General features: G+C 73.9%; 105 protein-coding genes and 1 pseudogene (2 of these 106 cut by a window edge). 49 read left to right on the forward strand and 57 right to left on the reverse strand.

Going from position 1 to position 111,550, the window contains the following annotated elements:
* A protein-coding gene (gene sigJ, locus ACH4C6_RS11645) for an RNA polymerase sigma factor SigJ (RefSeq protein WP_398108375.1) crosses the window boundary here: on the forward strand, positions 1-156 show its final stretch. The gene continues 750 nt to the left of window position 1, outside the view; only the last 156 of its 906 coding nucleotides appear in the window; its start codon lies off the left edge, out of view; the stop codon is at positions 154-156.
* Between the two features lie 85 nt (positions 157-241).
* Positions 242-631 carry a MarR family winged helix-turn-helix transcriptional regulator gene (locus tag ACH4C6_RS11650; RefSeq protein ID WP_398108376.1) on the forward strand — a complete coding sequence of 130 codons (390 nt, stop codon included), beginning with the start codon at positions 242-244 and terminating at the stop codon, positions 629-631.
* Positions 632-659: 28 nt separating this feature from the next.
* Here ACH4C6_RS11650 and ACH4C6_RS11655 read toward each other — a convergent pair whose 3' ends face one another.
* From ACH4C6_RS11655 to paaA, 7 genes are all read right to left on the reverse strand, one after another.
* A complete protein-coding gene (locus ACH4C6_RS11655) occupies positions 660-1,061 on the reverse strand; it encodes an SseB family protein (protein WP_369194046.1) in 402 nt (133 codons plus the stop codon).
* Between the two features lie 209 nt (positions 1,062-1,270).
* Positions 1,271-3,235, reverse strand: a complete 1,965-nt coding sequence (locus tag ACH4C6_RS11660; protein ID WP_398108377.1) for a heavy metal translocating P-type ATPase — start codon at positions 3,233-3,235, stop codon at positions 1,271-1,273.
* A gap of 127 nt (positions 3,236-3,362) precedes the next feature.
* Entirely contained in the window at positions 3,363-4,478 is a 1,116-nt protein-coding gene (gene paaE, locus ACH4C6_RS11665) for a 1,2-phenylacetyl-CoA epoxidase subunit PaaE (RefSeq protein WP_398108378.1), read from the reverse strand.
* Positions 4,478-4,993, reverse strand: coding sequence for a 1,2-phenylacetyl-CoA epoxidase subunit PaaD (gene paaD / locus ACH4C6_RS11670; RefSeq protein ID WP_398108379.1), 516 nt, complete (start codon positions 4,991-4,993; stop codon positions 4,478-4,480). The genes paaE and paaD overlap by 1 nt, the downstream gene beginning before the upstream one ends.
* Positions 4,987-5,814: a 1,2-phenylacetyl-CoA epoxidase subunit PaaC gene (gene paaC, locus ACH4C6_RS11675; RefSeq protein WP_398108380.1), complete on the reverse strand. Its 828-nt coding sequence runs from the start codon at positions 5,812-5,814 to the stop codon at positions 4,987-4,989. Before paaC ends, paaD begins: the two co-directional genes overlap by 7 nt.
* A 10-nt stretch (positions 5,815-5,824) precedes the next feature.
* Positions 5,825-6,118 carry a 1,2-phenylacetyl-CoA epoxidase subunit PaaB gene (gene paaB, locus ACH4C6_RS11680; protein WP_094051976.1) on the reverse strand — a complete coding sequence of 98 codons (294 nt, stop codon included), beginning with the start codon at positions 6,116-6,118 and terminating at the stop codon, positions 5,825-5,827.
* Entirely contained in the window at positions 6,115-7,101 is a 987-nt protein-coding gene (gene paaA, locus ACH4C6_RS11685) for a 1,2-phenylacetyl-CoA epoxidase subunit PaaA (protein ID WP_398108381.1), read from the reverse strand. The genes paaB and paaA overlap by 4 nt, the downstream gene beginning before the upstream one ends.
* A gap of 193 nt (positions 7,102-7,294) precedes the next feature.
* Between paaA and paaI the strand changes: the two genes are divergently transcribed.
* Both paaI and paaK read left to right on the forward strand, forming a co-directional pair.
* Positions 7,295-7,684 (forward strand): hydroxyphenylacetyl-CoA thioesterase PaaI, encoded by a 390-nt coding sequence (paaI, locus tag ACH4C6_RS11690; protein ID WP_398108711.1) that lies wholly within the window; start codon positions 7,295-7,297, stop codon positions 7,682-7,684.
* The gene (gene paaK, locus ACH4C6_RS11695) at positions 7,681-9,039 is read left to right on the forward strand and encodes a phenylacetate--CoA ligase PaaK (RefSeq protein ID WP_398108382.1); all 1,359 of its coding nucleotides are present in this window, start codon (positions 7,681-7,683) and stop codon (positions 9,037-9,039) included. Before paaI ends, paaK begins: the two co-directional genes overlap by 4 nt.
* A 404-nt stretch (positions 9,040-9,443) precedes the next feature.
* Here the strand turns inward: paaK and ACH4C6_RS11700 are convergent.
* Positions 9,444-10,601: pseudogene (locus tag ACH4C6_RS11700) on the reverse strand (PP2C family protein-serine/threonine phosphatase); the annotation flags it as partial.
* Positions 10,602-10,713: 112 nt separating this feature from the next.
* Positions 10,714-11,472, reverse strand: a complete 759-nt coding sequence (locus tag ACH4C6_RS11705) for an IclR family transcriptional regulator (RefSeq protein WP_398108383.1) — start codon at positions 11,470-11,472, stop codon at positions 10,714-10,716.
* Between the two features lie 149 nt (positions 11,473-11,621).
* Between ACH4C6_RS11705 and ACH4C6_RS11710 the strand changes: the two genes are divergently transcribed.
* Positions 11,622-13,364, forward strand: a complete 1,743-nt coding sequence (locus tag ACH4C6_RS11710) for a hydrogenase maturation protein (RefSeq protein ID WP_398108384.1) — start codon at positions 11,622-11,624, stop codon at positions 13,362-13,364.
* 90 nt (positions 13,365-13,454) lie between these two features.
* On the opposite strand, the gene ACH4C6_RS11715 is transcribed toward ACH4C6_RS11710, so the two are convergent.
* Positions 13,455-13,925: a DUF6069 family protein gene (locus ACH4C6_RS11715; RefSeq protein WP_398108385.1), complete on the reverse strand. Its 471-nt coding sequence runs from the start codon at positions 13,923-13,925 to the stop codon at positions 13,455-13,457.
* Between the two features lie 224 nt (positions 13,926-14,149).
* Between ACH4C6_RS11715 and ACH4C6_RS11720 the strand changes: the two genes are divergently transcribed.
* The gene (locus ACH4C6_RS11720; RefSeq protein ID WP_398108386.1) at positions 14,150-15,064 is read left to right on the forward strand and encodes an RNA polymerase sigma-70 factor; all 915 of its coding nucleotides are present in this window, start codon (positions 14,150-14,152) and stop codon (positions 15,062-15,064) included.
* Positions 15,065-15,072: 8 nt separating this feature from the next.
* On the opposite strand, the gene ACH4C6_RS11725 is transcribed toward ACH4C6_RS11720, so the two are convergent.
* Positions 15,073-15,810: an SDR family oxidoreductase gene (locus ACH4C6_RS11725; RefSeq protein ID WP_398108387.1), complete on the reverse strand. Its 738-nt coding sequence runs from the start codon at positions 15,808-15,810 to the stop codon at positions 15,073-15,075.
* A gap of 204 nt (positions 15,811-16,014) precedes the next feature.
* Here ACH4C6_RS11725 and ACH4C6_RS11730 point away from each other — a divergent pair, with 204 nt between their 5' ends.
* Positions 16,015-17,292 (forward strand): alginate lyase family protein, encoded by a 1,278-nt coding sequence (locus ACH4C6_RS11730; RefSeq protein ID WP_398108388.1) that lies wholly within the window; start codon positions 16,015-16,017, stop codon positions 17,290-17,292.
* Between the two features lie 37 nt (positions 17,293-17,329).
* On the opposite strand, the gene ACH4C6_RS11735 is transcribed toward ACH4C6_RS11730, so the two are convergent.
* Positions 17,330-18,592 carry a glycoside hydrolase family 88 protein gene (locus tag ACH4C6_RS11735; RefSeq protein WP_398108389.1) on the reverse strand — a complete coding sequence of 421 codons (1,263 nt, stop codon included), beginning with the start codon at positions 18,590-18,592 and terminating at the stop codon, positions 17,330-17,332.
* Between the two features lie 202 nt (positions 18,593-18,794).
* Between ACH4C6_RS11735 and ACH4C6_RS11740 the strand changes: the two genes are divergently transcribed.
* Both ACH4C6_RS11740 and ACH4C6_RS11745 read left to right on the forward strand, forming a co-directional pair.
* Positions 18,795-19,931, forward strand: coding sequence for an AI-2E family transporter (locus ACH4C6_RS11740; protein WP_398108390.1), 1,137 nt, complete (start codon positions 18,795-18,797; stop codon positions 19,929-19,931).
* Positions 19,932-20,024: 93 nt separating this feature from the next.
* A complete protein-coding gene (locus tag ACH4C6_RS11745) occupies positions 20,025-21,431 on the forward strand; it encodes an MFS transporter (RefSeq protein WP_398108391.1) in 1,407 nt (468 codons plus the stop codon).
* A 55-nt stretch (positions 21,432-21,486) separates the two neighbouring features.
* Here the strand turns inward: ACH4C6_RS11745 and ACH4C6_RS11750 are convergent, their stop codons facing one another.
* The 4 genes from ACH4C6_RS11750 to lnt all read right to left on the reverse strand — a co-directional run bounded on the left by ACH4C6_RS11750 (position 21,487) and on the right by lnt (position 26,636).
* Positions 21,487-23,544 (reverse strand): GAF domain-containing protein, encoded by a 2,058-nt coding sequence (locus ACH4C6_RS11750; RefSeq protein WP_398108392.1) that lies wholly within the window; start codon positions 23,542-23,544, stop codon positions 21,487-21,489.
* 73 nt (positions 23,545-23,617) lie between these two features.
* On the reverse strand, positions 23,618-24,418 hold the full coding sequence (locus tag ACH4C6_RS11755) for a 3-hydroxybutyrate dehydrogenase (protein WP_398108393.1): 801 nt from the start codon (positions 24,416-24,418) through the stop codon (positions 23,618-23,620).
* A 54-nt stretch (positions 24,419-24,472) separates the two neighbouring features.
* Positions 24,473-24,952, reverse strand: a complete 480-nt coding sequence (locus ACH4C6_RS11760; RefSeq protein ID WP_398108394.1) for an NUDIX hydrolase — start codon at positions 24,950-24,952, stop codon at positions 24,473-24,475.
* A gap of 67 nt (positions 24,953-25,019) precedes the next feature.
* On the reverse strand, positions 25,020-26,636 hold the full coding sequence (gene lnt / locus ACH4C6_RS11765) for an apolipoprotein N-acyltransferase (RefSeq protein WP_398108395.1): 1,617 nt from the start codon (positions 26,634-26,636) through the stop codon (positions 25,020-25,022).
* Between the two features lie 433 nt (positions 26,637-27,069).
* Between lnt and ACH4C6_RS11770 the strand changes: the two genes are divergently transcribed.
* Positions 27,070-28,140 carry an O-antigen ligase family protein gene (locus ACH4C6_RS11770; protein ID WP_398108396.1) on the forward strand — a complete coding sequence of 357 codons (1,071 nt, stop codon included), beginning with the start codon at positions 27,070-27,072 and terminating at the stop codon, positions 28,138-28,140.
* Between the two features lie 38 nt (positions 28,141-28,178).
* On the opposite strand, the gene ACH4C6_RS11775 is transcribed toward ACH4C6_RS11770, so the two are convergent.
* Together ACH4C6_RS11775 and ACH4C6_RS11780 are read right to left on the reverse strand one after the other, a co-directional pair.
* Positions 28,179-28,733, reverse strand: a complete 555-nt coding sequence (locus ACH4C6_RS11775) for a hypothetical protein (RefSeq protein ID WP_398108397.1) — start codon at positions 28,731-28,733, stop codon at positions 28,179-28,181.
* Positions 28,734-28,832: 99 nt separating this feature from the next.
* Positions 28,833-29,618, reverse strand: a complete 786-nt coding sequence (locus tag ACH4C6_RS11780) for a glutamate racemase (RefSeq protein ID WP_398108398.1) — start codon at positions 29,616-29,618, stop codon at positions 28,833-28,835.
* A gap of 39 nt (positions 29,619-29,657) precedes the next feature.
* Between ACH4C6_RS11780 and ACH4C6_RS11785 the strand changes: the two genes are divergently transcribed.
* Positions 29,658-30,851 carry a glycosyltransferase gene (locus ACH4C6_RS11785; RefSeq protein ID WP_398108399.1) on the forward strand — a complete coding sequence of 398 codons (1,194 nt, stop codon included), beginning with the start codon at positions 29,658-29,660 and terminating at the stop codon, positions 30,849-30,851.
* A 16-nt stretch (positions 30,852-30,867) separates the two neighbouring features.
* On the opposite strand, the gene ACH4C6_RS11790 is transcribed toward ACH4C6_RS11785, so the two are convergent.
* A complete protein-coding gene (locus ACH4C6_RS11790) occupies positions 30,868-32,133 on the reverse strand; it encodes a TerD family protein (RefSeq protein ID WP_398108712.1) in 1,266 nt (421 codons plus the stop codon).
* Positions 32,134-32,429: 296 nt separating this feature from the next.
* Between ACH4C6_RS11790 and ACH4C6_RS11795 the strand changes: the two genes are divergently transcribed.
* The 4 genes from ACH4C6_RS11795 to ACH4C6_RS11810 all read left to right on the forward strand — a co-directional run bounded on the left by ACH4C6_RS11795 (position 32,430) and on the right by ACH4C6_RS11810 (position 37,192).
* Positions 32,430-32,858: a DUF6643 family protein gene (locus ACH4C6_RS11795; RefSeq protein ID WP_398108400.1), complete on the forward strand. Its 429-nt coding sequence runs from the start codon at positions 32,430-32,432 to the stop codon at positions 32,856-32,858.
* Between the two features lie 44 nt (positions 32,859-32,902).
* A complete protein-coding gene (locus ACH4C6_RS11800) occupies positions 32,903-33,730 on the forward strand; it encodes an MOSC domain-containing protein (protein WP_398108401.1) in 828 nt (275 codons plus the stop codon).
* 188 nt (positions 33,731-33,918) lie between these two features.
* Positions 33,919-34,524 carry a hypothetical protein gene (locus ACH4C6_RS11805; RefSeq protein WP_398108402.1) on the forward strand — a complete coding sequence of 202 codons (606 nt, stop codon included), beginning with the start codon at positions 33,919-33,921 and terminating at the stop codon, positions 34,522-34,524.
* Between the two features lie 226 nt (positions 34,525-34,750).
* On the forward strand, positions 34,751-37,192 hold the full coding sequence (locus ACH4C6_RS11810) for a right-handed parallel beta-helix repeat-containing protein (protein ID WP_398108403.1): 2,442 nt from the start codon (positions 34,751-34,753) through the stop codon (positions 37,190-37,192).
* Positions 37,193-37,205: 13 nt separating this feature from the next.
* Here ACH4C6_RS11810 and ACH4C6_RS11815 read toward each other — a convergent pair whose 3' ends face one another.
* Entirely contained in the window at positions 37,206-39,551 is a 2,346-nt protein-coding gene (locus tag ACH4C6_RS11815) for a hypothetical protein (protein ID WP_398108404.1), read from the reverse strand.
* 290 nt (positions 39,552-39,841) lie between these two features.
* On the opposite strand from ACH4C6_RS11815, the gene ACH4C6_RS11820 reads away from it, so the two are divergent.
* Positions 39,842-40,684 carry a DeoR/GlpR family DNA-binding transcription regulator gene (locus tag ACH4C6_RS11820; RefSeq protein WP_398108405.1) on the forward strand — a complete coding sequence of 281 codons (843 nt, stop codon included), beginning with the start codon at positions 39,842-39,844 and terminating at the stop codon, positions 40,682-40,684.
* Between the two features lie 652 nt (positions 40,685-41,336).
* Here ACH4C6_RS11820 and ACH4C6_RS11825 read toward each other — a convergent pair.
* Positions 41,337-42,461, reverse strand: coding sequence for a PLP-dependent cysteine synthase family protein (locus tag ACH4C6_RS11825; protein WP_398108406.1), 1,125 nt, complete (start codon positions 42,459-42,461; stop codon positions 41,337-41,339).
* A gap of 464 nt (positions 42,462-42,925) precedes the next feature.
* Here ACH4C6_RS11825 and ACH4C6_RS11830 point away from each other — a divergent pair, with 464 nt between their 5' ends.
* From ACH4C6_RS11830 to ACH4C6_RS11850, 5 genes are all read left to right on the forward strand, one after another.
* Positions 42,926-43,249, forward strand: a complete 324-nt coding sequence (locus ACH4C6_RS11830; protein WP_398108407.1) for a hypothetical protein — start codon at positions 42,926-42,928, stop codon at positions 43,247-43,249.
* A gap of 183 nt (positions 43,250-43,432) precedes the next feature.
* The gene (locus tag ACH4C6_RS11835; RefSeq protein ID WP_398108408.1) at positions 43,433-43,966 is read left to right on the forward strand and encodes an ATP-binding protein; all 534 of its coding nucleotides are present in this window, start codon (positions 43,433-43,435) and stop codon (positions 43,964-43,966) included.
* A gap of 289 nt (positions 43,967-44,255) precedes the next feature.
* A complete protein-coding gene (locus tag ACH4C6_RS11840; protein WP_398108409.1) occupies positions 44,256-44,819 on the forward strand; it encodes a TetR/AcrR family transcriptional regulator in 564 nt (187 codons plus the stop codon).
* Between the two features lie 10 nt (positions 44,820-44,829).
* Positions 44,830-45,408, forward strand: coding sequence for a DUF4865 family protein (locus ACH4C6_RS11845; protein ID WP_398108410.1), 579 nt, complete (start codon positions 44,830-44,832; stop codon positions 45,406-45,408).
* Positions 45,405-46,313 carry a phosphotriesterase gene (locus ACH4C6_RS11850; protein WP_398108713.1) on the forward strand — a complete coding sequence of 303 codons (909 nt, stop codon included), beginning with the start codon at positions 45,405-45,407 and terminating at the stop codon, positions 46,311-46,313. The genes ACH4C6_RS11845 and ACH4C6_RS11850 overlap by 4 nt, the downstream gene beginning before the upstream one ends.
* A gap of 18 nt (positions 46,314-46,331) precedes the next feature.
* Here ACH4C6_RS11850 and ACH4C6_RS11855 read toward each other — a convergent pair whose 3' ends face one another.
* From ACH4C6_RS11855 to ACH4C6_RS11870, 4 genes are all read right to left on the reverse strand, one after another.
* Positions 46,332-46,754 carry a PPOX class F420-dependent oxidoreductase gene (locus ACH4C6_RS11855; RefSeq protein WP_398108411.1) on the reverse strand — a complete coding sequence of 141 codons (423 nt, stop codon included), beginning with the start codon at positions 46,752-46,754 and terminating at the stop codon, positions 46,332-46,334.
* Positions 46,755-46,774: 20 nt separating this feature from the next.
* On the reverse strand, positions 46,775-47,662 hold the full coding sequence (locus ACH4C6_RS11860) for an NAD(P)-dependent oxidoreductase (protein ID WP_398108412.1): 888 nt from the start codon (positions 47,660-47,662) through the stop codon (positions 46,775-46,777).
* A 159-nt stretch (positions 47,663-47,821) separates the two neighbouring features.
* Positions 47,822-49,066, reverse strand: a complete 1,245-nt coding sequence (locus tag ACH4C6_RS11865; RefSeq protein ID WP_398108413.1) for an ROK family protein — start codon at positions 49,064-49,066, stop codon at positions 47,822-47,824.
* A 35-nt stretch (positions 49,067-49,101) separates the two neighbouring features.
* A complete protein-coding gene (locus ACH4C6_RS11870) occupies positions 49,102-49,743 on the reverse strand; it encodes an alpha-ketoglutarate-dependent dioxygenase AlkB family protein (protein ID WP_398108414.1) in 642 nt (213 codons plus the stop codon).
* A 56-nt stretch (positions 49,744-49,799) separates the two neighbouring features.
* On the opposite strand from ACH4C6_RS11870, the gene ACH4C6_RS11875 reads away from it, so the two are divergent.
* Complete coding sequence (locus tag ACH4C6_RS11875; protein ID WP_398108415.1) at positions 49,800-50,942, forward strand: methyltransferase; 1,143 nt, start codon at positions 49,800-49,802, stop codon at positions 50,940-50,942.
* Here ACH4C6_RS11875 and ACH4C6_RS11880 read toward each other — a convergent pair.
* The gene (locus tag ACH4C6_RS11880; RefSeq protein WP_398108416.1) at positions 50,932-51,792 is read right to left on the reverse strand and encodes a ketose-bisphosphate aldolase; all 861 of its coding nucleotides are present in this window, start codon (positions 51,790-51,792) and stop codon (positions 50,932-50,934) included. The genes ACH4C6_RS11875 and ACH4C6_RS11880 overlap by 11 nt on opposite strands.
* A 36-nt stretch (positions 51,793-51,828) precedes the next feature.
* Positions 51,829-52,710, reverse strand: coding sequence for an SIS domain-containing protein (locus tag ACH4C6_RS11885; RefSeq protein WP_398108417.1), 882 nt, complete (start codon positions 52,708-52,710; stop codon positions 51,829-51,831).
* Between the two features lie 116 nt (positions 52,711-52,826).
* Between ACH4C6_RS11885 and ACH4C6_RS11890 the strand changes: the two genes are divergently transcribed.
* Positions 52,827-53,606, forward strand: a complete 780-nt coding sequence (locus tag ACH4C6_RS11890; RefSeq protein WP_398108418.1) for a DeoR/GlpR family DNA-binding transcription regulator — start codon at positions 52,827-52,829, stop codon at positions 53,604-53,606.
* 122 nt (positions 53,607-53,728) lie between these two features.
* Positions 53,729-55,564 carry a glycoside hydrolase family 15 protein gene (locus ACH4C6_RS11895; RefSeq protein ID WP_398108419.1) on the forward strand — a complete coding sequence of 612 codons (1,836 nt, stop codon included), beginning with the start codon at positions 53,729-53,731 and terminating at the stop codon, positions 55,562-55,564.
* 3 nt (positions 55,565-55,567) lie between these two features.
* On the opposite strand, the gene ACH4C6_RS11900 is transcribed toward ACH4C6_RS11895, so the two are convergent.
* Positions 55,568-56,536, reverse strand: a complete 969-nt coding sequence (locus tag ACH4C6_RS11900) for a hypothetical protein (protein WP_398108420.1) — start codon at positions 56,534-56,536, stop codon at positions 55,568-55,570.
* A gap of 189 nt (positions 56,537-56,725) precedes the next feature.
* On the opposite strand from ACH4C6_RS11900, the gene ACH4C6_RS11905 reads away from it, so the two are divergent.
* The 3 genes from ACH4C6_RS11905 to ACH4C6_RS11915 all read left to right on the forward strand — a co-directional run bounded on the left by ACH4C6_RS11905 (position 56,726) and on the right by ACH4C6_RS11915 (position 60,028).
* Positions 56,726-56,938 carry a heavy-metal-associated domain-containing protein gene (locus ACH4C6_RS11905; protein ID WP_398108421.1) on the forward strand — a complete coding sequence of 71 codons (213 nt, stop codon included), beginning with the start codon at positions 56,726-56,728 and terminating at the stop codon, positions 56,936-56,938.
* 2 nt (positions 56,939-56,940) lie between these two features.
* Positions 56,941-59,184 (forward strand): heavy metal translocating P-type ATPase, encoded by a 2,244-nt coding sequence (locus ACH4C6_RS11910; protein WP_398108422.1) that lies wholly within the window; start codon positions 56,941-56,943, stop codon positions 59,182-59,184.
* 142 nt (positions 59,185-59,326) lie between these two features.
* Positions 59,327-60,028: a phosphatase PAP2 family protein gene (locus ACH4C6_RS11915; RefSeq protein ID WP_398108423.1), complete on the forward strand. Its 702-nt coding sequence runs from the start codon at positions 59,327-59,329 to the stop codon at positions 60,026-60,028.
* A 65-nt stretch (positions 60,029-60,093) separates the two neighbouring features.
* On the opposite strand, the gene ACH4C6_RS11920 is transcribed toward ACH4C6_RS11915, so the two are convergent.
* From ACH4C6_RS11920 to ACH4C6_RS11935, 4 genes are all read right to left on the reverse strand, one after another.
* Positions 60,094-60,546, reverse strand: a complete 453-nt coding sequence (locus ACH4C6_RS11920; protein ID WP_398108424.1) for a phospholipase — start codon at positions 60,544-60,546, stop codon at positions 60,094-60,096.
* Between the two features lie 254 nt (positions 60,547-60,800).
* On the reverse strand, positions 60,801-61,292 hold the full coding sequence (locus ACH4C6_RS11925; protein ID WP_398108425.1) for a hemerythrin domain-containing protein: 492 nt from the start codon (positions 61,290-61,292) through the stop codon (positions 60,801-60,803).
* Positions 61,293-61,381: 89 nt separating this feature from the next.
* Positions 61,382-61,552, reverse strand: a complete 171-nt coding sequence (locus ACH4C6_RS11930) for a hydrophobic protein (protein WP_398108426.1) — start codon at positions 61,550-61,552, stop codon at positions 61,382-61,384.
* A gap of 117 nt (positions 61,553-61,669) precedes the next feature.
* Positions 61,670-63,568 (reverse strand): NAD-binding lipoprotein, encoded by a 1,899-nt coding sequence (locus ACH4C6_RS11935; protein WP_398108427.1) that lies wholly within the window; start codon positions 63,566-63,568, stop codon positions 61,670-61,672.
* A 290-nt stretch (positions 63,569-63,858) separates the two neighbouring features.
* Between ACH4C6_RS11935 and ACH4C6_RS11940 the strand changes: the two genes are divergently transcribed.
* The 6 genes from ACH4C6_RS11940 to ACH4C6_RS11965 all read left to right on the forward strand — a co-directional run bounded on the left by ACH4C6_RS11940 (position 63,859) and on the right by ACH4C6_RS11965 (position 72,047).
* Entirely contained in the window at positions 63,859-65,871 is a 2,013-nt protein-coding gene (locus ACH4C6_RS11940; RefSeq protein ID WP_398108428.1) for a flavin monoamine oxidase family protein, read from the forward strand.
* 220 nt (positions 65,872-66,091) lie between these two features.
* Positions 66,092-67,075, forward strand: a complete 984-nt coding sequence (locus tag ACH4C6_RS11945) for a Bug family tripartite tricarboxylate transporter substrate binding protein (protein WP_398108714.1) — start codon at positions 66,092-66,094, stop codon at positions 67,073-67,075.
* Entirely contained in the window at positions 67,072-67,614 is a 543-nt protein-coding gene (locus tag ACH4C6_RS11950) for a tripartite tricarboxylate transporter TctB family protein (RefSeq protein WP_398108429.1), read from the forward strand. Before ACH4C6_RS11945 ends, ACH4C6_RS11950 begins: the two co-directional genes overlap by 4 nt.
* A gap of 1 nt (position 67,615) precedes the next feature.
* Positions 67,616-69,109 (forward strand): tripartite tricarboxylate transporter permease, encoded by a 1,494-nt coding sequence (locus tag ACH4C6_RS11955; protein ID WP_398108430.1) that lies wholly within the window; start codon positions 67,616-67,618, stop codon positions 69,107-69,109.
* A gap of 166 nt (positions 69,110-69,275) precedes the next feature.
* The gene (locus ACH4C6_RS11960; RefSeq protein ID WP_398108431.1) at positions 69,276-70,910 is read left to right on the forward strand and encodes a cellulase family glycosylhydrolase; all 1,635 of its coding nucleotides are present in this window, start codon (positions 69,276-69,278) and stop codon (positions 70,908-70,910) included.
* Between the two features lie 147 nt (positions 70,911-71,057).
* A complete protein-coding gene (locus ACH4C6_RS11965; RefSeq protein WP_398108432.1) occupies positions 71,058-72,047 on the forward strand; it encodes a sporulation protein in 990 nt (329 codons plus the stop codon).
* A 47-nt stretch (positions 72,048-72,094) separates the two neighbouring features.
* Here the strand turns inward: ACH4C6_RS11965 and ACH4C6_RS11970 are convergent, their stop codons facing one another.
* The gene (locus ACH4C6_RS11970; protein WP_398108433.1) at positions 72,095-73,138 is read right to left on the reverse strand and encodes a M56 family metallopeptidase; all 1,044 of its coding nucleotides are present in this window, start codon (positions 73,136-73,138) and stop codon (positions 72,095-72,097) included.
* Between the two features lie 6 nt (positions 73,139-73,144).
* Positions 73,145-73,531 (reverse strand): BlaI/MecI/CopY family transcriptional regulator, encoded by a 387-nt coding sequence (locus ACH4C6_RS11975; protein ID WP_398108434.1) that lies wholly within the window; start codon positions 73,529-73,531, stop codon positions 73,145-73,147.
* 142 nt (positions 73,532-73,673) lie between these two features.
* Here ACH4C6_RS11975 and ACH4C6_RS11980 point away from each other — a divergent pair, with 142 nt between their 5' ends.
* From ACH4C6_RS11980 to ACH4C6_RS11990, 3 genes are read left to right on the forward strand one after another with little or no spacing between them, the layout of a single operon-like run.
* Complete coding sequence (locus tag ACH4C6_RS11980; RefSeq protein ID WP_398108435.1) at positions 73,674-74,249, forward strand: TerD family protein; 576 nt, start codon at positions 73,674-73,676, stop codon at positions 74,247-74,249.
* Between the two features lie 46 nt (positions 74,250-74,295).
* Positions 74,296-74,958, forward strand: a complete 663-nt coding sequence (locus tag ACH4C6_RS11985) for a hypothetical protein (protein WP_398108436.1) — start codon at positions 74,296-74,298, stop codon at positions 74,956-74,958.
* Positions 74,946-75,197, forward strand: a complete 252-nt coding sequence (locus ACH4C6_RS11990; RefSeq protein ID WP_398108437.1) for a twin-arginine translocase TatA/TatE family subunit — start codon at positions 74,946-74,948, stop codon at positions 75,195-75,197. Before ACH4C6_RS11985 ends, ACH4C6_RS11990 begins: the two co-directional genes overlap by 13 nt.
* Before the next feature lie 11 nt (positions 75,198-75,208).
* Here ACH4C6_RS11990 and htpG read toward each other — a convergent pair whose 3' ends face one another.
* The 5 genes from htpG to ACH4C6_RS12015 form a co-directional block, all read right to left on the reverse strand.
* Positions 75,209-77,107 (reverse strand): molecular chaperone HtpG, encoded by a 1,899-nt coding sequence (htpG, locus tag ACH4C6_RS11995; protein WP_398108438.1) that lies wholly within the window; start codon positions 77,105-77,107, stop codon positions 75,209-75,211.
* 87 nt (positions 77,108-77,194) lie between these two features.
* Positions 77,195-77,893 carry a class F sortase gene (locus ACH4C6_RS12000; RefSeq protein ID WP_398108439.1) on the reverse strand — a complete coding sequence of 233 codons (699 nt, stop codon included), beginning with the start codon at positions 77,891-77,893 and terminating at the stop codon, positions 77,195-77,197.
* 111 nt (positions 77,894-78,004) lie between these two features.
* Positions 78,005-78,763 carry a hypothetical protein gene (locus ACH4C6_RS12005; RefSeq protein WP_398108440.1) on the reverse strand — a complete coding sequence of 253 codons (759 nt, stop codon included), beginning with the start codon at positions 78,761-78,763 and terminating at the stop codon, positions 78,005-78,007.
* A 237-nt stretch (positions 78,764-79,000) separates the two neighbouring features.
* Positions 79,001-79,288 carry a DUF3040 domain-containing protein gene (locus tag ACH4C6_RS12010; RefSeq protein WP_398108441.1) on the reverse strand — a complete coding sequence of 96 codons (288 nt, stop codon included), beginning with the start codon at positions 79,286-79,288 and terminating at the stop codon, positions 79,001-79,003.
* Positions 79,289-79,710: 422 nt separating this feature from the next.
* The gene (locus ACH4C6_RS12015; protein WP_398108442.1) at positions 79,711-80,184 is read right to left on the reverse strand and encodes a helix-turn-helix domain-containing protein; all 474 of its coding nucleotides are present in this window, start codon (positions 80,182-80,184) and stop codon (positions 79,711-79,713) included.
* Positions 80,185-80,258: 74 nt separating this feature from the next.
* Here ACH4C6_RS12015 and ACH4C6_RS12020 point away from each other — a divergent pair, with 74 nt between their 5' ends.
* From ACH4C6_RS12020 to ACH4C6_RS12030, 3 genes are read left to right on the forward strand one after another with little or no spacing between them, the layout of a single operon-like run.
* Complete coding sequence (locus ACH4C6_RS12020; RefSeq protein WP_398108443.1) at positions 80,259-81,110, forward strand: class I SAM-dependent methyltransferase; 852 nt, start codon at positions 80,259-80,261, stop codon at positions 81,108-81,110.
* A gap of 49 nt (positions 81,111-81,159) precedes the next feature.
* Positions 81,160-81,870, forward strand: coding sequence for a ThuA domain-containing protein (locus tag ACH4C6_RS12025; RefSeq protein ID WP_398108444.1), 711 nt, complete (start codon positions 81,160-81,162; stop codon positions 81,868-81,870).
* Entirely contained in the window at positions 81,840-82,952 is a 1,113-nt protein-coding gene (locus ACH4C6_RS12030; RefSeq protein ID WP_398108445.1) for a Gfo/Idh/MocA family protein, read from the forward strand. The genes ACH4C6_RS12025 and ACH4C6_RS12030 overlap by 31 nt, the downstream gene beginning before the upstream one ends.
* Before the next feature lie 6 nt (positions 82,953-82,958).
* Here the strand turns inward: ACH4C6_RS12030 and ACH4C6_RS12035 are convergent, their stop codons facing one another.
* Positions 82,959-84,437 (reverse strand): glutamate--cysteine ligase, encoded by a 1,479-nt coding sequence (locus ACH4C6_RS12035; RefSeq protein ID WP_398108446.1) that lies wholly within the window; start codon positions 84,435-84,437, stop codon positions 82,959-82,961.
* A gap of 122 nt (positions 84,438-84,559) precedes the next feature.
* Between ACH4C6_RS12035 and ACH4C6_RS12040 the strand changes: the two genes are divergently transcribed.
* Positions 84,560-85,738: an MFS transporter gene (locus tag ACH4C6_RS12040; RefSeq protein ID WP_398108447.1), complete on the forward strand. Its 1,179-nt coding sequence runs from the start codon at positions 84,560-84,562 to the stop codon at positions 85,736-85,738.
* Between the two features lie 433 nt (positions 85,739-86,171).
* Complete coding sequence (locus ACH4C6_RS12045) at positions 86,172-87,050, forward strand: SDR family oxidoreductase (protein ID WP_398108448.1); 879 nt, start codon at positions 86,172-86,174, stop codon at positions 87,048-87,050.
* A 64-nt stretch (positions 87,051-87,114) separates the two neighbouring features.
* On the opposite strand, the gene ACH4C6_RS12050 is transcribed toward ACH4C6_RS12045, so the two are convergent.
* Positions 87,115-87,510, reverse strand: a complete 396-nt coding sequence (locus tag ACH4C6_RS12050; RefSeq protein WP_398108449.1) for a MarR family winged helix-turn-helix transcriptional regulator — start codon at positions 87,508-87,510, stop codon at positions 87,115-87,117.
* A gap of 86 nt (positions 87,511-87,596) precedes the next feature.
* Here ACH4C6_RS12050 and ACH4C6_RS12055 point away from each other — a divergent pair, with 86 nt between their 5' ends.
* Entirely contained in the window at positions 87,597-89,093 is a 1,497-nt protein-coding gene (locus ACH4C6_RS12055; RefSeq protein WP_398108450.1) for an MFS transporter, read from the forward strand.
* 136 nt (positions 89,094-89,229) lie between these two features.
* On the opposite strand, the gene ACH4C6_RS12060 is transcribed toward ACH4C6_RS12055, so the two are convergent.
* The 3 genes from ACH4C6_RS12060 to ACH4C6_RS12070 all read right to left on the reverse strand — a co-directional run bounded on the left by ACH4C6_RS12060 (position 89,230) and on the right by ACH4C6_RS12070 (position 92,856).
* Positions 89,230-89,895 (reverse strand): response regulator, encoded by a 666-nt coding sequence (locus tag ACH4C6_RS12060; protein WP_398108451.1) that lies wholly within the window; start codon positions 89,893-89,895, stop codon positions 89,230-89,232.
* Entirely contained in the window at positions 89,892-91,163 is a 1,272-nt protein-coding gene (locus ACH4C6_RS12065; protein WP_398108452.1) for a sensor histidine kinase, read from the reverse strand. Before ACH4C6_RS12065 ends, ACH4C6_RS12060 begins: the two co-directional genes overlap by 4 nt.
* A gap of 421 nt (positions 91,164-91,584) precedes the next feature.
* Positions 91,585-92,856: a geranylgeranyl reductase family protein gene (locus tag ACH4C6_RS12070; RefSeq protein WP_398108453.1), complete on the reverse strand. Its 1,272-nt coding sequence runs from the start codon at positions 92,854-92,856 to the stop codon at positions 91,585-91,587.
* Positions 92,857-93,046: 190 nt separating this feature from the next.
* On the opposite strand from ACH4C6_RS12070, the gene ACH4C6_RS12075 reads away from it, so the two are divergent.
* Positions 93,047-94,402, forward strand: coding sequence for a dipeptidase (locus ACH4C6_RS12075; protein ID WP_398108454.1), 1,356 nt, complete (start codon positions 93,047-93,049; stop codon positions 94,400-94,402).
* Positions 94,403-94,463: 61 nt separating this feature from the next.
* Entirely contained in the window at positions 94,464-95,165 is a 702-nt protein-coding gene (locus ACH4C6_RS12080) for an MBL fold metallo-hydrolase (protein ID WP_398108455.1), read from the forward strand.
* A gap of 99 nt (positions 95,166-95,264) precedes the next feature.
* On the opposite strand, the gene ACH4C6_RS12085 is transcribed toward ACH4C6_RS12080, so the two are convergent.
* From ACH4C6_RS12085 to ACH4C6_RS12115, 7 genes are all read right to left on the reverse strand, one after another.
* Positions 95,265-96,308, reverse strand: coding sequence for an NUDIX domain-containing protein (locus ACH4C6_RS12085; protein ID WP_398108456.1), 1,044 nt, complete (start codon positions 96,306-96,308; stop codon positions 95,265-95,267).
* Between the two features lie 141 nt (positions 96,309-96,449).
* Complete coding sequence (locus ACH4C6_RS12090) at positions 96,450-96,653, reverse strand: hypothetical protein (protein ID WP_398108457.1); 204 nt, start codon at positions 96,651-96,653, stop codon at positions 96,450-96,452.
* Between the two features lie 73 nt (positions 96,654-96,726).
* Entirely contained in the window at positions 96,727-96,945 is a 219-nt protein-coding gene (locus tag ACH4C6_RS12095; protein WP_398108458.1) for a hypothetical protein, read from the reverse strand.
* A gap of 79 nt (positions 96,946-97,024) precedes the next feature.
* Positions 97,025-99,421 carry an ATP-binding cassette domain-containing protein gene (locus ACH4C6_RS12100; protein WP_398108459.1) on the reverse strand — a complete coding sequence of 799 codons (2,397 nt, stop codon included), beginning with the start codon at positions 99,419-99,421 and terminating at the stop codon, positions 97,025-97,027.
* Between the two features lie 133 nt (positions 99,422-99,554).
* Positions 99,555-99,971 (reverse strand): VOC family protein, encoded by a 417-nt coding sequence (locus ACH4C6_RS12105; RefSeq protein ID WP_398108460.1) that lies wholly within the window; start codon positions 99,969-99,971, stop codon positions 99,555-99,557.
* Positions 99,972-99,981: 10 nt separating this feature from the next.
* Entirely contained in the window at positions 99,982-100,458 is a 477-nt protein-coding gene (locus tag ACH4C6_RS12110; RefSeq protein ID WP_398108461.1) for a helix-turn-helix transcriptional regulator, read from the reverse strand.
* 849 nt (positions 100,459-101,307) lie between these two features.
* A complete protein-coding gene (locus ACH4C6_RS12115) occupies positions 101,308-102,261 on the reverse strand; it encodes an ROK family protein (protein WP_398108462.1) in 954 nt (317 codons plus the stop codon).
* 194 nt (positions 102,262-102,455) lie between these two features.
* Here ACH4C6_RS12115 and ACH4C6_RS12120 point away from each other — a divergent pair, with 194 nt between their 5' ends.
* Together ACH4C6_RS12120 and ACH4C6_RS12125 are read left to right on the forward strand one after the other, a co-directional pair.
* Positions 102,456-103,520 (forward strand): LacI family DNA-binding transcriptional regulator, encoded by a 1,065-nt coding sequence (locus tag ACH4C6_RS12120; protein ID WP_398108463.1) that lies wholly within the window; start codon positions 102,456-102,458, stop codon positions 103,518-103,520.
* Between the two features lie 6 nt (positions 103,521-103,526).
* Entirely contained in the window at positions 103,527-104,342 is an 816-nt protein-coding gene (locus ACH4C6_RS12125; protein ID WP_398108464.1) for a hypothetical protein, read from the forward strand.
* 127 nt (positions 104,343-104,469) lie between these two features.
* Here the strand turns inward: ACH4C6_RS12125 and ACH4C6_RS12130 are convergent, their stop codons facing one another.
* Positions 104,470-105,771: a DUF6986 family protein gene (locus ACH4C6_RS12130; protein ID WP_398108465.1), complete on the reverse strand. Its 1,302-nt coding sequence runs from the start codon at positions 105,769-105,771 to the stop codon at positions 104,470-104,472.
* Between the two features lie 191 nt (positions 105,772-105,962).
* On the opposite strand from ACH4C6_RS12130, the gene ACH4C6_RS12135 reads away from it, so the two are divergent.
* Positions 105,963-106,868, forward strand: a complete 906-nt coding sequence (locus ACH4C6_RS12135) for an endonuclease/exonuclease/phosphatase family protein (protein ID WP_398108466.1) — start codon at positions 105,963-105,965, stop codon at positions 106,866-106,868.
* Positions 106,869-106,925: 57 nt separating this feature from the next.
* Here ACH4C6_RS12135 and ACH4C6_RS12140 read toward each other — a convergent pair whose 3' ends face one another.
* The 4 genes from ACH4C6_RS12140 to ACH4C6_RS12155 form a co-directional block, all read right to left on the reverse strand.
* Entirely contained in the window at positions 106,926-107,888 is a 963-nt protein-coding gene (locus ACH4C6_RS12140; protein WP_398108467.1) for an electron transfer flavoprotein subunit alpha/FixB family protein, read from the reverse strand.
* Positions 107,889-107,940: 52 nt separating this feature from the next.
* Positions 107,941-108,729 (reverse strand): electron transfer flavoprotein subunit beta/FixA family protein, encoded by a 789-nt coding sequence (locus tag ACH4C6_RS12145; protein WP_398108468.1) that lies wholly within the window; start codon positions 108,727-108,729, stop codon positions 107,941-107,943.
* Positions 108,730-108,949: 220 nt separating this feature from the next.
* A complete protein-coding gene (locus ACH4C6_RS12150; RefSeq protein WP_398108469.1) occupies positions 108,950-109,441 on the reverse strand; it encodes a flavin reductase family protein in 492 nt (163 codons plus the stop codon).
* Between the two features lie 74 nt (positions 109,442-109,515).
* The gene (locus ACH4C6_RS12155; protein ID WP_398108715.1) at positions 109,516-109,938 is read right to left on the reverse strand and encodes a thioredoxin family protein; all 423 of its coding nucleotides are present in this window, start codon (positions 109,936-109,938) and stop codon (positions 109,516-109,518) included.
* A gap of 78 nt (positions 109,939-110,016) precedes the next feature.
* On the opposite strand from ACH4C6_RS12155, the gene ACH4C6_RS12160 reads away from it, so the two are divergent.
* Both ACH4C6_RS12160 and ACH4C6_RS12165 read left to right on the forward strand, forming a co-directional pair.
* Positions 110,017-110,433, forward strand: a complete 417-nt coding sequence (locus ACH4C6_RS12160) for a DUF4395 domain-containing protein (protein WP_398108470.1) — start codon at positions 110,017-110,019, stop codon at positions 110,431-110,433.
* A gap of 187 nt (positions 110,434-110,620) precedes the next feature.
* Entirely contained in the window at positions 110,621-111,349 is a 729-nt protein-coding gene (locus ACH4C6_RS12165) for a lysophospholipid acyltransferase family protein (RefSeq protein WP_398108471.1), read from the forward strand.
* A gap of 27 nt (positions 111,350-111,376) precedes the next feature.
* Here the strand turns inward: ACH4C6_RS12165 and ACH4C6_RS12170 are convergent, their stop codons facing one another.
* Positions 111,377-111,550, reverse strand: the 3' portion of a protein-coding gene (locus tag ACH4C6_RS12170; RefSeq protein ID WP_398108472.1) for a B3/4 domain-containing protein. The gene runs 525 nt beyond the window's last position; 174 of the gene's 699 nt are visible here — the last part of the coding sequence; its start codon lies beyond the right edge, outside the window; its stop codon occupies positions 111,377-111,379.

The raw sequence follows: 111,550 nt of genomic DNA on the forward strand, positions 1-111,550 counted from the left end.
AACGGGGTGCCCGGGCTGGTGGCCCGGCGGGCCGGCGCCGTCCTGACCGTCGCCTCGTTCGAGGTCGCGGACGGGCGCGCCACGCGGATCTGGGTGGTGCGCAATCCGGAAAAACTGCGGCCGTGGGCGCGGGCCGGCCAGGACCCCTGCCGATGATCCGGACGCCCGGGCCGCCGGCGGACCGTGGACGGGCACTGCATGCACACTCATGGAACCCCCCGGCCGGTGTTACCGTGCACCTATGGCAGCGACGACGGCCGGTGTGCGGCTCGAGGAACGGTGGCGGGACATCCTGTCGGCGCACGCGCGCACGATGTGCGAGATCGACCGGGCGCTGCATCCGCACGGCCTCGGCGCCTCCGACTTCGAGGTGCTGGACATGCTGGTGACCGCGGCGGCCGACGAGGGCGCGCAGTGCCGGGTGCAGAACCTGGTGGGGCGGGTCCACCTCAGCCAGAGCGCGCTGTCCCGGCTGATCGCCCGGCTGGAGAAGGACGGACTGGTGACGCGGTCCGTCTGCGTGGAGGACCGGCGCGGGGTGTGGGTGTCCCTCACGGACAAGGGGCGTGCCCTGCACGCCGAGGTGCTGCCGTTGCAGCGGGCCGCACTGGCCCGGACCCTGGGCGAGTAGCGCCCGGGCCCGGACGGGGCCGGTGGCCCTACGGGCGCGCCAGCAGGGTGCGCACTCCCTCCGAGGTGAGCGTCAGGCGGTGCTCCGAACTGCCGTCGATGGTGAGCGACAGGTCGTCGGCCGGCCATTGGGCGGCCAGGGCGCCGAGCGGTACCAGACGGTAGCGGGACACGAACGGCAGCAGCCCGGCCATCTCCATCTCGGAGGTGAACACGGGCACCACGGGCTCGCCGCCCGGCTGCTCCAGCACGGGCAGCGCCACCGCCGAGGGGTTGGCGGCTTCGCCGTCGCTCGCGTCGTCGGGCACGGGGATGAGCACGTCGCTGTTGGCGAGCGCGTCCAGTGCCGCCGCGTCCTCCGTGTTCTCGGCGAGGACGTCCAGAGCCCGCTGGGCGGGCGTGGGCGTGGGGTCGTTTGCAGGTGTCTCCATGGCAGATTCCCTGGTAGCGGCGGTCGTGCGTGCCGCCCGGGACATGATCCGCCCCGGGCGCGTTCCTGCTCGCGTACCCGAACGGGCCGGGCGCAACCCTTGCGGATCTTGAGGGTTCCGGGGTCCGTCGGCAGCCGCTCCCCCGCGCAGCCCGGGGTCCGCGGGTGTCCGCGGTCCGGGCGGTCGGGAGGGGAGCGCAGCCGGACGGACTACGGTCGCCCTGCGGCGGCGCGGCGCCAGGCGGAGTCCCGCAGCAGCCGCAGGCCGTTGAGGCCCACCAGGACCGTGGACCCCTCGTGGCCGGCGACGCCCAGCGGCAGCGGCAGGTCGCCGGCGAGGTCCCAGACGACGAGCCCGGCGATGAACCCGCCCGCGATCACGAGGTTCTGCACGACGAGCCGGCGCGCGCGGCGGGACAGGGCGACGACGGCGGGTACGGCGGCGAGTTCGTCGCGCACGATCACGGCGTCGGCGGTCTCCAGGGCGAGATCGGACCCGGCCCGGCCCATGGCGATCCCGGTGTGGGCGGCGGCCAGGGCGGGCGCGTCGTTGACGCCGTCGCCGACGACCAGCACACGGCGTCCGGCCCGCTCCAGTTCCCGCACGGCGGTCAGCTTGTCCTGGGGCAGCAGCCCGGCGCGCACGTCGGTGATGCCGGACTCGGCGGCGACCCGCGCCGCGGCCCGGGCGTTGTCGCCGGTGAGGAGCAGCGGAGCGGCGCCGGTGAGCGCGGTCAGGGAGGCGACCGTGCCGGCGGCGTCGGGGCGCAGCCGGTCGGCGATACCGAGCAGTCCGGCGGGAGCGCCGTCCACGACGACCAGCACCGCGGTACGGCCGGACTCCTCCAGTTCCGCGGCCGTCGCCGCCGCCGTGTCCGCGAGGCGGGCGGGCGCGCCGACCGCGACCGTGCGGCCGTCGACGACGGCGCTCACTCCGACGCCGGGCGTGGAGGTGAAGTCGTGGGCGGCGGGCACGGGCAGGCCGCGTGCGCGGGCGGCCGCCACGACCGCCCGGGCCAGGGGGTGCTCGCTGGGCTGCTCGGCGCCGGCCGCCAGGGCCAGCACCTCCTCCTCGTCGAGGCCGGACCCGGGCAGGGTGCGGACTTCGGTGACGCGCGGGCTGCCCTCGGTGAGCGTGCCGGTCTTGTCGAGGGCCGCCGCGTCCACCTGCCCGAGCCGCTCCATCACCACGGCGGACTTCACCAGGACGCCGTGCCGTCCGGCGTTGGCGATGGCGGAGAGCAGGGGCGGCATGGTGGCCAGGACGACCGCGCACGGGGACGCCACGATCATGAACGTCATGGCGCGCAGCAGGGCCTCGGTGAGGTCCTCGCCGGCGGCCAGGGGCACCAGGAAGACGGCCAGGGTGGCGGCGACCATGCCCAGCGAGTAGCGCTGCTCGACCTTCTCGATGAACAGGTGCGTGGGTGCCTTGGTCCCGGACGCCTCCTGCACCATGCGGACGATCCGGGCGATGACCGAGTCGGACGCGCCGCGCTCGACCCGGACCCGCAGGGCGCCCGTGCCGTTGAGCGTGCCCGCGAACACCTCGTCGCCCCGGCCCTTGGGCACGGGCAGCGGTTCACCGGTGATGGTCGCCTGGTCCACCTCGCCGGCCCCGTCGAGCACCCGGCCGTCGGCACCGATCCGCTCGCCCGGGCGGACGAGGACCGTGTCGCCGACCGACAGCTCCTCCACGGCGACGGTGTGCTCGGTGCCGTCGGGGGCGATGCGGGTGGCGGTGGCGGGGGCCAGGTCGAGCAGTCCGCGGACGGAGTCGGCGGTCCGGGCCGTGGCCAGCGCCTCCAGGGCACCCGAGGTGGCGAAGATGACGATGAGCAGGGCGCCGTCCATGACCTGCCCGATGGAGGCCGCGCCCAGGGCGGCGACGACCATCAGCAGGTCGACGTCGAGGGTGCCGTTCTTCAGCGCCCTGAGGCCCTCCCGGCCCGGCTCCCAGCCACCCGACACGTATGCCAGTGCGTACAGCGGCCCCCAGGTCCAGGCGGGCGCGCCGGTGAGCTGGAGGGGCAGGGCGAGCAGGAAGCAGGCGGTGGCCGCCGCGGCCCACCGGGCTTCGGGCAGCGTGAGCAGCCGGGTGCGCCGCCGTGGTGCGCTCCCGGTGCGCGCGGGCTCCGCCCGGCCGGCGGGCCGCGGCGTGAGGGTGGAGGTCATGGGAGGGGCCCTTCGGGCGGGGACGCGTGAGGCCCCCACCTTACAGGAACACATGAAGACCCATTCATGCCTTCATGTGCCGTCGGCGGTCGTCCGCCTCCCCTGGCGGACGGCCGCCGCGCGCGCCTCAGGTGTCGAAGTCCACCGTCAGTTCGTCCGACACCGGGTACGACTGGCAGGTCAGGACGTAGCCGGCGTCGACCTCGGCGGGCTCCAGGGCGAAGTTGCGGCGCATGTCGGCCTTGCCGTCGGTGACCAGGGCCCGGCACGTGCCGCAGACGCCGCCCTTGCACGCGAAGGGCAGGTCGGGCCGGGTCTCCTGGGCGCCTTCGAGCAGGGTGCGCTCGCGGGGCAGGGCGGAGGTGGTGGAGCGCCCGTCCAGGGTGACGGTGACCTGGCTGACCGGCCCGGAGGGGCCCGCCTCGGCGTGGTGGACCTCGCGGACGGGTTCGTCGCCGGCGTAGAACAGCTCCTGGTGGACGCGGTCGGCGGGGACGCCGAGGCCGGCCAGGACCTGCTGGGCGGAGCGGACCATGCCGTGCGGGCCGCACAGCCACCAGTGGCCGGCGGACTCCACGTCGACCAGCGCGTCGACGAGCGCCGCCAGCCGCTCGGCGTCGAGGCGGCCGGACAGCAGCTCGGCCTCGCGGGGTTCGCGCGACAGGACGTGGGCCAGCTGGAAGCGCGTCGGGTACAGGTCCTTCAGGTCGGCCAGTTCGTCCGCGAACATCACCGTGCCGGTGCGGCGGTTGCCGTACAGGAGGGTCACGCGCGAGCGGGGGTCGGCGGCCAGGACGGACTCGGCGATGGAGATCATGGGCGTGATGCCGGAACCGGCGGCGATCAGGACGTGGTGCCCGGGGGCGGTGAGGTCCGGGGTGAACGCCCCGGTCGGCGCCATCACCTCGACCAGGTCGCCGGGGCGCACCTCGTGCACCAGCCAGGACGAGAACAGGCCGCCGGGGACGACCCGCACGCCGATGCGCGGGGCCGTGCCCGCGGGTGAGCAGATCGAGTAGGAGCGGCGCTCGTCGCGGCCGTCGATCTCGCGCCGCAGCGTGAGCGACTGACCCGGCGCGAAGGCGAACTCCCCGGCGAGGTCCGGCGGGATGTCGAAACCGACCGCCACCGCGTCCTCGCACAGCGGACGCACCTCGGCGACCCGCAGGGAGTGGAAGACCGGACGTCGGCGGGCACGCGCGGGTACCCCCGGGGAGGGGGCCGGCTCCATCAGGTCCTCCATCAGATCTCCTTGAGGTACTCGAACGGCTCGCGGCAGGCGAGGCAGCGCCACAGGGCCTTGCAGGACGTGGCGCCGAAGCGGGAGGTCTCCTCGGTGTCGGGGTGACCGCAGCGCGGGCAGGGCACCGAGCGGCGGGTCGGCGACAGCACGAGCGGGACCGGTCCCGCGGCGCGGGCGGGTGCGGCGCCGGGCGGGGCGATGCCGTGCTCGGCGAGCTTGCGGCGGCCCTCGTCCGTGATCCAGTCGCTGGTCCACGGCGGGTCCAGGACGGTACGGATCTCCACGCGCGCGTACCCGGCGTCACGCAGCCGGGCGGCCACCCCGGCGCGCATCTCCGCCATGGCCGGGCAGCCCGAGTAGGTGGGGGTCAGGCTCGCGACGACCGTGCCGTCCTCGGCGAGCGACACCTCGCGCAGCACGCCGAGGTCGGCCAGGGTGAGCATGGGCAGCTCCGGGTCGGGCACCTGCTCGGCGATCCGCCGTGCCCGCCGGGCGTCGAGCAGCGTCGTCACCATGTCGCCTCCGGGTGCGCCCGCGCCACGCTCTGCAACTCGGCCAGCAGGGGCACGAGATGCCCGGTGTGCTCGCCGGAGCGGCCCGAACCGGGCAGGGGCCGGTAGACCGGCATGGGCAGTCCGGCCGCCTCGGTCACCTGGCGCAGGACGGCGACGACCTCCTCGCGCACGTCGTACGCGGTGAACAGCTCGCCGAGGTAGGGCGCCACCTGCTCCTGCGCCCTGCGCATCCGCCGGTGCGACTCCTCGGTGCCGTCGCCGAGGCGCACGGCCCATTCCGCGGCGTACTGCCGGTGGTAGGCCAGTTCCTTCACGCCCTTGGCGGCGATCGCCGCGAGGACCGGGTCGGGGTGGCCGGTGAGCCGCTCGAAGTGCGCGAGCCGCCAGCTGGAGAGCACCAGCAGCCGGACGATCGAGAACGCGAAGTCCCCGTTGGGCAGTTCGGCCAGACGGACGTTGCGGAAGTCGCCGGCGTCGCGGAAGTAGGCGAAGGCGTCCTCGTCGCGGCCGGTGCCGTCGACCTGGCCCGCGCGGGAGTAGAGGAGGCGGGCCTGGCCCAGCAGGTCCAGGCCGATGTTGGCGAGGGCCACCTCCTCCTCCAGCTCGGGGGCGCGGGTCGTCCACTCGGCGAGTCGCTGGGCCGCCACCAGGGCGTCGTCGGCCAGGTCGACGCAGAGGCCGGCCAGTTCGCCGACGTCCACGCCGTCCGGGACGGTCGTGTCGACGCCGTGCAGGGGGTCCTCGAAGCCGGTGCCGTAGGCCCAGCGGGTGTCGTCCTCGTGTCCCTCGGCGAGGGTCAGGTAGACGTGGTCGTCGCTCATGCCCTCTCCTTCAGATGTGCGGGACGTCGTCGGGGATGTCGTAGAAGGTCGGGTGGCGGTAGACCTTGTCGGCGCTCGGCTCGAAGAAGGGGTCCTTCTCGTCGCGCGTGGAGGCGGCGATGTGCTCCGAGCGCACGACCCAGATGGACACGCCCTCGTTGCGGCGGGTGTAGAGGTCGCGGGCGTGGGTGAGCGCCATGCGGTCGTCGGCCGCGTGCAGCGAGCCCACGTGGACGTGGTTCAGGCCGCGCTTGCCGCGCACGAACACCTCGTACAGGGGCCAGTCCTGCTTGCCGGCGGTCATGCCACCGCTCCCTTCCGCGTCCGGGACGCCTGCTTGGCGGCGTGGGCGGTGGCCGCCTCACGCACCCAGGCGCCCTCCTCGTGGGCCGTGCGGCGCCGGGTCATGCGCTCCTCGTTGCACGGTCCGTCGCCCTTGATGACCCTCATCAGCTCGTCCCAGTCGGGCGTGCCGAAGTCGTGGTGTCCCCGCTCCTCGTTCCAGCGCAGCTCCGGGTCCGGGAGTGTCACACCGAGCTTGTCGGCCTGCGGCACGGTCATGTCGACGAAGCGCTGGCGCAGTTCGTCGTTGCTGTGCCGCTTGATCTTCCAGGCCATGGACTGCGCCGAGTTGGGCGAGGCCTCGTCGGGGGGGCCGAACATCATCAGCGACGGCCACCACCAGCGGTTCACCGCGTCCTGCACCATCGCGCGCTGCTCGGGGGTGCCGCGCATCATCGTCATCAGCAGCTCGTAGCCCTGCCGCTGGTGGAAGGACTCCTCCTTGCAGATCCGCACCATGGCCCGCGCGTACGGCCCGAAGGAGGAGCGGCACAGCGGCACCTGGTTGCAGATCGCGGCGCCGTCCACGAACCAGCCGATGACACCCACGTCGGCGAAGCTCATCGTCGGGTAGTTGAAGATCGACGAGTACTTCTGGCGGCCCTCGATGAGACGCTCGGTGAGGTCGGCGCGGTCGGCGCCCAGCGTCTCCGCCGCCGAGTACAGGTACAGCCCGTGCCCCGCCTCGTCCTGGACCTTGGCGAACAGGATGGCCTTGCGGCGCAGCGACGGCGCCCGGGTGATCCACTCGCCCTCGGGCTGCATGCCGATGATCTCGGAGTGTGCGTGCTGCGCGATCTGCCGGACCAGTGTCTTCCGGTAGCCCTCGGGCATCCAGTCGCGCGGCTCGATGCGCTGGTCCCGCGCGATCGTCGCCTCGAAGTGCTGCTGGGGAACCGGCTCGGCGCCGTCCGCCCCCGCGGGGCTGGAGTGTGTCGTGTCCATCCGTCCCACTTCCCAACCGACCATTCGTTCGGTCCATGCTATCCAAGCCGGGGCGCCTTGGTAAGCCCCCGGCTCTTGACAGCCCCCGTGACGGCTTGATTACTTGGCGCCAAGCTAACCGAATGGTCGGTCGGGCTACAAGGTGGTGCGTGAAGTGACCGGAACCGCTGACGCGACGACGCCCGCGGAGGCCATGTTCGCCGCGGACCGGGCCTCCCGGGGCCTCGGGATCGAACTGCTGGAACAGGGCGCGGGCACCGCGGTGCTGCGCATGACCGTGACCGGGTCGATGGTGAACGGCCACGGCATCGCACACGGCGGGTACGTCTTCCTCCTCGCCGACACGGCGTTCGCCTGCGCGTGCAACAGCCATGGTCCGGTGACCGTCGCGGCGGGCGCGGACATCTCGTTCGTCGCCCCGGCACGCGAGGGCGACGTCCTGGTGGCGAGGGCGGAGGAACGCACCCGGTACGGCCGCAGCGGCCTGTACGACGTGACCGTCCTGCGGGGCGACGACGTGGTGGCCGAGTTCCGGGGCCGCAGCCGCACCATCCACAGCACGAGGTCCGAGGAGCCGGCATGACCAGCCACACGCAGACCACGCCGGGCGCCGTGGACCCTGCCGGACGGCGCCGGGGCGAGCCCCTCCCCCACGCCCTCCTGGACGACGCCGAGCGCCTCACCCGCGAGGAACTGCGCGCGCTCCAGCTGGACCGGCTGCGCCGGAGCCTGCGGCACGCCTACGACAACGTCGAGACATACCGCGCGAAATTCGACGCGGCCGGCGTGCAGCCCGAGGACTGTAGCTCCCTGGAGGACCTGGCCCGCTTCCCCTTCACGACCAAGGCCGACCTGCGCGACACCTACCCGTTCGGCATGTTCGCCGTCCCCATGGACCGGGTGCGGCGCGTGCACGCCTCCAGCGGCACCACCGGCCGCCCCACGGTGGTCGGCTACACCGAGAACGACCTGTCGATGTGGTCGGACCTGGTCGCCCGGTCGATCCGGGCCGCCGGCGGCCGCCCGGGGCACAAGGTGCACATCTCCTACGGCTACGGGCTGTTCACCGGCGGCCTCGGCGCCCACTACGGCGCGGAGCGCGCCGGCTGCCTGGTGATCCCGGCCTCCGGCGGCATGACCGCGCGCCAGGTGCAGATCATCCAGGACTTCCGGCCCGAGATCATCATGGTCACCCCGTCCTACATGCTGACCCTGCTCGACGAGTTCGAGCGGCAGGGCCTCGATCCGCGGGCCAGCAGCCTGCGCGTGGGCATCTTCGGCGCGGAGCCGTGGACCGAGCAGATGCGCCGCGAGATCGAGGAGCGGACGGACATCCACGCCGTGGACATCTACGGGCTGTCCGAGGTGATCGGCCCGGGCGTCGCCCAGGAGTGCGTGGAGACCAAGGACGGCCTGCACGTCTGGGAGGACCACTTCTACCCCGAGGTGGTCGACCCGATCACCGGCGAGGTGCTGCCCGAGGGCGAGGAGGGCGAGCTGGTCTTCACCTCGCTCACCAAGGAGGCCCTGCCGATCGTCCGCTACCGCACCCGCGACCTGACCCGGCTGCTGCCGGGCACGGCCCGGCCCGCCTTCCGCCGCATCCAGAAGATCACCGGCCGCTGCGACGACATGATCATTCTGCGCGGTGTGAACGTCTTCCCCAGCCAGATCGAGGAGATCGTGCTGCGCACCCCCGGGGTCGCACCACACTTCCAGATCCAGCTGACCCGGCGCGGCCGCCTGGACCACATGGGGGTCCGGGTCGAGAGCCGGCCCGGCACCCCGCCGGAGTCGCGTGACGCGGCGGCGCGGGCGATCGCGAAGGACGTGAAGGACGGCGTGGGCGTCACGGTCGACGTGACGATCGTCGAGCCGGAGACCCTGGAGCGGTCCGTCGGCAAGCTCAAGCGGGTCAAGGACCTGCGCGAGGAGTGAGGGCCGGCCGGGTGGCGGTCGGGCAGGGGCGGTCAGGAACGGCACCGCACGGGGGTGACCGACGCCTCGCCGGGTGCTGCGGGCTCCGCGTGCGCCTCGCCCCCGCCGGGCGCCCCCGGCCGGGTGTGCACCGCGTACGCCGAGGTCCGCCCGGTCGCCCCGGTCTCGTGCGACCCGGGGTACGCCTCGGGTGAGGTGTGCGCCCCGGGCGAGGTGTGCGCCTCAGGTGATGTGTGTGCCTCGGGCGAGGTGTGCGCACCGGTCCGGGTGTGCGCCCCGGGCGAGGTGTGCGCACCGGTCCGGGTGTGTGCCGTGAGCGCGGTGGACGCACCCGGCTCGGTGGACGCACCCGGCTCCGTGGAAGTGCCCGGCTCCGCGGATGCCCCCGGCTCGGTGGGTGATCCGGGCCCGGTCGCCGTCCGGGACCGGACCGGCTTGCGGATCAGCAGCAGGGCCGCGTCGTCGTGCAGCCTGCCGCCCACGTGCGCCAGCAGTTCGCCGTGCAGGGCGTCGAGGGTGCGGGCCGGTTCGGGGCTCACGTGCCGCTGAAGCCCTTCGGCCAGCGGGTAGAAGGCCCGGCCGTGGTCGCGGGCCTCGGTGACCCCGTCGGTGTACAGCAGGAGCTGGTCGCCCTCGGCGAACGGCAGTTCCTGCAGCCCGGGGACCTGGCCCGCGAGGGCGCGCAGTCCGAGGGGCGGGGACGGCAGATCGGGCTCGACCGGCGTCACGGCCCCTGACGCGCGGACCAGCAGCGGGGGCGTGTGCCCGCAGTTCACGATCTCCAGGTGCCCACCCGGCGGATACCCGGCGACGATCGCGGTGACGAAGTCGTCGTGGCCGAGGTTGCGCGCGAGGCTCCGCTCGATCCGCTCGACCACGGCGAGCAGGTCGGGTTCGTCGTGGGCGGCCTCCCGGAACACCCCCACGACCAGGGCGGCGGTCCCCACGGCGGGCAGTCCCTTGCCGCGCACGTCGCCCACGATCAGCCGCACCCCGTGCGGGGTGGGTATCAGCGCGTAGAGGTCACCGCCGATCCGGGCCTCGGCCGCCGCGGCGCTGTAGCGCACGGCCACCTGGAACGGGCCGACGTGGGCCGGTACGGGCTTGAGCAGCGCGTGCTGGGCGGTCTCGGCCACCGAGCGGACGGCCGCCAGGACCCTCTCCCGCCGCCCGCGCAGCACGACCGCCAGTCCGCCCGCGAGGGTGACCGCCACCAGCGCCGCCAGCACACCGGTCAGTTCCGGGCCGGGCACCTCGTCGCGAAGCCCGAGCACGGCAGCGACCGCCGTGGCCAGCAGGCCGACCCCGGCGACGCCCGTGAGCCCGTTGGTGACGGCGGCGAGGGCGGGCCCGGCGGCGAGCAGGGGGAGCCAGATCGTGCCGGTGCCACCGGCCAGGTCGGCGAGGAGCACGGCGACGACGACCAGGGCGGGCAGGACGGGTGTGCCGGCGGCCAGCCGCGCGCGTGCGCGTCTGTGGGCCGGTGCTCCGGCACCGGCCGCTCGGCTGCCGGACGGCCGTACCGGGCGGTGGTCGCCACCGAGGTCTCGCGCATGGCTCATGTGCTTATCCGTGTCCTTCACCTGTACGCGGGGCGCGGCCGGAAGCGCACCCCCGAATGTCCGTTTCATACAGAAAAAGGGGTGGGCCGGGACGGCGGCAAGGAGACGGTTTTCAGATAGTGAGCGAGAGCCCTCGGGTGACCCGGCTCGCGGTAGGCAGCAGCCGTTCGCGGATCTCCGGCAGCCGGGAGAGGCGGTGCGCCGGGAGGGAGACGCCCAGCGAGCCGACCGTGTCCCCGCTGTAGACGGGGACGGCGACGCAGACCGTGCCGAGGGAGTACTCCTCGAGGTCCGTGACGGCGGGGGCCAGCGGCGGGGCCTCCAGCCGCCTGAGCAGTTCCGGCAGGCTGGTGATGGTCCGCGGGGTGAGGTCGGCGAGGTGGTGGCGGGCCAGGTAGTCCCGGCGGGCCTCCTCGTCCAGCTCCCGCAGCACGGCCTTGCCCAGCGCGGTGGCGTGCCCCGCGTCCTCGAAGCCGACCCACAGGTCGACGCGGGGGGTGCCGGGCCCGTCGACGATCTCGGCGACCCGGATCTCGCCGTCCTCGTAGAAGGTGAGGTAGGCGGCGCTGGCGAGCTCGTCGCGGAGTGCGTTGAGCGTCGGCCGCACACGGTTCAGCAGGGCCTGGGCCTGGCCCGTGGAGCGCAGGGACTGCAGCTTGTCGCCCAGGACGAAGCCGCCGTCGTCCAGCTTCCGCACATAGCCGTCGTGCACCAGGGTGCGCAGCAGGTGATAGGCCGTGGCCAGGGGCAGGCCGGTCTCGCGTGCCAGCTGCTTGGCCGGAGCGCCGTTCTCGTGCGCGCTCACCGCCTCCAGCAGACGCATCGCCCGCTGCACGGAGCCGATGAGCGTGGGGCCGTCTCGCGCACCCATAGGAACAGCCTGCGCCAGGCCGGCACGGCGAGCAAGGTGGACACCGATACGTGCGCAAGCGATGCCCGAGCGGGCAGAAACGGAACAAAGGCGCGAAACGCCGCAAGGGTCCTTCTCGGCTCTTCCCCGAGCGGCCACCATGCCATGTCATGGACATCTTGCTCGTCGCCAGCGCGTTCAACAGCCTGTCCCAGCGTGTGTACGCCGAACTGTCCGACCAGGGCCACCGCCTGGACGTCGTCCTCGCCTCGCACGGCGCCGACGCGGTCCGCGCCGCCGTGCACGACTTCCGCCCGGAGCTGATCGTCGCGCCGATGCTGAAGTCGGCTCTGCCGGAGGACATCTGGCAGGAGCACACCTGCCTGGTCGTGCACCCCGGCCCGCCCGGCGACCGCGGCCCCTCGTCGCTGGACCACGCCCTCACCGAGGGTGCCCGCGAGTGGGGCGTGACGGTGCTCCAGGCCGGGGCCGCGATGGACGCGGGCGACATCTGGGCGGACGGCTCCTTCACGGTCCCCCCGACGGGCAAGAGCGACGTGTACCGCAACGAGCTGTCCGACGCCGCCACGGCCGCCGTCCTGCAGGCCGTGCGGCGCTACGCCGACGGCGCGTTCAAGCCCCGGCCGCAGAGCGACCCGGGCGTCCACGTGGTCTGGCGGGACTTCCTCCGCCAGGAGCAGCGGCGCGTGGACTGGGAGAACGACGACACGGAAACGGTCCTGCGCACACTGCGCGCCGCCGATTCGCAGCCGGGCGTGCTGGACGAGCTGTGCGGGCGCGAGGTGTTCCTGCACGGCGGGCACCCGGAGGACCGGCTGCGCGGACGGCCCGGGGAACTGCTGGCCACCCGGGCCGGCGCCGTGTGCCGGGCGACCCGGGACGGTGCCGTGTGGATCCCGGAGCTGCGCCCCCGCAAGAGCTCCGGTGATCCGGCTCCGTTCCGCCGCCCCGCGGCCTCGGTGCTGGCCGGGTTCCCCGCGCCGCCCGGCAGCGGCCCGGGCATGCCCGGCATGACGGACCGCCCGTACTGGCTGCCGGAGATCGCGGCCCGGCTCGAACTGCCCGCGGACCGCACGACCTGGACGGACATCCGCTACCGCCAGCAGGGCGACGTGGGCTTCCTGTCCTTCTCCTTCCCGAGCGGCGCGATGAGCACCGTCCACTGCCGCAGGCTGCTCGCCGCCTACCGGTACGCGCTGACCCGCCCCACCTCGGTGCTGGTGCTCGGCGGCGGCCGGGACGTCTTCGCCAACGGCATCCACCTGAACGTCATCGAGGCGGCCGGCGATCCGGCGGGCGAGTCCTGGGCCAATCTGACCGCTCTGAACGACCTGGCCGAGGCCGTGCTGCGTACCACCGACCGGCTGGTCGTCTCGGCCCTCGCCGGCAACGCGGCCGCCGGGGGGCTGATGCTGGCGCTGGCCGCGGACGAGGTCTGGTGCCGCACGGGCGGCGTCCTGAACCCGCACTACCGGACCATGGGCCTGTACGGCTCGGAGTTCTGGACGTACTCGCTGCCGCGCCGGGTGGGGGCCGAGACGGCGGAGCGCCTGACGAGCCAGGCGCTGCCGGTGAGCGCGGTGTTGGCCGAGCGGATGGGGCTGGTCGACCGTCTGGTGCCGGTCGCGGCCGAGGAGTTCACCGCGGAGGTGGAACGTCTGGCCGCCGGGACGGTGAGCGACGGCGACCTCGCCCGGCGCATCACCGCCAAGGCCACGGCGCGGCACGCGGACGAGCTCCACCGGCCCCTGGCCGAGTACCGCAGGGCCGAACTGGCCCGCATGCGGGCCGTGTTCTTCGACCCGCAGGCGCCGTACCACGCGCTGCGGTCCGCCTTCGTGCGCAAGGTCCCGGCCGGAGCGGCCCGGCCGCTGGCGGGCGCGGACGGGTGAGGAGGAGGCGGCGCGGCCGGGCGCGGGGAGGCCGACGGCCCGTCGGCGCGGGTGCGCGACGGGCCGGGGCGGGGCGTGCGGGCCGGGGCGTCACCGGCGCACGTGCGACAGCCGCCCGGCCAGCGCCGGGATGATCACGGCGGCGGCCACCAGGTGGGACACGGCCAGGACGGCCTGGGTGGACAGGGTTGTGTGCGGGGCGACGGCAGGGCCCGCGAGGGACAGGACGGTGAGCGCGACGGTGGTCACCGTGAACGTACGGGCGGGCCGCCGGGCCCACCGGGCGAGTGCGACCGCCAGGACGACGCCCGCGACCGACCAGAACAGCACCCCGCCGAAGAAGCCGCCGACCGGGATCGGTGCCGCCTCCTTCGCGCCCGGGCTCGCCGCCTCCATGGGGACGCCGGCGGCGCGGGCGGCCAGCGCGAACAGCTCGGTCACGACCCCGCCCGCGAGCGTCGCGAGCAGCCCGACCAGCCAGACGGGACGGGTGGCGAGAAAGCCGGAGATCCTCGCGGGACGGTCCTGCACGGACGGGTTCTGAGTGGTCGTCACAGTCATGTCGGGCTCTCCTGACGGGGGTCGGGGCTCGGCGAGCCCTGTGCAGAGGTGGACGGCGCGGTCCGCCGAAACTCATCGGTGCGCGCGGTCCGGTAGCGCCGCTGCCGCCCCCGGCCGGCGTGGGGGACCGAGCCGTCACGCGGAGCGAGTGCCGCCGGGTGGGCGGACCACGGGGGCCGTACTGTCGGAGGCAGGACGTCCCACCCCCGGAAGGCATCGGCAGCATGGACCAGCGGCGGCCCCTCACCGACGAGACGCTGAGCGCGGCGGCGGACGCGTTCGAGCGGTTGCGCCCGCGCCTGTTCGGCATCGCGTACCGCGTCCTGGGCAGTGTGTCCGAGGCGGAGGACGTGGTGCAGGAGGTGTGGCTGCGCTGGCAGGGCACCGACCGGGGCGCGGTCCTCGACCACGGGGCGTTCCTGGCCAGGATCACCACCCGGCTGGCGATCAACGTGGCGCAGTCGGCGCGGGTCCGCCGCGAGTCCTACGTCGGGCCGTGGCTGCCGGAACCGGTGGACACCAGCGCTGACCCGCAGCTCGGCGCGGAGCGCGGGGAGGCGCTGGAGCTGGCCGTACTGCTGGTCCTGCAGCGGCTCAACCCGGTGGAGCGGGCCGCCTACGTGCTGCGGGAGGCGTTCGGCTACGCGTACGACGAGATCGCGGGCATGCTCGAGCTCAGTCAGGCCAACGCCCGGCAGATCGTCTCCCGGGCCCGCCGGCGTCTGGCCGCCGAACGGCGGGAGCCGGTCGACACCGCGCAGCACCGGCGTCTGCTGGAGGCGTTCGTCGCCGCCGCCCGGGACGGCGACGTCGCCGCGCTGGAGGACGTGCTGTCAGCCGACGTGGTCGCCCACGCCGACGGCAACGGCATGCGCGGCGTGGCCAGGCTGGCAGTGGCGGGGGCCGGGCGGGTGGCCAGGGTCACCGCCTTCGCCCACAGGTTCTTCCCCGGCGCCGAGTACCGCGTGGCCGAGGCCAACGGGCAGCCCTGCCTGCTGCTCCTGGTGGACGGGGCGGCCGTCGCCCTGGTGAGCGCGACGGCGGGGCCGGACGGCATCGACGGGCTGTACTGGGTCCTGGCTCCGCAGAAGCTGCGGGCGTACGAGCGGTCGGCCCGGGGCCGGACCGACCGCGCGTAGGCCGCCGGTCAGCTCCGCTTCAGCCACTCCTCGAAGCGGGTGGCCGCGAGATGCGCGCTGTCGTCACCGGTGAGCACGTCGGGCATGCCGGCGAACAGGCCGGCCTCCTCGTCGGTGACGACGGTGCGGCCGTCCGGCTCGGCCGCCAGGGTCAGTTCGCCGAGCCGGTCGAGGCCGAACACCTCGGGGCCGGCGATGTTGCGGATGCCGTGGGACGGTGCGCCCTGTGCCGCCTCGGCGACGACCGCGGCCACGTCGGCGGAGGCGATGGGCCGCAGCCGGGTGGACGGCAGCCGCACCTCGGTGCCCCGGGTGGACATGTCCATCACCGGAGCGACGAACTCGAAGAACTGCGTGGCGCGCACCAGGCTGTACGGCACGCCGCTGGCGCGCACGGCGTTCTCCTGGGCGACCTTGGCCTCGTAGTAGCCGTAGCCGGGCACTTGGTCGACCCCCACGATCGACAGCGCCACATGGTGGCGGACGCCCGCTTCCTTCTCCGCGGCGAACAGGGTGCGCGCCGACCGAGTGAAGAAGTCCAGAGCCGGTTCGGTGTCGAAGGACGGCGAGTTCGACACGTCCACGACCACGTCGGCGCCCTCGAGGACCTCGGCCAGTCCCTCGCCGGTGAGGGTGTCGACGCCGGTGGAGGGTGCGGCGGGGACGGCCTCGTGCCCGGCCTCGCGCAGGAGGGTGACCACCTGCGAGCCGATGAGTCCCGTACCGCCGACGACCACGATCTTCATCACTGTCTCCGTTTCGCTGAAGTGCTGACTCACCACAGAGACAGAGCGGGGCGCCGGTCTGTGACAGGCACACCGGTCGCGTCCACCGGGCGACCCCGGATCGCTGCACCCCTCTTCCCGGCACCGGCACCGCCGTGCCATGCTCACGCCGCCATACACCTGAACGTTGTTCACTCATCTGAACCTGATGAACAGGAGCGGACGATGGGCGCACCACGACGCGCGGGGATCCTCGCGCTGGCACTGACGGCGTTCCTCACGGGCGTCGCCCCCACCGCCTCGGCCCGGCCCGAGACGGCACACCCCGACCGCGTGCCGCACACGACCGTGCTGGACGGCACCCGTCTCGAGCGCACCAGGACCCGCGTCCAGCACGGCGACCCCCGGCTGCGGCAGGCGGTCCGGGCGTTGCGGGCGCGCGCCGACAAGTGGCTCGACCAGGGCCCCTGGACCGTCGTCGACAAACCCCGCCCGGCCCCCGGCGGCGACGTCCACGACTACCTCAGCCAGGCCCCGTACTGGTGGCCCACCACGACACCCACCGCCGGCAACCCCTGGGGCTGCCCGTACGTGCAGCGCGACGGCGAGCGCAACCCCGAGGTGGACTCCGGCACGGATCGCCAGGACCTGGAGAAGACGTTCGACTCCGCCTACGACCTGTCCCTCGCCTGGTACTACACCGGTGAGCGGCGCTACGCCCTCAAGGCCGGGCAGGTGCTGCGCACCTGGTTCCTCGACCCGTCCACCCGGATGAACCCGAACCTCGACCACGCGCAGTTCATCCCGTGCAAGTACGACGGCCGCGCCATCGGCATCATCGACTTCTCCCAGTCCTACACCGGCGTCCTGGACGCGCTCGCCCTGCTGGAGACCGGCGCCCCGGGCTGGACCCGGCAGGACCGCAGCGCCATGAGCCGCTGGAACACCGACTTCCTCGGCTGGCTGAAGGACAGCGACTTCGGCAGGCAGGAGGCGGCCGCCACCAACAACCACGGCACCTTCTACGACCTGCTGCTCGCCGGCCTGGCCCACGCCACCGGCGACGTGGCGCTGGCCCGGCGCACGGTGCTCGACGCACGGGGCAGGCGTATCGCCGTGCAGATCGCGCCGGACGGCGGCCAGCCCCAGGAACTGGCCCGGACCAGGAGCTGGCACTACTCGACGTTCACGCTGGTGGCCCACACCAGGCTGGCGGCCATCGGCCGCCGGGTCGGGGTGGACCTGTGGGCCTACCGGGGCCCGGACGGCCAGAGCCTGTCCGAAGCAGTGGACTACCTGCTGCCCGCCGCGACGGGTGCGGCGGACTGGCCGCATCCGGAGCTGGAGTTCCACCGTTTCGCGGCCACCGATGTCGTGCACGCGGCCGCCGACGCCGGGGACCCGCGTGCGCGCCGGGCCGTTCCGTCACTGGAGGAGCCGCCGGGCGGTGACCTCTGGGCGCTGCGCCCGGCGGCGGAGCAGCTCGACTCGATCACGGGCTGACGGGTCGAGGGACGCGAGCCGCCGGGGCGCAGACCGGTCAGACCGTGGAGAGGTCGATCGCCCGGTCGACGTCCTGCGGCCGCAGGACGCGCAGGATGCCTTCCAGCAGGTAGTAGTCGGCGTACGGCAGGGAGATCTCCACCCCGTCCTCGGCCGGGCGGTTGCGGGTGCAGCGGGCGACCACGGCCTCCGCCCGGGCCGAGTCCCGGGTCAGGCACGTCTCCGACAGGGCCGTGAGCAGTCGCAGTGCGACCTCGCGGTACGCGCCGCGGCCGGTCGCGGCGGCCAGGTCGAGGAGCCCGCAGGCCATGACCGCGCCGGCGGACGCGTCCTTGACGTCGTGCGGCTGCTGCGGCGCGCGGTAGTCCCACACCGGGACGTGGTCCGGGCTCAGCGCGCCGATCGCGAAGTCGGCGAGGCTGCGGGCCGTGGCGAGGAAGTCCCGGTCGCCGGTCCGCCGGTACATGGTGGTGAACCCGTACACCCCCCAGGCCTGCCCGCGCGACCAGCAGGACGACGGGCTGTACCCCTGGACGGTGTTCGGGCCGATCGGGGCGCCGGTGGCGGGGTCGAAGTCGTAGACGTGCGGGGTGGAGCCGTCCGGGCGCGGGAAGTACCGCCGGGTGGTCCGCGCGTGCTCGACGGCGATGTCCAGGTACGTGGCGTCACCGGTCTGCCGGCCGGCGAAGGCCAGCAGGTCCAGGTTCATCATCGTGTCGATGATGACGCGGCCGGCGTTGTCCGGGCTGTCGAGCGCGCCCCAGGCCCTGATGAAGCGGCCGCGCGGGTTGTACCGCCGGATCAGCGAGCCGGCGGCACGCAGGGCGCCCGTCCGCCAGGCCTCGTCGCCCGTCAGCCGCCAGGCGGTCACCCAGGAGGGAGTGAAGAGGAAGCCGAGGTCGTGCGTGCCGGTGTCGTACTGGCGCGGGGCGAGCCGGCGCGCCGCGTCCGCGGCCAGGGTGCGGAAGGTGTCGTCGCCGCTGTGCAGCCACGCCATCCAGAGCGTGCCCGGCCAGAAGCCGCCGACCCAGTCGCCGTTCTGTGAGTACACCCACTTCTCGAACTTGGTGCCGACGGGGAAGGCGGTCACCTTCGGGGCCACGGCGTGCAGTTTCCCGACGGCGTAGTCGGCGGCCTCGCGGAGCCGGCGCAGGGTGGGTGCGGGCACGGGCGCCCCGCCGGCGGTCGGGGCCGCGGTGGCGGCGCCGTGCGGGCCCGGGGCCGCTGCGGCCGGCGGGGCTGCGGACAGTGCTGCGGCACCGGCCGCCGCGGACAGCACGGCACGACGGGAGACACGCATGCGGATCCCTCCAACTGTGGGGCGTGGGAACGGAGTTGACCGAGCGTCGCATGGACGGCAGCCGCATGTACACCCACGTGAGAGATGTTCATGATGGTGAACGTCGGGCGTGCGGTGGAGGGACCGGCCGGAGCTACCGGCCTTCGGGGGAATTCCGGCCCGGGGGCGCGGTTCGGGGGGCGCCGGGTGGTACGGGCATGTGGTGTCCACGCCTCCCGGTCCGCCCGCCTCGCCCCCGCCTCCCCTGAACGACGCGCAGGAGCGGGTACCGCGAGTGCTGCGGACCGCCGGTGCCTACGCCTGGCGGCTCATCGCGATCGGCGTCGTCGTCCGGTTCGCCTTCTCCGTGCTCGGCGAGTTCCACCGGGTCGCCGTCGCCGTCTTCCTCGGACTCGTCATCACGGCGGTGCTGCGCCCGGTGGCGGGCCTGCTGGCCCGGTACATGCCCCGGCCGCCGGCCGTCGCCATCGCCCTGATCGGCGGCATCGTCCTGGTCCTCGGCGCGCTGGCGCTGGTCGGCGAGACGGTGGCGGAGCAGCGCACCGGGCTGGAGCGGGAGTTCGTGGCAGGGGTCGACCGGATCGAACGGCAGTTGGAGCAGGCGCCCTTCCACCTTCCGGCCCACATGTTCGACGACCTCCAGTCACGGGTCGGCAGGCTGCTCTCGGAGCACCGCTCCACCCTCATCAGCACGGCGCTGACCGGCGCCAGCCGCCTGGTGGAGGTGCTGACCGTGCTCGCGCTCGCCCTGTTCTGCTCGGTGTTCTTCACCTACTCCGGCGAGCGGCAGTGGCAGTGGGTGTGCGACCAGCTGCCCGAGCGGGCACGCCTGCGCTTCTCGGTCGGGGCCGGGGCCGCCTGGCGGACCTTCACCGGTTACACGCACGGCATCCTGCTGGTGGCGGCGACCAACGCGGTCCTCGTCGGCATCGCCCTGTTCGCGCTGGGGGTGCCGCTGGCGGTGCCCCTGGCGCTGCTGGAGTTCGTGGCCGCGTTCATCCCGCTGATCGGTTCGCCGATCGCCCTCGCCGTGGCGGCGGTGGTCGCCCTGGCGTCCAAGGGTCCGCTGATCGCCCTGGTGGTCGTCGCGCTGATCGTGGTCATCGGCCAGATCGAGGGGCACCTCCTGCACCCCCTCGTGATGAGCTGGGCGGTCCGGCTGCACCCGGTGGTGGTCGCGCTGGCCGTCGTGGGCGGGGCGGTCGCGGCGGGGGTCATCGGCGCGGTGGTGGCCGTACCGCTGGTGGCGGTGGTGTGGTCGGTCTACCAGGCCCTGCGCGGCGGTACCGGGGAGCCCTCCGCCGCCCAGAGTGGTCGCGCTCCACACCCGACGCCCTAACTATGGTGTCCCACCACATACGCCCCTGACCTGGCCGTTCCTACGGTGTGGCGACACACAACCGTCCCCGCAGAACGCCAGGAAGTGGTGCCGATGTCGTCGCCCGCGACAGCTCCCCCCGCCCCGTCGAACCTCAAGCGCATCGTCGCCGCCAGTCTCATCGGCACCACCATCGAGTGGTACGACTTCTTCCTCTACGGCTCCGCCGCCGCGCTCGTCTTCAACCAGCTGTTCTTCCCCGACTCCGATCCGCTGGTGGGCACGCTGCTGTCCTTCCTGACCTACGCCGTGGGCTTCGCCGCCCGGCCGCTGGGCGCGCTGGTGTTCGGGCACTACGGTGACCGGCTCGGGCGCAAGAAGCTGCTGGTGCTGAGCCTGCTGCTGATGGGCGGGGCGACGTTCGCGATCGGGCTGCTGCCGACACACGCCACCATCGGCTCCGCCGCCCCGGTGCTGCTCACCGTGCTGCGCCTCGTGCAGGGCTTCGCCCTGGGCGGCGAGTGGGGCGGGGCCGTGCTGCTCGTGTCGGAGCACGGCGACGCGCGGCGGCGCGGCTTCTGGGCCTCCTGGCCGCAGACCGGCGCGCCGGCCGGCCAGCTCCTCGCCACCGGTGTGCTGTCCCTGCTGACCGCTCTGCTGTCGGACGCCGCGTTCGGCAGCTGGGGCTGGCGGATCCCGTTTCTGCTGTCCGGCGTCCTGGTGATCGTCGGTTTGTGGATTCGTCTGTCTGTCGACGAATCGCCTGTCTTCAAGGAGGCACTGGCGCAGGCGGAGGCCCGCAAGGCGGCCGCCCGGCCGACGGAGGCGGAGAAGACCCCCTTGGTCGCCGTCCTGCGTCACCACTGGCGCGACGTGCTGGTCGCGATGGGCGCCCGCATGGCGGAGAACATCAGCTACTACGTGATCACCGCCTTCATCCTCGTCTACGCCACGACCTCGGCCGGGGTGTCCAAGCAGACGGCCCTCAACGCCGTGCTGATCGCCTCCGCGGTGCACTTCGCCGTCATCCCCGCGTGGGGCGCGCTCTCCGACCGGATCGGCCGGCGCCCGGTGTATCTCGTCGGTGCGGTCGGGGTCGGGCTGTGGATGTTCCCGTTCTTCGCGCTGATCGACACCGGCGGCTTCGGGAGTCTGATCCTCGCCGTCACCGTCGGCCTGGTCCTGCACGGCGCGATGTACGCGCCCCAGGCCGCGTTCTTCTCCGAGATGTTCGCGACCCGGATGCGCTACTCCGGCGCGTCCATCGGCGCCCAGTTCGCCTCGGTCGCGGCGGGCGCGCCCGCTCCGCTGATCGCCACCGCGCTGCTGTCCGACTACGGCAGCTCCACACCGATCGCCCTGTACGTCATCGCCGCCGCCCTCCTGACGGTCGTCGCGGTGGCGGCGGCCAAGGAGACCCACCGGCGGGACCTGGCGGACGTCACCGCCCCCGAGGCCGGCGCCACCACCCCGGCCGGGGCCGGGACGGAGGCCGAGCCGGAGGACGCCCGCACCGTCTGACGCACGTGGCACGTGGCTCTGACGCCCCCCGCACGCCCGATGCGTGCGGGGGGCGTCAGGGCCGTTCGGGGGCCGAGAGCCGGTGCAGGCGCAGGGCGAGCTGGATCTCCAGGGCCCGCGCCGGGCTCTGCCAGTCGGCGCCGAGGAGGCGGCCGACGCGCTCCAGACGCTGGGCGACGGTGTTCACGTGCACGTGCAGGTCGTCCTTGGTGCGGGCAGGGCTCATACCGCTGGCGAAATATGCGTCGAGGGTGCGCAGCAGCTCGGTCCCGCGCCGCCGGTCGTACGCGACGACCTGGCCGATCGTCCGGTCGACGAAGCCCGGGATGTCCCGGTCGCCGGCGAGGAGCAGCCCGAGGAAGCCGAAGTCCTCGGCGGCGGCGCCGTCACCGCGGCGGCCGAGGAGACGCAGGGCGTCGAGACAGCGCCCGGCCTCCGCGTACGCCGCGGCCACCGCGTCGGGGCGGGCGGCGAGGTCCCCGGCGGGCGCGGAGGCGCCGACCGTGACCGGGGCGTGGACCGCCGTGCCCAGGTGGCGGGCGGCCCGGCGGGCCACGGCGGTGGCGGTGTCTCGGGGGCCGAGGGGCAGCAGCAGGACCGTGCCGCCGTCGCGTGCGGCGGCCAGGCCGTGACGCGTCGCTGCGAGGTGCGAGGCGGCGGCGGCCAGACGGCGGCGGGTGTCCGCCTCGTGCTCGGCGTCGCCCCTGCCGTCGGCGGCGTCCTCCAGCCGCGCGGCCAGCACCACGTGCACCGCGTCGAGGTCGGCGTCGAGCCGTGCGGCACGCTCCCGCAGCAGGCGCGGGTCCCGGTCGCGGGCGTCCAGCAGGTCGTCCAGCAGCTCCCCGCGCACGCGCTGTTCGGCGTCGGCGGCGGACCTGCGGGCCAGCAGCAGCAGGGAGGTGACCATCGCGGCCCGCTCCAGAGTGCGCTGGTCGACGGGGTCGAGGCCCGGCTGGCCGTGCAGGACGAGCGCGCCGAGCAGCTCCCCGCCGGCGGCGACGGCGGCGATCCAGTCGTCCTGGTGCCGCACCGCGTGGCCCTCGGCGCGGGAGGCCTCCACGGGCCCGGCCGGTGCGGCGGCGGCCTCGGTGAACTCGACCGTGCCGTCCAGGATCTCGGAGACCGCGGCTGCCACGTCGTGCACCCCGCCGCCCCGCAGGACCAGCTCGGCGAGCCGGTCGTGCACGTCGGAGGCGCGCTCGATGACGCCGCTGCGGTCCCGGATGATCTCGTTGGCCCGCTCCAGACCGGCCAGGGCGGACCGGGTCTCGGCGAGCAGGTTGGCGGTGTCGATGGCGGCCGCGGCCAGCGCGGCGAAGGAGCCGAGCAGCGCGATCTGCTCCCGCTCGAAGACCCGGGCGCGCCGGTCCGCCGCGAACAGCACGCCGATGACGTGGTGCCCGAGGCTCAGCGGCACGCCGAGGATGGCCACCAGTCCCTCGTCCCGCACGCCCGCGTCGATCGTGAGGGTGTGCTGGAAGCGGTCGTCCTTGAAGTAGTCGTCGGTCACGTACGGGCGCGCGGTCTGGGCGACCAGGCCGCCGAGACCCTCCCCCATGCCGAGCCGCAGCTGCTGGAAGCGGGCCGCGACGGAACCCTCGGTGACCCGCATGTAGGTGTCGCCGCGCTCCGGGTCGTTCAGGCTGAGGTAGGCGACGTCCGTGCCCAGCAGCGACCGGGCGCGCTGCACGATCGCCTGGAGCACGGCGTCCAGGTCGCGCAGCCCGGCGAGGTCGTGGGCGGTCTCGAACAGCGCGGACAGCTCGGCCTCGCGCCGGCGCCGGCCCTCCAGCTCCGCGCGTACCCGCAGGGCGAGCGGCTTGGCCTGCGCGAGCGCGGCGATCCACTCCGCGGACCGGCCCTCGGCGCGGGCGAGCAGCTCGGGCTGCTCGTAGGCGTCGGCGGAGGCGCCCCGCGCCAGCAGTTCGAGGAACGGCGTCTCGGCACGCGCCAACGGCTGCGCCCCGCCCGGCGGCAGCGCGGCGGGGGCCGGCCGCACCCCGGCGCGGGTCGGCCGCTCGGCGTCTCCGGCCGGCGAGGCCCCGGCTCGGGACGACGGCGGTGCGGCCGTCCCCGCGGGGCGCCCGGCCGGCTGGTCGTGATCACTGGACATGCCCACAGGATTCACCATGACCAGGCCGTCCCGTCAGCCCTGTGGACAACTCCCGGGCGACGGGCACCGGCCCTCAGTGGGCGGTCCAGCCGCCGTCGAGCACGAGCGAGGTACCGGTCACGAAGGACGCCTGCGGCGCGCACAGATACGCCACGGCCTCGGCGACCTCCTCCGGTTCGATCAGGCGCTTGACGGCGCTGTCCTGCAGCAGCACCTCGGACAGCACCCGCTCCTCGGGAATGCCGTGCGCCCGCGCCTGGTCGGTGATCTGCTGCTCGACCAGCGGGGTACGCACATAGCCGGGGTTCACACAGTTCGAGGTGACTCCATGGGCGGCACCTTCGAGCGCCGCCGTCTTGGAGAGCCCCTCCAGCCCGTGTTTGGCTGCCACATAGGCCGACTTGTAGGCCGAGGCGCGCAGCCCATGGACGGACGAGACATTGACGATGCGGCCCCAGCCCTGTCCGTACATGTGGGGAAGAGCGCCGCGGATGAGCCGGAAGGGCGCCTCCAGCATCACCGTCAGCACCGTGTGGAAGACGTCGGGCGGGAACTCCTCCAGGGGCCGCACGAGCTGGAGCCCGGCGTTGTTGACGAGGACGTCGGTGCCCGCGGCGGCGAGTTCCGCCGCGTCCAGGTCGGTGAGGTCGAGGACGTGCGGTTCGAGGCTGCCCGCCAGCCCGCGGGCCTGGTCGGCGAGCCGTTCCAGACCGGCGGCGTCCCGGTCGACGGCTCTCACCTTGGCTCCGGCGGCCGCGAGCCGCAGCGCGCAGGCACGGCCGATGCCGCCGGCGGCGCCGGTGACGAGCGCGGTGCGGCCGCCCAGGTCGAGCGGGGAGGCGTGGGGAGCCATGAGGGCACGGGGCGCGGTCATGCCTCGACCCTAGGCAGCGCCCACGCCTCACCACATGTGGTCAGACCCCACACTTCACCCCGCAGAGGTGGGCTCGAACCATGTGGGGCCGTCGGACAGGGCTTGCTTGATCCGGAACAGTCCGAACTCGTCCAGGGCGGGCAGGGCGTCGAGGGCGAACCAGGCCACGTCCAGCGATTCGTCGTCGTTGACCCGGGCCTCACCGCCGACGGCTCGGCAGCGGAAGGTGATGTCCATGTACTGGCAGATGTCGCCGTTCCCGTAGGTGACGGGTTGGAGCGCCTGGACCAGGACGACCCGTTCGGCGACGCAGTGCACGCCCGTCTCCTCGTACACCTCCCGGACCGCGCAGGCCGCGGGCTGCTCCCCCGGGTCGGGGATGCCGCCGAGCACGGACCACCTGCGGGTGTCGGCCCGGCGGTTGAGCAGCACCCGGCCCTCGTCGTCGAGGACGAGGGCGGTGACACCGGGGAGCCAGAGCAGCTGGTGGCCGGCCGAGGCGCGGAGCGTGCGGATGAAGTCGGGAGTAGCCATGCCCCGACCCTAAGCGGCCGGTCCCGCCGTCCCGGCCGGTTCGGGGCGGTGTGCGCCGGGCGTACGGCTACACGTCACCGGCGCGACGCCCGCGCAGGGCGGTGGCGGCGGCCCAGCTGAGTCCGCCGGCCGCGACCAGCACCAGCGCGATCTCCGGCAGGACCCCGAGCCGGGTGGCCGGGGTCTGCGAGGACCGCAGCGGCACCTTCTGCACCAGCGAGTCGGCCACGAACATCCCGGTTCTCCGGGTGATCGTCCCGTCGGGCATGATGAAGGCGCTGACGCCGCTGGTCACCGGCACCGCCACGGTCCGGCTGTGCTCCACCGCCCGGACGCGGGACATGGCGAGCTGCTGGTAGGTCATCTCGCTGCGGTCGAAGGTGGCGTTGTTGGACGGCACGGAGATCATCTGGGCACCGTCCGTGACCTCGGACCGCACCGCCCAGTCGAAGGCGGCCTCGTAGCAGGTGACCAGGCCGACCTTGGCGCCGTGCATGGTGAACACGCCCGGTTCGGTGCCGCGGGTGAAGTCCTGGCGGACCATCTCCGTCCAGCTCTTGTTGATCGCGCCGATGAGCGGACGCAGCGGCAGGTACTCGCCGAAGGGCTGGATCTGGCGCTTGTCGTAGGTGTCGACGGGCCCCTCGGCCGGGTCCCAGAGGATCTGTTCGTTGTACAGCCGGCCGTCCCGCTCGACGACACCGCCGACCGAGATCGGCACGCCGACGGCCTTGGCCGCCCCGTCGATGACCGCCCGGGCGTCGGGGTTGGCGAAGGGGTCGATGTCGGAGGAGTTCTCCGGCCACAGCACGAAGTCGGGCCGGGCCACCTTGCCGGCCCGGACCTCGGCGGCCAGGCGTCGCGTCTCGCGGGCGTGGTAGTCGAGCACGGCGCGCCGCTGGGCGTTGAACTCCAGGCCGGCCCGGGGCACGTTGCCCTGGATGACCGCCACGGTCACGTGGCCGTCCTCGGCCCGGTCGCTGACCAGGGGCCGCGCCGCCACGGCGCCCACGACGGGGAGAGCGAGGGCGATCAGGCCCACGGCCGCAGCGGCGCGCCGCACCTCACCGGTCCTGCGCCGGGCGACGGCCGTCCGGACGGTCTCGTACAGGCCGAAGCCGCACAGGGCGACCGCGAAGCCGAGCACCGGGGTGCCGCCCACCGCGGCGAGCGGCAGGAACACGCCGTCCGCCTGCCCGAACGCGACCTTTCCCCAGGGGAAGCCTTCGAAGGGCACCCGCGCGCGTGCCGCCTCGCCGGCGATCCACACGGCGGCGGCCCACACGGGCGCGCCCGGCAGCTTCGACACGGCCGCCACCCCGGCACCGACCGCGCCGACGAACAGCGCCTCGATGGCCACCAGGGCGAGCCACGGCCCGGGCCCGACCTCCACCCCGGTCCACACCAGCAGCGGCAGCAGGAATCCCAGTCCGAAGAGGTAACCGAGACCGAGTCCGGCCTTCCACCCCCGGCCGCGCAGCACCCAGCCGAGGACGGCGAAGGCCGGCAGGGCCAGCCACCACAGGGTGCGGGGCGGGAAGCTGACGTAGAGGAGCAGTCCGGCGAGGGCGGCTGCGGCGGCCGGGACGAGACGCGCGAGCCGGTGGCCCCACGTCCGGACGCCGGGCGCGACACGCGGCTCCAGCCGGTCCGACTCGCCGACGGATGTTGCGGTGACGGTCACCTCCGGAGTGTACGGCGAGTGATGTCGCAGCCGACAGCACGGTCCACGGCGCCCGGCGGAGCACACCGTCGCGCAGTCCCCACGGCACCTCTGGAGGGCACGGTCCCGCACATCCCACGGCACCTCCAGTCCCGCAGGGCTCGCGGCGCGTCCAGGCGCACCCCGCCCTGGGGACGGCCCGACGGACCCCTCCCCCCGTCCCCGACGACAACCCGCACCCACACAGTGCTGCCGCCCCGCCCCGCCCGGGCGCTCGCGCCCGCCCCCGCACCCCCCGCCTTGTTCATTTCGTCACGGCGCATCCCCAAATCCTTCACCAGCCGTTACGGTGTGCCGAAGCCTCCGCCGTGCGGCCCGCAGCGGTCGTCCGGACGAGGTCGTCACAGGTCAGGGGCTAGGGCGCCGGGGGGCGTGCGGGGTGGGTTCCAGCGGGATGGCGTCCGCGTCCGGTGCGGACGCGGACGGTGGGAGACGCAGCGCGGCGGACGCCGCGGGTGTGGTGGTTCTCGGGGCCTGCGCCGGCTGGTCCCTGATCACGGCGGCCGCACACGACGGCCGGCCCGAGGGCGTGCTCCTCGCGGTGCTGGCGGTCGCGGCCGGATACGCGGCGGGCCGGATCGGCGGGGCCGTGGTGCCGGTCGGCGCGCCCGTGGCCGCGGCCCTGGCAGGCATCGCGCTGACCTTGGCCGTGCCGCACCTCGCCCCCGGCCCGCAGATCGGCGCGCCCCTGGGGCACGCCGGGGCCACCGCCGCCGTGCTGACGCTCTCGGCCGGTGCCGCGTGCTGCGCCGCCTGGGGAACCTCCCATCCGGCCGTGCGGTTCGCCCTGCGGCTGCTCGCGGCCGGAGCGGCCCTGCTGGCGGCGCTCCTCGGCTCCACCGTCGGGTGCGTGGCCTGCGTGGCCGTGCTGCTCTGCTCGGTGGCCGCCGGCCGCACCCCGCACCGCGGCGCCGCCCTGGCCGTGCTGGCCTCGGTCGCCGTCCTGGTGACGGGGCTGACCTGGTCGGTCGCCGCACGGGCCGTGCCGAGCGGCTCGGGCGGTGCCGTCGAGGAGCGGCTCACCCCGCACCGCGTGGAGCTGTGGCAGGACGCGTGGCGCCTGCTGGCCGAGGAGCCGGCCCTGGGCGCCGGGCCCGGTCGCTTCGGGGAGCTGAGCGCGACGTCGGCCCACTCGCTGGTGTCCGACGGCAGGCCGCACTCCGCGGCGCTGCAGCAGGCCGCCGAGCAGGGCGTCGTCGGCGTGGTCCTGCTGGCGGCGGCGTTCGGCTGGGTCCTCTACGCGCTGTGGCGGGGTCCGCGTCCCACGCCGGTGGCGCTCACGGCGGGCGCGGCGCTGACGGCCCTCGCGACGATCGCGGCGCTGGGCAACGCGCTCAGTTTCACCGCCGTCTCGGTGGGTGCGGGCCTGCTGGCGGGCATGGCCACGGCGCGCCCCCTGCCGGCCGGTCCGGCGAGCCGTACGGCTGAGCCGCGCTCACAGGACGCGGGGCGCGCGGCCGCCTGACGGCGAGGAGGGATCCCGCCCCGCCTCCACCGCACATCTCAGTGCGCGGCCGCTCCCGGCTTGCCGGGCCGCAGCCGTTCCTCGATGACCCGCACGGCCGCCTCCGCGTCGTCGACGGTGACCGTGAACGTGTGGCCGTCCCACAGCTCCAGCACCACGCCCTCGCCGCGTCGCACGACCACCGCCGTCCCCTTCTCCGGCCGCCACCGGTAGCCCCAGCCGCCCCAGTGCCGGGGGGTGACGTGCGAGGTGTACGTGGCGCCGACGACCTGGGAGAGGGGGATGCGCCGGCGCGGCAGTCCCATGTGGCCGCAGCGGACCTCGAGGTGGTCCTCGTCGACCCGGAGCGCGACGTGCACGAAGGCGAGCGTCCCGAAGAGGACCAGCAGACCGGCGGCGATGCACCCGACGACGGCCATCACGAGCGGGGCGATCCCGGACTTCCACGCCGAGTCCACGGCCAGCGCGATGCCCAGGGCGAGGCAGGCGGCACCCGCGAGCGCCAGCAGCCACTGGGCCCGGTTGGTCGCACGACCGGTCCAGACGTCGGGGTACCGATGGGTGGCGTTCTCGCCGTGGGGGTGGTCCCTCATGCCATCGAGGTTACTCACGTTCCGCTGTGTCGGTACCTCGTGGCGGACGGTGACTGCGCCGGCCGGGCGTCACCGCCCGCGTCATGCGCCGCCGCCCGCTCAGCGCGCGGGCGTGACCGCCTGGAGCAGCCGGCCCTCGGCGTACGCCAGCGCGGGCTCGGGCAGCGCGCCCTCGCGGCCGCTGAGCAGCACGGTGAGGGTGCCGTCGGGTGCGGCGTCCGGGGCGGGCTGTTCCCCGAGCCGGCGCAGGGCCTGGGCGGCCACGGCACCGGCGGAGCCGTGCAGCACGAGGGGCGGGCGGCCGGGGCGCTGGACGGCGGCCCGGATGCGCTCGGCGACCAGTTCGTAGTGGGTGCAGCCGAGGACGACGGTGGTCACCTCCTCGGGCGTGAGGGCGGCGGCCGCGCGGACGGCGGCGTCGATCGCCGCCTCGTCCGCGTGCTCCACGGCCTCGGCCAGGCCCCAGCAGGGCACCTCGGTGACGGGCACCCCACCGGCGAAGTCCCGGATCAGGTCGCGCTGGTAGGGGCTGCCGGTGGTGGCCGGGGTGGCCCAGATGGCGAGGTGGCCGCCACCGGCCGCGGCCGGCTTGATGGCGGGCACGGTGCCGATGACCGGGAGCTGCGGTTCGAGGCGGGCGCGCAGGGCGGTCAGGGCGTGCACCGTCGCGGTGTTGCAGCCGACGATGAGGGCGTCGGGGCGGCGTGCGGCGGCCGCTTCGGCGACGGCCAGGGCGCGGCCGGTCAGGTCCTCCGGCGTCCTCGGGCCCCACGGCATGCCGTCGGGGTCCAGGGAGAGCACGAGATCGGCGTCGGGGCGCAGCCGCCGTACCGCGGCGGTGGCCGCCAGCAGACCGATTCCGGAGTCCATGAGCGCGATCTTCACCCGATCACGATAGACGATGAGCCGCTCCGGGCCGGTGCCGTGGTGCAGACTGCGCGCGTGAGCGCCGTTGTGTGGACTGCCGCTGGATCACTGCTCGCCTGGCTGTGGCTGCTGCTCGGCCAGGGCTTCTTCTGGCGCACGGACGTGCGCCTGCCGCGGCGGCGGGACCCGGACGTGTGGCCGCCGGTGTGCGTCGTGGTCCCGGCCCGTGACGAGGCCGCGGTGCTGCCGGCCGCGCTGCCGTCGCTGCTGGGGCAGGACTATCCGGGGCGGGCGGAGGTCTTCCTCGTCGACGACGGCAGTACGGACGGCACCGGGGAGCTGGCGCGCGGGCTGGCGCGGCGGCACGGCGGGCTGCCGCTGACCGTCGCCTCCCCCGGGGAGCCGCCCGCGGGCTGGACCGGCAAGCTGTGGGCGGTCCGCCACGGGATGGCCCTGGCACGCGCGCGTGATCCCGAGTACCTGCTGCTCACGGACGCCGACATCGCGCACGCGCCGGACAGTCTGCGCGCGCTGGTGTCGGCGGCCGGGTCCGGCGGGTTCGACGTCGTGTCGCAGATGGCGCGCCTGCGGGTGGAGAGCGCCTGGGAGCGGCTCGTGGTGCCGGCGTTCGTCTACTTCTTCGCGCAGCTCTACCCGTTCCGGTGGATCGGCCGGCGGGGCACCCGGACGGCGGCCGCGGCCGGCGGCTGCGTGCTGCTGCGGGCGGACGCCGCCGCGCGGGCGCGGATCCCGGACGCCATCCGGCACGCGGTGATCGACGACGTGGCGCTCGCGCGGGCGGTGAAGGGCACGGGCGGCCGGGTCTGGCTGGGGCTGGCCGAGCGCGTGGACAGCGTGCGGCCCTACCCGCGGCTGCACGACCTGTGGCGGATGGTGTCGCGCAGCGCCTATGCCCAGTTGCGGCACAACCCCGTGGTGCTGGCGGGGACGGTCGCCGGACTGGCGCTGGTGTACCTCGTGCCGCCGGCCGCCCTGGCCGTCGGTGTCGCGGCGGGCAGTACGGCCGCGGCGGTCGCGGGCGGCCTCACCTGGCTGATCATGGCGGGGACGTACGTGCCGATGCTCCGCCATTACGGGCAGCCGTGGTGGCTCGCCCCGCTGCTGCCGTTCACCGCGTTCCTCTACCTCCTCATGACGGTCGACTCCGCGGTGCAGCACTACCGGGGGCGCGGTGCGGCCTGGAAGGGCCGCACCTACGCGCGCCCGGAGGCCCTGCCGGACGAGGGCTGACGGCCGTTCCGGGGCGTCACTTCCTGCCGGGGGTCCAGTTCATGCCCCATCCGTAGGCGTAGTCGACGGTCCGCTGCGGGCTCACGCCCCGCTCGGGCACCAGATAGCGCGCCTCCCGCTGGACGACCAGGTCCCCGCCCGTGTTGGTGATCAGCGCCAGCGCGCACACGAGGGAGGGGACCGTGCACTCGTCGAGGGAGAAGTCGATGGGCGCCCCGTGCTGGGGGCGGAGCGTGACCGTGGCGTGCAGGTCGGCGAAGGAGCGGGCGCCCTCGTAGATGGTGACGAAGACGAGGATGCGCCGGAAGAGGTGCTTGTGGTCGAGGTTGACGGTGAGGTTCTCGCCGGACGCGCTGGCGCCGGTGCGGTCGTCGCCGTCGAGGTGGATGAACGGCGGCCGGTCGAGTGCCCCGAAGGCGTTGCCGAGGGCCTGGACGACGCCCTTGCTGCCGTCGGCGAGTTCGTACAGGGCGCACAGGTCGAGGTCGAGGTCGGAGTGCATCGCGGTGGCGCGGCCGAACTTGCTGCTCCAGCCCGAGAACTGCTTGCGCACCTCCCAGTTGAGGTTCACGTGCAGGGCGCCGGAGGTGCCGCCCTGCTTGGTGAGCGAGACGGAGGGGGCGTTCTTGGTGAGCGTGACCTTGGTGAGGCGGACGGGCTCGGGCGCCGGGGGCGCGGCGGGCGGGGGCGGGGTGGCGGGCCGCGCGGTCACCGGCGGTGCGGGAGGCGAGGGCGCGGCGGCGGGGGCCGGGGCCGCCTGCTGGGGCTCGTCCACGGTGATGCCGTAGTCCGTGGCCAGTCCTTCGAGGCCGCTGCTGTAGCCCTGTCCCACGGCGCGGAACTTCCAGGCGCCCTGCCGGCGGTAGAACTCGCCCAGCACGAAGGCGGTTTCGGTACCGGCGCCCGGGTTGTCGAAGCGGGCGACGGTGGTGCCCGCGCCCGCGTCCCGGACCTCGATGTACAGGCCCGGTACCTGCCCGAACGTGCCGCCGTCCGCGGAGGCGGCGAGGACGACCGTCTCGATGGCGGGCTCCACGCGCGCGAGGTCGACCAGGAGCGTGTCCGTCACCTGTCCGCCGACGTCGCGCTTGCCCTCGTGCCGGACCGCGCCGGAGGAGTGCGCGGGCTGGTTGTAGAAGACGAAGTCCGCGTCCGAGCGGACCTTCCCGCCGACCAGCAGCAGGGCGGAGGCGTCGACGTCGGGTACTCCCGGGCCGGTGCGCCAGCCCAATTCGACCCGCAGTTCCCCGGTGGGCACCGGAGTGTTCGACCCCTTCGTCATGTTCATGTCCGCCCCCATTGCCGATCATTGCGCCGGGCCCGTCCCGGACGCCCGTCGAGTTCCGTCCGCACAACCTATTCCTGATCGCCGCGAACTCCCATGCACGCTCGCGGAAACACTGCGGGTCAACCGTCGGTAACCCGCCTGGAACTCGGCCTTTACACGATCTACCCGCCGCTCGGCGCCCCTTTTTGCCGAGTTCGCTCGCATTGGGGATCCCAGGTCACTGCGGGCCCGCAAAACAACCCTCTTATCGGTCTCCCCAACCAGCACATCGTGGGCTTAACTTATGTGCCATGACCTCCCCCCGCTCCACCTATGGCGGCGGCTACTACTCCGCCTCCTTCCCGGACACCCCGATCTACGACAGGCTCGTCGCCGAGCGGGGCACCCCGCAGATCGCCCCGATCCGGGTCCCCGCTCAGTACGACATGCCGGGCGGCAACCTCCCCGCCCTGCCCTCGGCGCTGCCCGCCCTCCCGGCAGCCCCCTCCCAGCCCGCCTACGGCTACCCGCAGGCGCAGCAGCCGGCCCCGCTGCAGCAGGCGCCCGCGGCGTACATCCCGCAGCAGGCCACCGCGCCGCGCGGTTACCCCGGCCCGTATCCGCAGCAGCCGCGCCCGGTGGCGCCCGCGGGGTACGAGGCGATGCGCCCCGCGGCTCCGCGACCCGCCCCGGCGCCCTATCAGGACCCGTACCAGAGCCAGCAGTACCGCGGGTACTGAGAGCCGCCCCGGGGGCTGTCGGCGCCTGCTGGCACGATGGCCCCATGGGGAACGCTCACCTGCACTCGATCCACGTCCACCCGGTCAAGGCGGCCCGGGGCCTCGCGCCCGCCGAGGCCGTCGTGGAGCCCTGGGGGCTGGCCGGCGACCGGCGCTGGGCCGTGCTCGACAACGGGGGAAAGGTCCTCACCCAACGCCGGCTGCCCCGCCTCGCCCTCGCCGCCGCCGAGTCGCTGCCCGGTGGCGGCGTCCGGCTGTCCGCACCCGGGATGGAGCCGCTGACGGTGCCCGTCCCCCGGGGTGCGGGCACGGTGCCGATGGAGATCTTCCGCGACAAGGTCGAGGCGGTCCCGGCCGACGGCACCGACGCGCACACCTGGTGGAGCTCCTACCTCGGCGTCGGCACGCGCCTGGTGCACATGGACGACCCGGCGACGCGCCGCCCCGTCGCGCCGGAGTACGCACGCCCCGGCGACACCGTCTCCTTCGCCGACGGCTTCCCGCTGCTGCTCACCACCACCTCCTCCCTCGACGCCCTCAACACCTTGATCGCGCACGGGGAACACGCGCAGGAGGGCCCGCTGCCGATGGACCGCTTCCGGCCGAACGTCGTCGTGTCGGGCACGCCGCCCTGGGCCGAGGACGGCTGGTCGCGACTGGCCGTCGGCGAGGTGGAGTTCCGCGTCGCCAAGCCCTGCGGGCGATGTGTGGTGACCACCACCGACCAGGGCAGCGGCGACCGCGGCCGGGAGCCGCTGCACACCCTCGGCCTGCACCGCCGCCTCGACGGCAAGCTCGTCTTCGGCCAGAACCTGGTCCCGCTGTCCCGGGGCACCCTCCGCGTCGGCGACGCCGTCCGCATCCTCGCGTAGCGGTCGCGCGCCGGTCGAGCCGGGCGCCCCGGGCGCGACGGGAACCGGCCCCGCGGCCCGGGCGTTGGCCTTGTGTGAGAAATTCATGAGAGGCCCCGGCGCGCGGTGACGAGGAAGGCCCTCCGCGCGCGGGACCGGGCGTGGACGGCCGCGCGGGGCCGTCCCGGAGCGGGAAGGGGGTGCGGGCCGTGCGAGCGATCAGCGGGCTGTGGCGCTGGCGGCGCAACCCGCTGTGCCGTCCGACCGATCTGGCCGAGGCCTGGCTCGCGTTGGCCGCCCTGCTGCTCATCCTCGTGGCCGCGCCGGTGGCCGGCGCGGTCGCCGGTGGCGCCGCCCAGGACGCCCTGCAGCGCTCCGTCCGGGCCCAGCACGAGACCCGCCACACGGTGACGGCGACCGTGGTCCGCACGCTCGACCGCTCCCTGCTGGACGCCGACCCGGAGACGTCCTCGGGCCGGGATCTGCGCACCCGCGTCCTCGCCGAGTGGACGGCACCGGACGGCACGGCGCACCGGGGCACCGTCCTGGCAAGCCTCAGGGACCCGGAGCAGGGCGAACGCTTCCGGATATGGACCGACCGGCACGGCCTGCTGGTGGCCCGCCCCCTCGACGCCGCGACGGCGTCGACGCACGCGGTCCTCGCCGGCGTGGGCGCGGCCCTGCTGACGGGCGCCGCCGTGGAGGCCGGCAGACGGGTGCTCGTGTGGCGCATGGTCCGCCGCCGGTACGCGCGTTGGGACCGGGCATGGGGCAGGGCGGGCCCGGACTGGGGCAGGACGGGCACCGGCAGCTGACGGCCTTCCGGCTCTGGTCAACCCACCGCCCGCGCGCACGCTACGGTGGTCCGGCCGAACCCGTTCGGCACGACCCGCGCGCGAGCGAGCAGGAAGGGCGCGCCGGTGCCGATACCGCGTGCGCGACCGGGCCCCCGGGCCGGGCCCGGTCGCGGCGGCACCGGCAAGATGCGTCCCGAAGGCGAACGAGCCATCAGTACGACCGAGGTGGGGGCACAGCTACACCATGGCACAGGGCACGGTCCAGGTGACGCACACCGGTACGTCGCGGTGGCGGCGCCGCACGGGTGAGTACGCATCGCTCGCCGCGGCCCTGGAGGCAGCGGCCGACGGGGACGTGCTGACCGTCGCGCCCGGCACCTACCGGGAGAACCTCGTCCTGCAGCGCGCTATCACCCTGCGCGGGCCGGAGAACTCCCCGGGCTCGGTGCGCATCGCCCCCGTGGACGGGGTGCCGCTGACCGTGCGCGCCTCCGCCGTGGTGCACGACCTGCACGTGGAGGGCCAGGACGCGACCGCCCCGGCGGTGCTGATCGAGGAGGGCACGCCGGAGCTGCGGGACGTACGGATCGTGACGCGGTCGGCGGCCGGGATCGAGGTGCGCGGCAACGCGCGGCCGACGGTGCGCCGCTGTGCCGTCGACAACCCGGCGGGCGTCGGCATCGCGGTGGTCGACGGCGCGGGCGGGGTGTTCGAGGAGTGCGAGGTCGTCGCGGCCGGCCAGGCCGGGGTGGCCGTGCGCGGCGGCGCCCACCCCCGTCTGGAGCGCTGCCGGGTGCACCACGCCTCCGGACCGGGGCTGTCGGCGACCGGGGAGAACTCCGCGGTGGAGGCGGTGGGCTGCGAGATCTACGAGGTGCGCGGCAGCGGGGTGCAGATCACCGGCCGGGCCACCGCCCACCTCACCGACTGCGACGTGCACCGCACGACGGCCGACGGGGTCACCCTCGACACCGACGCGGTGCTGACCCTCGCCGACTGCCGCATCCACGACATCCCGGAGAACGCGGTCGACCTGCGCTCGCGCTCCGTCCTCACGCTGACCCGCACGACGGTGCGGCAGTTCGGGCGCAACGGCCTGTCGGTGTGGGACCCGGGCACCCGCGTGGACGCCAACCAGTGCGAGATCTTCGACAGCACGGGCGACTACCCCGCGGTGTGGGTCAGCGACGGCGCCACGGCGGTCCTGGAGTCCTGCCGGGTGCACGACGTGCCGGACGCCCTGTTCGTGCTCGACCGCGGCTCGCGCGCCGACGTCGTGGACAGCGACCTGTCGCAGGTGCGCAACACGGCCGTGTCGGTGAGCGACGGCGCGACCGCGCAGCTCGACGACTGCCGCATCCGGGACGCGGCGACGGGCGCCTGGTTCCGCGACCACGGCAGCGGCGGCACGCTGAGCAACTGCACGCTGTCGGGCACCCAGACCGGCGTCATCGTCACCAAGGGCGCCGATCCCGCGGTGGAGCGCTGCACGGTCGACTCCCCGGCGGAGGCCGGCGTCTACGTCTCGGCCGGAGGCCGGGGCAGCTTCGTGAACTGCCGGGTGACGGGCAGCGGCGGCTACGGCTTCCACGTGATCGACGGCAGCCGTACGACGCTGCGCAAGTGCCGCACGGAGCGGTGCGCCCGGGGCGGCTACGAGTTCGCCGACAGCGGCGCCGACCCGGCCTCCGCGGCGGGACCGGTGGTGGAGGACTGCACGAGCGACGAGAGCGCGGCCCTGCGGGCGTACGCCGTGCCGGAGACGGCCGTGCAGACGGCGGAGCACTCCCCCGGTCTGCTCGGCGCGGTCCCCGGTCCGCGCACCGAACCGGTGGTCCCCGCCCCGGCGGAACACGCCCCGGCCGAGCGGCCCGCCCGCAGCTCCAAGGACGTCCTCGGTGAACTCGACGCGCTGGTGGGCCTGGAGAGCGTGAAGCGGGAGGTGCGCGCCCTCACCGACATGATCGAGGTGGGCCGGCGCCGCGTGCAGGCCGGGCTCAAGGCCGCGTCGGTCAAGCGGCACCTGGTCTTCACCGGCTCCCCCGGCACCGGCAAGACGACGGTGGCCCGGCTGTACGGCGAGATCCTCGCCTCCCTCGGGGTGCTGGACAAGGGCCACCTGGTGGAGGTGTCCCGGGTCGACCTGGTCGGCGAGCACATCGGCTCCACGGCCATCCGCACGCAGGAGGCCTTCGAGAAGGCCCGCGGCGGCGTGCTGTTCATCGACGAGGCGTACGCGCTCTCCCCCGAGGACGCGGGCCGCGACTTCGGCAAGGAGGCCATCGACACGCTGGTGAAGCTGATGGAGGACCACCGGGACGCGGTCGTGGTGATCGTCGCGGGCTACACCGCCGAGATGGAGCGCTTCCTGTCGGTCAATCCCGGTGTCGCCTCCCGCTTCTCACGGACCATCACCTTCAGCGACTACGGCCCGGAGGACCTGCTGCGGATCGTGGAACAGCAGGCGGAGGAGCACGAGTACCGGCTGGCGCCGGGCGCCGCGGAGGCGCTGCTGAAGTACTTCTCCGACCTGCCCAAGGGTCCGTCGTTCGGCAACGGCCGTACGGCACGGCAGACGTTCGAGGCGATGGTGGAGCGGCACGCGAGCCGGGTCGCCCAGGTCGCCGAGCCCACCACCGACGACCTGACGCTGCTGTTCGCCGAGGACCTGCCCGAGGTGCTGTGAACCCGCCCGCCGCCTAGGCGGCGGGTGGTTCGGGGGTGTCGCGGGGCGGGGGGACTGCCGGCGTGAGCCGGCCCAGCAGCTTGTGGCGCTCCTCGGCGAAGACCGGGTCGGCCCGGTAGTCGGAGTGGCCGAGGATCGGCGCGGGCAGCGGCAGCCGCGCGGTGCGGCCGTAGGCCAGGGGGTCCTTCAACGGGGCGTGGTCGACGGCGGGTCCGCCGTCGCCGGACAGGCGCACCGGGCCGCCGATGGGGTCGGTGAGCCGGTACAGGTTGCGCCAGCAGTCGACCTCGCGGTGCAGGGAGCCGAGCGCGGCGGGCCCGAAGTGCGCCGGGAACCAGCGGCCGTACAACCGCTCCAGGGGTGAGCCGTAGGTGAGCAGCGCGACCCTCCTGCGGGCGGACGGGGCCAGTTGCCAGGCCGCGGCGGCGGCGAGCACGCTGCCCTGCGAGTGCCCGGAGATCACCAGGCGGCCGCCGGTGGCCCGGGTCCAGGTGGCGATGCGCCAGGTGAGGTCGGGCACCGCGCGCTCGGCGTAGCAGGGCGGGGCGAACGGGTGGGCGGCGCGCGGCCAGAAGGTGCCGACGTCCCACAGGATGCCGATGGTGCGGCGTGCGGCGGCGTCCTTGTAGGCGCGCCGGCCCCAGGTGACGAACAGGATGAATCCGAGGCCGATGAGCCAGGAGCCGAGGGCCTCCGCGGTCTCGGCGGCGCCGTGGACGACGGGGTAGGTGCCTTGTGCGGCCTCGCCCGGCGTCCGGTCGGTGGCGAGCGCCCCCACGAGGGCGCCCGCGCCGAGGAGCAGCGTGACGCCCGAGACGACGGCGACGACGCGGGGCCCCCGGTCGGTGAGCGAGGCCATGGCGCGGGTGTAGGCGATACGGCGGGTGCGGGCCCGGTCCTGGACCTCGTCGGGGTAGTCCCGCGCCACGGCGTCCCGCTCCTCGCGGGCCAGGTGCCAGGCCCGCCGGGCCAGCCAGCCGACCAGCCCCAGCAGCACCACCAGCAGGGGCGGGATGACGGACGCCTGCCAGGTCAGCAGCACCGGCGGGCCGGCGATCACCGTGCCCGTCCCGTCCAGCCAGTCGGCCACGCGCTGCGACACGCCCCCGGACATCACCCCGCCCAGCGCGCAGGCCAGCATCGCCACGGCCGGCCCGCCCAGGCCCCGCAGCACGGCCCGGCGGTCGGGGTCGGTGCGGTGCAGGGCATGGGCGACGACGGCCAGGCAGATCACGAGCAGACCCTGGACCAGGGCGATCGCGCCGAAGGTGGTGTCACCGGGCAGCCTGCCCGCCGACCTCCACCCCGGGCGCTCCCAGCCGGCGTAGAGCACGGTGAGGGCGAGCAGGACCAGCGCGACGAGCGGCAGGCGCCGAACGTGGCGTTCGTCGAGCTCCCGGTCGAGGCGGTTCTCGCTGCGGCCGCGACGGCACACCACCCAGACCACCGCCAGGGCGCACGCGGTGAGCGCCGCCTCCAGCGCCAGGCCGAGCAGGTGCAGCACGGCCGGGCCGCCGGGCTCGCGGTCGTGGCGGGCGGCGGCGCTGCCGACGGCGGCGGCGACCGTGACCAGCCCGGCGGCCGTGTGCGCGGCGCGCAGCCGGGCGACCAGCCGGCGCCCGTACCAGAAGCCCGGCCGGGCGAGGGCGGTCGGTCCGTTCTCCTCCTCGGGCTCGGGGGCGCGGGCGGCGGGCGTGTGGGACTCGTAGTCGTTCCAGGTGCGCCGGGACAGGTACCACAGCAGGACGGTCAGGGCGGTGGGGACGGCGGCGGCCAGGGCGAGCCGGCGGCCGGGGGCGCTCCACCAGCCGCCGTCGGAGACCGTGGGTGAGAGGAAGCCGAGCCAGCTGTGGCGGTCGGCGCACGCGGTGGTGCCGGCGCACTGCCATGCCGCGAGGTCCAGGGCGACCTCGCAGGCCGCCGCGACGAGCAGCACCGTCAGGGTCAGGGCCGTGAGCCGCACCAGCAGGCCGTACAGGCGGACGGTGCGGCGGCGGCCGTGTGCGGTGGGGCGCATCCAGTGGGCGAGGTTGACGACCATGAACGGCAGCAGCAGGAGCCACAGGGCGCGGATGCCGTTGCCGGAGGTGAGGTTGCACCACACATAGGCCTCGGGCACCGGTTCCTCGCGGCGGCGGCCGGGGGTGTCCTCGGCGTCCACGTCGTCGGCGCGCCGGAAGACGGCGGCCGTGTCGTCGCCGGTGATGCGCACCGTCCGCGGGTCGTTGAGCATCTCCTGCGGGGTGGTGCCGCCCACGCCGTGGACCAGCAGTTCCAGGGCGGTCTCCCCCGCCCGCTCCGCGGGGCCGCCGGATCCACCGGGTCCACCGGCCGGGGCCTGTTCCTGCGCACGTTCCACTGATTCGCACTTCCCCGTGACGCGCCGTCGGCTCTGTCCGTGCGGGCACAGGATCTCCACTCCCGCGGCGCCCTACACCTGCTGTCACGGAATCTCCCCGTTCCGTGACACGGGTGACGCGGAGGAGGCGTCAGTCATGGCGTGAACGCGACCAGTGGTCGGTGGCGCCGTCCGGACACCGCCGTGCGAGGATGGGGCGTCCGTGCACCGGAGCCCGGGGGGAATGTCCTGGTGGGCGGGGACGCGCGGGGCATGTCGGGCGGCACTGAGGCGAAAGGACCGGAGCGTACGTGAGCGAGAATCAGAACCTCCTCGCGGAGCAGCGGCGATCCCTGATCCTCGACGAGGTGCGCCGCCGGGGCGGTGTGCGGGTCAACGAGCTCACCCGCAAGCTCGGCGTGTCCGACATGACGATCCGCCGCGACCTCGACGCGCTCGCCCGCCAGGGCGTGCTGGAGAAGGTGCACGGCGGCGCGGTCCCGGTGGTCGAGGCGAGCACCCACGAGCCGGGCTTCGAGGCCAAGTCGGGCCTGGAGCTCACCGCCAAGGAGGACATCGCGCGGACGGCGGCGAAGCTGGTCGCGCCGGGCGCGGCCATCGCGCTGTCGGGCGGCACGACGACCTACGCGCTGGCGCAGCAACTGCTGGACGTGCCCGACCTGACGGTGGTCACCAACTCGGTGCGGGTCGCGGACATCTTCCACGCGGCGCAGCGCACGTCGGGTCCGCGCCAGGGCGCGGCGACGGTGGTGCTGACCGGTGGTGTGCGCACGCCCTCCGACTCACTGGTGGGGCCGGTGGCCGACCAGGCCATCGCGGCGCTCCACTTCGACCTGCTGTTCCTGGGTGTGCACGGCATATCGGTCGAGGCCGGGTTGTCGACGCCGAATCTGGCGGAGGCGGAGACGAACCGGCGGCTCGTGCAGTCGGCCCGGCGCGTGGTGGTGGTCGCGGACCACACCAAGTGGGGCAAGGTGGGGCTGAGTTCGTTCGCCGCGCTGGAGCAGATCGACACCCTGGTGACGGACGCCGGACTGCCGGACGAGGCCCGCGGGGTGGTCACGGAGCATCTGCGGCGCCTGGTGGTGGCCGGCGAGCCGGAGCCCGACGAGGACGAGGACGAGGACCTCTGACCGGCCTCCCGGAGAATTTCCGCCCGGCCCTGCGAGGGGCCTCCTCCGGCCGGTAGAGCGACGGAGGGCTGCCCGGTCACGGGGAGACCCCCGACCGGGTAGGGCGACGGGCAGCCCCTCGGGCCAGGCAGAGGTCCGCGACCGGGTGCAGCAACGGACGGCTGCCCGGCCGACGCAGCAGACCACGACCCGTGGGCGACGGACTGCCCACCGGCCACGGCTCGACGCAGAAGGTCCCCAGCAGGCAGCACGACCGATGGTCCGCGCCCATGCGAAGGGCCCTCGACTGGGTAGAGCGACGGACGGCTTCCCGGCCGACGCAGCAGGCCCCGACCCGTGGGCGACGGACTGCCCACCGGCCACGGCTCGACGCAGAAGGCCCCCAGCAGGCAGCACGACCGACGGCTCACGCCCATGCCAAGGCCCGGACCGGGCAGAGCGACGGACGGCTGCCCGGTCACCCAAGACGCCCTAGCGGTCCCCCGCCGGCAAGGCATCCGACCGCTCACCCCATGAGCGCCCGGGCCCCCGGCCGACAACACTGCGCGGCACCGTCCGCCCGTCCCGCCCGGCACGTCGCCGGAAACGGCGTGCGCCCCGCGTGCGCCCCTCCGGCGCCCTGTCCGTTACGCGCGCCGGGCGTTGCCCCGTCTCAGCAGGGCCAGACGCCGGTCTCCAGCAGCGAGTCGATCGCCGCGCTGTACGGCGCGATGTCGAGCCCCTGCGCGGCCAGCCAGGCGTCCGAGTAGTACTTGTCGAGGTACCGGTCCCCGGGGTCGCACAGCAGGGTCACGACACTGCCCCGCTGCCCCTCGGACACCATCTCCGCCACGATCTTCAGCGCGCTCCACAGGCCCGTGCCGGTGGAACCGCCCGCCTTGCGGCCGATGACCCGCTCCAGGGCCCGTACGGCGGCGACGCTGGCCGCGTCGGGCACCTTCATCATCCGGTCGATCGCGCCGGGCACGAAGCTCGGCTCCATCCGGGGCCGGCCGATGCCCTCGATGCGCGAGCCGCAGTCGCACGTGACGTCCGGGTCGCCGGTGGTCCAGCCCTCGAAGAAGCACGAGTTCTCCGGGTCGGCGACGCAGACGCGCGTGTCGTACTGCATGTAGTGCACGTAGCGCGCCAGGGTCGCCGAGGTGCCGCCGGTGCCCGCCGTCGCGACGATCCAGGCCGGTTCCGGGAACCGCTCCAGGCGCAGCTGGCGGAAGATGGACTCGGCGATGTTGTTGTTCCCGCGCCAGTCGGTGGCGCGTTCGGCGTAGGTGAACTGGTCCATGTAGTGGCCGCCGGTCTCGGCCGCGAGGCGGGCGGACTCCTCGTACATCGTGCGGGGGTCGTCCACGAAGTGGCAGCGGCCCGCGTGGAATTCGATGAGGCGGATCTTCTCGGCGCTCGTCGTGCGCGGCATGACGGCGATGAACGGCACACCGATCAGCTTCGCGAAGTACGCCTCGGAGACGGCGGTCGAGCCGCTGGAGGCCTCGATGACGGGCCGGTCCGGCCTGATCCAGCCGTTGCACAGGCCGTACAGGAACAGGGAGCGGGCCAGCCGGTGCTTGAGGCTTCCGGTGGGGTGCGTCGACTCGTCCTTCAGGTACAGGTCGATGCCCCACTGCTCGGGCAGGGGGAACTGCAGCAGGTGCGTGTCGGCCGAGCGGTTGGCGTCGGCCTGCACTCTCCGGACGGCTTCTTTCAGCCACGCGCGGTAGGCGGCGTCACTGTGGTCGACGTCGAGGGTCACGCCGGTGCGGATCTGCTGGGGGGTGCTCACGAGGGTGCTCCTAACGCTGCGCGCCGTCGACGCGTCGCGCGGCCGACACCTCGATCATAAGCACCCGGCGCACGCTTCTCACCTGCATAAACGCATCTTTGAGCCCCCCAAAGCGCCCCCTGGGGCAGGTCCGGTGCAAGGGGGCGCGCACACCTGGGGGCGCATCGGTGGGTGTGCTGCGGGCGCCCCCCGGCCGGGGTCTCGCGGGCACTGGTGCTCGACGCCGGGCAGGGGCAGACTGCACCGCGGGACCGGGACTCCGGGCGGGGTGACGGCGGGGATGGCGACCTGCCGCGGGCACCGCGCCGGAACCGCGTCCCGGGCACGGCGCACCGCCGGAACCTCGGGTGCGCCGGCCGGAGACGGGGACACCCCGGAGGGGCACACTGGATCACGAACGAGCCCGTACCGCACTCCGCGTGGAGCGGGGGCGGTGCGCCGAGACGCACAAGGGGGCGGGTGGCATGGCGGAGCCGGAGTTCAGGGCCACGGGCGTGCGGATCGGCAAGCGGCTGCGCTCGCTCACCCGGGCCGGCCAGGTCCGGATCAGCGACGGCCGGCTCGAGTTGCTGACCAGTTACGGCAGCGAGATCGACAGCGCCCCGGTCCAGGCCGTCCGCGCCTCCAAACCCTGGTTCGGTCCCGATGACCGGGCCACGGCGGATCTCAACGGCAACCGGTACCTGCTCACCCTGGGCGATCACGACCCCGCCCCGGGCGAGCCGGGACCGCCGGCCGCACGGCGCTTCATCGAAGCCGTGCGCCGGGCGTCGGGGCGAGACGACTGAGATGCACGCGAGTTGCGGTACCTCACCCCTTGCGCCACTCTGGTCTCACGTCACTCTGGGTTTACCGGCGATAACGCTGCGAACCAGCCCGCCGGCCACGACAGCGGGCGAGAGTGTCACGAAGACGCCCTGCTGGATCCGAACTCCGTGTTCTTCCGGACCTCACGTCGGGGAGTCGCAGCCGTGATCAGCATTCCGAGCAGGCACTGCACGGTGGAGCTTCAGGCCCTGCCGTCGCGGATCGGCCAGGTCCGCAGAATCGTATCTGCGCAATTGCGCTACTGGCATCTGGACGCCCTGATCGACCGGGCCTCGCTCGGCGTGACCGAGCTGCTGTCCAACGTCCACCGCCACGCACAGCCGGACAAGACGTGCACCGTCGAGATAGAGCTGCTGCTCGACCGGCTCACCGTCTCGGTACGCGACGGCGACCCGCGGATGCCCGTGGTCGACGACGCCGAACCGCTGGCGACCTGCGGGCGCGGGCTCGCCATGGTCGCCGCCATGAGCGAGAGCTGGGGCGTCCGGCCCGACGGCGAGTCCGGCAAGGTCGTGTGGTTCACCCTGCCGACCGCCTCCACCGCCCTCGCCACGCCGTCGCGCCGCTCGCGCCACGCCGTCAAGGAGAAACCGGTGCGCAGGTTCGCGGAGGTCGGGCACGCCACCGACGGGCTTCTGCCCGACCATGCTCCCGCCCGGTCCGCCGTTGCCGGTTGACCGGGCGGTGACCACCGTTCGCACGACGGCCGCCGGGTGGCGCACGCCGCGCACCGGTTGACGCGCCCAGCGGGCGCGCCACCGGGGCGTGCGCCACCCGGCGGCGGCGCGCCCGGCCCGGCCCGGTCGCCGCATGGCTCCCCACCCCGGGCGGCCTCCGAACTCCCGGCGACCCAGCACCCCCGGCGATCGCGGCGACCCAGCACCCCCGACACCCCCGGTGACCCCGGCGGTGTCCCCTCGAGCAACTCCCTCGACTCTGTACCTACTGGTATGTACAGTAGGCCCCGTGAGCACTTCTGAGCGGCTGATCGAGTCGACGCGCGCACTGCTGTGGGAGCGCGGATACGTGGGCACCAGCCCCAAGGCGATCCTGGAACGGGCGGACGCCGGACAGGGCAGCATGTACCACCACTTCAAGGGCAAGCCCGACCTCGCGCTGGCCGCCATCCGGCGTTCGGCCGAGGAGATGCGCAGCACCGCCGCCGGGATCCTCGACGGCCCGGGCACGCCCTCCGAGCGTGTCGAGGCGTATCTGCGGCGGGAGCGGGACGTGCTGCGGGGCTGCCCGGTCGGCCGGCTGGCCATGGACCCGGACATCGTCGCAAGTCCCGAACTGCGGGCCCCGGTGGGCGAGACGCTCGACTGGCTGCGCGGACGGATTGCCGACCTCGTCGAAGAGGGCAAGGAGCAGGGCCAGTTCGCGCCCGTCCTGGACGCCTCGGAGATCGCCGCCGCCGTCGTCGCGACGGTGCAGGGCGGCTACGTCCTCGCCCGGGCCTCCGGCTCCCCCGCCGCGTTCGAGGCAGGCGTGCGCGGACTGCTCTCCCTGCTGACACCGCCGACCCCCTGAGGACTGCGCCGTGCATGCCATGCAGTACGAACTCACCCTGCCCGCGGACTACGACATGGGCATCGTCCGTGACCGGGTGGCCCGCCGGGGACACCTGCTGGACGACTGGGACGGACTCGGCCTCAAGGCCTACCTGATCCGCGAACGCGGCGTGCACGGCTCGCCCGTCAGCCAGTACGCGCCGTTCTACCTGTGGAACACCGTCGAGGGCATGAACTCCTTCCTGTGGGGCGGTGGTTTCCAGGGCGTCAGCGACGACTTCGGACGGCCCTCGGCCCGTCAGTGGACGGGCCTGGCGTACCAGGAGGGAGCGGGCACGCACGCGCGCTTCGCGGTGCGCCGGCGGCACGGCTTCCCCGCCGGGGAGCCCTTGGCCGAGGTGGCCCGGGACGCGGCGGACGAAGCCCGGCGGCTGGCCGCGGAGGACGGGACCGTGCTCGCGGCGGCGGCCGTCGACACGAGCCGCTGGGAGCTGCTGCACTTCTCCCTCCGTGAGCACGCGGCGGCCGGCGCCGGCGACGAGGTGTTCGAGGTGCTGCACCTGTCGGCGCCCGGACGCGGACTGCTGCCCCGGGGCCGTCAGTGGTGACCACCGTCCGGACGGTCCTGGGGGACGTGTCCCCCGGCGACCTGGGGGTGTGCGACGCCCACGACCACCTGTTCTTCGGCACCCCCGTGCTGCCCGGCCAGGAGCTGCGCAGCCGGGCGGCCGCGCGAGCGGAGCTGACGGCGTTCCGGGAGCTGGGCGGCGGGACCGTCGTGCAGTGGACCCCGTACGGGCTCGGGCGGCGGGCGGCCGACCTTCCGCCGCTGTCCCGCGAGACGGGTGTGCACGTGGTGGCGGCCACCGGCCTCCACCAGGCGGTGCACTACGACGAGGACACCCTGGCCCGGCTCCGGGGACGGCTGGCCGAGGTCTTCGTGGCCGAACTCACCGAGGGCATCGGGACGTCGGGGGTGCGGGCGGGCCTGATCAAGGTCGCGGGCGGCTTCCACGCCCTGGACGCGCACGCCCGCTGGACCATGGGGGCGGCGGCGGAGGCGCATCACGCGACGGGCGCGACGATCGCCGTGCACCTGGAGCTCGGCACTGCGGCGCCGGACGTGCTCGACCTGCTGTGCGGGGAGCTGGGTGTGGAGCCGCACCGGGTCGTGCTCGGGCACCTGAACCGCTCCCCCGACCCCGTGGTGCACCGGCACGTCGCGGAAACCGGCTGCTACCTGGCGTTCGACGGCCCGTCACGCGCCCACCACGCCACCGACTGGCGGATGCCCGACGCCGTGCGGGCCCTCGCCGACGCCGGGTTCGGCGACCGGCTGCTGCTGGGCGCGGACACCACGACGGCCGCCGCCCGTTCGGTGGACGGCGGCCCCGGTATGCCTCACCTGCTGCGCCGCGTCCGGCCCCGGCTCGTGCACGCGGTGGGCGAGGAACTGGTCGGGCGGATCCTCACGGAGAACCCGGGGCGGGCGTTCGCGGTGCCGTGGCGCTGAGCACCGTGCCCGTCCGTCTCAGCCGCCGGGCTGGTCGCTGTCCTTCATCGAGCCCCAGCCGTGCCAGCGGTCGACCTCCACCCAGGCGCTGACCCGCGGCCGTTCGCGGTCCGGGTAGGGCCCGCCGGTGTAGTGCCGGGCGAGGAGGTCGATGTCCGCCAGGTCCTCGTCGTCGTAGATCTCGGTGACCCGGCCGATGAGCGTGACGTGGGTGTACCAGTCGTCCCCGGCGAGGACGGTGAGGGTGACGCGCGGGTCGCGGCGCAGGTGCTTGAGGCGGACGCGGCCCGCGTCGAGGTTGATCAGTGCCCGGCCGTCCTTCCAGGCGTACCAGGTGGCGGTGGTCACCGGCGCTCCGTCGGAACGCAGCGTGGCCATGACGCACGGGTTGGGCCGGGCGAGCAGGGCCTGGGCCTCGGGCGGCAGCGGCGGCTTGGACATGCGGGAACCTCCTGGGTCTGTCAGCGGGAGTGGTCGTCGAAGCTGGCGAAGTAGGCGGCGGCCATGTCCTCGTCGGCGTGGCCCTGCGCGGCGGCCCGCTCCAGCCGCTCGGCGGTGGCCGCGGCGACGTCCAGGCGGACACCGTTGTCCGCGCCGGCCCGGGCGATGAGGCGGGCGTCCTTGGCGGCGGTGCCGACCGCGAACTGGGGCGGGGTGAGCCGGTCCTCGAGGATGAGGCCGGACTTGGCGCGCAGATGGCCCATGTCGAGCGGGCCGCCGGCGATGAGGTCGAAGAACGCGTCCGGGTCGACGTCCAGGGCCTTGGCGAGTGCCAGGCTCTCCCCGGCGGCGGCCGTGACGGCGAGGACCCAGCTGTTGGCCACGAGCTTCAGCCGGGTCGCGCTGCCCGCCGACCCGTCCTCGCCGGTCCACACCGTGCGGGCGCCCACGGCGTCGAACACCGGCGTCACCTTGTCCCGGCCGCCGGCCGGCCCGGCCGCGAGCACGGTCAGCTGCCCGTCCTCGGCCGGCTTCCGGGTGCCCAGGACGGGCGCGTCGTAGAAGAGCAGCCCGTGCTCGCCGGCCAGGGCGGCCAGAGCGGCGACGGCCTCGACGCCGGCGGTGGTGGACTGCACCCAGGCGGTGCCGGCGCGCAGGCCCGGTGCCGCCTCGCGCACGGTCGCCTCGGTCACGGGTCCGTCGTGGAGCATCGTGAGGACGACGTCGGCGTCCCGGACCGCCTCGGCGGGGGTGCCGGCGACGTGCGCGCCCTCGGCGGCGAGCGGTTCGGCCTTGGCCCGGGTGCGGTTCCAGACGCGCACGGTGTGCCCCGCGCGGGCGAGGTTGCGGGCCATCGCCGCGCCCATGATGCCGGTGCCCAGGACGCTGACGGTGAGCTGGTCGGTCATGGTGTCGACTTCCTCGGTGGTGCGGTCGGGTGTGCTGCCCGCGGGACGGGCGTCGTCCGGTGAACGGGTCCCCCCGGCGCGGGGATCATGCACGGCTTGCGCAGGCGGATGCGGCTCCCGGGTGCGCCGGAGGGCCGTCACCCCTGCCGTGCCGGGCCGTCACCCCTGCCGTGCCAGGGCCCCGAGGGGATCGTCCAGGACCGGCTGCCAGGCCAGTTCCGCCGCGCCGACCAGGCTGTTGTGGTCGAGGGTGCACGCCAGGATGGGAACGCCGCCGCTCTGCCCCCACAGACTGCGGTCGGCGACCACCGCGCGCAGGCGGGCCGGGTCGGCGTCCAGAAGGGTGCGGTGCAGGCCGCCGAGGATGATGCGGTCCGGGTTGAGGATGTTGACCAGCCCGGCCAGTCCGAGCCCCAGGCGGTCGATGAGGGCCTCGGTGGCGGTGCGGACGGCCGGGTCGTCGTAGTGGTGGCGGATCAGGTCGATCGACTGCTGGAGCAGGGACACCTCGGGGCCCGGGGCGCGTCCCGCCTCCGTGAGGAAGGCGAGCGGATCGGTCTCCACGTCGAGGCAGCCGCGGCTGCCGCAGTGGCAGGGGCGGCCCTCGGGGTGCACGGTCAGGTGGCCGACCTCCAGGGCGAGACCGGAACTGCCGCGGTGCAGACGGCCGTCGAGGACGAGGGCGCCGCCGACGCCCCGGTGGCCGGTGGCGACGCACAGCAGGTCGCGGGCGCCGCGGCCGGCGCCGTGCCGGTGCTCGGCAAGCGCGGCGAGGTTGACGTCGTTCGCGGCGAACGCGGGCCCGCCGAGGCCCGCCGCGCGCACCTGCTCGGCGAAGATGTCCCGCACGGGCGCTCCGGCGGGCCAGGCCAGGTGCAGGGGGTTGAGGGCCAGTCCGTCGGGTTCGGCGACGGCGGACGGCACGGCCAGGCCGGCGCCCACGCACCGCCGTCCGGTCTCCCGCAGCAGCTCGGCCCCGGCGGTGACGACGGAGGCCAGGACCTTCGCGGGGTCGGCGTCGACGGTCTCGCAGCCGGGCGCGGTGGCGACGATCCGGCCGCCGAGCCCCACCAGGGCCGCGCGGAAGCCGTCGGCGTGCACCTGCGCGGCGAGCGCGACGGGCCCGTCCTCGGCGACGGACAGGCGGTGCGAGGGCCTGCCCTGCGAACCGGCAGCGGCGCCGGGGCGGGCGTCGACCCGGATCAGGCCGAGCGCCTCCAGTTCGGCGGCGACCGCCCCGGCCGTCGCGCGGGTCACCCCGAGTTCGGCGGTGAGCACGGCCCGGGTGGGCGCCCGTCCGGTGTGCACGAGCTCCAGCGCGGGTCCGAGCGCCGCGCGCCCCCGGTCGAGCCGCGTCCTCGTGGTGCTCCCGTCCCCCGGCCGGGGGTCCGCCTTCCCGCTCATGAGGGCGAGTCTCCCATGATCCGCCGCGTCGGCCGCTACAGGCCGCTGACCCGCAGCGTGATGTTGAGCCGCCCGCTCAGGCCGAGCCCGGGCGGTGCCGTGCCCGGGTGGATGCGGGGCACCCCGTGGTGGGCGAGCCGGGAGGGGCCGCCGAAGACGAACAGGTCGCCGCTGCGCAGCTCGACGTCGGTCCAGGGCCGGTTGCGGGTCTCGGTGTTGCCGAAGCGGAAGACGCAGCTGTCGCCGAGGCTCAGCGAGACCACGGGCGCGTCCGCCTTCTCGTCGCTGTCGCGGTGCATGCCCATGCGGGCGTCGGCGTCGTAGAAGTTGATCAGCGCGATGTCGAAGGCGGGGTCCGGTCCGCCGAGGGTGTCGCGGACCGCGCGGCGGCCCAGGTCGCCCAGGAGGGGCGGGAAGGGTTTGACCGGGGCGCCGTCCCCGTCGGCGACGGTCCGGGCGTAGCGGTAGGGGTACCAGTGCCAGCCCAGGCACACCTGCCGGGCGCTCATCGTGCCGCCGCCGGGGGTGCGGACGGTGCGCAGCCCGGCGGGCGGCCGGGCCCAGGCGCGGCAGGCCTCGACCAGCTCGCGCTGGTCCCGCGCGTCCAGCCAGCCGGGCACGTGCACCGCTCCCGGGGCGATCTGCGCGCGCTCACGGGGGAACAGCTCGGCGTCCATGCCCTCCATGGTGCCCGACCAGGGGCGACGAGCCGCTCGGCTAGCCTGGTCGCACGATGGACGACCGTATGACGACCCCGTGGGGCGAACTGGCGCTGACCCGTTTCCCCGAGGACCCGCGTGACCGGCTGCGCGCCTGGGACGCCTCCGACGCGTATTTGTTGAGGCACCTGGCCGGGGAGCAGGTGCCGCTGTCGGGGAACGTCGTGGTGGTCGGTGACCGGTGGGGGGCGCTGGTGACGGCGCTCGCGGCGCACCGGCCGGTCCAGATCACCGACTCGTATCTGACGCAGGAGGCGACGCGGGCCAATCTCGCCCGGGCCGGTGCCGTGCCCGGGGCGGTGCGGCTGCTCACCACGCAGGATCCGCCACCGGAGCGGGTCGACGTGCTGCTGGTGCGGGTGCCGAAGAGCCTGGCGCTGCTGGAGGACCAGTTGCTGCGGCTGGCGCCGGCCGTGCACGCGGGGACGGTCGTGGTGGGCACGGGCATGGTCAAGGAGATCCACACCTCGACGCTGCGGTTGTTCGAGCGGATCCTGGGACCGACCCGCACCTCCCTCGCCGAACAGAAGGCGCGCCTGATCTTCTGCACCCCGGACCCGGCGCTGGAGCGGCCCGCGGGTCCGTGGCCCCACGTGTACGCGCTGCCGGACGACGCCGGGCCGGTGGCGGGGCGCACGGTGGTCAACCACGCCGGGGTGTTCTGCGCCGACCGGCTGGACATCGGCACGCGCTTCTTCCTGCGCCACCTGCCGCCGGGCCGGGGCGGCCGGGTGGTGGACCTGGGGTGCGGCAACGGGGTCGTGGGGACGGCGGTGGCGCTCGCCGACCCGGGCGCCGAGGTGCTGTTCGTGGACGAGTCCTTCCAGGCGGTGGCCTCGGCGGAGGCGACGTACCGGGCCAACGGCGTGCCGGGGCGTGCGGAGTTCCGGGTCGGGGACGGGCTGGCCGGGGTGGCGTCGGGCAGTGTCGACCTGGTGCTCAACAACCCGCCGTTCCACTCCCACCAGGCGACGACGGACGCCACGGCCCGGCGGATGTTCACCGGGGCGCGGCGCGCGCTGCGGCCGGGCGGTGAGCTGTGGGTGGTCGGCAACCGTCATCTGGGCTACCACGTCACGCTGCGCAGGCTGTTCGGCAACAGCACGCTGGTCGCGAGCGACCCGAAGTTCGTGGTGCTGAAAGCCGTCAAGCGGTAGCGGCGCCGAGGGTCCGCAGGGTCCTCGCCACCGTCCGGGTCATCGCCTCGCGCGCCACGGTCAGGCAGCCGCGCGGGTCGACGGCGTCGGGGTGCGCGGCGAGGGCGTCGCGGACCGCGCCGGTGAACGCGATGTTCAGGGCCGTGCCGATGTTGACCTTGGTGATGCCCCCGGCGATCGCGGCCGTGAGTTCGCCGTCCGGGACGCCGGAGGAGCCGTGCAGGACGAGGGGCACGTCCAGGGCGGCGGACAGGCGTTTGAGCAGGGCCTGGTCGAGGGCCGCGGTGCGGGTGGTCATGGCGTGGGAGCTGCCGATGGCCACGGCCAGGGCGTCCACGCCCGTGTCGGCGACGAAGACGCGCGCCTCGTCGGGGTCGGTGCGGGCGCCGGGGGCGTGGGCGTCCAGCGGGGCGCCGCCGTTCTTGCCGCCGATCCGGCCGAGCTCCGCCTCGATCCACAGGCCCCTGGAATGGGCCCAGTCGACCGCGGCCCGGGTCGCGGCGAGGTTCTCGTCGTAGGGCAGGCGGGCCGCGTCGTACATCACGGAGCTGAAGCCGGCGTCGGCGGCCTGGTGCAGGAGGGCGTCGCTGCACACGTGGTCCAGGTGCAACGCGACCGGCACGGCGGCCTGTTCGGCGCAGGCGGCGGCGGCGCGGGCCAGCGGGAGCAGCCGCCCCCCGTGGTAGGCGACGGCGTTCTCGCTGACCTGGAGGACGACGGGGGTCCGTTCGGACTCGGCGCCGGCGACGACGGCCTCGGCGTGCTCCAGCGTGATGACGTTGAACGAGGCGACGGCCGAACGGGTCGCGGCGGCGCGGGTGACGAGTTCGCCGGTGGTGGTCAGGGGCACGGGGTCTCCTGGGTGGGGAGGCGGGCGTCCGGCGGGTCAGGGGGTGAGGATCACGGAGCGGGTGAGGTGGCGCGGGCGGTCCGGGTCGAGGCCCCGGGTGGCGGCGACGGCGACCGCCAGGCGCTGGGCGCGGACGAGTTCGGCGAGCGGGTCGAGCTCGCCGCTGATCCACGAGGCGCCGGTGGCGCGCACCTGGTCGGCCAGTCCGTCCGGCGCCTCACCGAGCATCCAGGTCGCCGTGCCCGCGGTGCTGACGCTGATCGGGCCGTGCCGGTACTCCATCGCCGGATAGGCCTCCGACCAGGCCAGCGCGGCCTCCCGCATCTTCAGGCCGGCCTCGTTCGCCAGGCCGACGGTCCAGCCGCGGCCCAGGAAGGTGAACTGGCCGCAGTCCGCGAGTCCTTCGGGCAGCGGGTCGGCCAGTGCCGTGCGGGCGTCGGCCACCGCGCGGTCGGGGTGCAGACCGACGTGGGCGCGCAGCAGGGTCAGGGCGGTGGTGGCGAACCGGGTCTGCACGACCGAGCGTTCGTCGGCGAAGTCGAGGACGGCCAGGTCGTCCGCGGCCTCCGCTACGGGGGTGCCGGGGTCCGCGGTGATCGCGGTGGTGCGGGTGCGGCCCTTCAGCCGGCCGAGCAGTTCGAGGACTTCGGTGGTGGTGCCGGAGCGGGTCAGGGCGACGACCCGGTCGTAGGCACGGCCGTGGGGGAACTCCGAGGCGGCGAAGGCGTCCGTCTCGCCCTGGCCCGCGCCCTCGCGCAGGGCGGCGGCGGCCTGCGCCATGAAGTACGAGGTGCCGCAGCCCACGACGGCGACCCGCTCCCCCGGCGCCGGCAGCACCCGCGCGTGGCCCGGTGCCTCCGCGGCGGCACGGGCCCAGCACTCCGGCTGGCTGGTCAGCTCGTCCTCGACATGCGTCATACGACACCCTCCGGTCTGCTTGTTCCTGCAAGATAGCGTCTGGTTTCGAACATCATCAAGCATCGCGTGCAGACCGGTGCAGTAGGGTCGCCGGGAGATCGAGAGTGGAGGTGCCCATGTCGCGCGACGCCCGCTGGAAGGCGCTGCTGGAACTGCTCGTGGAGCGCGGCCGGCTGGACGTCGAGGACGCGGCCCGCGAGCTCGGGGTGTCGGCGGCGACGATCCGCCGGGACTTCGACCAGCTCGCGGAGCAGCAGATGCTGGTGCGCACCCGGGGCGGTGCCGTGGTGCACGGGGTGTCGTACGAGTTGCCGCTGCGCTACAAGACGGCCCGCCGCGCCTCGGAGAAGCAGCGGATCGCCAAGGCCGTGGCGGACCTGGTGGCGCCCGGTGAGGCGGTGGGCCTGACCGGCGGGACGACCACCACCGAGGTGGCCCGGGCCCTTGCCGTGCGCGGGGACCTGGCCTCCGGCACCCCGGCCCTGACCGTCGTGACGAACGCGCTGAACATCGCGAGCGAGCTGGCCGTGCGGCCGCAGTTCAAGATCGTGCTGACCGGCGGGGTGGCCCGGGCCCAGTCCTACGAGCTGGTGGGGCCGCTCGCGGACGGCGTGCTGGGGCAGATCACCGTCGACGTGGCGGTGCTCGGCGTGGTCGCCTTCGACGTCCGGCACGGCGCCGCCGCCCACGACGAGGCGGAGGCGGCGGTCAACCGGCTGCTGTGCGAACGGGCGGAGCGCGTGGTGGTGGCGGCCGACTCCAGCAAGCTGGGACAGAGGGCGTTCGCCCGGATCTGCGCGGCCGGCACGGTCGACACCCTGGTCACCGACACGGCCGCCGACCCGGGCGCGGTGCGGGACTTCGAGGAGGCGGGACTGCGCGTCGTGACCGTCTGAGGGCGGCTTCACCGGGCCCCAGGGCCTGTCGGACGATTCCCGCCGCCGCCCGGAGGCAGGCGGGAAGTGTCGGACAGGCCCTAGGCTGGTGCACAGGCGCCTGTCGGGCCAGGGAGGCTGTCATGGGCGTGACGGCGGAAGACAGCGGCGGAGCGGGCGGTCGGCGGTACGTGCCGATCGCCGAGCACGGGCTGATCGGTGATCTGCGCAGCGTGGCGCTGGTGGGGACCGACGGCACGATCGACTGGTACTGCTGCCCGGCGTTCGACGCGCCGAGCGTGTTCGCCTCGATCCTGGACGCCGAGCGCGGCGGCTGCTTCGAGCTGGCGGCGTCCGTGCCGGCCCGCACCAAGCAGTTCTACTTCCCGGACACCAACGTCCTGATCACGCGCTTCTACACCGAGGACGGCCTCGGTGAGGTGCAGGACTTCATGCCGGTCGACGGCGAGTCGTCGGAGGCCGAACGCCACCGGCTGATCCGCCGGGTGGTGTGCGTGCGCGGCTCGGTCCCGTTCCGCACCCGGGTGGCTCCCCGGTTCGACTACGGCACGCGCCCGCACACCGTGCGGCTGACCGGCGAGGTGGCCCTGTTCGAGTCGGGGGACGTCTCCCTGGCACTGACGGCGACCGTCCCCCTGGAGGCCGACGGCTCCGACGTGCGCGGGGACTTCAAGCTGAGCGAGGGCGAGACGGCGGTGTTCGCGCTGGACAAGGTGGGCGGCGAGGTGACGCCCCGGCACTGCGCGCACACGGAGGCCGAGGAGCAGTTCGCGGCGACGGTGGCGTACTGGCGGCGCTGGCTGGCGGGCTCCCGGTACAAGGGCCGCTGGCGGGAGATGGTGCACCGCTCGGCCCTCACGCTGAAGCTGCTGACCTACGCGCCGACCGGGGCGATCGTGGCCGCGCCCACGACGAGCCTGCCCGAGAACCTCGGCGGGGAGCGCAACTGGGACTACCGGTACGTGTGGGTGCGCGACGCGGCCTTCTGCGTCTACGCCCTGCTGCGGCTGGGCTTCTCCGGCGAGGCCGAGGCGTTCATGCGGTTCGTGAGCCGGCACATCAGCCCCGGGGACGGCGCACACTCCGGGCCGCTGCAGATCATGTACGGCATCGACGGGCGCACCGACCTGCCGGAGCGGGAGCTGGACCACCTGGAGGGCCATCACGGCTCGGCGCCGGTGCGGGTCGGCAACGCGGCGGCCGACCAGCTCCAGCTCGACATCTACGGGGCCCTCATCGACTCCATCTACCTGTACGACAAGTGGGCCCAGCCGATCTCCAGCGACCAGTGGGACGACGTGTGCGCCCTGGTGGACTGGGTGTGCACGCACTGGGACCAGCCCGACGAGGGCATCTGGGAGACCCGCGGCGGGCGCAAGAACTTCCTGTACTCGCGGCTGATGTGCTGGGTGGCCGTCGAGCGGGCCATCCGGATGGCCAACCGGCGCGGGCTGCCCGCCGACCTGCCCCGCTGGCGGGAGTGCCGCGACACCGTCTACCGGCGGATCATGAGCAGGGGCTGGTCCGAGGAGCGCCGGGCGTTCGTCCAGTACGAGGGCGCCGACGTGCTGGACGCGTCCGTGCTGATGATGCCGCTGGCGAAGTTCATCGCCCCGCGCGACCCGAAGTGGCTGTCGACGCTGGACGCCCTCACCGAGGACCTGGTGTCCGACTCGCTGGTCTACCGCTACGACCCGCGCTCCAGCCCGGACGGGTTGCGCGGCGACGAGGGCACGTTCTCCATCTGCTCGTTCTGGTACGTCGAGGCCATGGTGCACGCCGGCCGGATCGACGACGCCCGCCTCGCCTTCGAGAAGATGCTGACGTATGCCAACCATCTCGGCCTGTACGCCGAGGAGATCAGCCACACGGGCCAGCAGCAGGGCAACTTCCCGCAGGCGTTCACCCACCTCGCCCTGATCAGCGCGGCGTTCAGCCTGGACCGGGCCCTCGGCTGAGGCTCAGTGCCCGTGCCCGTGCCCGCCGTCCGGATGCCCCTGGGGGGTGTCCGTCGCGGGCGCCGTGCCCCCGGCCCGCACGGTGAACGCCGCCGTGTGGACCCGCCCGTCGTGCTTGAAGTCGAGGAACAGGCGGTAGGACCCGGCGCTCGGGGCGGTCGCGGTGAACGAGATCTCCGGGCCGGGGCGGGTCGAGCCGTCCCCGGGTTCGCCGTTCGGGTGGACGTGCAGATAGGTGAGGTCGCCGGCGCGCAGGGCGACCAGGTGGCCGTAGGCGCCCAGGTAGGGCTGGAGGTCGGTGACGGGCCGGCCGTCACGGGAGACCTTCAGTTCCAGTTCGCTCGCCCTGCCGGGGTCCAGCCGGCCGGCCAGTTCGACCTCGTAGCCGCCGGTGGTGGTCTCGGCGCTCGGTGCGGGGAGGTCCTGCGGCCGGTAGGGGCCGGTGGCGGCGAGGTCGGCGCCCAGGGTGAGGTTCCCGGCGTCCTTCGCCGCCGGGGTGAAGTCGGCGAAGACGCGGTAGCCGCCGGCGCGCGGCAGGTCGACGGGCGTGCTCCAGGTGCCGTCCGCGGCCCGGGTGGGGTGCAGGTGGCGGTAGGTGACCAGGTCCCGTGAGGCCACGATGAGGTGGAGTTCCTTGTCGTGCTCGCGCTGGTAGGCGGTGAGCGCGCGCCCGGCGGCGTCCCGCACGGTGAAGCGCAGGTCGGCGCGCCGGCCCGCAGTGACGCGCGGGGTCTTCAGGTCGAGGGTGTAACCGCCTTCGGAGATCTGCAGTCCGCCGGCCGGGGGTGTGTCGTGCCCGGCGTGGCCGCGGCCCGGCTCCGCGCGCTCCGGCGAGGGTCCGGGGTGGTCGTCCTCGTGCCGGGGCGGGCCGTCCGCGACGACGGGGTCGACCCCCTGCCCCACGCCGTAGGCCGTGCCGAACGTCGCGGCCAGGGCGACGGCGAAAGTGGTGATCTTCAGTCCGGTGTTCATGGCCGTCGGCTCCTTCGGATACCGGTTCGCTCCCGCGAGTGCGGGGTCTCCATGCAGCTCACCATACCCCTGGGGGGTACCAAGTCAAGCGGTTCCCACGCTTGCGTCGTATACCGGGTGGGGGTATACAAGAAGCGCGGCGGAGATACCCCCGCCCCGTATGCGTGGATCTCTCAGAGGAGGCACCCGATGCCCGCCACCACCTATGCCGTCTCCGGAATGTCGTGCGGCCACTGCCGGACCGCGGTGACCGAGGCCGTCGGCGAGCTGGCCGGGGTCAGCGGAGTGGAGGTCGACCTCGACGCCGGGCACGTCACCGTCACCGGACCCGGCGAGCCGGACGACGAAGCCGTCGCACGGGCCGTCGACGAGGCCGGCTACGAGCTGACCGGACGGGTCTGACCATGACCACCGCCACCACCGGCGCCGAAGCCGTGGTCGAGCTCGCCATCGGCGGCATGACCTGCGCCTCCTGCGCGGCGCGCATCGAGAAGAAGCTCAACCGCATGGACGGGGTCACCGCCACCGTCAACTACGCCACGGAGAAGGCGAGGATCGGCTACACCGGCGACGTCTCCGTGCACGACCTGATCGCCACCGTCGAGGCGACCGGCTACACCGCCCAGGAGCCGGCACCCCCCGGCGAATCCGGTCCGCCCGGCGCCGCCGCCGACGAACTGCGGCCGCTGCGCGAGCGGTTGATCACCGCCGTGCTGCTGGCGGTACCCGTCGTCGCCCTGGCGATGATCCCGGCGCTGCAGTTCACGTACTGGCAGTGGCTGTCGCTCACGCTCGCCGCGCCCGTCGTGACCTATGCGGCGTGGCCCTTCCACAAGGCGGCGCTCACCAACGCCCGGCACGGCGCCGCCACCATGGACACGCTGATCTCGGTGGGAGTCTCGGCCGCGTTCCTGTGGTCGCTGTGGGCGCTGTTCCTCGGCACCGCGGGCACGCCCGGCATGACCCACCCGTTCGAGCTGACCATCGAGCGCACGGACGGGGCCGGGAACATCTACCTGGAGGCCGCCGCGGGCGTGACGGCCTTCATCCTGGCCGGCCGGTACTTCGAGGCGCGTGCCAAGCGCAGGGCCGGAGCGGCCCTGCGGGCCCTGCTGGAACTCGGCGCCAAGGACGTCACCGTGCTGGACCGGGACGGCCGGGAACGTCGGGTCCCCGTGGCGCAGTTGCGGACCGGCGACCGGTTCGTGGTCCGGCCCGGGGAGAAGATCGCCACCGACGGGACGGTCCTGGAGGGGTCCTCCGCCGTGGACGTCTCGATGCTCACCGGGGAGTCCGTGCCCGTGGAGGTGCGGGCGGGCGACGCGGTCACCGGCGCCACGGTCAACGCCGGCGGGCGACTCGTCGTGCGCGCCACGCGCGTCGGCGCGGACACCCAACTGGCCCGCATGGCGCGGCTGGTGGAGGACGCCCAGAACGGCAAGGCCGCGGCGCAGCGGCTCGCCGACCGGATCTCCGCGGTGTTCGTGCCGGTCGTGATCGCCCTGGCGCTCGGCACGCTGGGCTTCTGGCTCGGCAACGGCGCCGGGCTGACGGCGGCGTTCACCGCCGCGGTCGCCGTCCTCGTCATCGCCTGCCCCTGCGCCCTCGGCCTGGCCACCCCGACCGCGCTGCTGGTCGGCACCGGCCGCGGCGCCCAGCTCGGCATCCTCATCAAGGGGCCCGAGGTACTGGAGTCCACCCGCCGCGTCGACACCGTCGTCCTCGACAAGACGGGCACGGTCACCACCGGCCGGACGACCCTGCTGGCCGTGCACACCGCCGACGGCACCGGCGAGGCCGAGGTGCTGCGGCTGGCCGGCGCCCTGGAGCACGCCTCCGAGCACCCGGTCGCCCGGGCCGTGGCGGACGCGGCGCTGGAGAAGCTGGGCACGCTGCCCACGCCGGAGGACTTCGCCAACGTGCCGGGACTCGGGGTGCAGGGCGTCGTCGACGGCCACGCCGTGCTCGTCGGCCGGGAGCGGCTGCTGGCCCAGTGGGCCATGGAGCTGCCGCCGGGGCTCGCCGAGGCACGGGCGGCGGCCGAGGAGGCCGGGCGCACGGCCGTCGCGGTCGCCTGGGACGGTGCGGCACGGGCCGTGCTGGAGGTCGCCGACGCGGTGAAGGACACCAGTGCGCAGGCGGTCGCCCGGCTGCGGGCGCTGGGCCTCAGGCCCATCCTGCTGACCGGTGACAACGAGGCGGTGGCCCGGTCCGTCGCGCGGGAGGTCGGCATCGACGAGGTGATCGCCGAGGTGCTGCCGCAGGACAAGGTCGACGTGGTCAAGCGGCTGCAGGCACAGGGCCGGTCGGTCGCCATGGTCGGCGACGGCGTCAACGACGCGGCGGCGCTCGCGCAGGCCGACCTCGGGCTCGCCATGGGCACCGGCACCGACGCCGCGATCGAGGCGGGCGACCTGACCCTGGTGCGCGGTGATCTGCGCACCGCCGCAGACGCGATCCGCCTGGCCCGCCGCACCCTGGGCACCATCCGCTCCAACCTCTTCTGGGCGTTCGCCTACAACGTGGCGGCCCTCCCGCTGGCCGCGTCCGGCCTGCTCACCCCGATGCTCGCCGGGGCGGCCATGGCCTTCTCCTCGGTCTTCGTGGTGGGCAACTCGCTGCGCCTGAGGACGTTCCGAGCGGCATAGCGACGACGGCGCGGGCGCGCGGGTCACCGGGGTGGCCGCCCGCCGAGCGGGCACTCGTCCGGTACCGGCCCGCGGGGGCGCCGAGCGTGCGCCCGGAGTGAGCCGGTACCTTGCTGAAGAAGGCCACTGCGGGGAGAAGCACATGACCGATCCGACGACCACAGCCGCGGACGCCCCTCGTCCGCTCCCGGGGGACGAGCCGTCCCCGCTCCGGCCCGTGCGGCTGGCGAAGGCCGTGCTCGGTGATCTCAGGGCCGTGGACGGCGCCCTGTACGCGGCGGTGGCCGCCACTCCGACACCCACGCTCGACCGGGCACTGCGCCATCTGTCCCGCGCGGCCGACCACTCGAAGATCTCCTTCGGCATCGCCGCCGCGCTGGCCCTGGCCGGGAAGCGGCCGCGCAGGGCCGCTCTCGCCGGTGTCGGCGCCATCGGCGTGGCGTCGGCCTCGGCCAACCTCCTCGGCAAGCGGCTCGTGCGCCGCGCCCGGCCGGACCGGGAGGCGGCCCGGGTGACGGTGGACCGGCACGTGCGGATGCCGACCTCGGCGTCGTTCCCGTCCGGACACACCGCGTCCGCCGTCGCGTTCGCCACGGCGGTGGGTGTCGTGCTGCCTCCCGCCGCGGTGCCGCTCGGCGCGCTGGCCGGTGCCGTCGGCTACTCACGCGTCCACACGGGCGTCCACTACCCGGGCGACGTGGCGGCGGGCGCGGTCCTCGGCATCGCCAGTGCCGCGGCGGCGCTGGCCGCGGCCGCGGCCACCCCGTCGACGAGGACGCAGGCCCTGCTGGCGGCGGCCCGTTCGTGGCCGCGCCTCGGCATCGGGATCGCCCTGCGCCGCTGAACCAGGCGGCGGCCGGGCACGGGCACCCGGCCGCCGCGAGGTCGGCTCCTCGAACCGACGCCTGGTCAGCCGAAGGCGCGCACCGCCTGGTAGTACGTCCACGCGGTGCTGTTGCAGGAGGTCTTCGTGGCGCCGCCGTACGCGGCACAGACCCGCTTGAGGTCCTCGTAGAAGGCGCTGTCGATGCGGGACTTGTTGGCGCTGAAGGTGCCGGCCGCCTTGTAGTTGCGGTAGCCGAAGTCGTGCCGGGCGCAGGACAGGGAGAAGGGGAAGCCGAAGGGGTTGTCCGGTGAGGAGGAGCAGTAGTCGGTCGACCAGTCGAAGGCGTACGCGGACCACGCGGCCTGGTTCGCCCGGGCGGCGGCCCAGGTGCTGTAGCTCGACGCGCTGGTCTGCGTCCAGCTCGCGAGCACCTGGGGCTTGTCGGCGGGGGCGGCGCTCGCGGTCGTGGCGGTGCCCACGACGGTGACGAGGGCCAGGGTCGAAGTGGCGAGACCGGTGGCGAGTCTTCGGTGCATCCCACACCTCCATCAGCCGCGGCCCGTCCATCGGACCGCAGGTTCATGACAAGAGGATGACCACGTCCGCTGGACGCTCACACCTGTCGCACCGCAACAGTGCTTGAATTCCGATCGATCGCGGGGAAACGCCAGGCGACCGGACGCCCCGTCAGGTCAACGGGACACCGGACACACCGGGAGCCCGGACCCCTGGTGGGTCTGGGCTCCCTCGCGCTCGTCCTGGTGGGGCCGGGCGTACCGGCCCCGACGGGTCAGGACTCGACGATCTTGCGCACGTTGTCCACGGAACCGCAGCCGGCCTTCAACTGGCGCTCGCGCTCCTCGAGGAAGGCGACGCCCAGCTCCTCGCGCCGTTCCATCGCCACGTTCTCGCGCGCACCGTTGAGGATGGTGCGCTCCTCCTCGTCGGCGTGGTGGGTGATGGCCTCGACCAGCTCCTCGAGCTTCTCGTCCCACTCGTCGGAGCCGACCTCGTCCACCTGGAGGAGGGCGAGGAGCGCCTCGTTGCCCTCCTCGTGCTCGTGCTCGCCGTGCTCGACCTCGTCGTCGTCGATGTTCTTGTACCGCTTCAGCGCCGGGTACACCTCGGACTCCTCGGCGACCGCGTGCGCGATCAGCAGGTCCGAGAATTCGCGCAGGGCACCCTCACGGTCGGCTTCGACGCTGCGCATCTGACGGAAGAGCTCTTCCATGCGCCGATGGTCCTGGAGAATGAGCTCGACGACGTCGTTCGTGTCGGCCATGAACAGGAACCCCTTTCGTACGGAGAATTGAGTCTTTTCCCTTTACCCCGTTCCCGGCGTTCCGTGCCCGGGGAACGGGCCGGCCGGGCCTACCAGCGGTACCAGCGGCTCCGGCGGCCGCCACTGCCCGCACCGCGCAGCACGAAACCGAGCAGCCAGACCACCAGCACGATCACCGCGACCCACCACAGCGCCTTCAGCGCGAATCCGGCGCCGAAAAGGATCAGGGCCAGCAGCAGGACGAGAAGCAAGGGAACCATTCTTGTCCACCTCCGCCACTCCTGATGCCCGGCCTTTCGCTGAACACACAGCCGCATTGCATCGTTTTTCCAGGTGGCTTATGGGCAGGCGGACGGATTCGACGGCACGGGGGGGCGTCAGTCCCGGCCGACGACGACTACCTCGTCCCCGGCCGTCCAGCGGCGCCGCTCGGCCTTGGGCGGGTTGACCCGCACCCCGTGGCCGGGGCCGGCCGCTGCCTCGTCGTGGCTGCGGTAGCCGATGGCGCACTCACCCCGTTGCCGTGCCGCGGCCACGACGGTGGCGAAGGCCGTCTCGCACCCGGGCAGCACGTAGTCGCCCGCCGGCCGCAGGCGGATGCCGGTGCCGTCGGCGGAGAACAGTTCCTCGAAGACCGCGGCCAGGTGCCGGTTCTGGGAGATCTGCGCCATCAGCAGGCCGATGAGCTTGCCGCTGATGATCACGTCGGCGCCCGGGCTGATGGGGGCCAGGGCCCGGTTGCGGTCGTCGACCAGCTCGGTGACGACCGGCAGCTCCCGCCCGGTGGCCTCCTCCAGCTGGCGCAGCAGCAGGAGCGTGACGAGCGTGCGGTTGTCGGGGTGGTCCGTGGTCTGCCCGGGCACGGGGTCCCGGCCGAGGACGATGACGCTGTCGTAGGAGTGCACGTCCAGCCGACGCAGGGTCTCGGGGCGGGTGACGTCCCCCTGGTGCAGGGTCAGGGCCAGGTCGGTGCCGTGGTGCGCGCCGGACTCGTGCACCTGCCGGACCGTCTCCTCGCCGCAGTCGGCCACCACGTCGACGGCCGACCCGGGCAGGGCGCGGCGGCGCAACTGGTCGACCATGAGCGGCGCCCTGCGGTTCCAGCCCAGCAGCAGGACCCGCTCCGGCCGCGCCGGTGTCGGTGGGCCGGCCGCCATCACCGCCTTGTCGACCCACTGCCCGCACTCGCCGGGCCAGGCCGTGTCGTCGTCGCGGGAGACGACGATGAGCAGATCGTCCGCGGCGATGGCCGTCTGCGGTGGCGGGGCGAGCAGCGGGGTGTCGCCGCGCACCAGTCCCACCACGCTGGAGGTCGGATAGGACAGCAGCGCGTCGCTGAAGGTCCGGCCGGTCAGGGACGCCTCACCGACCAGGTAGAACTCGTCGCCCGCGAAGTCCAGCAGCTCCTGGTGGACCAGGGAGAGCCCGGGGCGGCGGGCGGCCTGGACGATCAGCCGGGCCGTGACCGTGTCGCTCTCCAGGACGACTCCGCCCGGCCCGGCGGCGAGGACGGCGGCCAGCCGGTAGCGGTCGTCGCGGACGGCGGCGACGACGGGCGGGCGGCTCTTGGCCCCGGCCAGCGCGGCCCGCAGCGCCAGCAGCGTCTTGACGACCTCGGCGTCGGCGTCCGGCTCGTCCCGGGGCAGCACCAGCACGACACCGGCCGTCGCCGGGCTGGTCAGGGTCAGCACGGCCGGGTCGGTCGTGGGGCCGCTGCGGCAGATCAGCCGTGTGCGGCCGAGGGGCCCGGCCTTCGTGCCGAGGGCCTCCTCCATCGCGGTCTTGTCGCGGTCGGCGAGCACCGCCACCGCGGCGCGCCGCAGATTGGCGTTGGCGGCGACCAGTTCGCCGACCACCGTGAACACCTGCTCCGACCAACCGAGGACCACGACGTGCCCCTGTTCGAGCACGGTCGAGCGGCCCCGCCGCAACGCGGTGAGCCGTTCCGTGAGGGCCGTGGTGATCAGGCCGACCAGCGTCGACACGTACAGCAGCGCCACGAGGGCGAGCAGCACCGACATCGTCACGCGCAGCGGCGTGCCGGTCGCGCCGCCCAGCCGCAGGGTCTCCCCCGTCAGGTGCCACACCTGCCCCAGCCGGTCCGGCAGGGCCTCGGGCGCGTCCGGGTCGGTCCACACCACCACCGCGCTGGCCGGGACGACGACCGCCAGGCACAGCAGTGCCATCCACCCGACCAGGGCGGAGGCGCCACGGGCCAGTGTGCTGTCGAACCAGTAACGGGCCCGGTCACCGAACGAAGTGCGCCGCTGCGCCACCCTTCCCCTTCCGTCGCCCCGGCCCTTCCGTGCGCCGGTGGGCGCCGCCGTGCGCGTGCGGCGCGCGGACGGACGGAGAGCGCGGGTGTGAATACGCATGTCGCAGTCTGAGGGCTCGTACGGGACGGCGAGCGCGGTTCCGTCGCGCATTCATCCCTTCGGGTCCACCGAGCGTGCCGAGAGCGTCATCTCACGCGTGACGTGCGGGTTTTGCCCGGGATTCGCTCCTTGGGGGCAACGCCCGGGCGAAAGGCGGCGGCCCCGGATCGGCGACCGCTACAAAGATCGCCATGACTGAAGATCACGCGGTGGCGCGCCCGGACGGCGGCTTCTCCCGGCGGAGTTTCGCGGCGGTGGCCGGCACGGCCACCGTGGCGACGGCCCTCACCGGCGGTACCGCCACGGCCCTGCCCGCACCGGCCGCGCCACCCGCCCCCGGCGTCGCCCCCGGCGCAGCCCGGGGCGCCGACCCCGAGCGGTCCCTCGCCGTGGCCCGCGCCCTGCTCGTCCTCGACTCGGACGACCGCCCCCTCGTCCCGCGCTACCAGCGCGTCCTGCGGGACGGGCTGCCGCCCCGCCGGACCCGTCCCAAGGACGTCCTCGTCGTGGGCGCCGGCCCCGCGGGGCTGGTGACCGCCTGGCTGCTGAAGCGGGCGGGGCACCGGGTCACGGTCCTGGAGGCCAACGGCAACCGGGCGGGCGGGCGCGTCAAGACGTTCCGCAAGGGCGGGCACGAGGGCGCCGCGCAGCCGTTCGCCGACCCCCGTCAGTACGCCGAGGCGGGCGCGATGCGCCTGCCCGGCAGCCACCCGCTGGTCATGCAGCTCATCGACCAGCTCGACCTGAAGAAGCGGCGCTTCCACTACGTCGACGTCGACGAGGAGGGCCGCCCCGCCGCGCGCACCTGGATCCACGTCAACGGCATCCGGGTGCGGCGCGCCGACTACGCCCGCTCGCCCCGGCGCGTGAACCGCTCCTTCGGCGTCCCGAAGGCCCACTGGGACACCCCGGCCGCCGCCATCCTGCGCGCCGCCCTCGACCCGGTGCGCGACGAGTTCAGCCGCGTCGGGCCCGACGGCAAGCGCGTCGACAAGCCCCTGCCCGAACGGCTGCGCGGCTGGGCCCGTGTGGTGCAGCGGTTCGGTGACTGGTCGATGTTCCGCTTCCTCACCGAGCACGCCGGCCTCGACGAGCGCACCGTCGACCTGATCGGCACCCTGGAGAACCTCACCTCCCGCCTGCCGCTGTCGTTCATCCACAGCTTCATCGGCTCCTCCCTCATCAGCCCGGACACGCCCTTCTACGAACTGGAGGGCGGTACGGCCGTCCTGCCGGACGCGCTGCTGGAACGGGTGCGCAAGGAGGTGCGGTTCGACCGCCGGGTGACGCGCATCCAGTACCACCACCCCGACCGTCCGGCGCCGGAGGGGGGCCATGTGCGGGGCAAGGGCCCGCACGTGTGGGTCGACACCGTGTCCGAGGGCCGTGACGGCCCGGTCGTCCGCGAGCAGTTCACCGCCGACGTCGCCGTGGTGACCGTGCCGTTCTCCGGGCTGCGGCACGTGCAGGTCGACCCGCCGCTGTCGTACCGCAAGCGCCGCGCGGTCAGCGAACTGCACTACGACAGCGCGACCAAGGTGCTGCTCGAGTTCAGCCGCCGCTGGTGGGAGTTCGACGAGGCGGACTGGAAGCGCGAACTGAACGCCGTGAAGCCGGGCCTGTACGAGGCGTACCGCACCGGCCGGGCGCCCGCGGACGGCAGTCTGCTGGGTGCGCACCCCTCGGTGCCGGGCGGGCACATCACGGCGGCCCAGCGCACGCACTACGCCGCCAACCGCGCGATCGGGCGCGACCAGCCGGAGGCGGCCGGCGTGGTGGGCGGCGGCTCGGTGTCGGACAACGCCAACCGCTTCATGTTCAACCCCTCGCACCCGGTTCCGGGCAGCCCGGGCGGTGTGGTCCTCGCCTCCTACAGCTGGGCGGACGACGCCCTGCGCTGGGACTCCCTGGACGACGAGGCCCGCTACCCGCACGCGCTGTGCGGTCTGCAACAGGTCTACGGGCGGCGCATCGAGGTCTTCTACACCGGCGCGGGCCGCACCCAGAGCTGGCTGCGCGACCCGTACGCCTACGGGGAGGCGTCCGTGCTGCTGCCCGGACAGCACACGGAACTGCTGCAGGCGATCCCCGCGGCCGAGGGGCCGTTGCACTTCGCCGGGGACCACACGTCGGTGAAGCCGGCCTGGATCGAGGGAGCCTTGGAGTCCGCCGTCCGGGCCGCCCTGGAGGTGCACACCGGCTAGTCCGTCCCGAGCGAGGGGCCCCGGCGCGCAGGCGCCGGGGCCCTTTCGTCGTTGCGGACGCCCTGGGGCGGCGGCTGCGCCACGACCGCAATGACCACAACATCCGTTGGTTGCGCAAGCGAGACAGCCCGTCGGCGTCCGGGCACCATGTGGCCCACCTCACCCTCCCCCACAGGGCCTTTCCCTACCCGCAACGACGTACCGACAGGTGGTGGCACTCGTGCGCCTGCGCACCCCCCTCGCCCTGCTCGGGGCCGCCGTGCTCGTGTTCGCCGGACCTCCGCTGCTCACCGCCGGCAGTGGCTCCGGGACCGGCACACAGATCCCGGGCCTGCGCTTCATGGTCCCCAACACGCCCGGCGGCGGCTACGACATCACGGCCCGGACGGCCGCGAAGAACGCCGAGGACGCCGGACTGACCCACAACATCGAGGTGTTCAACCTGCCCGGCGCGGGCGGCACCGTGGGCCTGACCCGTCTGGTGAGCGAGCACGGCAACGGCAAGCTCGCGATGTCCATGGGGCTCGGGGTGGTGGGCGCCGTCCGGTCCAACGACGCCCCCAGGACGCTCGGCGACACCACCCCGATCGCCCGGCTCACCGAGGAGCAGGACGTGGTGGTCGTGGCGAAGGACTCGCCGTACGAGACGATCGACGATCTGATCGGCGCCTGGAAGGAGGACCCGGGCAAGCTGCCGGTGGGCGGCGGGTCCTCGCCCGGCGGACCCGACCATCTGGCCCCGATGCTGATGGCGAAGGCCGCCGGGATCCCGCCGAAGCAGGTCAACTACATCCCCTTCGACGGCGGCGGTGAGCTGCTGGCCTCCATCCTCGGCGACAAGGTCGCCTTCGGCGTCTCCGGAGTGGGCGAGTACCTCGACCAGATCAAGGCGGGCGAGCTGCGCCTGCTGGCGGTGACCGGCCCGGAGCGGGTCGAGGGACTGGACGCACCGACGCTGACGGAGGCGGGCTACGACGTGAACTTCACCAACTGGCGCGGCATCGTCGCCCCGCCCGGCCTGAACGACGCGGAGCGCGAGAAGCTCGTGCGGCTGGTCGAGGAGCTCCACGGCTCGGACGAGTGGCGCACGTCGATGGAGCAGAACGGCTGGGACGACGCCTTCCTCACGGGTGAGAAGTTCGGCGCGTTCCTCGACGCCGAGGACAAGCGCGTGGTGTCGGTGCTGAAGGAGCTGGGACTGTGACGACGACGCCGACCACCGGCGCGCCCCCCGCCGAGCAGGGTGAGCGCCGCTCCTGGCTGCGGGAGCACTCCGAACTCGGCGTGTGCGTCCTGCTGCTGGCGCTGGGCGTGCTCGTGCTGACCGACACGCTCACCATGCACGTCGACATCGCCCAGCGCGGCCCCGTCGGCCCGAGGACCGTGCCGGTCGTCGTCGGCGCCGGTCTGCTGGTGATCGCCGCGCTGCTCGCGGTGGACGTGCTGCGCGGCGGCCGGGGCCAGGCCGAGGGCGGTGAGGACGTCGACCTGTCCGAACCCGCCGACTGGCGCACGGTGTCGCTGCTCGCCGGGGTGTTCCTCGGCGCGGCGGTGCTGATCGAGCCGCTCGGCTTCCCCGTGGCGGGCGCGCTGCTGTTCTGGGGCGCGGCGTTCGCGCTGGGCAGCCGCAGGACCGACCGCGATCCGCTCATCGCGGCCGGGCTCTCCCTGCTCACCTACGTGGTCTTCGACAACCTGCTGGGAGTGCCCCTGCCCGGTGGCCCGCTGATGGGAGTGCTGTGACATGAACGCCTTTAACTCCCTCCTGGACGGCTTCGGTACGGCCCTCACCCCGATCAACCTGCTCTGGGCCGCCGTCGGGGTGCTGCTCGGCACGGCCATCGGCGTGCTGCCCGGCATCGGGCCCGCGATGGCGGTCGCCCTGCTGCTGCCGGTGACGTACGGGCTCGATCCGACGGGCGCGTTCATCATGTTCGCCGGCATCTACTACGGAGCCATGTTCGGCGGCTCGACGACCTCCATCCTGCTCAACACCCCCGGGGAGAGCGCGGCGGTGGTGGCGGCCATGGAGGGCAACCCCATGGCCAAGTCCGGGCGCGGCGCCCAGGCCCTGGCGGCGGCCGCGATCGGGCACTTCGCCGGCGGCATGGTCGGCACGCTCCTGCTCGTCGCCCTCGCGCCGACGGTCGCCGAACTGGCCGTGGACATCGGCGCCCCGGACTACTTCGCCATCATGGTGCTGGCGTTCATCGCGGTGACGTCGGTCCTGGGTTCGTCGCGGGTCCGGGGCCTGGCCTCCCTGCTCATCGGACTCACCCTGGGGCTGGTGGGCCTGGACCAGATGACGGGGCAGCAGCGCCTGACCTTCGGTGCGCTCCAACTGGCCGACGGCATCGACGTGGTGATCGTCGCGGTCGGTCTCTTCGCGATCGGCGAGGCCCTGTGGGTGGCCGCGCATCTGCGGCGCAGCCCGCCCGAGCCGATCCCGGTGGGCCGGCCCTGGCTGGGGCGGGACGACGTGCAGCGGACCTGGAGGTCGTGGCTGCGCGGCCCGTTCATCGGCTTCCCGTTCGGCGCGATCCCGGCGGGCGGCGCGGAGATCCCCACCTTCCTGTCGTACGTGACGGAGAAGCGCCTGTCGAAGCACCGGGACGAGTGGGGCAAGGGCGCCATCGAGGGCGTCGCCGGTCCGGAGTCGGCGGCGTCGGCCTCGGCCGCCGGCACCCTGGTGTCGATGCTGACCCTGGGCCTGCCCACCACGGCGGTCGCGGCCGTCATGCTGGCGGCCTTCCAGCAGTACGGCATCCAGCCCGGCCCGCTCCTGTTCGAGCGCGAACCGGACCTGGTGTGGGGCCTGATCGCCTCCCTGTTCGTCGGCATGGTGCTGCTGCTCGCGCTCAACCTGCCGCTGGCGCCCGTGTGGGCCAAGCTGCTGCGCATCCCGCGGCCGTACCTGTACGCCGGGATCATGTTCTTCGCGGCGGTCGGGGCGTACGCGGTGGGCGGGGAGGTCGTCGACCTGGTGATCCTGCTGGTCATCGGCCTGATCGGCTTCGGCATGCGCCGGTACGGCCTGCCGGTGCTGCCCGCCGTCATCGGCGTGATCCTCGGGCCCAACGCCGAGCAGCAGTTGCGGCGCGCCCTCCAGATCAGCGACGGCAGCGTGTCGGGCCTGGTCGACACGCCGTTCGCGGTGACGGTGTACGCGGCGATCGTGCTGCTGCTGGCCTGGCCGCTGCTGAAGAAGGCGGTGCGGCGCGGGCGCACGGCGGCCTGACCCCGCGGGGACGCCCGCGCAGGGGGCGCGGCTCGGACGAGCCGCGCCTCTTTCGCGTCTCGTCCGCGCCGGCCTCTTGACGGTCCGTGGGCACCGGTGGCTACATGCATGGGAGCGCTCCCATGTACGACGGACCGTCCCGTTCCCCCCACCCGCAGGAGCCCTCATGAGACCCCGCGCGACCCCCGTCCCCCGCGTCGCCGTCGCGGCCGCCGCGTTCCTGACCCTTCTGCTCTCCCTCCTCACCGCCGCTCCTCCGGCGGTGGCCGCCCCCATCGGCTTCCACGTCCGTGACGGCCGCCTCCTGGAGGCCGGCGGCAACGACTTCGTGATGCGCGGGGTCAACCACGCCCACACCTGGTACCCCGACCGGATCGGCTCCCTGGCCCACATCAAGGCCAAGGGCGCCAACACCGTGCGGGTCGTCCTGTCCAGCGGCGACCGCTGGACCCGCAACGACACCGCCGACGTGGCGAACGTCGTGGCGCAGTGCAAGCGGAACCGGCTCATCTGCGTCCTGGAGGTGCACGACACCACCGGCTACGGCGAGCAGAGCGGCGCCGTCCCGCTCTCCCGCGCCGCCGACTACTGGATCAGTGTGCGCGGCGCGCTCACCGGCCAGGAGGAGTACATCATCGTCAACATCGGCAACGAGCCGTACGGCAACGTCGGTCACGCCGCGTGGACGGCGGACACCAAGGCGGCGATCGCCCGGCTGCGCGACGCCGGTCTCGCCCACACGCTCATGGTGGACGCGCCCAACTGGGGCCAGGACTGGGCGTTCACCATGCGCGACAACGCCGCCTCGGTGTTCGCCTCCGATCCCGACGCCAACACCGTGTTCTCGGTCCACATGTACGGCGTCTTCGACACGGCCGCCGAGATCACCGCCTATCTCGACCGGTTCGCCGGCGCCAAACTGCCCCTCGTGGTGGGCGAGTTCGGCCATGACCACTCGGACGGCGATCCGGACGAGGACACCGTCCTGGCCGTCGCCGAGCAACTCCGCCTCGGCTACCTCGGCTGGTCCTGGAGCGGCAACAGCGCTGATGTCGGATACCTGGACATGGTCACGGGCTTCGACCCGGACCGGCTCACGCCCTGGGGTCAGCGCCTGTTCAACGGCGTGAACGGCATCGCCGCCACCGCCGAGGAGGCCGCGGTGTACTCCTCCGGGGGAGGCGACACCACGCCCCCGACCGCACCCGGCGCCCCCACCGCCTCCGGTGTGACGTCCTCCTCCGCCACCCTGAGCTGGGCCCCGTCCTCGGACGCCGGCGGCGTCACCGGTTACGACGTCGTGCGGATCGGCTCCGGCACCGAGACCGCGGTCGCCTCCACGACCGGCACCACCGCCACCCTGACCGGGCTGTCCCCCGCCACCTCCCACACCTTCGCCGTCTACGCCCGTGACGCCGCGGGCAACCGCTCGGCCCGCTCGGCGACGGTGACGGTCACGACCGCGCCGGGCGGCCCGTCACCGTCCTGCGGCGTCGGCTACCGGGTGACGGGCAGCTGGCCCGGCGGGTTCCAGGGCGAGATCGTCCTGCGCAACACCGGGACCGCCGCGGTCGACGGCTGGACGCTGCGCTGGACGTTCGCCGACGGCCAGCGGGTCGACAACCTCTGGGGCGGCACGGTGACGCAGAGCGGGTCCGCGGTGAGCGTGACGGCCGCCCCCTACACCGCGACGATCCCGGCCGGAGGATCGGTCACGCTCGGCTTCACCGCCACCCGGGGCGCCACCGACTCCGGCCCGGCGGCCTTCACGCTGAACGGCACCGCCTGCTCGACGAGTTGACCGCCCGCCTGGGCCGAGTGCCGCCTCTTTCGGCCGATTCCCGCCCGTGGGTGCCGCCGTGGAGCACGCACGGGCCGGAGCGGGACTATGCTTCTACACGCTTGTAGAGGCAAGCTCGTACACGTACGTGAAGGAGTGGACGCCACCATGGTGTTCAAACGACTGCTCGGGGCGATCGGTGTCGGCGGACCGACCGTCGACACCGTCCTCGACCCCGCCCCCGTCCGGCCCGGCGGCACGCTCGGCGGCCGGGTCGAACTGGAGGGCGGCAGGGCCGACTTCGAGATCGAGCACATCACCCTGGAACTCGTGGCCCGGGTGGAAGCCGAGCACGAGGACGGCGAGAGCGAGGGCGTCGTCGCCTTCGACCGGTTCACCGTGGGCGGCGGTTTCCGGCTCGCGGAGGGCGAGCGGCGCACCCTGCCGTTCGAGGTGACCCTGCCGTGGGAGACCCCGATCACCGAACTGCACGGCCAGAGCCTGGGCGTCGTCCTCGGCGTGCGCACGGAGCTGTCGGTGGCGGGTGCGAAGGACAAGGGCGACCTCGACCCGCTGGGCGTCACGCCGCTGCCCGTCCAGGAGGCGGTCCTCGAAGCCCTCGGCGGTCTCGGGTTCGGCTTCCGGTCGGCCGACCTGGAGCTCGGGCACATCGGCGGTACGGACCAGCGGCTTCCCTTCTACCAGGAGATCGAGCTCGTCCCGCCGCCGCAGTACGCCCAGCAGGTGCACGAGATCGAGGTGACCTTCCTGGCCCGGCCGGACGGCGTGGAGGTGGTGCTGGAGGCGGACAAGCGCGGCGGCTTCCCGGCACCCGGCCACGACGCGCTCACCCGGTTCGCCGTCTCCCACGACGGGGTCGAGCACCAGGACTGGACGGCGGTCGTCGACGGCTGGCTGCACCACCTGGTCGAGCACCGGGCCGGGTACGGCGTCCCGGCCGGTCACGGCGCTCTGCCGGCCCACGGTCACGAGGGGCACCACCACGGGGAGCGGCGGCAGGGTCCCGGCATGGGGACCGTGGTCGCCGCAGGGGCGGCCGGTCTCGCGGTCGGTGTCGTCGGCGGCATGGTCGCGAGCGAAGTGGTCGACGAGGTGGGGGACTTCTTCGAGGGCGAGGAGGAGGAAGAGGAGGCCTGAGCGGCCCCGGCGGATGTGCGGGCGCCGCGGAGAGCGGCGCCCGCTCCTCACAGCGGTGTCGCGGCGTGCAGGATGAGGACCATCGTGACGGCCGCGTTGGCCGACGACATCGCCGACACCGCCGTCCCGGCGGCCGCGCCCCAGGCCGCCAGGCCGACGGCCGTGAACACCGGGGGCCAGCTGCGCCCGGCGGGCGCCGGACCGAGCAGGGCCGCCACCCGGCGCGGCACCGGCCCGGGCGCGGCCAGGCCCGCGAGGGTCGGCGCCGGGGTGCCCCGCGAGACGAGGGCGGCCGCGCCGATGGCCCGCGCCACCGTGCGCCGGCTGCCGACCACCCGCGCCGCCTCCTCGTCCGCCCACCGCTCGGCCGTGTAGGCCACGGCGGTGCGCAGCGGACGCAGGAACGGGTTGGCCCGGGCGGCGAGTTGCACGGTGAGCAGGAACCGGTCGTGGCGCGCGGTGAGATGGGCCCGCTCGTGGGCGAACAGGGCGCGCCGCTCGGCCGGCCGCAGCCGCTCCAGCAGGGCGGTCGTCACCACGACCCGGCCCCTCCCCCGCCGGAGTGCGCGCCCCGGTCCCGGGCCCGGGTGGGCGGCTCCCGGGCCCCGGGCCGCGGCGGGGCGCCGCGCTCCCCCGCGCCCGGCCCCGTCGCCGGCCCGTCGCCCGCCGGGGGGCAGCGCGTAGGCGTAGGGGACGGCGTCCGGCAGGACCGTCACCTCCGTGTCCGGCAGCCCGGCCAGCGCACGGTGGGCCTGCCTGCGCACCCGGCCGTGCCGCCACAGCGCCCGGGCGCAGGCGGCGACCACCGCGCACAGGGCCGGGATGGCGGCCTTGCCGACGACCTCGTCGAAGGGCACGGCCGCCCGCACCTCCGGGTCCGACCAGCCGTCGGGCAGCGGGTTGCCCGGCAGTTGGGCGGTGCCGACCACCATGACCAGGGCCAGGCACACCGTGCTGCACAGTGCCAGCACCGCGGCCAGGACGGTCAGCAGCCGGGTCGCGGTGCGCGGGTGCAGATGCTGCTCGGCCAGGCGCGCGACCGGCCAGGCCGTGAGCGGCAGGACCAGCGGCAGGAAGACGAAGACCCCCATGCGGCGTCAGTCTTCCCCGTCGCCGTGTTCCTGCTCCAGCAGGTCCCGCAGCAACCGCTCGTCCTCGGGACCGAGCCCGGTGACGAAGCTCGCCAGGACGGCCTCGCGGTCGTTCTCGGCGTCCAGCACCTTGCGCATCTTGCGCGCCGCCAGACCGGCCTGGTCCGCGGCGGGGGTCCAGGCGAAGGACCGGCCCACCCGCTCCCGGGTGACCGCGCCCTTGCCCAGCAGCCGCGTCAGGATCGTGATCACCGTGGTGTACGCGAGGCCGCCGCCGAGGCGCTCCTGCACCCAGCCGGCCGTCGCCGGCCCGTCCGCCTCCCGCAGCGCCGACAGCACCAGCGCCTCCAGCTCGCCCTGCCCCCGCCGGGGCCGCTGCCGGTCATCCGTCACCGCCCTGCCTCCTTCGCGCCGCCCTGCGTTGCCCGTGCGGACATCGTATAGACCGGCCGGACCCGCCCCCCATCTTCTACAGTGCTGTAGATTCAATTCTGGCCCGTTCGCACCGGCCCGATTCACGTAGAAGGAGTGTTCCGTGGGAGTTTCCCTGTCCAAGGGTGGCAACGTCTCGCTCAGCAAGGAGGCGCCGGGGCTCACCGCCGTCCTGGTCGGTCTCGGCTGGGACGTCCGCACGACCACCGGCACCGACTACGACCTCGACGCCTCGGCCCTGCTCCTCGACGCCTCCGGCAAGGTCCCCTCCGACCGGCACTTCGTGTTCTACAACAACCTGCGCAGCCCCGACGGTTCGGTCCGGCACACCGGCGACAACCTCACCGGCGAGGGCGAGGGCGACGACGAGACCGTCGAGGTCGACCTCTCCGCCGTGCCCGCCGGGGTCGACCGGATCGTCTTCCCGGTCTCCATCCACGACGCCGAGAACCGCGGTCAGAGCTTCGGGCAGGTGCGCAACGCCTTCATCCGGGTGGTGAACCAGGCGGACGACCGGGAGATCGCCCGCTACGACCTGTCCGAGGACGCCTCCACCGAGACCGCGATGGTCTTCGGCGAGCTGTACCGGCACGGCACCGAGTGGAAGTTCCGTGCCGTCGGCCAGGGTTACGCGTCCGGGCTGGCCGGCATCGCCTCCGACTTCGGCGTCGGCGTCTGACCCCGCGCCCGGCGACCGCCCCCCGACCGACCGACCGGGAGACCACGTGGCCGCTGCGCCCCGCCTCGCGCCCGAGGACCGCGCCGACTTCGAAGCCGTACTGGACCTGGCCCTCGGCAGCGCCGGCATCCGCGACGCCCTCGGCGCCGACCCGGACGGCCGGGCCGCGGCCCACCTGCGCGCCTACGCGCGCGCCCACGCCGACGCCGTCGTGGCGGCGGCCGGGGAGCCCTACCGGGACCTTCTCGCCGTGCGGCGGGCGGCGCGGCGCCGGCCGCAGCCGCCGTTCGGCACGGGCAGCCTGCTGCCCGCCCTCGCGGTTCTCACGCCCCTGGTGACCGCCGTGGCCGCCGTGGTGCTGCTCGCCCTCGGCGGGACGCTCCACGCCGTCGGGGCGCCCGGACCGCTGCCCGGTTCGCTCCTCGCGAGCGGCTGGACGTTCGCGACGGTCGCCGCCGGGGCCGGTCTGGTAGCGGCGGCCGCGCTGCTGCGCACGGCCCTGGACCGCCGCGTCCCGCCCGCCCCCGACCAGGTGGAGCACGCCCGGCTGGCCTGGCGGCAGGCCCTGCTCGACCGCGGCATGCTGCCGCACCTGCGCCGGCACCTGCTCCCGCACCCCGAGACGGGGATCACGCCGTGCTCCCCGCCCGATACGCTCGCGCCGTGCCCGGCCCGGGTGAGAAAGGACAGGACACCATGTTCGGACTGAGCGAGCTGGCGATCGTTCTCGTCGTCGTCGCCGTTGTCATCGGGATCAAGAAGCTGCCCGAGCTGACCCGTTCGGCCGGCAAGGCGGCCCGCATCCTCAAGGCCGAGGCGCGTGCCGCCAAGGACGAGGAGGCCGGCACGGCCCCCGCGCCGCGGGTGGTCCAGGGCGAGGTCGTCCCGCCGGGCACCGGCCCGACCCCGCCCGGCGCCCGCCCCGCGGGCACCCCGGACCACCCCTGATCCCTCCCCGGCTACAGCGTGCGCTCCAGGCGCTCCGACACGGCCCGGACGAACTTGGCCGGGTCCTTGGGCTGTCCGCCCTCGGCGAGCACCGCGAGGGCGTGCAGCAGCTCCGCGGACTCGGCGAGCTCACTGCGGTCCGCGCGGTCGGCATAGGCCTGGTTGAGGCTCTTCACCAGCGGGTGACCGGGGTTGAGCTCCAGGATCCGCTTGGTGCGCGGCACCTCCTGGCCCATGGCCCGGTACATGTTCTCCAGCGCCGGGGTCAGGTCGTGCGCGTCGGAGACCACACAGGCCGGGGAGACGGTCAGCCGCGTGGACAGCCGCACCTCCTTGATGTCCTCGTCCAGCTGCTCGCGCATCCAGCCGAGCAGCCCGGCGAACTCCTCGGCCTGCTTCTCCCGCTCCTCGCCGGCCTTCTCCTCGCCCTCGGAGTCCAGGTCGATCTCGCCCTTGGTGACGGAGCGCAGCTTCTTGCCCTCGTACTCGCCGACGGCGTCGGCCCACACCTCGTCGACCGGGTCGGTGAGCAGCAGCACCTCGACGCCCTTGGCCCGGAACGCCTCCAGGTGCGGTGAGTTCTCGATGCTCTGCCGGGACTCGCCGGTGATGTAGTAGACGGCGTCCTGGCCGTCCTTCATGCGCTCCACGTACCCGGCGAGCGTGGTCGGCTCGTCCTCGGAGTGCGTGGTCGCGAAGGACGCGACGGCCAGCAGCGCCTCCCGGTTGTCGGGGTCGGTGACCAGGCCCTCCTTCAGGACGGTGCCGAACTCCCGCCAGAACGTGGCGTAGCGCTCGGCGTCCTTGGTCATGAGGTCCTTGACCGTGGACAGCACCTTCTTGGTGAGCCGGCGCTGCATCATCCGGATGTGCCGGTCCTGCTGGAGGATCTCGCGGGAGACGTTCAGCGAGAGGTCCTGCGCGTCGACGACGCCCTTGACGAACCGCAGGTACGGCGGCAGGAGCGCCTCGCAGTCGTCCATGATGAAGACGCGCTTGACGTACAGCTGGACGCCGCGCTTGAAGTCCCGCGTGAACAGGTCGTGCGGGGCGTGCGCGGGGATGAAGAGCAGCGACTGGTACTCGAAGGTGCCCTCCGCCTGGAGCCGGATCGTCTCCAGCGGCTCGCGCCAGTCGTGGCTGATGTGCTTGTACAGCTCGTGGTACTCGTCCTCGGACACCTCCTCCCGCGAGCGCGCCCACAGCGCCTTCATCGAGTTCAGCGTCTCGGGCGCGGGCGCGCCGTCGCCGTCGTCCCCGGCGGGGACCATCCGGATCGGCCAGGTGATGAAGTCCGAGTACCGCTTGACGATCTCCCGGATCGTCCACTCGGACGTGTAGTCGTGCAGCTGGTTCTCGGGGTCGGCCGGCTTGAGGTGCAGGGTGACGGACGTGCCCTGCGGCGCGTCGTCGACCTTCTCCAGCGTGTAGGTGGCCTCGCCGCGGGAGCTCCAGCGGGTGCCCTGGTCCTCGCCGGCGCGCCGGGTCACCAGCGTGACCTCGTCGGCCACCATGAACCCGGAGTAGAAGCCGACGCCGAACTGGCCGATGAGCCCTTCCGCGCCGCCCCCCTCCTGGGCCTCCCGCAGCTCCTGGAGGAAGGCCGCCGTACCGGAGTTGGCGATGGTGCCGATGAGGCGGCCGACCTCGTCGTACGACATGCCGATGCCGTTGTCCCGCACGGTGAGGGTGCGGGCCTCCTTGTCGACGTCGATCTCGATGTGCAGATCGGACACGTCGGCGTCGAGCGCGTCGTCCCGCAGCTTCTCCAGACGCAGCTTGTCGAGCGCGTCGGAGGCGTTGGAGACGAGCTCGCGCAGGAAGACATCCTTGTTCGAGTAGACCGAGTGGATCATCAGCTGGAGCAGCTGGCGTGCCTCTACCTGGAACTCAAACGTTTCGGTCGTCATGTTTCGCGCATCCCTCACAGGTCCCACAGTCGCCTGAACTGGTGGCTGTCACTGTAAAACACCAAGTCAGGGCAGGGGCACCGGATGTCAGACGAGGTGGGCGAAGACGACCAGATTCTCGGTGTAGTCCCGGGCCTGGCGGTCGTAGGCGCCGGCGCAGGTGATCAGCCTGACCTGGGCCTGGGGGGTGTCGCCGTAGACCCGTTCGCTGGGGAAGTCGTCCTTGCGGAAGGACTCCTTGCCGTCGACGACGAAGTCCGCCCTGCTGCCGTCGGCCCGCGTCACGTGGAACTTGTCGCCCTTCTTCAGCTCACCCAGGCCGGCGAAGACGGCCGGGGAGGTCTTGGTGTCCACGTGCCCGGCGATGATCGCGGTCCCCGGCTCGCCGGGCGAGTGGCCCTCGGCGTACCAGCCGACGAGGTTGGTGTCGTCGGCGGGCGGGGGGTCGAGCATGCCGGAGGCACCGATGGCGAGGTCGGTGAAGGGCGCGTCGACGCCGATCTTCGGAATGAGCAGGCGGACCGGCCGCGAGCGGGACATCCGCGGTCCTTCGGCGGACGGCGACGCCGACGCCCCGGGCGGCGTGTAGGGGGCGGCCGAGGCGGCGGGGAGGGCGGGCGGGGCGTGCGGCGCTCCGCCGGCGTCGAAGGAGCCGCCCCGGCCGCCGGTCAGGTTCAGGAGCACCGCGAGCGCGGCCGCCGACCACAGCACCGCCACTATGGCGCGCAGCCGTTTCCGGGACGGCGCGGGTTCGGGGTCGGGAAGGGCAGGGGGGCTGACCGCCATCGATAACCACCTTGTTCAGGGCACAGCAGGGGGCACGGCCCGCACCGGGACGAGCCGGGCCGCCGCGACGCGCGGAGCGCGTGCGGCGGCCGGTATGAGGTCGGGCATCGGTCACGCCACGCCCTGGGCGGCCTTCCGGCGGCGCAGCGCGTACAGACCGGTACCGGCGACCGCCAGCACCGCGAGCCCGCCGGCGGTCACACCCGAGGTGTTGGCCAGCGCGCCGCCACCGGTGTGCATGCCGCCGCGCGGCTTGTCGTGCTTGCCCTCCCACGAGCCCTTGTCGTGCTTGCCGCTGTACCCCTCGTCGCCCTTGTCGGCGTAGGAGTCGTCCTCGTGCTTGCCGGACCAGCCGCTGTCGCCGTCCTCCTTGTAGCCGCCGTCCTGCTTCTCCCAGTCGTCCGAGTTGACCAGGGCCAGGGCGCCACCGCCGGTGTGCATGCCACCGCGCGGCTTCTCGTGCTTGCCGCCCCAGGAGGAGTCCTTCTCGTGGTCGCCGTGCTCCTCCTTGCCGTGGTCCTCGTGCTTGCCGTGCTCCTCTTCCTTGCCCTGCTCGTCGTCCTTGCCCTGCTCGTCGTGGCCGCCCTGGTCCTCGGGCTTGCCCTGCTCCTCGCTGCCCTCGTCCTCGGGCTTGCCCTCGTCGTCGCCGGAGTCCCAGTCGCCGTCCGAGGTCACGGCGGTCAGCGCTCCGCCACCCGTGTGCATCCCGCCGTGCGGCTTGTCGTGCTTGTCGTGCTTGTCGTGCTCCTTGCTGTAGGAAGTGGAGTCGTCGTCCCAGTCGCCCATGACCTGGGCGTAGGCGCCGGGGGCGGCGATCGCGAGGGCCGCCGTGGCCGTGGCCGTGGCGAGCAGCATGCGGGCAGAGCGCATCGGTGAGTCCTTCCGTCGCGAACCGGGCAGTCGGCGCCTCGCCGACTCACGAGACCCGGTCTCGACGTGAACCACCGTCAGTCAGACCGGCCGCTCCCACCATCCGGGACGTTCACACGGGTTACGAGCGCACTCGGTCGGCGGAATCCGGCCACCGGCGACCGGGGGGGCGGGTCCGGTGCCCGAGGGAGTGACGGGCGGTCCCCTACACGGAGGGCGGCGCGAGGGGCGGAGGGGTCAGCGGGGGCCGGGGCTCCGGTGCCCCGTGCGCGGGGGGTCCGGGTCGATCAGCTGGGCCGCCATGCCGAGGACGACCAGCCCGCTCGCGATGAGCAGCCCCTGGGCCAGGACGATGCCCGCGCCCAGGAGGACCACCCCGATCGCCAGCCCCCAGCGGGGCCCGGTGCGCCGGTACTCGCGGGGCGGCGCCGGCCGGCCGGCTCTCATGGCGTGGGCGAACCGGGGGTCCTGCCGTTCCAGACGGGTCCGCAGGTCCACGAGGCGCGCGTCGTCGGACTGGGTCACGGCTTCTCCTCTCCGGCGGCCGGCAGCGCCGCAGGCAGGGCACACCGGGCCAGGGCACGTCGTGGGGTTCGGGTCCGGGTGCGCGGGGAGGCGGCTCACCGGTGACCGGCCGGCCGTTCTCACCTGGGCTCCAGCCTCTCCTCCGGCGACGGCGCGCACCATCGGGCCCGACCCTCATTCTTCCCGGTCGCCGCCCTCCGCGAACGCGGCCCGGTGGGGCGGCTGTTCGGTCCGAGATGGGTCCTGCCACGGATGGCGCGACGGGAGGGCGGCCCACCGGCCGCAGTCGTTCCCAGATGCGGGCGGGGCGTGCCGAACGGTGTCCGCCTCTCGCACTCCCGCCGGGCGACCGGGCACGACGTGGGCCTTCTCGGGCGCGGCGGGTACGACGTGGCGGCTGTGGCGGGTCTTCGTACCGCTCCTCAGGGTTTCCGCGGCGTGCGGGGCCCGACCCGACGGGCGGGCGGGGTCGCGGCCGGGCGCTCGGCGGAGGGACCCCGGCGGCCCGGGCCCGTCGCCTCGTCCAGGAGGCGGCGGAAGGTGGGGCACTCGAGGTGGCTCGGCGCGGGGCAGGCGGCCGCATGGCGCAACGAGTCGCGCAGCACGCCGAGTTCGCGGATCCTGCGGTCCAGTTCGTCGGCCTTGGCGGTGAGCACGCCCCGGTCGATCCGCGGTTCGCCGTCCGGCGCGAACATCCCGGCGATCTCGTCGAGCGAGAACCCGGCCGTTCTGCCCAGCGCTATCAGGGCCAGGCGCTCCAGCACCGACGGGTCGTACTGGCGGCGCAGCCCCCGGCGGCCGACCGGGGTGATCAGCCCCTTGTCCTCGTAGTAGCGCAGCGTCGAGGCGGGCACCGCGGCGCGACGGGCCACGTCCCCGATGTCCAGGTGCGTCATTGTCTTGACCTCAAGTCGGCTTGAAGTAGAACGCTGTCATCGCGCTTCCCCGAAGGCAAGCAGAAGGAGAGACCATGGACGCCTCGCGCAGGGACCACGACGAACAGGCCGCCCGCTGGAACGGGCCCTCCGGCCATGCCTGGGTGGAGCTGCAGCAGCTGCTGGACGGGATGTTCCGGCCGATCGAGGAGCTGCTGGTGCGTGCCGTCGCCGAGGAGGGGTCGGCCCGAGTGCTCGACGTCGGCTGCGGCACCGGTGCCGTCACCCGGGCCGTCGCGCGGCGGACCGGGCACTGTGTCGGGGCGGACCTCTCCGCGCCGATGATCGCGGCGGCCCGGGCACTGGCCGAGCAGGAGGACGTGCCGGCGTCGTTCGTGCACGCCGACGTGCAGGAGCACGCGTTCGGACCCGGTGCCTTCGACACCGTCGTCTCGCGCTTCGGCGTCATGTTCTTCCCCGATCCGGTCAGGGCGTTCACCAACCTGCGCACCGCCGTGGCCGACGGGGGCGGGCTGCGGCTGGTGGTGTGGCGGGGGCCGGAGGAGAACCCGTTCATGACGGCGGCGGAGCGCGCGGCGGCGCCGTTCGTCCCGGAGCTGCCCGCCCGCCGGCCCGACCAGCCGGGGCAGTTCGCCTTCGCGGACCCGGACCGTGTGCGCGGCATCCTGGAGGCGAGCGGGTGGTCCGGCGCCTCCCTGCGGCCCGTCGACCCGGTCTGCACCCTGCCCGAGCGGGATCTCGTGCGCTACTTCACCCGGCTCGGCCCCCTGGGCACGGTGCTCCCGCAGGCCGACGAGCGGACCCGGGCCGAGGTGGTCGACGCGGTGCGGCCCGCCTTCGACCCCTTCGTGCAGGGCACCGAGGTCCGCTACACGGCGGCCTGCTGGGAGATCTCGGCGCGCGCCTCCACCTCGAAAGTTTCGTGACGTTCGGCCCTCTTTTCGAAACCGGCCCGTCCGCGCATAGTGGGTTCCGATGACGCGGAGACGAGCACTGGTGGTCCGGGGCGGCTGGGAAGGCCACGAGCCGGTCAAGGCGACGGAACTGTTCCTGCCCTTCCTGCGGGACAGCGGATTCGCCGTACGGGTCGAGGAGTCGACCGAGGTCTACGCGGACGCCGCACTGATGGCCGGCACCGATCTCGTGGTGCAGTGCGTGACGATGTCTCAGATCACCACCGCGCAGGTGGAGGGCCTGAGTTCGGCTGTCGCGGCCGGCACCGGCCTGACCGGCTGGCACGGCGGCATCGTCGACTCCTTCCGCGCCTCGGCCGAGTATCTCCACCTGGTGGGCGGCCAGTTCGCGGCGCATCCCGGCAAGGAGCCCTGCGCGCGGCGGGGTGGGGCGGCGGACAACTTCCTGCCGCACACGGTCCGTGTCACCGAGGCGGGCCGGGAGCACCCCGTCACCGCGGGCATCGGGGACTTCGAGTTGGAGACGGAGCAGTACTGGGTGCTGCACGACGACCTGATCGAGGTGCTGGCCACCACCACGCACCCCGCCCGGCCGTGGCAGCCCTGGCAGGAGCCGGTCACGTCCCCGGCGGTGTGGACGCGCCGGTGGGGCGCCGGGCGGGTCGTGGTGACGACCCCGGGGCACGACGTCGGCGTGCTGGAGAACCGCCAGGTCCGCACCATCGTCGAGAGGGGCATGCTGTGGGCGGCGCGCACCGCGTCGGTGTCGTAGGACTCGGCGTCATCTCCGGCGTCTACCTGGACACCCTGGCCGGACATCCCGCCGTGCGGGTCACCGCGGTCGCCGATCTGGATGCCGGACGCGCCGCGGCGGTCGCCGGCCGGCTGCCCGGCGCCCGGGCGTTGCCGGTCGGGCAACTGCTGAGCAGTCCGCAGGTGGACACCGTCCTGAACCTCACCACACCGGCGGCCCATGCCCGGATCGCCCTCGCGGCGATCCGCGCGGGCAAGCACGTCTACGGGGAGAAGCCGCTGGCGGCCGAACTGGACGACGCGCGGGCCGTGCTGGCGGCCGCCGCGCAGGCCGGCGTGCGGGTGGGATGCGCGCCGGACACCGTGCTGGGCACGGGAGTCCAGACGGCCCGGGCCGCCGTGGAGGCCGGGAGCATCGGGCGCCCGCTGTCCGCCTCGGCCGTGATGGTCACGCCGGGCCACGAGCGCTGGCACCCCCATCCCGACTTCTACTACACGGCGGGCGGCGGCCCGTTGCTCGACATGGGTCCCTACTACGTCACCTCCCTGGTCCATCTGCTCGGTCCGGTGCGGGCCGTGATCGGTGCGGCCGGCCGGCTGCGCGCCGAGCGGGTCATCGGCACCGGGCCCCGCGCGGGCGAGCGCATACCGGTGGAGGTGGACAGCCATGTCTCCGGGGTGCTGGAACACGCCGGCGGCGCGCTGACCACCCTCACGACGAGCTTCGACGGGGTGGCCACGACCGCCGCGCCGATCGAGGTCCACGGCGAGGAGGGGACCCTGGCCGTCCCGGACCCGAACCTTTTCGACGGCGCGGTACGGCTGCACCCGCTCGGCGGGGCGGGATGGCACACCCTGCCCGCGTCGGCCGGGTACGAGGAGGGGGCCCGCGGCCTCGGCCTGCTGGACTTCCTCACGCCCGGCGCGCGGCGGGCCGGGGGTGAACTCGCCCTGCACGTCCTGGAGATCATGACCGCCCTGCTACGCTCCTCGGCCGAAGGGCGGCGTGTGGAGCTGACGACGTCGGCGCGGGTGCCGGCGCCGGTCCCGCTGACCGGCGCCCGCGTCTGGCGCGGCCGGGCCTCGCCCAGCGCGGTGTGAGAGGCGTCAGTCCACGGGCCAGGTGTGCACGGGGGCGTTCATGTGCATGTAGTCCATGTACGTCCTGGTCATCTGCCGCAGCGCCTCACGCCGGTCGGAGACCCCGGCCTTCTCGAGGTGGTGGACCGTCTCGGCCTGCCAGGTCGCGCCGTTGCGGCCGGTGACGCAGCGCTGCTCGATGATGCCCAGCAGTGGCTCGCGCCACGGCGCGTCCATGCCGGCCAGTTCCAGCCCGTGGTGGGCGAGCGGCAGCAGGCGCCGCAACACCAGTTCCGTGACCGGCACTTCGCCCACCCCGGGCCAGTACAGACGGGCGTCGATGCCGTCGCGGGCCGCGGTGTGCAGGTTCTCCTCGGCCACGGCGAACGACATCCGCGTCCACACCGGCCGGTCCTCGTCGACCAGGGCGCGCGTCAGGCCGTAGTAGAAGGCGCCGTTGGCGATGATGTCGGCGACGGTGGGCCCGGCGGGCAGGACCCGGTTCTCGATGCGCAGGTGCGGGCCGCTGTCGGTGACCGCGTAAATGGGCCGGTTCCAGCGGTAGATCGTCCCGTTGTGCAGGGTGAGTTCGCCCAGTTCGGGCACGCGGCCGCTGTTCAGCTCCCGCTGGGGGTCCTCGTCCTCGCACAGCGGCAGCAGTGCGGGGAAGTAGCGGACGTTCTCCTCGAAGAGGTCGAAGACGCTGGTGATCCAGCGCTCCCCGAACCACACCCGGGGCCGCACGCCCTGGGCCTTGATCTCCTCGGGGCGGGTGTCCGTGGCCTGCTCGAACAGGGGGATGCGGGTCTCGCGCCACAGCTCCTTGCCGAACAGGAAGGGCGAGTTGGCCGCGAGGGCGGTCTGCACCCCGGCGACGGCCTGCGCCGCGTTCCAGTAGTGCGGGAACTCCCTGGGCGCGACCTGGAGGTGGAACTGCGTGCTGGTGCAGGCGGCCTCGGGGGTGATGGTGTCGGCGTAGGTCGCGAGGCGCTCCACACCGTCGACCTTGATCCGCAGGTCCTCGCCCCGCGCCGCGAAGATCTGCTCGTTGAGCAGCCGGTAGCGGGGGTCGCCGGAGAGGGCCGCGCCGCTCACGTCCTGCTCCCCGAGGGTGGGCAGGATGCCGACCATGATCAGGTGGGCGCCCACGGCGGCGGCCCCGTCCTCGGCGTGGTTGAGGGCGTCGCGGATCTCCTGCTCCCAGGCGCCGGGGCCGCCGGCCGTCAGCTCCCGGGGCGGGATGTTGATCTCCAGGTTGAAGCGGCCCAGCTCGCTCGACCAGGCCGGGTCGGCGATCGACTGGAGGACGTCGGTGTTGCGCATCGCCGGGAGCCCGTGGTCGTCGACGAGGTTCAGCTCGATCTCCAGCCCGACCTGGGGGCGCTCGCTCTCGAAGCCGGACTCGCGGAGCATCCGCGCCAGCACTTCGAGGTCGGTGTGCATCTTCTCCCGGTACCGACGGCGGTCCTCCCGCGTGAACACCAGGGCCGGCACGTCACGTCCCATCGCCCCTCCTGCCTTCCGGCGGCGGATGCTGTCTCGTCCCAGCGTCGCACCTTGTCCTCTCCCCCGCACCCACCTAGCCTGAGTTTGTGCCGCAAATAAACAAAGCCCGTTCGCACAGTGCCGTGCCGGGCCACGACCGCTCCCTCACCCGACTCCGCACCGCCCTCACCGTCTTCTTCGCCCTGGACGGCTTCGTCTTCGCCGGCTGGGTCGTCCGGATCCCCGCCATCAAGGAGCAGACGAACGCCTCCGCCAGTGCGCTCGGCCTGGCCCTGCTGGGCGTCTCGGCCGGGGCCGTCGTCACGATGACCCTCACCGGGCGCCTGTGCCGCCGGTACGGCAACCACCGGGTCACCGTCGTCTGCGCGGTTCTGCTGTCCCTGAGCGTCGCCCTGCCCCCGCTGACCGGGTCGGCCCTCGCGCTGGGCCTGGTCCTGCTGCTGTTCGGCGCCGCGTACGGCAGCATCAACGTCGCCTTCAACAGCGCGGCCGTCGACCTGGTGGCCGCCCTGCGACGGCCGATCATGCCGACCTTCCACGCCGCGTTCAGCCTGGGCGGCATGCTCGGCGCGGGCCTGGGCGGGCTGGTCGCCGGCTTCCTCAGCCCCACGCGGCACCTGCTGCTCCTGACCGCCGTCGGCCTGATCGTGACGGCCGCGGCGGGCCCCGTCCTGCTGCGGAACGAGCCTCCCCTGCCGCCCGGGCGCGAGCGGCTCCGGGACGGCGCCCCGCGCCGGCTGGACGGCCGCACCCGGACCCTGGTCCTCGTCTTCGGCCTGATCGCCGGGTGCACCGCGTACGGCGAGGGCGCCCTGGCCGACTGGGGCGCCCTGCACCTTGAGGAGGACCTGGGCGCCTCCTCCGGGGCGGCCGCCCTCGGCTACTCCTGCTTCGCGCTCGCCATGACCGTGGGACGGCTGACCGGCACCACGCTCCTGGAGCGGCTGGGACAGACCCGGACCGTCGTCGCCGGCGGCACCACCGCGGCCGCCGGCATGCTGCTGGGCTCCCTCGCCCCGTCCCTGTGGGCGGCCCTGCTCGGCTACGCGGTCACGGGCATCGGCCTGGCGAACCTCTTCCCCGTCGCGGTGGAGCGCGCCGGGGCCCTGGCCGGGCCCAGCGGCGTCGCGACGGCCTCAACCCTGGGCTACGGCGGCATGCTGCTCGGCCCGCCGGCCATCGGCTTCATGGCCGACTGGCTCACCCTGCCGGCCGCGCTGACCAGCGTCGCCGTGCTGGCGGGCGTGGCGGCGGTGGTCGGGGCGCTGGTGGGCACGAGGACCCGAAGCCCCGGCACCTGACCCGCGCCGCCGACACCAGAGGGCTCCCGACGCCCCCCGGGCCTCCCATCCCGCCTCGAACACACCTGGGCCCGAGACTCCACCACACCCGTAGCCGGGCTTCTCTCCGCTTCGGACGTGCCCGGCAGCCGGGACCTCTCCGCTTCGGACACGACCGGGGACGGGGTCTCCTCCGCCTCGGACACGACCGGGGACGGGGTTTCCCTCCACCTCGGACGCGGCCCGGGCCACCTCCACCTCGGGGGCGTCCCGGCCCGGAACGGCTGGACCGCGTGACGGGCGTTCTCGTGGGCGGGCACCGCCGTTCGGGTGAACGGCCGTTCCGGCGGGAAGTGCGCCCGGGTCCGCAGGTCACATCGCGGCCAACCTGGGTACCCGTGGCCGCGGCCCTTGTGATCACCGGGCCGCATGCCATGGAGCAGGAGGAAGATCCGTGACCGAACAGCAGCACCCCGGCGAGCAGCACCCGAACCCGGAGTTCCCCTCCCAGGACCAGCCGCACCCCGGCTGGACGGGGCCCATGGACCCGCCGCCGGACCACGGTGAGGAGTCCTACCGGGGCAGCGGCAAGCTGGAGGGCCGCAAGGCCGTGATCACCGGCGGTGACTCCGGTATCGGCCGTGCGGTCGCCCTGGCCTTCGCCCGCGAAGGGGCCGACGTGCTCTTCACCCACCTCGACGACGAGAAGGACGACGCCGCCGAGACCGTCCGGCTCGTCGAGGCCGCCGGGCGGCGTGCCGTGGCCGTCTCGTGCGACATCCGCGAGGAGGAGAACTGCCGGGCGCTCATCGACCGCGCCGTCGAGGAGTTCGGGCGCATCGACGTCCTGGTCAACAACGCCGCGTACCAGATGTCCCAGCCCGACGGCATCGAGGCCATCTCCACCGAGCAGTTCGACCGGGTGATGCGCACCAACCTGTACGGCATGTTCTGGCTGTGCAAGCTGGCCGTGCCGCACATCCCGGAGGGCGGCAGCATCATCAACTCCACGTCGGTGCAGGCGTACAAGCCCAGTCCGCACCTGCTGGACTACGCGACGACCAAGGGTGCGATCGTCACCTTCACGCAGGGTCTCGCGCAGATGCTGATCGAGCGCGGCATCCGGGTCAACGCCGTCGCGCCCGGCCCGGTGTGGACGCCGCTGATCCCGGCGACCCTCCCCGACACCAAGGAGTTCGGCAAACAGGCTCCCATCGGGCGCCCCGCGCAGCCGGCCGAGATGGCTCCGGCGTACGTCTTCCTGGCCTCGCAGGACGCCTCGTACATCACCGCCGAGATCGTCAACGCGACGGGCGGTACGCCGCTGCCGTAGCGGACCCGCCGCCGCCACGCCGAGAGGCCTCGGGCGTCAGTCGTCAGGCGGCAGGCGGCAGGCGTCAGTCGTCCGCCAGCATCCGGGCCAGCACCGCGCGCTGCACGGGGAGCACCTCCCCGTGCAGCGCGCGTCCCTTTGCGGTGAGCGAGACCCGGACGCCCCGCCGGTCCTCGGGGCACATGCACCGCTCGACGAGGCCCTCCTTCTCCAGCCGGGCGATCAGCCGGGACAGCGCGCTCTGGCTGAGGTGGACCCGCTCGGAGATCTCCTGCACGCGGTAGGCGGCGGCGCTCTTCGACGGACGGCGTCCCGCGAGGACGTCGAGCACCTCGAAGTCGCTGGCGCACAAGCCGTGTTCGTGCAGCGCGCGGTCGAGCGCGCACTGCGTCCGCGCATGCAGCGCCAGAAGGTCCCGCCACTGTTCCACGAGCGCCTGCTCGGCCCGGGTCACCGCCATGCGCGGCACCGTAACAGAGAACCCGGATCGTTGCACCTGAATTAAATGCGCTTGCATTCCATGCATGCGCATGTAGAGTCCGGGACATGACCTCTCCGCTCATCTCCCCCACGTCTCAGGGACGTTGGACTCCCCGGCTCTGGGGCACCCTGCTCGTGCTCTGCGCCGCGATGTTCCTGGACGCCCTCGACGTGTCCATGGTCGGCGTGGCGCTGCCGTCCATCGGGGCCGACCTCGGCCTGTCGACCTCCGCGCTGCAGTGGATCGTCAGCGGCTACATCCTGGGGTACGGCGGTCTGCTGCTCCTCGGCGGACGCGCCGCCGACCTGCTGGGCCGCCGCCAGGTCTTCCTGGTGGCCCTGGGCGTCTTCGCGCTCGCCTCGCTGCTGGGCGGGCTCGTCGACTCGGGGCCGCTCCTCATCGCCAGCCGGTTCGTCAAGGGCCTCAGCGCGGCCTTCACCGCCCCCGCCGGGCTGTCGATCATCACCACGACGTTCCCCGAGGGGCCGCTGCGCAACCGGGCCCTGGCCATCTACACGACCTGCGGCGCCACCGGTTACTCGATGGGCCTGGTCTTCTCCGGCCTGCTGACCGAGGCCAGTTGGCGGCTCACCATGCTCCTGCCCGCTCCCGTCGCGCTGATCGCCCTGTTCGCCGGCCTCAAGCTGCTGCCGCGCACCGAGCGGGAGCGGGGCCGGGGCGGCTACGACATCCCGGGCGCCGTGCTCGGCACCGCCTCGATGCTGCTGCTGGTCTTCACCGTCGTGGAGGCGCCCGAGGTGGGATGGGGTTCGGCACGCACCGTCGCCTCCTTCGCCGCCGTCGCCGTCCTGCTGGCCGCCTTCGTGACCGTCGAACGGCGCAGTCCCAGCCCGCTGGTGCGGCTCGGCGTGCTCCGCTCCGGACCGCAGGTCCGGGCCCAGCTCGGGGCGTTGACGTTCGTCGGCAGTTACATCGGCTTCCAGTTCCTGGTCACGCTCTACATGCAGCAACTGCTGGGCTGGTCCGCCCTGCACACGGCCCTGGCGTTCCTCCCCGCCGGTGCGCTGGTGGCCCTGTCCGCCACGAAGGTGGGGGCCGTCATCGACCGGTTCGGCACGGCCCGGCTGATCGTGGCCGGCTTCGCGTTGATGGTGACCGGCTATGCCCTGTTCCTGCGGATCGACCTCGATCCGGGCTACGCGACGGTGATCCTGCCGACGATGCTGCTGGTCGGCTCCGGTTTCGCCCTGACCTTCCCCTCGCTCAACGTCCAGGCCACCAACGGCGTCGACGAGCACGAGCAGGGCATGGTCTCGGGGCTGCTCAACACCTCGGTCCAGGTGGGCGGCGCGATCTTCCTCGCCGTGGTGACGGCGGTGGTGACGGCCAACTCCCCCGGGCGCGGCGACGCCTCGCCGCAGGCCGTCCTCGACAGCTATCGGCCCGGGCTGGTGGTCGTGGCGGTGATCGCCCTCGCCGGGCTGCTGATCACCCTCACCGGTCTGCGGCCGGGGCGGAAGCGGCCGCCGGCCGCCGAACCGTCCGTCGTGGTCGCCAAGTCCACCCCGAGGGAGGCGGAGCGCGTCGCCGTGCGCGACTAGCGCGACCGGGGGGAACGCCTCCGCGGTGTGCCCGGCGGGCTGCCTCGCCCGCCGGGCACACCCCTGCTCGAATCCCCTGTTCGGCTCTTCCGTATGACGGGGTGATCAGCGCGCTGGTCCGCTTCCGGGCATCCGCTCAGCCCAGCCAGCCCGGCCGCACGAGCCCCGACTCGTAGGCCAGGACCACCAGTTGGGCCCGGTCACGGGCGCCCAGCTTGACCATCGTGCGGCTGACGTGGGTCTTGGCGGTGAGGGGGCTGACCACCAGGCGCCGGGCGATCTCTTCGTTGGACAGGCCGATCCCGACCAGCGCCATCACCTCCCGCTCCCGCTCGGTGAGCCGGCTCAGCGCGCCGGCCGCCGCGGGCTCCTTGGACCGCGCCGCGAACTCCGCGATCAGCCGCCGCGTCACCCCCGGCGACAGCAGGGCGTCGCCCGCCACCACCGCCCGCACGGCGCGCAGCAGTTCGTCCGGTTCGGTGTCCTTCACCAGGAACCCGGAGGCGCCCGAGCGGATCGCCTCGAAGACGTACTCGTCGAGCTCGAAGGTGGTGAGCATGACGATCCTGACGTCCCCGAGGGCCGGGTCCCCGGTGATCTCGCGGGTCGCCGCAAGCCCGTCCAGCACGGGCATGCGGATGTCCATCAGGACGGCGTCGGGCCGCAGTTCGCGGGTCCGGCGCACGGCCTCCGCGCCGTCGGCCGCCTCACCGGCCACGACGATGTCCGGCTGCGCGTCGAGCAGCGCCCGGAATCCCGCCCGGACCAGGGACTGGTCGTCGGCCAGCAGTACGCGGATCACTGGTCCTCCCGAGGTCGTCGCACGCTCCGGTCCGCGGACTGCTCCTCCGCCCCCGCCGTACCGCCAGGCGGTGCCATCGGCAGTACGGCGAGCACCCGGAACCCCCCGTCCGGGCGCGGTCCCGCCTCGATGGTGCCGCCCAGCGCGGCGGCCCGCTCCCGCATCCCGGCCAGCCCGTTGCCGCTGCCGCCCGCTTCGGCGCCGGTGGCCGGCCCGTCGTCGTCCACGCGCAGCCGCAGCCGCGCCGCGTCGCAGGCCAGGTGCACGCGCGCGTGCCGCGACCCCGAGTGCCGCACGACGTTGGTCAGGGCCTCCTGGACGATCCGGAAGGCGGCCAGGTCCGTGCCGGGAGCGAGCCGGGGCGGCTCTCCCTCGGCCTCGACCTCGACCGCGAGCCCCGCGCTCGCGGCCTGCTCCACCAGCTCGGGCAGCCGGTCCAGCCCCGGCGCGGGCGCGCGCGGCGCGGCCCCGGGCGCCCGCAGGGTGTCCAGCACCTGGCGCACCTCACCCAGCGCCTCCTTGCTCTGGTCCTTGATGGTGGTGAGCGCCGTGCGGGCCTGCTCGGGGTCGCTGTCGAGCAGCGCGAGGCCGACCCCCGCCTGCACGTTGATCACGGAGATGCTGTGCGCGAGCACGTCGTGCAGTTCCCGGGCGATCCGCAGCCGCTCCGCGTCCGCCCTGCGCCGCGCGGCCCCGGCCCGCTCCCGGGCCCACTGCTCACGGCGGAGCCGCGCCAGCTCCGACACCGCGGCGATCGCCACCACCCATGTGGCGACGACGGCCTCCTCGCTCCAGGAGGCGGCGGAGTCCCCCGCGGGCGGCAGCCAGCGGAACAGCCAGTGCGCCAGCAGGACGTGTCCCGCCCACAGCGCCCCCATCGCGGCCCACGCCGCCGTGCGGTGCCCGGCGACGACGGCGCTGAAGCACGCCACGGCGACGGTGAGGAACACCGGCCCGTACGGATATCCGGCACCGAGGTACAGCAGCACGACCGCCGCGGTGCCGAACACCACCGCCACCGGGTGGCGCTTGCGCCACAGCAGCAGCACCCCGGCCAGGACCAGCAGCACCCGGGCGTACGGGTCCAGGCCCGCCCGCTCGCCGTGCTGTGCACGGTCGGCGAAAGCCGAACCGGCCAGCACGAAGACGGTCACGACAAGGGTCGAGCGCCAGGGCCACCGCGGCCCCCGCTCCTCCTGCCGGTCCCACCAGGCGGGGCCGTACCGCCACCACTGCGGCGGGCCGCCCCGCCCGCGCTGCTCGTCCATACCGGCCACGCTAGACGCCGGCCGCGGGCGACGGCGTCCGCCGAACGCGGTGATCACCCGTACTCCCCGGGGAGTACGGCCGGGAACGGGCACGGCCGACCGGCCGTGCCTGCTCCGCTTTCTACCGGCCACGGTCGGAGTTCCGTCGCCCGGTGGGCGGCTCCGGCGGAACGCCGGGCGCGGCAGCGGTTCCGGGCCCGCGCGGGAGCGCTGCCGGGGCTGGTGAGCTCGGGCTCGTGTCAACTCGCCCGCGACGCTACGGAGTCCGGACCTACCGCCGGCGAGCCATCGGCGCGGGGCGCCCGGCCTCGTACGACAGCCGCAGCCCGCCGCGTTCCGGAGAACCGCACCCCGGCGAGCGCGTGGACGCCTGCACCGCAGCCGAGGCGGCCGACGACGGCCGGCCGCCCGGTCTCCCGGATCACTCCGGCGCGCCGGCCCCGGACCCCCCGGTCTCCGCCCCGCGCTCGCCGCCGGTCGCCGCGGGACGGCGGTCCATCACGGACAGGGCACGCTGGGCCAGCGGATGCGTGCGCACGAGTTCGCTCAGCGAGGTCGAGCCCTGCGTGATGTCCCTGAACGCCTTCCAGGCCGGGCGGAAGCCCGTCAGCGCCGCGTGGAACAGCCCGGGACGGCGTTCGAACAGCGTCAGCATCCGCTTGCCGACGCTCATCTCCACCCCCAGCCCGGCCTTGACGGCGAAGGCGTAGTTGAGGGCCTGGCGGCGGGTGTCCACGGCGTCGTGCGCCTCGGCGATCCGCACCGCCCACTCCCCCGCCAGCCGGCCGGAACGCAGCGCGAAGGAGATGCCCTCACGGGTCCACGGCTCCAGCAGCCCGGCCGCGTCGCCGCACACCAGCACCCGGCCGCGCGACAGCGGCGAGTCCTCGGCCCGACAACGGGTCAGATGGCCGGAGGAGATGCTCGGCTCAAAGCCCGCGAGCCCCAGCCGTCCGACGAACTCCTCGAGGTACCGCTTCGTCGCCGCTCCTTCACCGCGCGCCGAGATGACCCCCACCGTGAGGGTGTCCCCCTTGGGGAAGACCCAGCCGTAACTGCCGGGCATGGGGCCCCAGTCGATGAGGACCCGGCCCTTCCAGTCCTCGGCGACGGTCTCCGGCACCGGGATCTCCACCTCCAGGCCGAGGTCCACCTGGTCCGTCTTGACCCCGACGTGCGCCCCTATCCGGCTCGCGCTGCCGTCGGCGCCGACGACCGCGTGGGCGAGCAGGACCTCGCCGCCCTGCAGGACGACGGCCACCGTGCGGCGGTCCGGGACGGCCGAGCCGTGCTGCTCGACCCGCTGGACGGTGACCCCCGTCCGGAGCTCGGCGCCCGCCTTCTGGGCGTGTTCGACGAGCTGCTGGTCGAACTCGGGCCGGTTGATCAGCCCGAACAGCATGCGCTTGGAGCGGCGGGTGCGGGTGAAGCGGCCGTTGTGCGAGAAGGTCACCGCGTGCACACGGTCCCGCAACGGCAGCTCGAAGCCGGGCGGCAGGGCGTCGCGCGAGGGGCCGATGATGCCGCCGCCACAGGTCTTGTAGCGCGGCAGCTCGGCCTTCTCCAGCAACAGCACACGTCTGCCGGCCACCGCCGCCGCGTAGGCGGCCGAAGCGCCCGCGGGTCCCGCGCCCACCACGACGACGTCCCACACCTGCTGCACGTCGTCCGCCGAAGAGTTCTCGCTGCTCACGATGGTCTACTGCTCCCGATCAAGCCGCCTGCCGCTGTCTCCCGCATCCTACGGCGGCGGTCACCGCAGGCCGCTGTGGGAGGATCGGCGCTGTGGGTGCCCCTTACACGGGGACGCGCCCGCACCGCTCGATCAGCGCGTACCGAGACGTACGCACCCGTACAACGTCGCACCCACGAGGAGCGTGCCCATGTCGTCGAATCCGGTCGCCGAGACCGTCGCCTCTCTCATGCCCAGGGCGAAGGAGGAGCTGGCCGAGCTGGTGGCCTTCCGGTCGGTGGCGGACTTCGACCAGTTCCCGCGCAGTGAGAGCGAGGGCGCCGCCCGCTGGATCGCCGACGCGCTGACCACCGAGGGCTTCCAGGACGTGGCCCTGCTCGACACCCCCGACGGCACCCAGTCGGTCTACGGCTACCTGCCCGGCCCGGAGGGCGCCCGGACCGTCCTGCTCTACGCCCACTACGACGTGCAGCCGCCCCTGGACGAGGCGGCCTGGACGACTCCGCCGTTCGAGCTGACCGAGCGGGACGGGCGCTGGTACGGGCGCGGCGCCGCCGACTGCAAGGGCGGCGTCATCATGCACCTGCTGGCCCTGCGCGCGCTGAAGGCCGACGGCGGTGTGCCCGTCCACGTGAAGGTGATCGCCGAGGGGTCCGAGGAGATGGGCACGGGCGGGCTGGAGCGCTACGCCGAGCAGCACCCGGAGCTGCTGGAGGCGGACACCGTCGTGATCGGCGACGCGGGCAACTTCCGGGCCGGCCTGCCGACCGTCACCTCGACGCTGCGCGGCATGACCATGATCCGCGTGCGGATCGACACGCTCGCCGGCAACCTGCACTCGGGCCAGTTCGGCGGTGCCGCCCCCGACGCGCTGGCCGCCCTGATCCGGGTGCTGGACTCGCTGCGCGACGAGGACGGTTCGACGACGGTCGAAGGGCTCGCCCCGGGCACGGCCTGGGACGGTCTGGAGTACACGGAGGAGCAGTTCCGGCAGGACGCCAAGGTGCTGGACGGGGTGGAGCTGATCGGGTCCGGGACGGTCGCCGACCGCATCTGGGCGCGCCCGGCCGTCACGGTCCTCGGCATCGACTGCCCGCCCGTCGTCGGTGCCACGCCGTCCGTGCACGCGAGCGCCCGGGCGCTGATCAGCCTGCGCGTGCCGCCGGGCATGGACGCGGGCGAGGCGACGAAGCTGCTCCAGGCGCACGTGGAGGCGCACACGCCGTGGGGGGCACGGGTGAGCACCGAACAGGTCGGTGAGGGGCAGCCGTTCCGCGCCGACACCTCCAGCCCGGCGTACCGGGCGATGGCGTCGGCGATGGCGGTCGCGTACCCGGGTCAGGAGATGCAGTACGCGGGGCAGGGCGGGTCCATCCCGCTGTGCAACACGCTGGCCGGGCTGTACCCGCGGGCGGAGATCCTGCTCATCGGGCTGAGCGAGCCCCAGGCGCAGATCCACGCGGTGAACGAGAGCGTGTCCCCCGACGAGCTGGAGCGGCTGTCGGTGGCGGAGGCGCTGTTCCTGCGCGCCTACGCGGCGAGCTGACCGCTCTGCCCTCGGCAGAAGGCCCTCGTCCCGGGACGGGGGCCTTCCCCACGGTCGTCGCATGGACCTGATCGAGTTGCTCCCCCGTCTGCACCTGCTGCGTTTCCCGGTCGGCCAGGCGTACCTGTGGCGCGACGGCGACGCGCTGACGCTGGTCGACGCCGGCCCGGCGGGTTCGGGCGCGGAGATCGCCGAGGCGGTGACCGCGCTGGGCCACCGGCCGCGGAGCGTACGGCGGATCGTGCTCACCCACTTCCACGAGGACCACGCGGGCGGGGCGGCCGAGTTCGCCGCGCTGAGCGGAGCCGAGGTGCTGGCCCACCGGCTGGAGGCCCCCGTCGTCCGGGGGGACGTCCCGGGCCCCGAGCCGGTGTTCGAGGAGTGGGAGCGCCCGTTGCACGCCCGGGCGCTGGAGCTGCTGCCCGAGGGGGACTTCGCCCGGCCCGGACAGGTCACCGAGGTGTCCGGCGGAGACGTGCTGGACCTGGGCGGCGGGGCGCACGTCCTGCACGTGCCGGGGCACACCGACGGCAGCATCGCCCTCCATCTGCCCGAGCACGGCGTGCTGTTCACGGGCGACACGGTGGCCGCGTCGCCGGTGGACGGCACGGTGATGCCGGGTGTGTTCAACCGGGACGGCGCCGCCGTCCTGACCGCGTGCCGGCGCTTGGCGGAACTCGACACCGACGTCGCCTGCTTCGGCCACGGGGACCCCGTCCGCGGGCGGGCCGGCCGGACTCTGCGCGAGGCGTTCCCGCCGTGACCGCGCTCGGCACGTGCCGCCCCCACCGCGTCAGGGATGTGCCGTTCCGGGCCGTTCCGGGACGTGCCGTTCGGGCCGGGCCGCGGACGGGGCCAGGGGCTAACCGACCGGCACCCCGGCCTCCAGGTAGAACGCCGCTCCCCGTTCCCGGGCGCGCAGGGCCCACCGCAGCCGTTGGTAGCGCACCGGCGGCAGCAGTCCGGCGGCCTCCTCCTCGGTGACGAAGCGGCAGTCGCGCAGCTCCGGGCCGGGCAGCAGCAGCCGGGCGGCGTCGGCGGAGTCGAGGATCCCGCCGTCGAACAGCAACCGCAGACCGCCGTATCCGGGCGGCTCGGGGCGTTCCCAGTCGACGACGAGCAGGCCGGGCGCCTCGTCGAGGCGGATGCCGGTCTCCTCGGCGACCTCGCGCATCCCGGCGCGTGCCGGAGCCTCGCCGGGTTCGACGACCCCGCCGGGGAACTCCCAGCCGGCCTTGTAGGTGGGGTCGACGAGCAGCACGCGGTCCTGTTCGTCGAAGAGCAGGACACCGGCCGCGAGGGTCTCGGCGGTGGGCTCGGGCGTCTGCACGATGTCGCACAGGGGCGCCGCACCGCTGGTGACCGCCTCCGCTATCCGGGCGGCGGCCTGGCGTGGGGTGAGGTGGCCGGTGTCGACCGGGTGGGCGTCGGCGGTGAGCCAGGAGGCGAGTGCGGCCCGGTAGGGCTCGATGTGGTCGAAGGACCACTGGCGTGTGCGCTCTTCCCCGTCAGGCAGGCCCGGTGGGACCTCGCGTCCGGCTATGCGCTCCCGCAGTATCGTTTCGGCCGGGGCGAGCAGGATGTGGCTGACCGCGATCCTGCGGGCCGCCAGCCCACCGAAGATCTCGTCCCGGTACTCCTGGCGCAGCAGGGTCATGGGAACCACCAGGGTCCCGCCGAGCTCGGCGAGCATCGCGGCCGCCGTGTCGATCACGAGCCGCCGCCAGATCGGGAGGTCCTGGAAGTCGCCGACCTCGGCGAGGCGTTTGGGCGGCAGCAGATACCGCAGCGCTCCGCCGATGACCTCGGGGTCGAAGAGCGTACTGTTCGGGATCAGTTCGATCAGTTCCTGCGCGGTGGACGTCTTCCCCGCACCGAACGCGCCGTTGATCCAGACGACGGTCACAGGTCCCCCTCTTCTGTTGGCCCCCTGAGGCTTGCCCGCTCCACCCTGCCACGGAAACCAGCCCCAGTTGAGGGCGCATGACGACGGCGCCGGCGCCCCGGGTGCGGGGGCGCCGGCGCCGTGGGCCGGGGGGGCGGCTCGTCAGCCCTTCCGGTTCACCTGATGACCGTCCTCGCGGTCCAGGGACAGGCTGTCCTTGGCGACGACGGTGTCGTCGAGGGTCTTGAGGGCCTTGTCCACGTTCAGGGTGCCGAGGCCGTCCCCGAGCGCGTGCGACGGGCTGACCGCCGCGACGACGAAACCGGTGGCCAGGGAGGCGATGGCGAGCATGCTGCGCTTCTTCATGCCCGGAACAACGCCCCGACCCACCAAGGGGTCACGCCGTCGTCCGCGACCGGTGCGCCGGCCGGTGCCCCGGTCAGCCGCCGCCCCAGGCGTCCGGTCCCCCACCGCGCCACTCGATCAGCCCCGTCGCCGCCACGTACGCCTCGTCGGCGTCCTCGATGCCCGCCCGGCGGAGGAACTCGGCGACGTCCAGCAGTCCGTAGGCGATCCCGAGGAACTGGTCGTCGACCCGGACCCGCCTGCCGTTGTCCGCGGCGGGCGGGTAGACCACGACGGGTTTCGCGGAAGCCATGCCCCCAGCGTCGGCGGCCCGGGCGGCCGGCGCCCTCCGGAGGGGGCCGTTCGGCCGACCCTCCAGGAGCCGCCCGCTCTCAACCTCCCACGTACGCCGCGAGGTGCTGCCCGGTCAGCGTGGAGCGGGCCTCGACCAGGTCGGCCGGGGTGCCCTCGAAGACGACGCGGCCGCCGTCGTGACCGGCGCCGGGCCCCAGGTCGATGATCCAGTCGGCGTGGGCCATCACGGCCTGGTGGTGCTCGATCACGATGACCGACTTGCCGGAGTCGACCAGCCGGTCGAGCAGACCGAGCAGTTGCTCCACGTCCGCGAGGTGCAGGCCGGTGGTCGGCTCGTCCAGGACGTAGACGCCGCCCTTGTCGCCCATGTGCGTGGCCAGTTTCAGCCGCTGCCGCTCGCCGCCCGACAGCGTCGTGAGCGGCTGGCCGAGGGTGAGGTAGCCGAGCCCGACGTCGGCCAATCGCTCCAGGAACCGGTGCGCGGCCGGGGTGCGGGCCTCTCCGGCGGCGAAGAACTCCTCGGCCTCCGACACCGGCATCGCCAGCACCTCGCTGATGTCCCGGCCGCCGAGGCGGTACTCCAGGACCGAGGCCTGGAACCGCTTGCCCTCGCAGTCCTCGCACGGAGTGTCGACGCCGGCCATCATCCCCAGGTCGACGTAGATGACCCCGGCGCCGTTGCAGGTGGGGCACGCACCCTCGGAGTTGGCGCTGAACAGGGCCGGCTTCACACCGTTGGCCTTGGCGAACGCCTTGCGGATGGGGTCGAGCAGCCCGGTGTACGTGGCGGGGTTGCTGCGCCGCGAGCCCTTGATGGGGCTCTGGTCGACGGCGATCACGCCCGCGTCGGCCGGCATGGACCCGTGCAGGAGCGAGCTCTTGCCGGAACCGGCGACACCCGTGACGACCGTGAGGACGCCCAGCGGGACGTCCACGTCGACGTCCTGCAGGTTGTTCGCCGAGGCTCCGCGGATCTCCAGGGCACCGGTGGGCTCGCGGAAGCTCTCCTTGATCCTGGCCCGGTCGTCGAGGTGCCGCCCGGTGACGGTGTCGGCGCGGCGCAGGCCCTCGACCGTGCCCTCGAAGCAGACGGCCCCGCCCGCCGTGCCGGCGCCCGGGCCGAGGTCCACGACGTGGTCGGCGACCTCGATGGCCTCCGGCTTGTGCTCGACGACCAGGACCGTGTTGCCCTTGTCCCGCAGCCGCAGCAGCAGGTCGTTCATCCGCTGGATGTCGTGCGGGTGCAGTCCGACGGTCGGCTCGTCGAAGACGTAGGTGACGTCGGTGAGCGAGGAGCCCAGGTGGCGGATCATCTTCACGCGCTGCGCCTCGCCGCCGGAGAGGGTGCCGGCCGGCCGGTCCAGCGCGAGGTAGCCGAGGCCGATCTCGACGAAGGAGTCGAGCGTGCCCTGCAGTGCGGTGAGCAGCGGCGCCACCGACGGCTCGGCCAGCTGCCGGACCCACTCGGCCAGGTCCCGGATCTCCATGGCACACGCGTCGGCGATGGAGAGCTCGCCGATCCGCGAGTTCCGGGCGGCCTCGCTGAGCCGGGTGCCGTCGCACTCGGGGCAGCTGGTGAAGGTGACCGCGCGTTCCACGAAGGCCCGGATGTGCGGCTGCATGGCCTCCTTGTCCTTGGACAGGAACGACTTCTGGATCTTGGGGATCAGGCCCTCGTAGGTGAGGTTGACGCCGTTGACCTTGACCTTGGTCGGCTCCCCGTAGAGGAAGGCCTGCATCTCCTTCTTGGTGAACCGGCGGATCGGCTTGTCCGGGTCGAGGAAGCCGGACTGGGCGTACAGGCCGACGGTCCACACGTTGTCCGACTTCCAGCCGGGGATGGTGAACGCGCCTTCGGAGATCGACTTCGAGTCGTCGTAGAGCTGGGTGAGGTCGATGTCGGAGACCTTGCCGCGGCCCTCGCAGCGGGTGCACATGCCGCCGGTGCGGGAGAAGGTCGCCTTGACCGTCCTGGTCTTCTCCGCGCCGCGTTCGACGCGGATGCCGCCGGACGCGCTGACGGAGGCGGTGTTGAAGGAGTACGCGCTGGGCGGGCCGATGTGCGGCTCGGCGAGCCTGCTGAAGAGGATGCGCAGCATGGCGTTGGCGTCCGTGGCCGTGCCGACCGTGGAGCGCGGGTCACCGCCCATGCGCTGCTGGTCGACGGCGATCGCGGTGGTCAGCCCGTCGAGCACGTCGACCTCGGGGCGCGCCCGGTTGGGCATGAACCCCTGGAGGAAGGCGCTGTAGGTCTCGTTGATCAGCCGCTGCGACTCCGCCGCGATCGTGTCGAACACCAGCGAGCTCTTGCCCGATCCCGAGACGCCGGTGAAGACCGTCAGCCGGCGCTTGGGGATCTCGATGCTGACGTCCTTGAGGTTGTTCTCGCGCGCGCCGTGCACGCGGATCACGTCGTGGCTGTCGGCGACGTGCGGCCCGGGCGGCTGTCCGTGCGTCGTCCTGGCCTTGCTCATGGTGTCTCCATCTGTCGGGCGGGCCTGCCGCGCTCGGGCGATCTCGCCCCCGCGCCGGGCCGGTCGGGCAGGGCGCGGGGGGTGCGCTCCCGCGGTGCCGCGGGAGCGCGGTGGGACGGGTCGTGCCGGGTGGCTACCGCGGCTTCTGCTCCTGGATCCGGATCATGTTGCCCGCGGGGTCGCGGAAGGCGCAGTCGCGGACCCCGTAGGGCTGGTCCACCGGTTCCTGCACGACCTCGGCGTCACCGGCCTGGAGCCGTTCGAAGACGCCGTCGACGTCGGTGGTGGCCAGCACGATGCCGCCGTAGGTGCCCTTGGCCATCATCTCGGCGACGGTGCGGCGCTCCTCGTCGGTGACGCCGGGGTCGGCGGCCGGGGGGTGCAGCACGATGTTGGTGTCGGGCTGGCCGGCGGGACCGACCGTGATCCAGCGCATGCCCCCGTAGCCGACGTCGTTGCGTACGTCGAAGCCGAGGGTGTCGCGGTAGAACGCCAGGGCGGCGTCCGGGTCGTCGTGCGGGAGGAAGCTGGCGTGAATGGTGAGGTCCATGGCCATCACGCTAGTTTCGGCTCGCGGTGGGCGCTTCTCGATTCCTGACCGGTCTGGTGACCTGCTTGGCCACGCACGACGGGATGCCCGCGGTGGCGCGTGCGGCCTCGCGCCGGTAGGTGCTGGGCGGCATGCCGACCAGTTCGGTGAAGCGGGTGCTGAAGGTGCCGAGCGAGGAGCAGCCGACCTCGAAGCACACCTCGGTGACGCTGAGGTCGCCGCGGCGCAGCAGCGCCATCGCCCGCTCGATGCGCCGGGTCATCAGGTAGCTGTACGGCGATTCCCCGTAGGCCTGCCGGAACGCGCGGCTGAGGTGCCCGGCCGACATGTGCACTCCCCGGGCCAGCGCCTCCACGTCCAGGGGCTGGGCGAACTCCCGGTCGATCCGGTCCTTGACCCGGCGCAGCCGGGCGAGATCGCGCAGGCGCTGCTCCGGGACGGGTCTGCTGCTGCTCACACGCGTGATCGTGCCACATCGCACGGACATGCGGTCGATTTTCGAGACGGACCTGCCATTCCGGGCGGCACGGCTCGCGGTCCCGTTGCGTACCACGCGCGCCGAACCCCCCGGCCGACGGCACGCCCGCCCGGCGGCACGCCGTCCGACCCGAGGACGGGGGGTCGGCGGGGTCGGCGGCCGGAGGCCGGGGGCGGGGAGGCCGGGGGCGGGGAGGCCGGGGGCCGGGAGGCCGCGGGCCGGGAGGCCGGGAGGCCGGGGGCCGGGAGGCCGGAGGCCGGGGGCCGGGAGGCCGGGAGCCGGGAGGCCGGGAGGCCGGAGGCCGGGAGCCGGGAGGCCGGGAGGCCGGGAGGCCGGGAGCCGGGACGCCGGGGCCGGGAGCCGGGACGCCGGGACGCCGGGGCCGGGAGCCGGGACGCCGGGGCCGGGAGCCGGGACGCCGGGGCCGGGGCCGGGAGCCGGGACGCCGGGGCCGGGAGGCCGGAGGCCGGGAGGCCGCGGGCCGAGAGGCCGGGAGGCCGCGGGCCGAGAGGCCCGGGGGGCCGCGGGCCGGGAAGCCGGGGGCCGGAGGCCTGGGCCGGGGACCGGGGACCGGGGACCGGGAGCCGAAGGCCGGGTGGCCGAGGACAGGGAGCCGAAGGCAGGGAGGCCGGGAGGCGCGCGGGTACCGGGGTCGACGGCCTCAGCCGGACGGCCGGACCGACCCCGGCGGGAGCAGCTCACCGGCGTCACGGCGCAGGAGCGTCCTGCCTTACACCGCGGCCCGACTGCCCGCGAGGACGGGTACCGGCGCTCGAGCGTCCCGCCCTGCGCCGTGGCCCGGCCGCCCGCGAGGACCGGTACGCGGGACGGGCGGTGCCTGAACGTTCCTGCCGGGTCTCAGACGCCCGCCGCCGCCGGGTCGGCCCGCTTCGCCAGGGCCGCCGCGGCGGCGCCCACCAGGCCGGCGTCGGTGCCCATCTGGGCGGGCGCGACGGTCAGGTTCCGGACGAAGGACAATGTCGCGTAGGCGCCGAGGGCCTTGCGCAGCGGGGCGAAGAGGACCTCACCGGCCTTGCCCACACCGCCGCCGATCACTGCGATGTCGATCTCCACAAGGGTGGCCGTGGCCGCGATCCCCGCCGCCAGGGCCTGTGCGGCCCGCTCGAAGGACGCGACGGCGACCGCGTCGCCGGCCCGGGCCGCGGCGGCCACCGCGGCGGCGGAGGTGTCCCCGTCGGGGCCGGGCCGCCAGCCGTCCTCCAGGGCGCGCCGGGCGATGTTGGGGCCGCTCGCGAGGCGCTCCACGCACCCGTGCGAGCCGCACGGGCACAGATCGCCGTCAAGATCGACACTGATGTGGCCGATGTGACCGGCGTTGCCGGTGGGCCCGGCGTGCAGCCGCCCGCCGAGCACCAGGCCGCCGCCGACGCCCGTGGAGACCACCATGCACAGCGCGTTGTCGTGGCCGCGGGCGGCGCCCTGCCAGTGCTCGGCGGCCGTGATCGCCACACCGTCGCCGATCAGCTCCACGGGCAGATTGCCGGCGGCGGCGCGGACCCGCGACACCAGCGGGTAGTCGCGCCAGCCGGGCACGTTCACCGGGCTCACCGTTCCCGCCGAGGCGTCCACGGGCCCTGCGCTGCCGATCCCGACCGCCGCGGCCCGCCCCCACAGCGGGGAGGCGGTGAGCTCGCCGAGCACCGCTTCCACGGCCCGCATCACGGTGTCGCCGTCCTCGCGGGCGGGCGTCGGCCGCTGGGCGCGGACCAGGATCCGGCCGCCCCCGTCCACGAGAGCGCCGGCGATCTTGGTGCCGCCGATGTCGAGCGCGGCCACTAGGTCGGTGTGCATCAGTGTCGGATCTCCCCGTGAACCATATGAAAAATGCCGAGAACAGCCATCGAACAGGGCAAACCACATACCGGCTCCGCCGTCGGAGGCGGGCCGGAGAGCGCGGTGGACAGTCTCTCCCGAGGCTGACAACGTTGTCCAGGCTCTATGCTCGACGCCACATCCTCATACAACACCCCGGACCTACGCACCCCGTGGACGACAGGACAGGACAGCGCACCGTGCCCCAGACCCACCTTCGATCCGCCACGCGCTACGGCAACCGTCCGACCATGAAGGACGTGGCCGCCCGGGCCGGGGTCGGCCTGAAGACGGTCTCCCGGGTCGTGAACGGCGAGCCCGGCGTCACGCCGGAGACGGAGCGACGGGTCCAGGAGGCGATCGACGCCCTGGGGTTTCGCCGCAACGACAGCGCGCGGGTGCTCCGCAAGGGCCGCACCGCCAGCATCGGACTGGTCCTGGAGGACCTCGCCGACCCGTTCTACGGACCGCTGAGCCGCGCCGTGGAGGAGGTCGCCCGGGCGCACGGGGCCCTGCTGATCAACGGCTCCAGCGCCGAGGACCCGGACCGGGAGCAGGAACTGGTGCTGGCCCTGTGCGCGCGGCGGGTGGACGGGCTGGTGGTCATTCCCGCCGGGGACGACCACCGGTATCTGGAGCCGGAGCTGAAGGCGGGTGTGGCCACGGTGTTCGTGGACCGCCCGGCCGGGCACATCGAGGCCGACGTGGTGCTCTCGGACAACTTCGGCGGTGCCCGCGACGGGGTCGCCCACCTCATCGCCCAGGGTCACCGCAGGATCGGCTTCATCGGCGACATGCCCCGCATCCACACGGCCGCCGAGCGGCTGCGCGGCTACCGGGCCGCGATGGAGGACGCGGGGATACCGGTGGCGGCCCCCTGGATGTCCCTCGGCGTCACCGACCCCGAGCGGGTGCGCCGGGCCGCCGAGGAGATGCTGTCCGGCCCCGACCCGGTCACCGCGATATTCGCCGGCAACAACCGCGTGACGGTCACCGTGATCCGGGTGCTCGCCGCGCACTCCCGCCGCGTCGCCCTCGTGGGGTTCGACGACATCGAGCTCGCCGACCTGCTCCAGCCGGGCGTCACGGTCGTGGCCCAGGACGCCGCGGCCATCGGCCGCACCGCGGCGGAACGTCTCTTCCGGCAGCTCGACGGCTCCTCGGTCACGCCCGAGCGCATCGAGCTGCCGACCCGTCTGATCACCCGCGGCTCGGGCGAGCTGCCGCCGGCGGACTGAGCGGCCGTGGGCGGGCAGGCGGACCGCACGCTGCGGGCACTCGGACTGGACGGGGTGCCGCGCCAGGAGCCGCTGCTCTATCCCGGCGCGTGGCCGGCCGCTTCCGGGCTGCTCGACGGCGACCGGTTCCTGCCGCTGGACCGCCTCCGCCACGAGGACCGCACGCCGGTCCTCGCCATCGGCTCCAACGGCTGCCCGGGCCAGCTGCGGCACAAGCTGCGCGAGGCCGGGACGACGTCGCCGCTGCCGATGGTGAAGGCCCGGGTCACCGGTGTCGACGCGGGGGTGTCGGCCCACGTCAGCCGCGCCGGGTACGTCTCGGCCTCTCCGGTCCTCGCGCCGGGCACGGTACGGGAGTTGTTCGTCCTCTGGCTCGACGGGGGGCAGCTCGCGGCGATCGACGCCAGCGAGGGCGTGCCCATGCCGGGCGGCAACTTCGACCGGGCGTGGCTGCCCGACCCCGGCGTCACGGTCGAACTCGCCGACGGCAGCCGCCTGCCCGGGGTGTTCGCCTACGTCAACCGGCACGGCGTCCTGCACGACGGCACCGGCGCGCGGCGGGTCCACCCGGGCCAACGGGAGCTGCTCGGCGGCCTGCTGGCGGAACTCCCGCGGCTGCGGGAGCTGTTCGGCACCCTGCCCGAGGAGTTCTGTGCACGGGCCCGGGCCGACCGGCGGCTGTGCGAGCGGGGTACGCGGCTGTTCGCCGAGGAGGGCCTGGTGACGGCGTCGGGGCTCGAACGGTACGCGGCGGTGTGGTCGGCGCGGGCCCAGCAGTACGGCAGCCCGGGAACCGGTGCGACGCCGCCGCCCCTGACGTAGACATCGCCGCCCCCACCTCCCCACTGCCGCCGTCGTCCGTGCAGGTGCGCGGTTCACCGACCGTGCGGGTGCGCGCTTCGTCGACGGCGGCTGCGGCAGAGCCGGTGCGTGCGGGTGCCGCCGGGCCTCAGGCGGACGCCGTCAGGTCCCCGCGCCGGGGCATCGCGAAGCCCTCCAGATCGGCGCGGGTCAGACCGGTCAGCCGGGCGACCTCCCCGATGTCCAGCGCGCCGCAGTCCAGGCCGCGCAGCAGGTAGCCGCTGAGGGCCTTGGCGGTGGCGGGCTCGTCCATGACGTCGCCGCCGGAGCGGTTGGCGTAGCGGGTGAGCCGGGCGGCGGCCTGCTCGAAGCCCTCGCGGTAGAAGGCGAAGACGGCCGCGTAGCGGGTGGGGATGTGCCCAGGGTGCATGTCCCAGCCCTGGTAGTACGCGCGGGCCAGGGCGCGGCGGGTGAGGCCGTAGTGCAGGCGCCAGGCGGCGTGGACCTTCTCGGTGGGGCCGACGGGCAGGACGTTGGTGGAGCCGTCGCAGACCCGTACGCCCGTGCCGGCCGCGGCGACCTGCATGACGGCCTTGGCGTGGTCGGCGGCCGGGTGGTCGCTGGCCTGGTGGGCGGCGGAGACGCCGAGGCAGGCGCTGTAGTCGAAGGTGCCGTAGTGCAGTCCGGTGGCACGGCCCTCGGCGGCCTGGATCATGCGGGCGACGGTGGCGGTGCCGTCGGCGGCGAGGATGGACTGGCTGGTCTCGATCTGGATCTCGAAGCCGATGCGGCCGGGTTCGAGGCCGTGGGTCTTCTCGAAGGCGTCCAGCAGCCGGGCCATGGCCGTGACCTGCTCGGCGTAGGTCACCTTGGGCAGGGTGAGGACCAGCCCGGCGGGCAGGCCGCCGGCCTCGATCAGGCCGGTGAGGAAGATGTCGAGGGTCCGGATACCGCGGGCGCGCACGGGCGCTTCCATGCACTTCATGCGGATGCCCATGTACGGGGCGGCGGTGCCCTGCGCGTACGCCTCGGCGACGATGCGGGCGGCGCGGGCGGCGGCCTCGTCCTCCTCGGCGTCGGGGCGGTTGCCGTAGCCGTCCTCGAAGTCGACGCGCAGGTCCTCGATCGGCTCGCGCTCCAGTTTGGCGCGCACCCGGGCGTGAACGGGTTCGGCGAGATCCTCGGGCAGGCCGAGGACGGCGGCGAGGGAGGCGGCGTCCGGGGCGTGCTCGTCGAGGGCGGCCAGGGCCCGGTCGCCCCAGGTGCGCAGCGTGTCGGCGGCGAAGGCGTCACCGGGCACGTAGACGGTGTGCACGGGCTGGCGGGTGCCGGGGTCTCCGGGGTAGCGGCGCTCCAGTTCCGCGTCGACCGGCGCGAGGGCGGCGCTGATCTCCTCGCTGACGGCGCCCGCGAGGCTCGTCGCCACCTTCTCCTGCTGGCCCTGACCCATTCCGGAACCCTCCTGTTTTCCACTCTACGGAATCAACAATCCGTAGAGCGAAGTTATCGGCCGACCTCCGGCCTGGTCAACACCGTCGGGACGGTGATCGCGCATCCGTGCCCCGCAATCGCTGCAATCCCGCCCCTCTCTTCCGTATTGAGCAGACAACCATCATCCTGACGTGCGAGGGAGTGGATCACGTGCCGAACGAGGCCGGAGTGACGCGCCGACACGGGCTCAAGGCGGTGGCCGCGGCCGCCGCCGCGGGGCCGCTGCTCACCACCGCGGGCCCGACCCGGTCCGCCGCCGCCGGCGAGCACCCGGGTGCCCTGGACGTCATGACGTTCAACGTGCGCTTCGCGACCGTCGTCGACGAGACACCGCCCTGGTCCGTGCGCCGGCCGGTGATGCGCGAACTGCTGCGCCGCGAGAGACCCCACGTCATCGGCACCCAGGAAGGGCTCTACGGCCAGGTGCGCACGATCGAGAAGGATCTCGGCGCGCACTACGACTGGATCGGCACCGGACGCGGGGGCGGCAGCAAGGACGAGTTCATGGCGATCTTCTACGACACGCGCCGACTCGACCCGATCGAGTTCGATCACTTCTGGCTGTCGGACACCCCGTACACGATCGCGTCGAACACCTGGGACGCGGACTGGCTGCGCATGGTGACCTGGGTGCGCTTCGCCGATCTCGCCGACGGCGGCCGGGAGTTCTACGTCCTCAACACCCACCTGGACAGTGTCAGCCAGTACGCCCGCACGCGCTCCGCGGGGCTCATCGGCGAGACGATCGCCGGCTGGGACCGCTCGCTGCCCGTCGTCGTCACCGGCGACTTCAACGCGCCCGCCCACCACAACCGGGTGTACGACCTCATGCTGGGGATCGGGCTGGTGGACGCCTGGGACGAGGCGGCGGCGCGGGGGCCCGCGTACGGGACGTACCACCGCTACCGGGCGCCCGTGCCCGGCGGGCGGCGCATCGACTGGATCCTCACCACCCCCGGGGTGACCACGCACCGGGCCTGGATGAACACCTTCAGCCTGGGCGGGACCTACCCGAGCGACCATCTGCCCGTGCAGGCCTCGATGACCCTGGGATGAGCAAGGGCCCCCGTGACCGGCCGGTCACGGGGGCCCTTGCTGCCGCCGGGGGGGCGATCAGCCCTTGCGGGCCTTGATCTCCTCGGTCAGGGCCGGGACGACGTCGAACAGGTCGCCGACGACGCCGTAGTCGACGAGGTCGAAGATCGGGGCCTCGGCGTCCTTGTTGACCGCGACGATCGTCTTCGAGGTCTGCATGCCGGCACGGTGCTGGATCGCGCCGGAGATGCCGTTGGCGATGTACAGCTGCGGCGAGACCGACTTGCCGGTCTGGCCCACCTGGTTGGTGTGCGGGTACCAGCCGGCGTCCACCGCGGCACGCGAGGCGCCCACGGCCGCGCCGAGGGAGTCGGCGAGGGCCTCGATGATCGCGAAGTTCTCCGCGCCGTTCACACCACGGCCGCCGGAGACCACGATGGCGGCCTCGGTCAGCTCCGGGCGGCCCGTCGACTCACGCGGCGTGCGGCCGGTGACCTTGGTGCCGGTGGCCTGCGCGGAGAAGGACACGCTCAGCGCCTCGACGGTGCCGGCGGCGGGGGCGGCCTCCACGGCGGCGCTGTTCGGCTTGACCGTGATGACCGGAGTGCCCTTGGAGACACGGGACTTGGTGGTGTAGGACGCGGCGAACACCGACTGGGTGGCCACCGGACCCTCGTCGCCGGCCTCCAGGTCGACGGCGTCGGTGATGATGCCGGAGCCCAGGCGCAGCGCCAGGCGGGCGGCGATCTCCTTGCCCTCGGCGGAGGACGGCACCAGCACGGCGGCCGGGGAGACGGCCTCGTGGGCGGCCTGGAGGGCGTCCACCTTCGGCACGACCAGGTAGTCGGCGTACTCGGCGGCCTCGTGCGTGAGGACCTTGACCGCGCCGTGCTCGGCGAGGGCGGCGGCGGTGTCACCGGCGCCGTTGCCCAGCGCGACGGCGACCGGCTCGCCGATGCGGCGGGCCAGGGTCAGCAGCTCCAGGGTGGGCTTGCGGACGGCACCGTCCACGTGGTCGACGTAGACGAGAACTTCAGCCATGGGACTTCTTCTCTCCTGCTTGCGAAAGATGAGGGACGGTCGGCGATCGGGCTCAGATGAACTTCTGGCCCGCGAGGAACTCAGCGAGCTGCTTGCCGCCCTCGCCCTCGTCCTTGACGATCGTGCCCGCGGTACGGGCCGGGCGCTCGGTGGCGCCGTCGACGACCGTGTAGGCGCCCTCCAGGCCGACCTCCTCGGCCTCGAGGTCGAGGTCGGACAGGTCCCAGGACTCCACCGGCTTCTTCTTGGCCGCCATGATGCCCTTGAAGGAGGGGTAGCGCGCCTCGCCCGACTGGTCGGTCACGGACACGACCGCCGGCAGGGAGGCCTCCAGGTTCTCCGAGGCGGCGTCGCCGTCGCGGCGGCCCTTGACCGTGCCGTCCTCGACCGAGACCTCGGAGAGCAGGGTGACCTGCGGGACGCCCAGTCGCTCGGCGAGCAGCGCGGGGACGATGCCCATGGTGCCGTCGGTGGAGGCCATGCCGGAGACGACCAGGTCGTAGCCGGCCTTCTCGATCGCCTTCGCCAGGATCAGGGAGGTGCCGATGGCGTCGGTGCCGTGGATGTCGTCGTCCTCGACGTGGATCGCCTTGTCGGCGCCCATGGACAGCGCCTTGCGCAGGGCGTCCTTGGCGTCCTCGGGGCCCACCGTCAGGACGGTGATCTCCACGTCGTCGTCGGAGTTCTCGGAGATCTGCAGCGCCTGCTCGACCGCGTACTCGTCGAGCTCGGAGAGCAGACCGTCCACGTCGTCCCGGTCGACGGTCAGGTCATCGGCGAAGTGCCGGTCGCCAGTGGCGTCGGGCACGTACTTCACAGTGACAACGATCCTCAAGCTCACGCCGGCTCTCCTACTGCATCGTCATTTCTCGGCTGCCTCTTGCAGGCAGCATAGGCGCCTCAAGCGGCCGATCCCGGTCGGGGCGACCCACGCTCCGAGCGAAATATTACTCGTCAGTACACAGAGTTCGTTCCCGCTAAGCAAGCGCTTTGAACTGTGACCTTCGCAACGCAGCGTAACCGGAACTCGACGGTCGCGCAGCCCGGCGGAGAGGCGCCGGTCAGCCACCCAGCCGGTGGAAGGAGCCCTGGTGGTAGAGCAGGGGGCGGTCGGTGCCCGTGGCGGCCCCGTGCACCACCTCGGCGATGACGAGCCGGTGGTCCCCGGCGGGCACCCGGGCCACGATCCGGCCCACCAGCCAGGCGGACACGCCGTCGAGCACGGGGACGCCCTCGGGGCCCTCGCGCCAGTCGGTCGGCGGGGCGAAGCGGTCGGCGCCGCTGCGGGCGAAGGTGGCGGCCAGCTCCTGCTGGTGCTCGCCGAGCACGTGGACGCCCACATGCCCGGCCCCGGCCAGCGCGGGCCAGCTGGAGGCGCCGGTGCCGACCCCGAACGAGAACAGGGGCGGCTCGGCGGACACCGAGGTCAGGGAGGTGGCGGTGAAGCCCACCGGGCCGTCCTCGCCACGGGCGGTGACGACGGCGACGCCCGCGGCGTGCCGCCGGAAGACCGAGCGCAGCAGGCCGGTCGTGGTCAGGAGGTCCGCAGGCATGCGGTCAGGCTGACGATAAATGGTCGGCGCAGTCAAGTTCGTTCCCCGTTGTGGGAGATGACTCACTGACTGCCTCACGCCCCGTCCACCGCCTCGCCGAGCGCGGCGATCACGTCGGCCTTGCGGGGCTGCCCCACCGCTCTGCGCACCACCCGGCCGCCGGCGTCGAGGACCAGCACCGTCGGTGTCTTGAGGACGTCGAGCCGCCGCACGAGGTCCAGATGGGCCTCGGCGTCGATCTCCACGTGCGCCACACCCGGGACCAGCCCGGCCACCTCGCCGAGCACCCGCCGGGTCGCGCGGCAGGGCGCGCAGAACGCGCTGGAGAACTGCACCAGCGTCGCCCGTTCCCCCAGCTGTGCGCCCAGATCCGCCGCGTCGAGCCGCTTGCCGTCGTCCCGCCCGCGCACCCGCACCCTCCCGCTCCGTCGCCTGTGCAGCACTCCGAGGGCGCTCGCCGCCGCGAGCACCGCCACGCACACCACCAGTCCGGTCATCACCTGCTGCAAGCGTTCACGAGACCGCAAAGATTCCCGCCCCCTCAAGTGCGCCGAGCTGCGGAATGCTTGGTTCCCATGGACATCGACGCAAGAGGGCCGCGTTTCGGCGCGGTCGTCACGACCGTGGTGCTGGCGGTCGTCCTGATCACGGGCAGCGCCTGGCTGCTGGCCTGGCAGACGCTGGCGTTCCTGCTCGGCGCGGCGGGCGGGGTGCGCCGCTCGCCGTACGGCGTGCTGTTCGCCCGGTTCCTGCGGCCCCGGCTGGGGCCGCCGACCGCGTTCGAGGCGCCCGAACCGCCGCGGTTCGCCCAGGCGGTGGGGCTGCTCTTCGCCGGGCTGGGACTGGTCGGCTTCGCCGTGGGACCCGGGTGGCTGGGACTCGCGGCGACCGGCGCGGCGCTCGCCGCCGCCTTCCTCAATGCGGCGTTCGGGTACTGCCTGGGCTGCGAGTTGTACCTGCTCGTGCGGCGCGCGACCGTGCGCGCGGGGTAATGGGCACGTAAAAGCACGAGGTGAGATCCACGAGCGACGTGACGAGAATCTCGCCTGCCGCGGGCACGAGGACTGGCTACCCGGTCGTTCTTGGGGCACCATCTGCGACAAGCCGTAAACCTACGGCTGCGTAACTTGTCCGCTGGGAATCCCTTCCCAGGCAGAGCAGGAAGGGTCCGAACCGCCCATGGCAGAGCTCGTCTACCGTCCCGTCGTCGGCTTCGCCCGCACGCTGTTCAAGGTGTGGGACCTCAAGATCGACTGCCAGGGTTCGGAGAACATCCCGCGCTCGGGCGGCGCCGTACTGGTCAGCAACCACATCAGCTACCTGGACTTCGTCTTCAACGGCCTGGCCGCGCTGCCCCAGAAGCGCCTGGTGCGGTTCATGGCGAAGGAGTCGGTCTTCCGGCACCGCATCTCGGGTCCGCTGATGCGCGGGATGAAGCACATCCCGGTGGACCGCAAGCAGGGCGAGGCGGCGTACGCGCACGCCCTGGACTCACTGCGTTCGGGCGAGATCGTCGGGGTGTTCCCCGAGGCGACGATCTCGCCGTCGTTCACGCTGAAGAGCTTCAAGTCGGGTGCCGCACGCCTGGCGCAGGAGGCGGGCGTGCCGCTGATCCCGATGGCGGTGTGGGGCACGCAGCGGCTGTGGACCAAGGGCCACCCTCGCAACTTCAAGCGCAGCCACATCCCGATCACGATCCGGGTGGGCGAGGCGATCGAGGCTTCCCGCGACAAGTACGCGGGTGCCCTGACCCGGCAGGTGCGCGAGCGCGTGCAGGAACTGCTGGAGGCCGCCCAGCGCGCCTACCCGGTGCGCCCGAAGGGCCCGGACGACACCTGGTGGATGCCGGCCCACCTCGGCGGCACGGCCCCGACGCCGGAGCAGGTCAGGGCGGCGGAAGCGCACTGACGCCCCCGCCGCCCCCGCCGCCCCCGCTCAGGCGGACCCGGGGGCGCGGACGTCGAGGTCGGCACCCGGGCTGAACTCCGCCAGCAGCTCGGCGAGTTCCCGCGCGGCGTCCTGCACCTCGGCGACGGGCAGCGGCGCGAGGCTCTCCAGCAGGAAGACCCCTGACGTCGTCCGCTCGGTCAGGCGGGTGCGCGGCCCCTG

The organism is Streptomyces sp. NPDC017943, from assembly GCF_044328425.1.
Lineage (GTDB): Bacteria > Actinomycetota > Actinomycetes > Streptomycetales > Streptomycetaceae > Streptomyces > Streptomyces djakartensis_A.

Coding starts and splice junctions, on each gene's coding strand:
- ACH4C6_RS11715 (WP_398108385.1), bottom strand. CDS start 13,925: ATGACTGTGACGACCACTCAGAACCCGTCCGTGCAGGACCGTCCCGCG.
- ACH4C6_RS11855 (WP_398108411.1), bottom strand. CDS start 46,754: ATGTCCAAGCCGCCGCTGCCGCCCGAGGCCCAGGCCCTGCTCGCCCGG.
- paaK (WP_398108382.1), top strand. CDS start 7,681: ATGACCAGCCACACGCAGACCACGCCGGGCGCCGTGGACCCTGCCGGA.
- paaI (WP_398108711.1), top strand. CDS start 7,295: ATGTTCGCCGCGGACCGGGCCTCCCGGGGCCTCGGGATCGAACTGCTG.
- ACH4C6_RS11895 (WP_398108419.1), top strand. CDS start 53,729: ATGGGCGTGACGGCGGAAGACAGCGGCGGAGCGGGCGGTCGGCGGTAC.
- ACH4C6_RS11710 (WP_398108384.1), top strand. CDS start 11,622: ATGGACATCTTGCTCGTCGCCAGCGCGTTCAACAGCCTGTCCCAGCGT.
- ACH4C6_RS11730 (WP_398108388.1), top strand. CDS start 16,015: ATGGGCGCACCACGACGCGCGGGGATCCTCGCGCTGGCACTGACGGCG.
- ACH4C6_RS12130 (WP_398108465.1), bottom strand. CDS start 105,771: ATGGGTCAGGGCCAGCAGGAGAAGGTGGCGACGAGCCTCGCGGGCGCC.
- ACH4C6_RS11650 (WP_398108376.1), top strand. CDS start 242: ATGGCAGCGACGACGGCCGGTGTGCGGCTCGAGGAACGGTGGCGGGAC.
- ACH4C6_RS11915 (WP_398108423.1), top strand. CDS start 59,327: ATGACCGATCCGACGACCACAGCCGCGGACGCCCCTCGTCCGCTCCCG.
- ACH4C6_RS11860 (WP_398108412.1), bottom strand. CDS start 47,662: ATGACCGACCAGCTCACCGTCAGCGTCCTGGGCACCGGCATCATGGGC.
- ACH4C6_RS11705 (WP_398108383.1), bottom strand. CDS start 11,472: ATGGGTGCGCGAGACGGCCCCACGCTCATCGGCTCCGTGCAGCGGGCG.
- ACH4C6_RS11920 (WP_398108424.1), bottom strand. CDS start 60,546: ATGCACCGAAGACTCGCCACCGGTCTCGCCACTTCGACCCTGGCCCTC.
- ACH4C6_RS12050 (WP_398108449.1), bottom strand. CDS start 87,510: ATGGCGGTGACCCGGGCCGAGCAGGCGCTCGTGGAACAGTGGCGGGAC.
- ACH4C6_RS12025 (WP_398108444.1), top strand. CDS start 81,160: ATGACGCGGAGACGAGCACTGGTGGTCCGGGGCGGCTGGGAAGGCCAC.
- ACH4C6_RS11760 (WP_398108394.1), bottom strand. CDS start 24,952: ATGGCTACTCCCGACTTCATCCGCACGCTCCGCGCCTCGGCCGGCCAC.
- ACH4C6_RS11660 (WP_398108377.1), bottom strand. CDS start 3,235: ATGACCTCCACCCTCACGCCGCGGCCCGCCGGCCGGGCGGAGCCCGCG.
- ACH4C6_RS11900 (WP_398108420.1), bottom strand. CDS start 56,536: ATGAACACCGGACTGAAGATCACCACTTTCGCCGTCGCCCTGGCCGCG.
- ACH4C6_RS11955 (WP_398108430.1), top strand. CDS start 67,616: ATGAACGCCTTTAACTCCCTCCTGGACGGCTTCGGTACGGCCCTCACC.
- ACH4C6_RS11830 (WP_398108407.1), top strand. CDS start 42,926: ATGGCGGAGCCGGAGTTCAGGGCCACGGGCGTGCGGATCGGCAAGCGG.
- ACH4C6_RS12090 (WP_398108457.1), bottom strand. CDS start 96,653: ATGAAGAAGCGCAGCATGCTCGCCATCGCCTCCCTGGCCACCGGTTTC.
- ACH4C6_RS11720 (WP_398108386.1), top strand. CDS start 14,150: ATGGACCAGCGGCGGCCCCTCACCGACGAGACGCTGAGCGCGGCGGCG.
- ACH4C6_RS11965 (WP_398108432.1), top strand. CDS start 71,058: ATGGTGTTCAAACGACTGCTCGGGGCGATCGGTGTCGGCGGACCGACC.
- paaE (WP_398108378.1), bottom strand. CDS start 4,478: ATGGAGGACCTGATGGAGCCGGCCCCCTCCCCGGGGGTACCCGCGCGT.
- ACH4C6_RS12075 (WP_398108454.1), top strand. CDS start 93,047: ATGTCGTCGAATCCGGTCGCCGAGACCGTCGCCTCTCTCATGCCCAGG.
- paaD (WP_398108379.1), bottom strand. CDS start 4,993: ATGGTGACGACGCTGCTCGACGCCCGGCGGGCACGGCGGATCGCCGAG.
- ACH4C6_RS11870 (WP_398108414.1), bottom strand. CDS start 49,743: ATGGACGCCGAGCTGTTCCCCCGTGAGCGCGCGCAGATCGCCCCGGGA.
- ACH4C6_RS12150 (WP_398108469.1), bottom strand. CDS start 109,441: ATGCCTGCGGACCTCCTGACCACGACCGGCCTGCTGCGCTCGGTCTTC.
- ACH4C6_RS11725 (WP_398108387.1), bottom strand. CDS start 15,810: ATGAAGATCGTGGTCGTCGGCGGTACGGGACTCATCGGCTCGCAGGTG.
- ACH4C6_RS12055 (WP_398108450.1), top strand. CDS start 87,597: ATGACCTCTCCGCTCATCTCCCCCACGTCTCAGGGACGTTGGACTCCC.
- ACH4C6_RS12140 (WP_398108467.1), bottom strand. CDS start 107,888: ATGGCTGAAGTTCTCGTCTACGTCGACCACGTGGACGGTGCCGTCCGC.
- ACH4C6_RS11790 (WP_398108712.1), bottom strand. CDS start 32,133: ATGACGAAGGGGTCGAACACTCCGGTGCCCACCGGGGAACTGCGGGTC.
- ACH4C6_RS12000 (WP_398108439.1), bottom strand. CDS start 77,893: ATGGCGGTCAGCCCCCCTGCCCTTCCCGACCCCGAACCCGCGCCGTCC.
- ACH4C6_RS11905 (WP_398108421.1), top strand. CDS start 56,726: ATGCCCGCCACCACCTATGCCGTCTCCGGAATGTCGTGCGGCCACTGC.
- ACH4C6_RS12080 (WP_398108455.1), top strand. CDS start 94,464: ATGGACCTGATCGAGTTGCTCCCCCGTCTGCACCTGCTGCGTTTCCCG.
- ACH4C6_RS11795 (WP_398108400.1), top strand. CDS start 32,430: ATGACCTCCCCCCGCTCCACCTATGGCGGCGGCTACTACTCCGCCTCC.
- ACH4C6_RS11875 (WP_398108415.1), top strand. CDS start 49,800: ATGGACGACCGTATGACGACCCCGTGGGGCGAACTGGCGCTGACCCGT.
- paaB (WP_094051976.1), bottom strand. CDS start 6,118: ATGACCGCCGGCAAGCAGGACTGGCCCCTGTACGAGGTGTTCGTGCGC.
- ACH4C6_RS11885 (WP_398108417.1), bottom strand. CDS start 52,710: ATGACGCATGTCGAGGACGAGCTGACCAGCCAGCCGGAGTGCTGGGCC.
- ACH4C6_RS12065 (WP_398108452.1), bottom strand. CDS start 91,163: ATGGACGAGCAGCGCGGGCGGGGCGGCCCGCCGCAGTGGTGGCGGTAC.
- ACH4C6_RS12005 (WP_398108440.1), bottom strand. CDS start 78,763: ATGCGCTCTGCCCGCATGCTGCTCGCCACGGCCACGGCCACGGCGGCC.
- ACH4C6_RS11910 (WP_398108422.1), top strand. CDS start 56,941: ATGACCACCGCCACCACCGGCGCCGAAGCCGTGGTCGAGCTCGCCATC.
- ACH4C6_RS11970 (WP_398108433.1), bottom strand. CDS start 73,138: ATGGGGGTCTTCGTCTTCCTGCCGCTGGTCCTGCCGCTCACGGCCTGG.
- ACH4C6_RS11655 (WP_369194046.1), bottom strand. CDS start 1,061: ATGGAGACACCTGCAAACGACCCCACGCCCACGCCCGCCCAGCGGGCT.
- paaA (WP_398108381.1), bottom strand. CDS start 7,101: ATGGACACGACACACTCCAGCCCCGCGGGGGCGGACGGCGCCGAGCCG.
- ACH4C6_RS11890 (WP_398108418.1), top strand. CDS start 52,827: ATGTCGCGCGACGCCCGCTGGAAGGCGCTGCTGGAACTGCTCGTGGAG.
- ACH4C6_RS12165 (WP_398108471.1), top strand. CDS start 110,621: ATGGCAGAGCTCGTCTACCGTCCCGTCGTCGGCTTCGCCCGCACGCTG.
- ACH4C6_RS11940 (WP_398108428.1), top strand. CDS start 63,859: ATGACTGAAGATCACGCGGTGGCGCGCCCGGACGGCGGCTTCTCCCGG.
- ACH4C6_RS11750 (WP_398108392.1), bottom strand. CDS start 23,544: ATGTCCAGTGATCACGACCAGCCGGCCGGGCGCCCCGCGGGGACGGCC.
- ACH4C6_RS11960 (WP_398108431.1), top strand. CDS start 69,276: ATGAGACCCCGCGCGACCCCCGTCCCCCGCGTCGCCGTCGCGGCCGCC.
- ACH4C6_RS11925 (WP_398108425.1), bottom strand. CDS start 61,292: ATGGCCGACACGAACGACGTCGTCGAGCTCATTCTCCAGGACCATCGG.
- ACH4C6_RS11930 (WP_398108426.1), bottom strand. CDS start 61,552: ATGGTTCCCTTGCTTCTCGTCCTGCTGCTGGCCCTGATCCTTTTCGGC.
- ACH4C6_RS11735 (WP_398108389.1), bottom strand. CDS start 18,592: ATGCGTGTCTCCCGTCGTGCCGTGCTGTCCGCGGCGGCCGGTGCCGCA.
- ACH4C6_RS12100 (WP_398108459.1), bottom strand. CDS start 99,421: ATGAGCAAGGCCAGGACGACGCACGGACAGCCGCCCGGGCCGCACGTC.
- ACH4C6_RS12110 (WP_398108461.1), bottom strand. CDS start 100,458: ATGTCCGTGCGATGTGGCACGATCACGCGTGTGAGCAGCAGCAGACCC.
- ACH4C6_RS11990 (WP_398108437.1), top strand. CDS start 74,946: ATGTTCGGACTGAGCGAGCTGGCGATCGTTCTCGTCGTCGTCGCCGTT.
- ACH4C6_RS11745 (WP_398108391.1), top strand. CDS start 20,025: ATGTCGTCGCCCGCGACAGCTCCCCCCGCCCCGTCGAACCTCAAGCGC.
- ACH4C6_RS12115 (WP_398108462.1), bottom strand. CDS start 102,261: ATGCACACCGACCTAGTGGCCGCGCTCGACATCGGCGGCACCAAGATC.
- ACH4C6_RS12095 (WP_398108458.1), bottom strand. CDS start 96,945: ATGGCTTCCGCGAAACCCGTCGTGGTCTACCCGCCCGCCGCGGACAAC.
- ACH4C6_RS11755 (WP_398108393.1), bottom strand. CDS start 24,418: ATGACCGCGCCCCGTGCCCTCATGGCTCCCCACGCCTCCCCGCTCGAC.
- ACH4C6_RS12160 (WP_398108470.1), top strand. CDS start 110,017: ATGGACATCGACGCAAGAGGGCCGCGTTTCGGCGCGGTCGTCACGACC.
- ACH4C6_RS12105 (WP_398108460.1), bottom strand. CDS start 99,971: ATGGACCTCACCATTCACGCCAGCTTCCTCCCGCACGACGACCCGGAC.
- ACH4C6_RS11810 (WP_398108403.1), top strand. CDS start 34,751: ATGGCACAGGGCACGGTCCAGGTGACGCACACCGGTACGTCGCGGTGG.
- ACH4C6_RS12015 (WP_398108442.1), bottom strand. CDS start 80,184: ATGACGCACCTGGACATCGGGGACGTGGCCCGTCGCGCCGCGGTGCCC.
- ACH4C6_RS11770 (WP_398108396.1), top strand. CDS start 27,070: ATGGCGTCCGCGTCCGGTGCGGACGCGGACGGTGGGAGACGCAGCGCG.
- ACH4C6_RS11865 (WP_398108413.1), bottom strand. CDS start 49,066: ATGAGCGGGAAGGCGGACCCCCGGCCGGGGGACGGGAGCACCACGAGG.
- ACH4C6_RS12155 (WP_398108715.1), bottom strand. CDS start 109,938: ATGACCGGACTGGTGGTGTGCGTGGCGGTGCTCGCGGCGGCGAGCGCC.
- ACH4C6_RS12020 (WP_398108443.1), top strand. CDS start 80,259: ATGGACGCCTCGCGCAGGGACCACGACGAACAGGCCGCCCGCTGGAAC.
- paaC (WP_398108380.1), bottom strand. CDS start 5,814: ATGAGCGACGACCACGTCTACCTGACCCTCGCCGAGGGACACGAGGAC.
- ACH4C6_RS11775 (WP_398108397.1), bottom strand. CDS start 28,733: ATGAGGGACCACCCCCACGGCGAGAACGCCACCCATCGGTACCCCGAC.
- ACH4C6_RS11800 (WP_398108401.1), top strand. CDS start 32,903: ATGGGGAACGCTCACCTGCACTCGATCCACGTCCACCCGGTCAAGGCG.
- htpG (WP_398108438.1), bottom strand. CDS start 77,107: ATGACGACCGAAACGTTTGAGTTCCAGGTAGAGGCACGCCAGCTGCTC.
- ACH4C6_RS12035 (WP_398108446.1), bottom strand. CDS start 84,437: ATGGGACGTGACGTGCCGGCCCTGGTGTTCACGCGGGAGGACCGCCGT.